General features: G+C 64.5%; 111 protein-coding genes, 1 tRNA gene and 5 pseudogenes (1 of these 117 running past the window's edge). 82 read left to right on the top strand and 35 right to left on the bottom strand.

The features are described from left to right. Positions 1–1,657, top strand: a pseudogene (locus IMZ29_RS05665) (fructose-specific PTS transporter subunit EIIC) (it extends 103 nt beyond the left edge of the window). Between the two features lie 30 nt (positions 1,658–1,687). Here the strand turns inward: IMZ29_RS05665 and IMZ29_RS05660 are convergent. Then, on the bottom strand, positions 1,688–1,834 hold the full coding sequence (locus IMZ29_RS05660) for a hypothetical protein (RefSeq protein ID WP_216181473.1): 147 nt from the start codon (positions 1,832–1,834) through the stop codon (positions 1,688–1,690). Positions 1,835–1,843: 9 nt separating this feature from the next. After that, on the bottom strand, positions 1,844–1,969 hold the full coding sequence (locus IMZ29_RS23055; protein ID WP_256445158.1) for a hypothetical protein: 126 nt from the start codon (positions 1,967–1,969) through the stop codon (positions 1,844–1,846). Between IMZ29_RS23055 and IMZ29_RS05655 the strand changes: the two are divergent. The 57 genes and pseudogenes from IMZ29_RS05655 to IMZ29_RS05380 form a co-directional block, all read left to right on the top strand. Next, positions 1,946–2,191: pseudogene (locus tag IMZ29_RS05655) on the top strand (nuclear transport factor 2 family protein); the annotation flags it as partial. The gene IMZ29_RS23055 and the pseudogene IMZ29_RS05655 sit on opposite strands and share 24 nt — an antisense overlap. An 887-nt stretch (positions 2,192–3,078) precedes the next feature. Further along, positions 3,079–3,831, top strand: coding sequence for a hypothetical protein (locus IMZ29_RS05650; protein ID WP_033972340.1), 753 nt, complete (start codon positions 3,079–3,081; stop codon positions 3,829–3,831). A 118-nt stretch (positions 3,832–3,949) separates the two neighbouring features. After that, entirely contained in the window at positions 3,950–4,162 is a 213-nt protein-coding gene (locus IMZ29_RS05645; RefSeq protein ID WP_009459729.1) for an AlpA family transcriptional regulator, read from the top strand. Between the two features lie 42 nt (positions 4,163–4,204). After that, complete coding sequence (locus IMZ29_RS05640) at positions 4,205–5,080, top strand: ParA family protein (RefSeq protein WP_033972342.1); 876 nt, start codon at positions 4,205–4,207, stop codon at positions 5,078–5,080. Then, the gene (locus tag IMZ29_RS05635; RefSeq protein WP_019726333.1) at positions 5,064–5,312 is read left to right on the top strand and encodes a hypothetical protein; all 249 of its coding nucleotides are present in this window, start codon (positions 5,064–5,066) and stop codon (positions 5,310–5,312) included. Before IMZ29_RS05640 ends, IMZ29_RS05635 begins: the two co-directional genes overlap by 17 nt. Then, positions 5,305–6,969: a ParB family protein gene (locus IMZ29_RS05630; RefSeq protein ID WP_033972343.1), complete on the top strand. Its 1,665-nt coding sequence runs from the start codon at positions 5,305–5,307 to the stop codon at positions 6,967–6,969. The genes IMZ29_RS05635 and IMZ29_RS05630 overlap by 8 nt, the downstream gene beginning before the upstream one ends. Before the next feature lie 15 nt (positions 6,970–6,984). Further along, on the top strand, positions 6,985–7,545 hold the full coding sequence (locus IMZ29_RS05625) for a DUF2857 domain-containing protein (RefSeq protein ID WP_033972344.1): 561 nt from the start codon (positions 6,985–6,987) through the stop codon (positions 7,543–7,545). A gap of 3 nt (positions 7,546–7,548) precedes the next feature. After that, positions 7,549–8,775: an STY4528 family pathogenicity island replication protein gene (locus IMZ29_RS05620; protein ID WP_033972345.1), complete on the top strand. Its 1,227-nt coding sequence runs from the start codon at positions 7,549–7,551 to the stop codon at positions 8,773–8,775. A gap of 318 nt (positions 8,776–9,093) precedes the next feature. Beyond that, the gene (locus tag IMZ29_RS05615; protein ID WP_033972347.1) at positions 9,094–9,873 is read left to right on the top strand and encodes a PFL_4669 family integrating conjugative element protein; all 780 of its coding nucleotides are present in this window, start codon (positions 9,094–9,096) and stop codon (positions 9,871–9,873) included. Next, the gene (locus IMZ29_RS05610; protein WP_009459718.1) at positions 9,870–10,397 is read left to right on the top strand and encodes a DUF3158 family protein; all 528 of its coding nucleotides are present in this window, start codon (positions 9,870–9,872) and stop codon (positions 10,395–10,397) included. Before IMZ29_RS05615 ends, IMZ29_RS05610 begins: the two co-directional genes overlap by 4 nt. A 72-nt stretch (positions 10,398–10,469) precedes the next feature. Further along, positions 10,470–10,910 carry a single-stranded DNA-binding protein gene (locus tag IMZ29_RS05605; protein ID WP_024008204.1) on the top strand — a complete coding sequence of 147 codons (441 nt, stop codon included), beginning with the start codon at positions 10,470–10,472 and terminating at the stop codon, positions 10,908–10,910. A gap of 280 nt (positions 10,911–11,190) precedes the next feature. Continuing rightward, positions 11,191–13,203: a DNA topoisomerase III gene (locus tag IMZ29_RS05600; protein ID WP_033972349.1), complete on the top strand. Its 2,013-nt coding sequence runs from the start codon at positions 11,191–11,193 to the stop codon at positions 13,201–13,203. A gap of 519 nt (positions 13,204–13,722) precedes the next feature. Next, positions 13,723–15,330: a DNA cytosine methyltransferase gene (locus tag IMZ29_RS05595; protein ID WP_033972351.1), complete on the top strand. Its 1,608-nt coding sequence runs from the start codon at positions 13,723–13,725 to the stop codon at positions 15,328–15,330. A gap of 242 nt (positions 15,331–15,572) precedes the next feature. Next, the gene (locus IMZ29_RS05590; protein WP_023103929.1) at positions 15,573–16,130 is read left to right on the top strand and encodes a hypothetical protein; all 558 of its coding nucleotides are present in this window, start codon (positions 15,573–15,575) and stop codon (positions 16,128–16,130) included. 330 nt (positions 16,131–16,460) lie between these two features. Then, complete coding sequence (locus tag IMZ29_RS05585) at positions 16,461–16,673, top strand: hypothetical protein (RefSeq protein WP_003290186.1); 213 nt, start codon at positions 16,461–16,463, stop codon at positions 16,671–16,673. A gap of 21 nt (positions 16,674–16,694) precedes the next feature. Next, a complete protein-coding gene (locus IMZ29_RS05580; RefSeq protein ID WP_023103928.1) occupies positions 16,695–17,087 on the top strand; it encodes a hypothetical protein in 393 nt (130 codons plus the stop codon). A 172-nt stretch (positions 17,088–17,259) separates the two neighbouring features. Further along, complete coding sequence (locus IMZ29_RS23480; protein ID WP_426789285.1) at positions 17,260–17,508, top strand: GNAT family protein; 249 nt, start codon at positions 17,260–17,262, stop codon at positions 17,506–17,508. Next, positions 17,433–17,891 (top strand): hypothetical protein, encoded by a 459-nt coding sequence (locus IMZ29_RS05575; RefSeq protein ID WP_426789286.1) that lies wholly within the window; start codon positions 17,433–17,435, stop codon positions 17,889–17,891. Before IMZ29_RS23480 ends, IMZ29_RS05575 begins: the two co-directional genes overlap by 76 nt. An 80-nt stretch (positions 17,892–17,971) precedes the next feature. Beyond that, complete coding sequence (locus IMZ29_RS05570) at positions 17,972–18,709, top strand: DUF5983 family protein (protein ID WP_017512403.1); 738 nt, start codon at positions 17,972–17,974, stop codon at positions 18,707–18,709. A gap of 97 nt (positions 18,710–18,806) precedes the next feature. Next, positions 18,807–19,085, top strand: coding sequence for a hypothetical protein (locus IMZ29_RS05565; protein WP_033972353.1), 279 nt, complete (start codon positions 18,807–18,809; stop codon positions 19,083–19,085). 288 nt (positions 19,086–19,373) lie between these two features. Then, complete coding sequence (locus IMZ29_RS05560) at positions 19,374–20,186, top strand: hypothetical protein (protein ID WP_033972355.1); 813 nt, start codon at positions 19,374–19,376, stop codon at positions 20,184–20,186. Between the two features lie 125 nt (positions 20,187–20,311). Continuing rightward, complete coding sequence (locus IMZ29_RS05555) at positions 20,312–20,665, top strand: DUF3085 domain-containing protein (RefSeq protein WP_009459699.1); 354 nt, start codon at positions 20,312–20,314, stop codon at positions 20,663–20,665. Positions 20,666–21,033: 368 nt separating this feature from the next. Continuing rightward, on the top strand, positions 21,034–21,936 hold the full coding sequence (locus IMZ29_RS05550) for a DUF3577 domain-containing protein (RefSeq protein ID WP_033972358.1): 903 nt from the start codon (positions 21,034–21,036) through the stop codon (positions 21,934–21,936). 95 nt (positions 21,937–22,031) lie between these two features. After that, positions 22,032–22,682 (top strand): DUF3275 family protein, encoded by a 651-nt coding sequence (locus IMZ29_RS05545; protein WP_216181668.1) that lies wholly within the window; start codon positions 22,032–22,034, stop codon positions 22,680–22,682. A 95-nt stretch (positions 22,683–22,777) separates the two neighbouring features. Next, a complete protein-coding gene (locus IMZ29_RS05540; RefSeq protein WP_033972400.1) occupies positions 22,778–23,119 on the top strand; it encodes a hypothetical protein in 342 nt (113 codons plus the stop codon). 105 nt (positions 23,120–23,224) lie between these two features. After that, a complete protein-coding gene (locus IMZ29_RS05535; RefSeq protein WP_033972362.1) occupies positions 23,225–23,632 on the top strand; it encodes a hypothetical protein in 408 nt (135 codons plus the stop codon). 16 nt (positions 23,633–23,648) lie between these two features. Further along, positions 23,649–23,909, top strand: coding sequence for a hypothetical protein (locus IMZ29_RS05530; RefSeq protein ID WP_033972363.1), 261 nt, complete (start codon positions 23,649–23,651; stop codon positions 23,907–23,909). Positions 23,910–23,985: 76 nt separating this feature from the next. Continuing rightward, positions 23,986–24,633 carry a hypothetical protein gene (locus IMZ29_RS05525; RefSeq protein ID WP_033972364.1) on the top strand — a complete coding sequence of 216 codons (648 nt, stop codon included), beginning with the start codon at positions 23,986–23,988 and terminating at the stop codon, positions 24,631–24,633. Further along, positions 24,606–25,808 (top strand): DUF6094 domain-containing protein, encoded by a 1,203-nt coding sequence (locus tag IMZ29_RS05520; protein ID WP_371820129.1) that lies wholly within the window; start codon positions 24,606–24,608, stop codon positions 25,806–25,808. The genes IMZ29_RS05525 and IMZ29_RS05520 overlap by 28 nt, the downstream gene beginning before the upstream one ends. Before the next feature lie 49 nt (positions 25,809–25,857). After that, positions 25,858–26,178, top strand: a complete 321-nt coding sequence (locus IMZ29_RS05515; protein ID WP_033972366.1) for a hypothetical protein — start codon at positions 25,858–25,860, stop codon at positions 26,176–26,178. A gap of 89 nt (positions 26,179–26,267) precedes the next feature. Next, positions 26,268–26,573: a hypothetical protein gene (locus IMZ29_RS05510; RefSeq protein ID WP_009459685.1), complete on the top strand. Its 306-nt coding sequence runs from the start codon at positions 26,268–26,270 to the stop codon at positions 26,571–26,573. 135 nt (positions 26,574–26,708) lie between these two features. Next, a complete protein-coding gene (locus IMZ29_RS05505; protein ID WP_033972367.1) occupies positions 26,709–28,988 on the top strand; it encodes a helicase-related protein in 2,280 nt (759 codons plus the stop codon). A gap of 115 nt (positions 28,989–29,103) precedes the next feature. Beyond that, positions 29,104–29,310 (top strand): hypothetical protein, encoded by a 207-nt coding sequence (locus IMZ29_RS05500; RefSeq protein ID WP_009459683.1) that lies wholly within the window; start codon positions 29,104–29,106, stop codon positions 29,308–29,310. A gap of 147 nt (positions 29,311–29,457) precedes the next feature. Next, a complete protein-coding gene (gene pilL2 / locus IMZ29_RS05495; protein WP_029886381.1) occupies positions 29,458–30,057 on the top strand; it encodes a PFGI-1 class ICE element type IV pilus protein PilL2 in 600 nt (199 codons plus the stop codon). After that, complete coding sequence (locus IMZ29_RS05490; protein WP_029886382.1) at positions 30,054–30,695, top strand: hypothetical protein; 642 nt, start codon at positions 30,054–30,056, stop codon at positions 30,693–30,695. The genes pilL2 and IMZ29_RS05490 overlap by 4 nt, the downstream gene beginning before the upstream one ends. Before the next feature lie 14 nt (positions 30,696–30,709). Continuing rightward, complete coding sequence (locus tag IMZ29_RS05485) at positions 30,710–31,435, top strand: TIGR03759 family integrating conjugative element protein (protein WP_009459680.1); 726 nt, start codon at positions 30,710–30,712, stop codon at positions 31,433–31,435. After that, positions 31,417–32,019, top strand: a complete 603-nt coding sequence (locus IMZ29_RS05480; protein WP_029886383.1) for a transglycosylase SLT domain-containing protein — start codon at positions 31,417–31,419, stop codon at positions 32,017–32,019. The genes IMZ29_RS05485 and IMZ29_RS05480 overlap by 19 nt, the downstream gene beginning before the upstream one ends. Positions 32,020–32,035: 16 nt before the next feature. Further along, a complete protein-coding gene (locus tag IMZ29_RS05475; RefSeq protein WP_253206902.1) occupies positions 32,036–32,554 on the top strand; it encodes an integrating conjugative element protein in 519 nt (172 codons plus the stop codon). Between the two features lie 4 nt (positions 32,555–32,558). Beyond that, the gene (gene traD, locus IMZ29_RS05470; protein WP_033972370.1) at positions 32,559–34,748 is read left to right on the top strand and encodes a type IV conjugative transfer system coupling protein TraD; all 2,190 of its coding nucleotides are present in this window, start codon (positions 32,559–32,561) and stop codon (positions 34,746–34,748) included. Further along, entirely contained in the window at positions 34,745–35,494 is a 750-nt protein-coding gene (locus tag IMZ29_RS05465; RefSeq protein WP_033972371.1) for a TIGR03747 family integrating conjugative element membrane protein, read from the top strand. The genes traD and IMZ29_RS05465 overlap by 4 nt, the downstream gene beginning before the upstream one ends. 98 nt (positions 35,495–35,592) lie before the next feature. Beyond that, the gene (locus IMZ29_RS05460; RefSeq protein WP_033972373.1) at positions 35,593–35,976 is read left to right on the top strand and encodes an integrative conjugative element protein, RAQPRD family; all 384 of its coding nucleotides are present in this window, start codon (positions 35,593–35,595) and stop codon (positions 35,974–35,976) included. Further along, positions 35,973–36,206 (top strand): TIGR03758 family integrating conjugative element protein, encoded by a 234-nt coding sequence (locus tag IMZ29_RS05455; protein ID WP_009459672.1) that lies wholly within the window; start codon positions 35,973–35,975, stop codon positions 36,204–36,206. Before IMZ29_RS05460 ends, IMZ29_RS05455 begins: the two co-directional genes overlap by 4 nt. A 16-nt stretch (positions 36,207–36,222) precedes the next feature. Continuing rightward, a complete protein-coding gene (locus IMZ29_RS05450) occupies positions 36,223–36,582 on the top strand; it encodes a TIGR03745 family integrating conjugative element membrane protein (protein ID WP_024308620.1) in 360 nt (119 codons plus the stop codon). An 11-nt stretch (positions 36,583–36,593) separates the two neighbouring features. Then, entirely contained in the window at positions 36,594–36,992 is a 399-nt protein-coding gene (locus tag IMZ29_RS05445) for a TIGR03750 family conjugal transfer protein (RefSeq protein ID WP_009459668.1), read from the top strand. Then, a complete protein-coding gene (locus IMZ29_RS05440) occupies positions 36,989–37,678 on the top strand; it encodes a PFL_4703 family integrating conjugative element protein (protein ID WP_009459666.1) in 690 nt (229 codons plus the stop codon). Before IMZ29_RS05445 ends, IMZ29_RS05440 begins: the two co-directional genes overlap by 4 nt. Continuing rightward, positions 37,675–38,601: a TIGR03749 family integrating conjugative element protein gene (locus IMZ29_RS05435; protein ID WP_033972374.1), complete on the top strand. Its 927-nt coding sequence runs from the start codon at positions 37,675–37,677 to the stop codon at positions 38,599–38,601. Before IMZ29_RS05440 ends, IMZ29_RS05435 begins: the two co-directional genes overlap by 4 nt. After that, positions 38,591–40,020, top strand: a pseudogene (locus IMZ29_RS05430) (TIGR03752 family integrating conjugative element protein). Before IMZ29_RS05435 ends, IMZ29_RS05430 begins: the two are co-directional and overlap by 11 nt. Further along, positions 40,001–40,441: a TIGR03751 family conjugal transfer lipoprotein gene (locus tag IMZ29_RS05425; protein ID WP_029885961.1), complete on the top strand. Its 441-nt coding sequence runs from the start codon at positions 40,001–40,003 to the stop codon at positions 40,439–40,441. The pseudogene IMZ29_RS05430 and the gene IMZ29_RS05425 overlap by 20 nt, the downstream one beginning before the upstream one ends. Next, on the top strand, positions 40,441–43,308 hold the full coding sequence (locus IMZ29_RS05420; protein WP_029885962.1) for a conjugative transfer ATPase: 2,868 nt from the start codon (positions 40,441–40,443) through the stop codon (positions 43,306–43,308). Before IMZ29_RS05425 ends, IMZ29_RS05420 begins: the two co-directional genes overlap by 1 nt. Positions 43,309–43,321: 13 nt before the next feature. After that, positions 43,322–44,086, top strand: coding sequence for a DsbA family protein (locus IMZ29_RS05415; RefSeq protein ID WP_029885963.1), 765 nt, complete (start codon positions 43,322–43,324; stop codon positions 44,084–44,086). 178 nt (positions 44,087–44,264) lie between these two features. Further along, positions 44,265–44,759: a RadC family protein gene (gene radC, locus IMZ29_RS05410; RefSeq protein WP_024007868.1), complete on the top strand. Its 495-nt coding sequence runs from the start codon at positions 44,265–44,267 to the stop codon at positions 44,757–44,759. A gap of 161 nt (positions 44,760–44,920) precedes the next feature. Continuing rightward, positions 44,921–45,367 carry a TIGR03757 family integrating conjugative element protein gene (locus IMZ29_RS05405; RefSeq protein WP_029885964.1) on the top strand — a complete coding sequence of 149 codons (447 nt, stop codon included), beginning with the start codon at positions 44,921–44,923 and terminating at the stop codon, positions 45,365–45,367. Continuing rightward, complete coding sequence (locus IMZ29_RS05400; protein WP_029885965.1) at positions 45,364–46,311, top strand: TIGR03756 family integrating conjugative element protein; 948 nt, start codon at positions 45,364–45,366, stop codon at positions 46,309–46,311. Before IMZ29_RS05405 ends, IMZ29_RS05400 begins: the two co-directional genes overlap by 4 nt. Positions 46,312–46,320: 9 nt before the next feature. Then, positions 46,321–47,714 (top strand): annotated as a pseudogene (locus IMZ29_RS05395) (integrating conjugative element protein). After that, positions 47,711–48,067, top strand: a complete 357-nt coding sequence (locus tag IMZ29_RS05390; protein ID WP_029885967.1) for a hypothetical protein — start codon at positions 47,711–47,713, stop codon at positions 48,065–48,067. The pseudogene IMZ29_RS05395 and the gene IMZ29_RS05390 overlap by 4 nt, the downstream one beginning before the upstream one ends. A gap of 15 nt (positions 48,068–48,082) precedes the next feature. Continuing rightward, positions 48,083–49,606, top strand: a complete 1,524-nt coding sequence (locus IMZ29_RS05385) for a conjugal transfer protein TraG N-terminal domain-containing protein (protein WP_029885968.1) — start codon at positions 48,083–48,085, stop codon at positions 49,604–49,606. Positions 49,607–49,697: 91 nt separating this feature from the next. Next, positions 49,698–50,051 carry a hypothetical protein gene (locus IMZ29_RS05380; protein WP_029885969.1) on the top strand — a complete coding sequence of 118 codons (354 nt, stop codon included), beginning with the start codon at positions 49,698–49,700 and terminating at the stop codon, positions 50,049–50,051. Between the two features lie 4 nt (positions 50,052–50,055). On the opposite strand, the gene IMZ29_RS05375 is transcribed toward IMZ29_RS05380, so the two are convergent. The 3 genes from IMZ29_RS05375 to IMZ29_RS05365 form a co-directional block, all read right to left on the bottom strand. Further along, entirely contained in the window at positions 50,056–50,415 is a 360-nt protein-coding gene (locus tag IMZ29_RS05375; RefSeq protein ID WP_029885970.1) for a DUF3742 family protein, read from the bottom strand. Between the two features lie 84 nt (positions 50,416–50,499). Then, the gene (locus IMZ29_RS05370) at positions 50,500–51,132 is read right to left on the bottom strand and encodes an RES family NAD+ phosphorylase (RefSeq protein ID WP_029885971.1); all 633 of its coding nucleotides are present in this window, start codon (positions 51,130–51,132) and stop codon (positions 50,500–50,502) included. 12 nt (positions 51,133–51,144) lie between these two features. After that, complete coding sequence (locus IMZ29_RS05365) at positions 51,145–51,771, bottom strand: hypothetical protein (protein ID WP_029885972.1); 627 nt, start codon at positions 51,769–51,771, stop codon at positions 51,145–51,147. A 317-nt stretch (positions 51,772–52,088) separates the two neighbouring features. On the opposite strand from IMZ29_RS05365, the gene mobH reads away from it, so the two are divergent. Further along, on the top strand, positions 52,089–53,927 hold the full coding sequence (gene mobH / locus IMZ29_RS05360) for a MobH family relaxase (RefSeq protein WP_023435209.1): 1,839 nt from the start codon (positions 52,089–52,091) through the stop codon (positions 53,925–53,927). 77 nt (positions 53,928–54,004) lie between these two features. On the opposite strand, the gene IMZ29_RS05355 is transcribed toward mobH, so the two are convergent. The 12 genes from IMZ29_RS05355 to IMZ29_RS05300 all read right to left on the bottom strand — a co-directional run bounded on the left by IMZ29_RS05355 (position 54,005) and on the right by IMZ29_RS05300 (position 67,774). Then, positions 54,005–56,656, bottom strand: coding sequence for an excinuclease ABC subunit UvrA (locus tag IMZ29_RS05355; protein WP_029885973.1), 2,652 nt, complete (start codon positions 56,654–56,656; stop codon positions 54,005–54,007). A 25-nt stretch (positions 56,657–56,681) separates the two neighbouring features. After that, positions 56,682–58,547: a Na+/H+ antiporter NhaA gene (nhaA, locus tag IMZ29_RS05350; RefSeq protein WP_029885974.1), complete on the bottom strand. Its 1,866-nt coding sequence runs from the start codon at positions 58,545–58,547 to the stop codon at positions 56,682–56,684. Between the two features lie 56 nt (positions 58,548–58,603). After that, the gene (locus IMZ29_RS05345; protein WP_006402503.1) at positions 58,604–59,917 is read right to left on the bottom strand and encodes a replication-associated recombination protein A; all 1,314 of its coding nucleotides are present in this window, start codon (positions 59,915–59,917) and stop codon (positions 58,604–58,606) included. A gap of 51 nt (positions 59,918–59,968) precedes the next feature. Continuing rightward, a complete protein-coding gene (locus tag IMZ29_RS05340) occupies positions 59,969–61,276 on the bottom strand; it encodes an NAD(P)/FAD-dependent oxidoreductase (RefSeq protein ID WP_023103888.1) in 1,308 nt (435 codons plus the stop codon). A gap of 18 nt (positions 61,277–61,294) precedes the next feature. Beyond that, positions 61,295–62,125: an S-formylglutathione hydrolase gene (gene fghA, locus IMZ29_RS05335; RefSeq protein WP_023103887.1), complete on the bottom strand. Its 831-nt coding sequence runs from the start codon at positions 62,123–62,125 to the stop codon at positions 61,295–61,297. Positions 62,126–62,183: 58 nt separating this feature from the next. After that, positions 62,184–63,518, bottom strand: a complete 1,335-nt coding sequence (locus IMZ29_RS05330; protein ID WP_023435206.1) for a DUF3422 family protein — start codon at positions 63,516–63,518, stop codon at positions 62,184–62,186. A gap of 182 nt (positions 63,519–63,700) precedes the next feature. Continuing rightward, complete coding sequence (locus IMZ29_RS05325) at positions 63,701–64,099, bottom strand: VOC family protein (protein WP_023435205.1); 399 nt, start codon at positions 64,097–64,099, stop codon at positions 63,701–63,703. Positions 64,100–64,142: 43 nt separating this feature from the next. Then, a complete protein-coding gene (locus IMZ29_RS05320) occupies positions 64,143–65,252 on the bottom strand; it encodes an S-(hydroxymethyl)glutathione dehydrogenase/class III alcohol dehydrogenase (protein WP_023435204.1) in 1,110 nt (369 codons plus the stop codon). A 59-nt stretch (positions 65,253–65,311) separates the two neighbouring features. Continuing rightward, the gene (gene frmR, locus IMZ29_RS05315) at positions 65,312–65,587 is read right to left on the bottom strand and encodes a formaldehyde-responsive transcriptional repressor FrmR (protein WP_007182548.1); all 276 of its coding nucleotides are present in this window, start codon (positions 65,585–65,587) and stop codon (positions 65,312–65,314) included. A gap of 282 nt (positions 65,588–65,869) precedes the next feature. Then, on the bottom strand, positions 65,870–66,760 hold the full coding sequence (locus tag IMZ29_RS05310) for a carbon-nitrogen hydrolase family protein (RefSeq protein WP_006402492.1): 891 nt from the start codon (positions 66,758–66,760) through the stop codon (positions 65,870–65,872). Continuing rightward, positions 66,757–67,365, bottom strand: coding sequence for a GNAT family acetyltransferase (locus tag IMZ29_RS05305; RefSeq protein ID WP_023435203.1), 609 nt, complete (start codon positions 67,363–67,365; stop codon positions 66,757–66,759). Before IMZ29_RS05305 ends, IMZ29_RS05310 begins: the two co-directional genes overlap by 4 nt. Before the next feature lies 1 nt (position 67,366). Next, a complete protein-coding gene (locus IMZ29_RS05300) occupies positions 67,367–67,774 on the bottom strand; it encodes a ketosteroid isomerase-related protein (protein WP_023435202.1) in 408 nt (135 codons plus the stop codon). A 154-nt stretch (positions 67,775–67,928) separates the two neighbouring features. On the opposite strand from IMZ29_RS05300, the gene IMZ29_RS05295 reads away from it, so the two are divergent. Continuing rightward, positions 67,929–68,834: a LysR family transcriptional regulator gene (locus tag IMZ29_RS05295; RefSeq protein WP_023435201.1), complete on the top strand. Its 906-nt coding sequence runs from the start codon at positions 67,929–67,931 to the stop codon at positions 68,832–68,834. A 149-nt stretch (positions 68,835–68,983) separates the two neighbouring features. On the opposite strand, the gene uvrB is transcribed toward IMZ29_RS05295, so the two are convergent. From uvrB to IMZ29_RS05280, 3 genes are all read right to left on the bottom strand, one after another. Next, on the bottom strand, positions 68,984–70,960 hold the full coding sequence (uvrB, locus tag IMZ29_RS05290; protein WP_023435200.1) for an excinuclease ABC subunit UvrB: 1,977 nt from the start codon (positions 70,958–70,960) through the stop codon (positions 68,984–68,986). Between the two features lie 479 nt (positions 70,961–71,439). After that, positions 71,440–72,590 (bottom strand): IS3 family transposase gene (locus tag IMZ29_RS05285; protein WP_182275479.1). Its coding sequence is split into 2 segments (ribosomal slippage): positions 71,440–72,356 and positions 72,356–72,590, totalling 1,152 coding nucleotides; the frame shifts between segments, so codons are not numbered across the junction. Between the two features lie 22 nt (positions 72,591–72,612). Further along, entirely contained in the window at positions 72,613–72,909 is a 297-nt protein-coding gene (locus IMZ29_RS05280) for a DUF488 family protein (RefSeq protein ID WP_256445157.1), read from the bottom strand. Positions 72,910–72,940: 31 nt separating this feature from the next. Between IMZ29_RS05280 and IMZ29_RS05275 the strand changes: the two genes are divergently transcribed. The 4 genes from IMZ29_RS05275 (at position 72,941) to IMZ29_RS05260 (ending at position 78,706) form a co-directional block, all read left to right on the top strand. Then, positions 72,941–73,921: an IS5 family transposase gene (locus IMZ29_RS05275; RefSeq protein ID WP_064613796.1), complete on the top strand. Its 981-nt coding sequence runs from the start codon at positions 72,941–72,943 to the stop codon at positions 73,919–73,921. 769 nt (positions 73,922–74,690) lie between these two features. Beyond that, positions 74,691–75,632 carry a LysR family transcriptional regulator gene (locus IMZ29_RS05270; RefSeq protein WP_054572497.1) on the top strand — a complete coding sequence of 314 codons (942 nt, stop codon included), beginning with the start codon at positions 74,691–74,693 and terminating at the stop codon, positions 75,630–75,632. A gap of 490 nt (positions 75,633–76,122) precedes the next feature. Next, a complete protein-coding gene (locus IMZ29_RS05265; protein WP_229295629.1) occupies positions 76,123–77,313 on the top strand; it encodes a glutathione-independent formaldehyde dehydrogenase in 1,191 nt (396 codons plus the stop codon). Positions 77,314–77,815: 502 nt separating this feature from the next. Next, positions 77,816–78,706 (top strand): LysR family transcriptional regulator, encoded by an 891-nt coding sequence (locus IMZ29_RS05260; RefSeq protein ID WP_023435198.1) that lies wholly within the window; start codon positions 77,816–77,818, stop codon positions 78,704–78,706. A 22-nt stretch (positions 78,707–78,728) separates the two neighbouring features. On the opposite strand, the gene IMZ29_RS05255 is transcribed toward IMZ29_RS05260, so the two are convergent. Next, the gene (locus tag IMZ29_RS05255; RefSeq protein ID WP_009459591.1) at positions 78,729–79,022 is read right to left on the bottom strand and encodes a helix-turn-helix domain-containing protein; all 294 of its coding nucleotides are present in this window, start codon (positions 79,020–79,022) and stop codon (positions 78,729–78,731) included. Between IMZ29_RS05255 and IMZ29_RS05250 the strand changes: the two genes are divergently transcribed. Next, positions 78,980–79,780, top strand: a complete 801-nt coding sequence (locus IMZ29_RS05250; protein WP_426789288.1) for a substrate-binding domain-containing protein — start codon at positions 78,980–78,982, stop codon at positions 79,778–79,780. The genes IMZ29_RS05255 and IMZ29_RS05250 overlap by 43 nt on opposite strands. Positions 79,781–79,814: 34 nt before the next feature. On the opposite strand, the gene IMZ29_RS05245 is transcribed toward IMZ29_RS05250, so the two are convergent. The 7 genes from IMZ29_RS05245 to IMZ29_RS05215 form a co-directional block, all read right to left on the bottom strand. Continuing rightward, positions 79,815–81,758 carry a tyrosine-type recombinase/integrase gene (locus IMZ29_RS05245; RefSeq protein WP_023435196.1) on the bottom strand — a complete coding sequence of 648 codons (1,944 nt, stop codon included), beginning with the start codon at positions 81,756–81,758 and terminating at the stop codon, positions 79,815–79,817. Between the two features lie 226 nt (positions 81,759–81,984). Then, positions 81,985–82,060 (bottom strand) — tRNA-Gly (locus IMZ29_RS05240). Between the two features lie 165 nt (positions 82,061–82,225). Beyond that, positions 82,226–83,110, bottom strand: coding sequence for a Bug family tripartite tricarboxylate transporter substrate binding protein (locus tag IMZ29_RS05235; protein ID WP_253206873.1), 885 nt, complete (start codon positions 83,108–83,110; stop codon positions 82,226–82,228). Between the two features lie 315 nt (positions 83,111–83,425). After that, complete coding sequence (locus tag IMZ29_RS05230; RefSeq protein ID WP_216181470.1) at positions 83,426–84,427, bottom strand: Bug family tripartite tricarboxylate transporter substrate binding protein; 1,002 nt, start codon at positions 84,425–84,427, stop codon at positions 83,426–83,428. 70 nt (positions 84,428–84,497) lie between these two features. Then, a complete protein-coding gene (locus tag IMZ29_RS05225) occupies positions 84,498–85,379 on the bottom strand; it encodes an isocitrate lyase/PEP mutase family protein (RefSeq protein ID WP_216181467.1) in 882 nt (293 codons plus the stop codon). Between the two features lie 114 nt (positions 85,380–85,493). Next, positions 85,494–86,006: a 3-isopropylmalate dehydratase small subunit gene (locus IMZ29_RS05220; RefSeq protein ID WP_216181464.1), complete on the bottom strand. Its 513-nt coding sequence runs from the start codon at positions 86,004–86,006 to the stop codon at positions 85,494–85,496. Next, on the bottom strand, positions 86,003–87,250 hold the full coding sequence (locus IMZ29_RS05215) for a 3-isopropylmalate dehydratase large subunit (protein ID WP_371820119.1): 1,248 nt from the start codon (positions 87,248–87,250) through the stop codon (positions 86,003–86,005). Before IMZ29_RS05215 ends, IMZ29_RS05220 begins: the two co-directional genes overlap by 4 nt. A 175-nt stretch (positions 87,251–87,425) precedes the next feature. Between IMZ29_RS05215 and IMZ29_RS05210 the strand changes: the two genes are divergently transcribed. Beyond that, positions 87,426–88,325, top strand: a complete 900-nt coding sequence (locus tag IMZ29_RS05210) for an IclR family transcriptional regulator (RefSeq protein ID WP_216181461.1) — start codon at positions 87,426–87,428, stop codon at positions 88,323–88,325. A 98-nt stretch (positions 88,326–88,423) separates the two neighbouring features. On the opposite strand, the gene IMZ29_RS05205 is transcribed toward IMZ29_RS05210, so the two are convergent. The 4 genes from IMZ29_RS05205 to IMZ29_RS05190 all read right to left on the bottom strand — a co-directional run bounded on the left by IMZ29_RS05205 (position 88,424) and on the right by IMZ29_RS05190 (position 92,105). Next, entirely contained in the window at positions 88,424–90,118 is a 1,695-nt protein-coding gene (locus IMZ29_RS05205; protein ID WP_216181458.1) for a thiamine pyrophosphate-binding protein, read from the bottom strand. A gap of 25 nt (positions 90,119–90,143) precedes the next feature. Continuing rightward, on the bottom strand, positions 90,144–90,764 hold the full coding sequence (locus IMZ29_RS05200) for a flavin reductase family protein (protein WP_253206871.1): 621 nt from the start codon (positions 90,762–90,764) through the stop codon (positions 90,144–90,146). Continuing rightward, a complete protein-coding gene (pdxH, locus tag IMZ29_RS05195) occupies positions 90,761–91,393 on the bottom strand; it encodes a pyridoxamine 5'-phosphate oxidase (protein ID WP_253206869.1) in 633 nt (210 codons plus the stop codon). The genes IMZ29_RS05200 and pdxH overlap by 4 nt, the downstream gene beginning before the upstream one ends. Before the next feature lie 70 nt (positions 91,394–91,463). After that, positions 91,464–92,105, bottom strand: a complete 642-nt coding sequence (locus tag IMZ29_RS05190; RefSeq protein ID WP_216181455.1) for a gamma-glutamylcyclotransferase — start codon at positions 92,103–92,105, stop codon at positions 91,464–91,466. 170 nt (positions 92,106–92,275) lie between these two features. Here IMZ29_RS05190 and aroA point away from each other — a divergent pair, with 170 nt between their 5' ends. The 4 genes from aroA (at position 92,276) to IMZ29_RS05170 (ending at position 96,487) form a co-directional block, all read left to right on the top strand. Beyond that, positions 92,276–93,622 carry a 3-phosphoshikimate 1-carboxyvinyltransferase gene (gene aroA / locus IMZ29_RS05185; protein ID WP_216181452.1) on the top strand — a complete coding sequence of 449 codons (1,347 nt, stop codon included), beginning with the start codon at positions 92,276–92,278 and terminating at the stop codon, positions 93,620–93,622. Further along, positions 93,619–94,272, top strand: coding sequence for a (d)CMP kinase (gene cmk, locus IMZ29_RS05180; protein WP_216181449.1), 654 nt, complete (start codon positions 93,619–93,621; stop codon positions 94,270–94,272). The genes aroA and cmk overlap by 4 nt, the downstream gene beginning before the upstream one ends. Before the next feature lie 187 nt (positions 94,273–94,459). Then, positions 94,460–96,172, top strand: a complete 1,713-nt coding sequence (rpsA, locus tag IMZ29_RS05175) for a 30S ribosomal protein S1 (protein ID WP_216181446.1) — start codon at positions 94,460–94,462, stop codon at positions 96,170–96,172. Between the two features lie 24 nt (positions 96,173–96,196). After that, positions 96,197–96,487, top strand: coding sequence for an integration host factor subunit beta (locus IMZ29_RS05170; RefSeq protein ID WP_216181443.1), 291 nt, complete (start codon positions 96,197–96,199; stop codon positions 96,485–96,487). A 15-nt stretch (positions 96,488–96,502) separates the two neighbouring features. Here IMZ29_RS05170 and IMZ29_RS05165 read toward each other — a convergent pair whose 3' ends face one another. Further along, on the bottom strand, positions 96,503–97,453 hold the full coding sequence (locus tag IMZ29_RS05165; RefSeq protein ID WP_216181440.1) for a LysR family transcriptional regulator: 951 nt from the start codon (positions 97,451–97,453) through the stop codon (positions 96,503–96,505). A gap of 90 nt (positions 97,454–97,543) precedes the next feature. On the opposite strand from IMZ29_RS05165, the gene IMZ29_RS05160 reads away from it, so the two are divergent. From IMZ29_RS05160 to IMZ29_RS05105, 12 genes and pseudogenes are all read left to right on the top strand, one after another. Continuing rightward, entirely contained in the window at positions 97,544–98,062 is a 519-nt protein-coding gene (locus IMZ29_RS05160) for a DMT family transporter (RefSeq protein ID WP_216181437.1), read from the top strand. 153 nt (positions 98,063–98,215) lie between these two features. Further along, positions 98,216–98,548, top strand: a complete 333-nt coding sequence (locus IMZ29_RS05155; RefSeq protein ID WP_216181433.1) for a LapA family protein — start codon at positions 98,216–98,218, stop codon at positions 98,546–98,548. Between the two features lie 13 nt (positions 98,549–98,561). Beyond that, entirely contained in the window at positions 98,562–99,794 is a 1,233-nt protein-coding gene (lapB, locus tag IMZ29_RS05150) for a lipopolysaccharide assembly protein LapB (protein ID WP_216181428.1), read from the top strand. A 58-nt stretch (positions 99,795–99,852) separates the two neighbouring features. Then, on the top strand, positions 99,853–100,719 hold the full coding sequence (gene rfaE1 / locus IMZ29_RS05145) for a D-glycero-beta-D-manno-heptose-7-phosphate kinase (RefSeq protein WP_216181655.1): 867 nt from the start codon (positions 99,853–99,855) through the stop codon (positions 100,717–100,719). Continuing rightward, positions 100,716–101,711, top strand: a complete 996-nt coding sequence (gene rfaD / locus IMZ29_RS05140) for an ADP-glyceromanno-heptose 6-epimerase (protein WP_216181425.1) — start codon at positions 100,716–100,718, stop codon at positions 101,709–101,711. The genes rfaE1 and rfaD overlap by 4 nt, the downstream gene beginning before the upstream one ends. Before the next feature lie 195 nt (positions 101,712–101,906). Next, positions 101,907–102,389, top strand: a complete 483-nt coding sequence (locus IMZ29_RS05135; protein ID WP_371820117.1) for a ComEA family DNA-binding protein — start codon at positions 101,907–101,909, stop codon at positions 102,387–102,389. 24 nt (positions 102,390–102,413) lie between these two features. Further along, on the top strand, positions 102,414–103,325 hold the full coding sequence (gene cysM / locus IMZ29_RS05130; RefSeq protein WP_216181422.1) for a cysteine synthase CysM: 912 nt from the start codon (positions 102,414–102,416) through the stop codon (positions 103,323–103,325). 496 nt (positions 103,326–103,821) lie between these two features. Further along, positions 103,822–104,190: pseudogene (locus IMZ29_RS05125) on the top strand (Csu type fimbrial protein); the annotation flags it as partial. Between the two features lie 56 nt (positions 104,191–104,246). Next, positions 104,247–104,948, top strand: coding sequence for a fimbrial biogenesis chaperone (locus tag IMZ29_RS05120; protein ID WP_216181419.1), 702 nt, complete (start codon positions 104,247–104,249; stop codon positions 104,946–104,948). A gap of 88 nt (positions 104,949–105,036) precedes the next feature. Continuing rightward, the gene (locus IMZ29_RS05115) at positions 105,037–107,286 is read left to right on the top strand and encodes a fimbria/pilus outer membrane usher protein (protein WP_216181416.1); all 2,250 of its coding nucleotides are present in this window, start codon (positions 105,037–105,039) and stop codon (positions 107,284–107,286) included. After that, entirely contained in the window at positions 107,262–107,765 is a 504-nt protein-coding gene (locus tag IMZ29_RS05110) for a Csu type fimbrial protein (protein WP_216181413.1), read from the top strand. Before IMZ29_RS05115 ends, IMZ29_RS05110 begins: the two co-directional genes overlap by 25 nt. A 65-nt stretch (positions 107,766–107,830) precedes the next feature. Further along, on the top strand, positions 107,831–108,196 hold the full coding sequence (locus IMZ29_RS05105) for a hypothetical protein (protein ID WP_216181410.1): 366 nt from the start codon (positions 107,831–107,833) through the stop codon (positions 108,194–108,196). A gap of 42 nt (positions 108,197–108,238) precedes the next feature. Here the strand turns inward: IMZ29_RS05105 and IMZ29_RS05100 are convergent, their stop codons facing one another. Further along, positions 108,239–109,726, bottom strand: a complete 1,488-nt coding sequence (locus IMZ29_RS05100; protein WP_216181649.1) for an efflux transporter outer membrane subunit — start codon at positions 109,724–109,726, stop codon at positions 108,239–108,241. Positions 109,727–109,787: 61 nt separating this feature from the next. After that, positions 109,788–112,961, bottom strand: coding sequence for a multidrug efflux RND transporter permease subunit (locus IMZ29_RS05095; RefSeq protein WP_216181407.1), 3,174 nt, complete (start codon positions 112,959–112,961; stop codon positions 109,788–109,790). Positions 112,962–113,165: the final 204 nt, after the last annotated feature.

Raw genomic sequence — 113,165 nt, 5'->3', positions numbered from 1 at the left:
TCGCCATCGAGATCCGCAGCGGGCAGGGCGTGACAGGCGCCTTCACGCCCGCGCAGGTCGCCGAGGCGTCCCGCGTGCTCGTCATCGGTGAGGGCGAGGCCGAGCTCGGACGCTTCGCTGCCACTGAGATCGTCCGCTCGCCGCTCGGTGCGGCCCTAGATGACCCGGCGAGTGCACTGGCACCCCTGGCGGCGTCGGCACGTACGGCGGTCGGTCTCGGCACAGTTTCGCCGGCGACCGCCCCGGCCACGGGCGCCGGCCCCGGGGCCGGCGCGCCCAAGCGCATCGTCGCCGTGACCTCGTGCCCCACCGGCATTGCGCACACCTTCATGGCAGCCGAAGGCTTGCAACAGGCCGCGAAGGCGCTGGGCCACGCGATCCGGGTGGAAACGCAGGGCTCCGTGGGCGCGCAGGATGCCCTGGACGACGCGGAGATCGCCGCCGCCGACGTGGTGATCATCGCCGCCGATCGCGAAGTGGATCTCTCGCGCTTTGCCGGCAACCCTTGTTCAAGAGCGGCACCAAGCCCGCGATCAACGATGGCAAGGGACTGATTGCCAAGGCCTTGGCCGAGGCCCGCGTGCATGGCACGGCGTCGGCGGCCACGGCTGCGAGCCCGGGCGCAAAGGCACGCGGCGGCGGTCCGTACCGCCACCTCATGACGGGCGTGTCGTTCATGCTGCCGTTCGTCACGGCCGGTGGTCTGCTGATCGCGCTGGCCTTTGCGTTGGGCGGCATCTATGCGTTCGACGATGCGAACCAGGGCACGCTCGCCTGGTCCTTGTTCCAGATCGGCGCCAAGGCCGCGTTCACACTGATGGTGCCGGCGCTCGCAGGTTACATTGCCTACTCGATCGCAGACCGCCCCGGCATTGCCCCGGGCATGATCGGCGGCCTCGTCGCCGTCAACATGAATGCGGGCTTCATCGGCGGCATCCTCGCCGGCTTCATCGCGGGCTATGGCGTCTACTGGCTCAACCGCTGGCTGCGCCTGCCGCGCAGCCTGGAGGGCCTGAAGCCCGTGCTCATCCTGCCCGTGCTCGGCACGCTGCTGGTGGGCCTGCTCATGATGTACGTGATCGGCACGCCGGTGGCCGAGCTCATGGCCTGGCTCACCGCGTGGCTGCGCGGCATGCAGGGCAGCAGTGCGATCCTGCTCGGCCTGTTGCTGGGCGGCATGATGGCCATCGACATGGGCGGGCCGGTCAACAAGGCGTCCTATGCCTTCTCGACAGCGCTCATCTCCAGCCAGGTCTACACGCCGATGGCCGCCACGATGATCGGCGGCATGACCCCGCCCTTGGGCATCGCGCTCGCCTGCTGGCTGTTCCGTGATCGCTTTACCAAGGAGGAGCGCGGTTCGGCGGGCGCGGCCGGTGTGCTGGGGCTGGCTTTCGTGACCGAAGGCGCGATTCCCTACGCCGCCCGCGATCCGCTGCGCACCATCCCGGCGCTGGTGCTGGGTGCGGCCACGGCGGGCGCGATCTCGATGATGGCGGGGGTCGAACTCAAAGTCCCGCACGGTGGCGTCTTCGTGCTGCCGATCCCGAACGCCGTCACCCATCTGGGCATCTATCTGCTGGCCCTGGTGGCCGGGGTCGCCGTCACTGTGCTGGCGTTGCGGCTCTTCAAGAAGCCCGTGGCGGCGGTGGTCTGACGTAAGTGCACATCCCCGCGCGCCGCAGGTTCATTCGCGGCGCGCGGCCTCGATAAGCTGGGCGAAGGCGGGCAGGGTGCGGCGCACCAGTTGCTCGCTCGTCGGGTCGCTGCGTGTGTGCAGCACGCCGTGCAGCCAGAGCGAGGCCAGGCCGTGTGTGTAAGACCAGCAGGCCACGGCGGCGCGCTACGCGTCGGTGTCCTTGGCATCCGGGCCCAGGACGACCGTGATGATGGCCTTGAGCGCGGTGAACGCGTCCTCGCGCGCCGTCCGTAATTCGGGGATGGCGTCTTCGCCTATTTCACCTACCACCGCCAGCTCGCCGACGAGGATGGCCCGAAAGTGGTCCTGGAGTTCAGCGCCACCATCGGGGACGAGCAGCTCAAGGGCATCGACCTCATCCGCTTCAACAAACAAGGCCAGATCGTCGAATTCGAGGTGATGGTGCGCCCCATGAGTCGCCTGCAGGCGCTCGGCACGGAGATGGGCAAGAGCCTGAGCGACAAGCTGCCGGCGTTCAAGGTCAAGGCTTGAGACCAACCCGGCGCGCGAGCGTCTGCTGAGAGGACGGGCGTTCGCCGTGGGGCCAACGCAAAAAGCCCAGACCGAAGTCTGGGCTTTCTTGAATCTGGAGCGGGAAACGAGACGTGTACTAGGACAGTAAGTCGTTGTTTCCCAAACACTTTCTTCGTTGGGCTGGCCAGCGAAGACCTCAATTGTAGCCTTGTTTTTCGTCCTCGGCAACAAATTCGTCCAAAGAGTTCCACAGACGTCCAAAGAGCTGCACTCAGTACACCAGACCCACGATCGGTACATCGTCGTAGGCGACTGCCTCGAACTCATCATCCACGCCCGGTTGTCTGCCCCGCATCCATCATCGCGAAGACGATCAGGCAGATGGTTCTGGTGATGGCACAGGTCGGATTCCACCTGGGAACGCCTGCACCACAACTCACAGGCGACCTTCTGCTCAAGCTCCTTTGAAAGAACGCGCACGCTGGCCACCGCGTTTCCGCACACGATTCTTTGTCGATATATCAGGATGACGGGGCAAGCATGACAGATGCGGGTTTGCTGCGTCCGGCTGGACATTCGACGACGATTGCGGCCCCCTCACGCCTCCTGAGACCGCTGGCATATCAGGTCATACCTAGACGGTTTTGCAGAAACCGTAACTTCTCACGACCCTGATAGCGTGAGCGTCACTGTCGAGCCTACGTCCCGATGCTCGACCTTCTAATCGATGAATTTTTGCACATCGAGCACACGACGACTACCAGTTGCGCGAACTGGTGAGAAGTATTCAAACCACATGACGAAGCGGCCTTAGGTGCCCACTTCCTGCACAGACGACAGGCCGACCATGAGGTCGGTGACAAAGGAGTCGGTCATGTAGTTCTTCTCCTGGAAGGAGACGGAGCATGCACGAGAACAAGAATGATGCACCAACATCAAAGGTGTTCTATCGCCCGATCGAAGCGTCCATCCGCTGGGCCGGGCTGCTGCGATACGAGCAGGTGATCCTGGCTTCGATTTCGTCGCCAAGGCGCCTGCCGCAGTCGTTGGACTGCCCACGTTGTGCCGAGCTGAGGCTTTGCACCGAACGTATCTTCGACGGCATCCTCAATGGAGAACTGCCCTTCGGGCAGAACGGCATCACGACGCGCGATTCCACGCTGATCGACTCCCCTGATCTGACGGTGCGTCACGTCGATCTGAAGCGCTGGATGCGACAACACTATCCCGAGCAACGACCGGGCTTCCTCTTCTCCCGAAGCGAGCGCATCGCCCATCCCTTCATCTCGCTGGAAACTGGGCAGGCGATGCTAGTCGAGCGCCTGGCCCTGAAGTCCACCTTGGACCAGTACAAACGCCAACTGCATGAGTTGCAGGAAAAGCACGGGGCGCTTCTCAAGCAGATGGCGCCCTCTGCTGGCGCACAGTGCCTGATCAGTGATCGCGCCGAAGCCACCTACCTGAACATTATCGGCAGCATGCTGGACCTGATGCTCGGCCAGTCGCCTTCGGGCGTGCCGTACTCCAGCTTCAAGACTCAGGAGGCGGTGGTTAGTGCATTGGTCGCCCATCACAGCGGCGCAATGGGGATCGCGGAGCGGACGCTAAACGGCAAGTTCGCCACGGCCAGACGCCGGCTGCGTAGCGCGACAGTCTGAGGTTTTCCATCTTGTATGTGCAATCGCGGAGATTGCATTTGCAATGTCTTTTCCCATCCATGTCTATTGAATGGAGGTCACGCCAACAAACGCCACTGAGCGTTCAGGAGTGACCGCCATGTCGCAAACACCTGCACTGCCCGCAAGCGAGCGCCGCATCCTGCGGCTTGATGAAGTCGAAACCAAGTCGGGTTTCAAACGCGCCCACATCTACAACCTGATGCGCAAAGGCCTGTTCCCGAAGGCGCTGCGCCTGGGCGTGCGCGCGGTCGGCTGGGACTCCATCGAGATCGATCAGTGGATCGCCGAGCGCGTCAACAACCGGGCCTGACCCGTTCTCCAGCGGACTTCCCATCCTCACACGGAGAACGCCATGCAGGTCGTATCCATCATTTCAACAAAAGGTGGCGTCGGCAAGACCACCACGGCCGCGAACCTCGGCGGGCTTGCCGCCGACGCGGGGCTGCGTGTGCTACTGCTCGACCTCGACGTGCAGCCCACCTTGTCCTCGTACTACGAGCTAGGCCACCGCGCACCTGGTGGCATCTACGAGTTGCTGGCCTTCAACGAGCGCGACCTCGGGTTGCTTGTGTCCCGCACGATCGTCGCGGGCCTGGACTTGGTGCTCTCCAACGACCACCGAGGCGAGCTGAACACCTTGCTGCTGCACGCGCCGGATGGGCGCCTGCGGTTGCGCCATCTCTTGCCGGTCCTGGCGCCTCTCTATGACCTGGTACTGATCGACACCCAAGGCGCGCGATCGGTGCTGCTGGAGATGGCGGTACTCGCCTCCAACCTCGCGCTGTCGCCCGTGACCCCGGAAATCCTCGCGGCGCGCGAGCTGCGGCGCGGCACCATGCAGTTGCTCGAAGACATTGCGCCCTACCGGCACCTGGGCATCGAGCCTCCACCTCTGCATCTGCTCATCAATCGCGTCCACCCTGTGTCAGCCAATGCACGGCTGATCCAGCAGGCCCTGCGCGATCTTTTCCAGGACCATGCCGGCATCCGCGTGCTGGCCACCGACGTGCCGGCCATCGAGGCGTATCCGCGTGCAGCTACGCGCGGATTGCCAGTGCATCGGGTCGAATACCGCCAGCCGCCGAGCAGAGTCGCCCCCGCCGCGCTCGACACCATGCGCGGCCTCGCAGACGAACTATTTCCGCAATGGCGGCACCGATTTGCCATGGTGTCCGGCCGTCCGCCACACCCTCTTGATGCCGGGAGGTCCCATGGCGAACGCACATGAGCTTGCCCGAGGCCACAAGCGGCTTCGCGCCCTGATCGAGTTCGCGGTTGGCGAAGGTTGGCACGTCAAACGCACGCCTGGCGGCCACCTCAAGTTCACCAAGCCTGGCTGCGCCGCGATCTACACCAGCTCGACGGCCAGCGACCACCGGGCGACCCTGAATGCCCGTGCGCAAATCCGCCGCGCCGAGCGCGAGGCCCGATACCAAGCGCAGGGAGGCGGCCATGGCTGAGGTCACCTCCCAGCAGATGGCTGGCAAGCTGCTCGCGGCCGGGTTCGAGCGCAGCGGCCCGTCAGCCTCGACCTTGAGCGACCCGATCGCCGACACACCCATGGTCGTGACCCTAGATCAGTTGCGCCCCTACGACCACGATCCCAGGAAAAAACGCAACCCGGCCTACGAGGAAATCAAGGCGTCCATCCGCGAGCGAGGTCTGGACGCGGCGCCGGCCATCACTCGCCGACCAGGTGAGGATCACTACATCATCCGCAACGGCGGAAATACGCGGCTGGCGATCCTGCGCGAACTATGGTCAGAGACCAAGGACGAGCGGTTTTTCCGTATATCGTGCCTGTTCCGGCCGTGGCCCAGCCGCGGCGAAGTCGTCATGCTGACCGGCCACCTGGCCGAGAACGAATTACGCGGGGGCCTCACGTTCATCGAGCGCGCCCTCGGCGTCGAGAAGGCACGCGAGTTCTACGAGCAAGAAAGTGGCACTACCTTGAGCCAGTCCGAGCTGGCCCGCCGCCTCGCTGCCGATGGCTTCCCGGTACAACAGTCGCACATCAGCCGCATGAACGACGCGGTGCAGTATCTCCTGCCCGCGATCCCCACCGTGCTCTATGGCGGCCTCGGTCGCCATCAGGTCGAACGCCTGTCGGTCATGCGCAAAGCCTGCATGCTCGCGTGGGAGCGCTACGCCAAGGGCCGCTCCCTGGTTCAGGACTTCCACGAATTTTTCCAGGAAGCGCTGTCGCAATTCGACGTCCAGGCCGACGAGTTCTCCGCGCAGCGCGTACAGGACGAGCTGATCGGCCAGATGGCCGAGTTGCTGGGTGTCAATTACGACGTGCTCGCCCTGGACATGACCGAATCCGAGAGCCGGCAGCGCGCCTTGATCAGCGACCCAACGCCGCCCTCGACGCCGCCTGCGTTGCCGGAGCCTGAGTCGGAAACCATCGCGCGCCCACCTGCCAACACCGCGCCACCCACCGCAGGGGCTGCATCGGCAGCGCCGCCTGCAGGCCAACCTGCGGCAACGCCTTCGACGCGCGAGAGCGACACGGATACCAGTCAGGCGGGTCCGGCCAGCCCTGCGGCGGGGAGCGATCTGCTTCGGGAACACATCGTCTCGCCAGCACCGACGACCGAACGGCTCCAGTCCATCCAGCGCATGGTCGCCGATCAGTTGGGCGATGCGCTGCCTCCCGACTTCTCGGCGAGCGTCTTGCAGTCCATCCCCGTGCAGGCTGGCGGGCTCTATCCGATCTCCGATGTCTGGTACATCGATCCCGGCTTGGATACTGCCGAGCGCTTGCGCATCCACATCGCACAGTTCGCCCGCGAAATCGCGAGCGAGGCAGACCTGGACGAGTGCATTGATGACCGTGCAGAGGGTATCGGTTTCGCCTGCCGGGCCCGCACCCAAAGTCCGGCGCCGCTGGGCCGTTCCGTCCTCGCATTGTTGGCGTGCCTGGCCGGTCAGCGGCCCGCCGACGTCGGTCTGCACGACGGGCAAATCGTCATCGACCTGCCGGCGTTGCTGCACGGCCAGGGTGATGCGGCCCAGCGATTGAGCGACACCGCGCTGGTCAAGCTGTTCCGGCTGCTGCGGCTGGCCCGGCGCCTGCTCGATCTTGAAGCCGGCGCTGCGGACCTTGGAACGTGAGCGAGGGAGGCCAGCATGTCCGCACCACACCCACTCAACCAGGCCGTCATCGCCCAGGCCCTCTATGACCTGCGCAATGGGCAACTGCGCCGGTGCAAACTGATGGGGTTTGGTGAGGAAGAACTGGACGCCCTCAAGCATCCCGCGCTGATCAGCGTGCTCGCCAACGCCAACGTCTCCTGGTGCTCGGTGACGGTGAACCGCGAAGTGCTCCGGCGACTACTCAAGCAGGCGCAGGACGTGGAGAAGGAAATCGCCACGGTCGATCGCATGCTCAGGCTGGGTGCGAGCACCGAGATGGTCAGTCGGTTCTATGGCCTGACCCACCAGGAGGTGGCGCTTCGCCGCGAAATCCTCGGCCTGCCCAAGCGCAAGGGCCGCCACCCCGTGCTGGACGAGAAACAGGACACGGATCTGTGGCGGCAATGGAAGGCCGTGACCGGCAGCAGGAATGTCGATCTCGAAGACGAAACCTCCATTCTCGACGCCGCCATGGACTTGGCCGAAGCCATGTCGCTGCCTCTGTCGGTGGTCTGGGCCTCGATCAAGAGCTGGGTCGATCAAGGATTGGGTTGAGCCATGGCCGTGGACGACACCGCACCACGCCGTGGCCCCGTCGCACTCGCGGACCTGTTCGACGCCGCCTTGAAAGACCTCGTGCCCAAGCCCAGTGCGCCAGCACCTATGCCTGCGCCGACGCCCGCCACGTCCGGCGATGCCTTCCTCTTCAGCGGCAACCGGCATGAGACCGTGCCGCGGCGACTGTTCCTCGACCGTCGCCTGACGCCGCTGGAGCGCAACGCCTGGCAGGTGTTCCGGCTGATGCTCAACGACGATGGCGTGACAGCCTTCCCGACGTATGAGCAGCTTCGACCCTGGCTGGCATCGATGCCATGCGCCGGGCAGGCCTCGCATGAAACCGTGGCCCGAGCGTTGACGCTGTTGCGCCTCACCCGATGGTTGAGCCTGGTGCGGCGACGGCGTGACCCCAAGACCGGCCGCATCCTCGGCAACCTCTACGTTCTGCACGATGAACCGCTGACGCCCTTCGAGGCCATGCAGCTCGACGCCGACTACCTGGCACTGGTCAGCCAGTCCCTCGGCCATTCGGCCAAGGCCGTCCAGATGGTCGGCCTGAACACCCTTAAGGAGATCGCGGAAGATCCGCTGCTCTCCGGGCGCACATTGCCGTCGCGGCTGCAGGTTCTGGCAGAACGCCTCGCCAGCCAAGGCATCACGGCCGCCGCAAGTTATCCACAGGAGGACGCCGCCCACGATTCCGAAGAAGGAGCATCGAGCCTTCTTCGGAATGCGGATGACCCATCTTCGGAATCCGAAGCAGGGGCGAAACCCGTGCTAAACGCCTCTCTTCGGAATCCGAAGATGGCCCGTATAGTACGTAGTAGTCGTATTAATGAAGTACGTACTACCGCGCAGGCGCGCGCGCTGGGCGATCTGCAATGGCCCAAGCGCTTCACGGAACTGAAGGCAGAGCAGCAGACAGGTGCCAGGGTGGCATTGCAGCAGGTTGATGCCGCGCTGAGACAGGCCGTGCTGGACGAATGGGCCACACGATGCAGCAGTCATGGCATCCGCAATCCTGCGGGGTATCTGTTCGGCATCATTCAGCGCGCCATCCATGGCGAGTTCAATGCCTGGGCCAAGAAAGACGCGCCATCGGCATCCGTCCCGCCAAACGAGCGACCACCACCAGCACCGCCACCTCAGCCGCAGGGTAAGCCAGTGCCGCCAGAAGTCGCCAAGCAGCACATCGAGCGGCTACGCAATCTGCTCGCCAGCAAGTGAGTCGGCATGCAAGGCGGTGAAACTAGATGCCCATGGCCGCCAGTAGAGCTATCCCCTGGGGATAGTTCCGCTGCTGGGCACAACGCCAAGCTGTCGCAGGCCTGGGATCGACCATCTGCCGCAGCATCGGCGTTGCCCCCCCTGATCCCGGCGTGCAGCGTTCGTTGGCGCTCCATGGAGCTATCCCCTGGGGATAGCTCGCGCCGCATGCAACCGCCACGCCCTAAACCGGGGCCCGCCGGGATTCGGATTCTTGACTGACTGCCTTCCGCTTCCTGTCGAAGCTGGCCGCTCCTTTTCCAACAACGAGCGGACACCATGGCAACCAATGAACCTCTGCAACTGAATCTCGGCTCCCTGCGCAGTGCGATGTCGCTGACCCTGCACACCCATCACGCTTCCCGCATCTGGCATGGTCGCGCCGCCGCCGAGGGGCGACCGGGCATCGTCGGCCTGAATGGCTATATCGCCCAGATGAACAAGATGCGGCGGGGCTCGGAGCAGGACGATCCGTACTCGGACTGGTGGATGCTGCGCATCGAGGACAAGCTCGACCACACCAAGGTCACGCTGCAATCGCTGCGCGAGCAGGTGGACCAGGCGCTGGCGAGTGTGCCGCCGGCGCTCAGCCTGGGCGAAAACCTGAACGTGCAGCCGGTCAAGCTCCCGCTCTTCGTCAACGCGCAGCTCGGCTTTGCCGCGGTCTATCTCCTGGCCGACTACGACGACATCGCCCGCAAGCTGATCCTCGCCCATCACACCGCGCTCATTGACCGCATCACCTTGGAACGCTGGCTCAACGAGGGCGCACATTCACTGCGCAGCCTGTTCTCGCTGGCCCAGCAGTATCGCTATTCGGGCTGCACACGCGATGACTTCGCGTCGAAGAATGCCGCAGCGCGGGCAGCGCTGGAGAAGTATGGCGAACTGCCGCAGGACGTGCTGGAAGGCACGCGCCGGTCGAAGTTTGCGCCGCCCATCGTGCGCCGTGGCCTGCAGCAGCGCGGCGACGGTCCTGCCGAAGCATCACTGCCCGGCGATGAAACCACCACCGCAGAGTCGCCCGAAGCCGCAGCCGGCGAGGACGAGCCGGCATGAGCGATCCGAACCCACCGACCCGCTACTTCCGAGGCCTGCAACAGGGTGCCTTCATGCGGCTGGAACACGCGGCCTATCTAAAAGGCCTTTTAAAGCCTTTTAAGGGTAAAGGGGACTTCGAGGCCTGGGCCAGCCAGTGCTTCGCCATGCGCGACGAGTTGATTGCCCTGGCACAGCGACAGGTGCTGGAGCAGGCATGCGGGCACCCCTTCCACCTGCTGCCCATCGAACTGGCCCAACAGACCACTGGCGCAGGAACCGTCTTCTTGCGCTGGCGCAGACACGACAGATCGGCCATGGGCGTGGCGCTGTGGCGGGAGCTGGTCGCCAGCAGCAGCACACCCGTCAACCTGCTGGCCGACCTGCACGCGATCGAGCTGCAGCGCATCACGTTGAACATGCAGATCAGCCTGCTGCACACCCTGGGCAGGCAGGCGCAGGAATGCGCCAGCAAGGCGGCCGAGGCGGACGACGCCTACCTGCGCCGGCTCACGCCCATTCCCGCCGCAATGCGCGATCGGTGATTGCGCCGGGCATCCAGCACGCTCCCGGCGCCGACGAGGCACGGGTATTTCAACCACCACGGAGATCACACCATGAGCACGCATTTTTCCGGCGAAGGCAACATCGGTTCGCCACCGGAGTACCGCGAATTCCCCAACGGCAACGACGAACCCAGCCGCCTGCTACGCCTGAACGTCTATTTCGACAACCCTGTGCCGAAGAAGGATGGCACGTTCGAGGACCGGGGCGGCTTCTGGGCGCCGGTGGAAATCTGGCACCGCGACGCCGAGCACTGGAAGGACCTGTACCAGAAAGGCATGCGCGTGCTGGTCGTCGGCCGCATGGAGCGCGAACCTTGGACGGACAACGAGGATCAGCCGCGCGAAACCTGGCAAATCAATGCGCGCAGCGTCGGCATCCTGCCGTACCGCATCGAGTCCGTGGCCCTCAGTCCGAAGCCGCAGGAGGCAGAACCGAAGCCCCAGGCCGCTCAAGAATCGACCGCGCCGAAGGAGGCGAAGCGCAGGAAGTGAACCGGCATGGAGGGCGGCGGCCGCAATGCTTCGCCGCCCTCCATGCGCTCGCGAGCTATCCCCAGGGGATAGCTCCACCAACGTCCACCGACTTCCACGCGCTCCCGCAAATCGCGGCTTCCGGTCCGCACACCTGCGGCCACGCGCCACCCCGCCCAAGCCATTCCATTCCGTGAAAGCGGTCGCCGCTGCATGCGGCTTGTTTGCTGCTGCCCCAGGTGGCGCTCGGCATCCTCGATTCCAGCAACTCCATGAACAACGGGAATCGGGATGGACGGACATGCGGCTGTTCTTGTGCGAGAAGCCCTCCCAGGGCAAAGACATTGGCCGGATTCTCGGTGCCACGCAGCGCGGTGAAGGCTGCCTCAACGGTTCCGGCGTCACCGTCACCTGGTGCATCGGCCATCTCGTGGAAGCCGCAGCGCCCGAAGCCTACGACGAGCAGTTGAAGCGCTGGTCCATCGAGCAGTTGCCCATCATTCCCCAGCATTGGCGGGTCGAGGTCAAACCGAAAACCGCCACGCAGTTCAAGGTCGTCAAGGCGCTTCTGGCGAAGGCGACCCAGCTTGTCATCGCTACCGATGCCGACCGCGAGGGCGAGTTGATCGCGCGCGAGATCATCGACCTGTGCGGCTACCGCGGCCCCATCGAGCGGCTGTGGCTGTCGGCGCTCAACGACGCATCCATTCGCGCCGCACTCGGCAAGCTCCGGCCATCGGCCGAGACCTTGCCGATGTACTACTCGGCGCTGGCGCGCTCTCGGGCGGACTGGCTCGTCGGCATGAACCTCAGCCGGTTGTTCACGGTGCTGGGGCGGCAGGCCGGCTACGACGGCGTGCTGTCGGTCGGTCGCGTCCAGACCCCGACGCTCAAACTGGTCGTGGACCGGGATCGCGAGATCGCAGCCTTCGTGTCCGTGCCGTACTGGGCCATCGACGTGTCCCTGTCCGCTGGCAGCCAGGCTTTCACCGCGCAGTGGGTTCCCCCGAAAGCATGCACCGACGACGCCGGCCGCTGCCTGCAGCAGCCCATCGCGCAGCACGCCGCGCAGCAGATCCGCGCCGCGGACAGCGCCCAGGTGGTGGCGGTCGAAACCGAGCGCGTGCGGGAAGGCCCGCCGCTGCCGTTCGACCTGGGGACCTTGCAGGAGGTGTGTTCCAGGCAGCTTGGGCTCGATGTGCAGGAGACCTTAGACATTGCTCAGGCCCTATACGAGACGCACAAGGCCACGACGTACCCGCGCTCCGATTCGGGCTACCTGCCCGAAAGCATGTTCGCCGAGGTGCCAACGGTCCTCGACAGCCTGGTCAAGACCGATCCCTTGCTGCGACCGATCATGGACCAGCTCGACCGCACTCAACGCTCACGCGCCTGGAACGACGCGAAGGTGTCTGCTCACCACGGCATCATCCCGACGCTCGAACCGGCGAACCTCTCGACCATGAGTGAGAAGGAACTGGCAGTGTATCGGCTGATCCGGGCGCATTACCTGGCGCAATTCCTTCCTCACCACGAGTTCGACCGCACTGTGGCGAACCTCTCCTGCGGCCAGCAGACGCTGGCGGCCACCGGCAAGCAGGTCGTCGTCAAGGGGTGGCGCCTGGTGCTGGCCGAACCGCAATCCGAGGAGGATGGCGACCCTGCGGCGCGCAGCCAGGTACTGCCCGCGCTGCGCGAGGGCCTGGCATGTCAGGTGGCCGACGTCGATCTGAAGGCGCTCAAGACGCTGCCCCCTCGGCCCTATACGCAGGGCGAGTTGGTCAAGTCCATGAAGGGCGTCGCCAAACTGGTCTCGGACCCGCGCCTGAAACAGAAGCTCAAGGATACGGTCGGCATCGGCACCGAAGCGACGCGGGCCAACATCATCAGTGGCCTGCTGACGCGGGGCTACCTCATGAAGAAGGGCCGCGCCATCCGCGCCTCGGATGCGGCCTTCACCCTGATCGACGCGGTGCCCACAGCGATTGCCGACCCAGGGACAACCGCCGTCTGGGAACAGGCGCTGGACATGATCGAAGCTGGACAGCTCACGCTGGACGTATTCATCGGCAAGCAGGCTGCATGGATCTCACAGTTGATCGCGCAGTACGGCAGCACGTCCCTGTCCATCAAGGTTCCCCACGGACCGCCTTGCCCACAGTGCGGCGCACCGACGCGCCAGCGCACCGGCAAGAGCGGCCCATTCTGGTCGTGCAGTCGCTACCCCGACTGCAAAGGCACGCTGCCGGTCGAATCCGGCACGTCCAAGCGTGGTGCCTCGCGCCCGCGCCGCAGCGGCCGCAAAGGCTCCTGACCGACCCCGTTCCCCGTGAGCCGTGCCCGCCATCGGCGGCGCGGCCTGTGTTCCGCACGCCCTGCGGGACGCCCAGCGCGCAACGCCTTCTTGTCCGTGTGCGCGTCCCGCTTGGTCATCCCCGGCCGCGGGACCTGAAGGTAGCTTCTCCGCGAACCGCCTCCTGCGCGTTCTGCTGATCTGCATTTCTCCCGCCTCTGCGAAGGGTCCCCCGGTGGCTTGCCAAGCTGCGCGAGCCACCCGGAGACCCTTCGTGGTCAGCGGTATTCGGTGCCGGTGCCCGCCGGCGCAAAAACGGGCTCCCTTTGTGCGCGGATGTGCGCCAGACGATGCCGGCGCGAACCACGACATGCGCCGGGTGTGATTGCTGATGAGCAGACGGTTCTAGCGACGACCGGGCCTGCACCAGCCCACGGGTGGTTCTGTCCTCCCGAGCCGAAGGCCGCAGGGCCTTCGGCGCCTTTCTCCTGCCTATCAACGTCCCGGCCCGCCCCGGGCCACACGAACAGGAGACCCGACATGAACCCGCAACCTTGCACCCTTCGCGGTGCACCCCAGGCCGCGCCACTGCTGTACGGCAGCGTGTGCAGCGGCATCGAGGCCGTGAGCCTCGCATGGCAACCCCTCGGCCTCAAAGCCGCGTGGTTCGCCGAGATCGAGCCGTTCCCGAGCGCCGTGCTCGCCCACCGTTACCCCCATGTGCCCAACCTGGGCGACATGACCGCGATCGCCCGTCAGGTGCGCGCCGGCACCGTGCCGGCGCCCGACATCCTGGTCGGCGGCACGCCGTGCCAGTCGTTCAGCGTTGCCGGCGCGCGCCAGGGGCTGAACGACCCGCGCGGCGCCTTGACCCTTGCCTATGTGGAGCTTGCAAATGCCATCGACCAAACCCGCCACCAAGACCGCCGCCCGCCGGCAACGCTCGTCTGGGAAAACGTCCCCGGCGTCCTCAACGACCGCAGCAATGCCTTCGGGCATTTCCTGGGAGCACTGGCCGGAGAAAGCCGTGCGCTCCAGCCGCCAGGGGAAAAATGGGCGCACGCTGGTTGTGTGTCTGGACCCCGCCGCCGCATCGCCTGGCGCGTGCTCGACGCTCAATATTTCGGTGTCGCCCAACGCCGCAAGCGCGTGTTTCTTGTGGCATGTGGTGGTGATGACCTCGATCCCTCCGAAGTACTTTTTGAGCGCACAGGCCTGCGCGGGGATTCTTCTGCGGGCCGTGCGCCGTGGCAAGAAGCTGCCCGCGCTGCTGGACCGGGTGCTGCAGCAGCAGGCGGATACGCAGGATTCGCTGGACTGAACCAGCCCTACGGCAAGGTCACGACGACGTTCGGATTCAGCGGCGGCATTGGCCCCGTCGATGTTGCGGCATGCCTGATGGCCGCGGGTCCCAAGCACGACATCCGCACCGAGACGTTCATGGTGCAGTCCATCGCCGGCAGCATCGCCCACACCCTCGACACCGCCAACAACGGCAAGGGCAGCAGCGAGGACGGTACGGGAAAGGGCGTGCCGATCATCGCCTTCACCGCCCAGGGCAGCGGCGCGGACGCCACGATCGAACTGACGCCGACGCTGCGTGCCGGCGGGCATCGCAACAGCCATGCGAACGCAGGCGTCGTGCCCGCCATCGCCTTCGCGCAGAACAACCGCGGCGAAGTGCGCTTCGAGTCGGGCCATGGACAGGTGTCTTGCACCGTCCTGTCCAACGGCAAGCCGGGCTACGGTGTGCCGATGGTGGCCTGCGTTGCCCTGCGGGGACGGACGCAGGGTCTTGCCGCCGAACTGGGCGGAAGCGTTGCGGCGGCGTTGCGTACCAGCGGCGGCGGCGCAGACAAGCCCCATGTCCTGGCCCCCGACTTCGAGGCACATTTCCGCTACGACTGGAATGAATCCGGTGCAGCGGACTGGTCGCAATGGCGGGTGCGGCGGCTGATGCCCATGGAGTGCGAGCGGCTGCAGGGCATGCCCGACGACTACACGCTGATCCCCTATCGCGGCAAGCCTGCCGCAGACGCTCCGCGCTACAAGGCGATTGGCAACTCCATGGCCGTCCCGTGCATGGCTTGGCTGGGCAACCGGCTGGTGCAGTGCCTGCACAAGACGGACTCGACCGCTTCGGATTGATCGACGACGCAGCCTGCCGGCCGCGCCATTCTCCCCCTGCATTGCCGATGTATCGGCAGCAGCCCGCAGCCAGGGTGTCAAGGCTGCCGTGGGTTCCGCCCACGCCACCCACCAGTTCGCTTCGGCATCTCACCGGCGAACGCTGCCCACCGGGGCACCGATGCCTCCTTTCTCCAACCCACGGGATGGTCGCCACGTCCCGTCAGGGGCATGTCGCCACCCGGTCGATTTCAGGACTTCCCATGGACACCATCACCAAGCAAGACCGCATCACGCTGAAGAACCTCAAGGTCGCCGACTTCGCCAGCGAGGAAACGCTGTGCTTCACCGCGACCATCGTGTTCGACGGCACTCCCATCGCCGAGGCCCGCAACGACGGGCATGGCGGCTCGACATTCCTCCGCGCGCTCAATGGCAAGACGACGCTGCTGGCTCAGGCCGAAGCCTTTGCCAAGGGCTTGCCGCCTGCGCCGCTCGATCTAGGTCAGGAGGGTGAAGACCCTCATTACATCGACATGACGCTCGACTTCCTGGTCGATGAACTGGCCGATGCCATGCACGCGGAGCGCAAGGTGCGAGCCGCCTTCAACCGCGACATCGGCAACAAGGTGCTGTTCATCAAGGACGGCAAACTGCTGTTCATCAAAGGCATCAAGCTCAAGGCTATCGCCGACCGCAAGGCGTACTTCGCGTCGCTGCGCACCAGGCAGGCCCAGCCCATCGTCATCCTCGCCGAGCTTCCGCCCGAGCGGGCATTCGACCTGTGGAAGCAGCATGTCCTGGGCGACAAGCCCGATTGACCCAGCGCCACCGCACCCTCCTGACAGCCCCGTACTCGATGCGGGGCTTTTCTTTTCCGGTGCTCATCAATCGGGGCTGGGCCGAATGCCGTTTTCCAACTGACGCGACGCAGCCCTCGCACGAAGCTGCCTGCATGTTCGCTGATTCGTCAGCACATGCCAGCAGCCAGGGTTCCAGGCTGCCGCGGGTCTCTCCCGCGTCACCCACCAGTCCGCATCGCATCAATTCTGCGGATGAGCGTCCCCGTGACGCTGATGCTTTTTATCAACCGCGTGCGGGAGCTGCCATCCCGTGAGGGACAAGGCCCCGCTTTTCCAAGGAGCCCGTCCATGTCCCAGCAAGCCTCTTTCGGCCAGTTGGCCCTGACCTACTGCGGCAAGTTCCTGCCGCTCGAAGTCTTGCAAAGCGCCGCCGGCCACTACATCGGCACGCGCGATACCGAAGGTCCCGTTTCGCGGGAATCCCGCGAGTACTTCCGCAGCTATGCCGCGGCTCAACGCGCCCTCGAAAGAGGCGGCTGGTCCCAGCTCGCCATTCCCTGATCCAACTGGAGAAATCACGTCATGAACCAGCTACTGCCGCGGGAAGTCGTCGATCAGATCATGCGGGAAGAGCAGCATTTCGCTGCCGCGCCCCAAGCCTTCTTCGAGGCCTGGAAGCGCGGTGTCGAGATTGCTGGTCCCGAGTGGTTCGGCGACGGCACCCGTGAAGGCCTGAACCAGGCCAACACCAAGTGGGATTTGCGTCCCGACATGCTGCGGCTCAACGATGCCCTCGGCGTCCTGAGCAGCGGCGAACGCATGTTCCTGTCCGCCATGGTCAGCTTCTACAACGCGCGCGAGGGCGGTGCCATGCTCAAGCGCTGCCGCTTCCACGGGCTGTCGGACTTCGACGGTCTCGATCTGGAACGCCGCAAGGTCATCGCCGACCTGCTGGTGAACTACAGCGGTTGGTGAGCCGGTCTCCGGCACGCCACTGTCCTCTCGCCCCCCCGTGAGGGACATGCGCCCATAAGGCCATGTCCCTCAATTTTTCTTCCCCATCGCCCGACGCCAACGGCCTTGGGCTATTCCCTGCGGATGCCATCGTCCGCATGGGCTGGCTCCGCTCTTCTCGAAAGGAGCCAGCATGGCAAACAACTACTACGAAGGCACGGGCGTTCTCGTGCTCAACCGCGTTACTCCCGTCATCAAGGCACTGTTCGGTGCTTTCGCGCTCGACGAAAACCATCCCGGCAATGGGCAGGCCTACATCGCCCAGATCGCCGAAACCAATGATCCACGCTGGACAGATGTGCTGAGTTGTCGATTCCGCCTCTGCTTGAACGGCTGGCCGCGCACTTCCGTGCTGACCAGGACGGGGAGCGGGAGAACCTGATCGAGCACCACCAATTCGAGGACAGCGCCGACCTGGAAGCCCTGCTTCTGATCGCTACCCGCTTCGATGACGGCCATAACCTGACCGCCATCCAGTTTGAGGGCTGCTGGTATTGCAGCAAGCCAAGGCTATTCGAGTTCGGCGGCAACGGCTGCTACCTGAGCCGCGAGGTCCAGGTCTTCAGAACGTCCTCGCAGGCGCTTCAACTCGGCGATCAACTGCGCAACACCATCCTGGCCGCCGACATCGAAGAGGCCTCAGCGTTGATCGCGCTGGAGGCCGCCAACCTGCTTGCCGGCATCACCGATGAGCAATTTCGCCTAAATGTGCGCCATCGCATCGCCGAACGGCTGGTTCAGACGCCAACGATCAGCGCCGACTGACGCATTTTCCACTTTCAACCCACCGGGTCCAATTCCCGGTGGCGGGGATTGGCCCCATTATTCAAATCTGGAGAGTTCCCATGTCCCAGAAACCCAATCCCTTTCTCCGCGGCTACTGGAATCTAAAAATCGTCCGCACGCTGTGCATCGGCTACGACGACGGAAGCCCGCATGTCTGGCGAATCATCCACGCGAGTCAAAAGCACTTTTCCGACGAGGAACTGATTTCATCCTCGTGCATCGTCACCAGCGATTTCGCCGTGGTCAGGAATGGTCCCGAACCCGTGAGTGCCGAGGTGCTGGCCGAATGCGATACCGCAGAAGGTGTCAGCGGCGAAGGTGTAATCGGTGCCGTGGTCTATGCCATCCATGGCGACGACTTCGACGGTCGCCCCATCCACGTCGGCGACGCCTATTCGGCAGAGGCAGCGCGGGAAGTCGTACAGCGCCTGAGTTTCGAGACCGGCTACTACAGCCGGTGCTGGGAAATCAGCAGCGCACACATCAGCCAAGAAACCGGCCAATACCTCGCCAACCTGGCAGACCTCGCTACGCCGGAGGCATTCCTGTTCATCGCGTTCCGGGTTCCGTACAGCCCGGCGATCGGCATCAAGCTGATCTCCACCCCCTGGACGGACAAGAACCTGGACCACGCCGAGGGCATCAGTGCGGAGCAGCTTCGCCAGGAGCACCGAAGCAAGGGTATGCCGGATGACCTGGCGAACGTCATTGAACTGGCTGGCCAGGCCGACGTGCGCATCCTGATTCTCGACGCCGACGCACCCGTGCTGTTGGGCCTGCCGTTGGCCGAATCCTAGCAGCCGCTCGACGCAACATCCTTCCTCTTTGTTCTCCCCCATACCGGCCCGTCTCCCTCCCGGAGCCGGGCTGGTCCATTTTCATAGGAGCAACCTCATGTTCCCCGACCTCATCTCGCGCACGCCAGACTTCGAGCACCAGCTCGGCGCCTGCGTCAATGCCATGGGCCAGGACGACGCCATCGGCCAGATCCTGGTATTCGAGCGCATGAGCGGCACGCTGCACATGCGCCATATCGCCAGCGCCGACCTGGTGGACACCGACATTGACGACTACGAAATGGTCGTCTTCGACGGTGGCAACACCAGCGGCGATACATGGAAGCATGTCTTCTTCCCACATCAGCGCGAGCACTACTTCGTGTACGAAGCCTGACCCAACCAAGCCCCTTTCGAGGGGCTTTTTCTTGTCCGCAGCGCAGGAAAGCGGGTGCGACGCTGTGCGATTTCTTGCAAGCAGGCCGCCCATTCCAGAGCCATCCTTGCTCCATGTTCGTCGGCGTTGCCGACACATGCCCTGGCAGCCGAGACCTTCAAGGCTGCAAGTGCGGGAAACCGTGCTGGTCGTTTCTTTCTATGGACGTACCCCGTCCGTTCACGCCACCCACAAGGGACCTCTCCCTTGCGGGCGGGGAATCCCTTGTTCTTCCTCAAGGAGATTCCCATGGACCGTTCCCTCATCAAATCCATGATGCCTTCGCTTGTCGCGGGCCATGTCCCTCGTAACGTGCGTTCGTTCAAATACCGCGTATTCGATGATCAGCCGCAGTCCTCGACGTTGGGCTTCGCCATCGACCCTCAGCCCTTCAACGGCAAGGTAGTCTCCGCGACCGACGATGCCATCGTCGTCAAGCTCAAGCCTTCCGAGTTCGCCGTGCTCGATCCCAACCTGGTGACCACCGTTCCCAGCGAGGGCGCCAAGGTCCATGTCCAACCCTACGCCCGGCGACGTTTCGACGGGCTGCGCGCGGACACCCCGGAAGTCGTCACCGAGAAGACTTCGGATGGCACGCCTTACACCATCACGAGGCATATCCTTGGCAAAGCACCCGCCAAGCTGCCCATTCCCGAGCCGCAGTGCATGGAGCTGGGCCAACTCATCGAGCAGTTGGAGGAGATGCCCGCGCCCGACGGGTTCCGGTGCATCACCCACATGCTGGTCGATGCAGGTGCCCGCGACTTCGCCTGGGTCGATCCCAAGCCCTCCAAGATCATCGAGACCCCGCCGGCGATCAGCTTCACGGTCTCAACCACCAAGTTCGAGGGTCAGGTGACGATCCTCTACGACCGTGGCGGCGACACCTACGTGGTGGAGCTGCACCGCGACGGTGAGTTGATCGATAGGCACGACGGGGTGTATTTCGACATGCTCGGTGAAGTGCTGGAGCGGCTCATCGACGACGGGCGCTGGCGCCTGATCGACGTGAGCATGATCGACGCCAAAGCCTCTCGGCAACGTCAGGCGATTCCAGCCTGACGTGCCAGACAGGAAGCCTAGCGGCACGACTGATCAGTCCACAGCCTATCGGCGACTGCCCCACAAGCCTTCCATCCGTTTCGGTGGAGGGCTTTTTTTCTTCATCCATACAGGAGATTTCAACCATGTCACTGCGATTCAGAGGCTCCGACCTGCGCCCCGTGCTTGCCGAGGCCATCGCCAACCAATGCCGCGTCGCCCTGGCCAAGGACCAGGGCGTGTACTTCCTCGCCGAGCGCGGAGAGCGCCGCCCCGATGGCCGCGTGAAGCTGCTGGCCTATGCCGTCGGCTGCAACCCGGATACCGACCCGTTCGATGACTGGTGGGAACTGGCACGCGCCGAGCTTGGCGGCGACGACTTCGGCGAGTTCTTCGACCCGAAAGACAGCGTTTTCACTCGCATTCTGCAAAGCTCAGATGATCTGGAGCTGTCCGCCACCGCTACGTATCTGTCACTGGCGGCGGTGGAATCGGCGTAGTCCAAAAATGTCCGCATACCCCTTGAAGCCCCCATTTCGGGGGCTTTCTTTTGGGCGGAACTGGGCAGCCTGGAAAAAATGGGAAGCGCCCGGATGCCGATTGATTGCTGTCGCGCGCGCGAGGCCCGGCCATGCTGACCCCATGCCTGCTGACGTTGTCAGCGACATGCCGGGCAACCATCGGTCTTCGAGGTTGCGTCGCAGTTCCCACTGCGTGACCGAGCCAGCTCGCACCGCATCCATCCGCGAGCGGCCACCAGTCTCTGGTGGCGGATGCTTTCGCCTTATCGACCCACCGCGGGGTTACGCACCTTTCCCCGCATGCGTGGGGCTGGTGTGTCTCCGCTTCTTCCCTATGGAGATTCACCATGAACACCACGTCCAACGAGAAATCGTATTTCGACCTCCACACCTCGGGCATCGGCTATATCCAGCGTGTCCGTGAAGTGCCTGTCCGGGGCGGCCGCCGTGCGCAGCCTTTCCTGGCATGCACCGTTGCCGCGCTGGTCGGCCCCGCCAGGGACCCCAGCTACCGCTACTTCGACGTCAAGGTCTCGGGTGCCGAGGCCAAGAACCTCGTCCAGCGCTACATCGGCGTTGACGATCCCAAGCAGCGCCCGCTGGTGCGCTTCCGCCTCGGCGACCTGTGGGGCGATGCGTACATCCGCGACAAGGGCGAGCGCAAGGGTGAAGCCGCCGCGTCTCTCAAGGCGCGACTGCTCAAGGCCGAGCCGCTTGACCGGGCCGAACTGGCTTCCATCAAGCAGCACGAGCTGATCACCCGCGGCATCGGCTACCTTAGCCGTCCGAAGGACGTCACCCCCAAGGATGGCGATCCGTTCCTGTCGTGCTGCGTCGCGGCTCTGGCCGGGCCTGTCGGTGAACCGGACTATCGGTACTTCGACACCATCGTCGCCACCCCTGAAGCCGAGCACCTGGTTCGCCGGTGCGTGCAGGCCATCGAAGGGGACCGCAAGGTGCTGATCGCCTTCAAGTTGAACGACATGAAGATCGATCCGTACATCCGCACCAAGGGTGAGCGCGCCGGGGAGCCGGGAGCGAGCCTGGAATCGACGCTGATCCACATCGGTCTGATCAAGATCGACGGCACGCAGGTCTATCCGACGAACCAGGCGCAGGCCGAGGACGCACCCGCGCCCGAAGCCGAGGACGCCGCCGACACCGCTGCCGACCAGCCTGTCAAGCCCGCCGAGCGCGAGCCCGCAGGTGAAGTCGAAGAGCAGGAGCCGGCATTGGCTGCTTCGTTCTGATCCGGCATGGCCCCTCACGGGGCCTTGCCTTTTTCCTATTCCTCAAGGAGAAGCATCATGCAGTCACATCGGCACCCGAGAAATCGGCCACGCCCATCATCGTCCCGGGCCAGCTCGCGCTGCGCACCATTCACGGCCGCAACGGAAAGTTCAATGTTGGCAAGCTCGAATGCCAACTCGGAAAATTCACGATTAAAGACGCGGAGTTGGAGCAATACCCCGAGGGCAAGTACCAAGGGGAGTTCGTTCTTCGCTACATCTTCCTCAAAGGCTATCCGATCAGCGACGGCAGCATGCGTTTCGAGATGCGCGCCAACCTGGACGGTATGACACTTTTCGGCATCGACAAGCTGAGCAAGGCCGAAGCACATAGCTTCGCCCCGCAGGAAGTCGATCCGCTCGATGAAGAGCAAGGGACGCAGCCTGTGGCAACGCCGGCCAAGCCCGCCAAGGCATCCAGGTCCGCCAAACCTGCACCCGTGCAGGCGTCCGCGGACCCGCTGGTCGATACCACGCCCTTCGGCGTGGACGCGCCGCCTGCTGCGGCTGCTGCCGCCGGCAGCACCGAGGATGGCGACGCCGCGCTGTTCGGCCTGTTGTGGCCGCTGGGCGAGTCCGTGAAGCTGGATTCGACCATCGACCGCCGCGCCCTGCGCGCGCAGATCGCCCGCCTGGGCGAACTGGGCTACGCGCTGGACTTCAAGACGCAGGAGTGGAGCCGCCAGGCCGAACTGCAACCTGCGTGATTGCGGACGCCGCATCCGCGGTGTTCTTCATCCACCCGCCGGGGTTCCTTCCCCATGCGGGGGGAGGCCTCGGCTTTCTTCTGGAGGTCTCCATCATGTCCACCATCGCTTGCGATACACCCCGTTCCGCGCTGGACGAAACCGCGTGGCGCGCCGTTTGCAAGACGGCCGCCGAGCATGCCCAACGTGGTTGCGGCCTGTCCTGGGATCACTGGGTCACGCTTTTCAGCTCGGAGATCGACGCGCAAGCCAGTCGGTTGCCGCATGACCAGCGCACTCAAGCGCTGGAAATCGCGACCCGGGAATGGGACTACGCAACACCTGCCGAACGGCAGGAAACCCAGGACTGGAATGCGGAGCATGGCTACTGCTCGCATGGGATCGAGTTCGGCTACTGCCCGGCCGGTTGTGATCGCGACGATGACGACTGGGACTGAGGGCAAAGCATAGGTTCCTTCGCCGCACACGCGGCATTTCCATCACCCGCTGGGGGTTCTTCCCCACGGGGAGGCCTCCGGCTTTACTTCTTCAGGAGGCCTCTCATGGGCTGGTATTTCTCACCTCAATCGCGGTCTGAACTGATCGCGGAACTGATCGCACAGCAGGAGACCGAGCGCGCCAGCGTGAAGGTCATCGCCCACACGCTGCGCGGCAACGTCCTCTGGTCCGTCGCGGAAGTGACGGCCAAGGCCGAAGGCGTGCATCGTGATCTCGCACCGGGCCAGTCCCTGCGCTACATCCGCTGCGATCTTCTGGAACGCAGCGGCAACCAGTGGGGCTACAAGCCGCTGGACGAGTCCATGCACCCGTACTACTACTCGTGCCCGTTGAGCTACCTCGACATGGCGCCGGAGCAGTCCGCCGACTGGCGTGCAGGCGTTCGCGCCTACCACGCGCGGCGTCGCACCCCCACGGCATCCACGGCACCCGCCGCGGCGCTGTTGGCCTGAGTCAGGAGGAACCGACATGGACCCGATCCTGGCTGCGCTCCCCGCCTCGCTGTTGAAGCTCGTTGAAGGCAGTTTGTCCAACGACGAACTTTCCTCCGACGAAGAAATGCTGGGGTACTTCATCGACAACGGCCTCACCGAGGAGCAGGCACGGCAGGCACTGACCTACCGCGACCAGTACCTCAACAACATCTACCTGGACGGCTTCACGCCGATCACCGCGGTGGACGAGGCGCTTCACTTCAACCCGCACACCCGGCAGTTCGAGCCGGACTGAGCGATTTTCTTCCACCCCCCGGGGCAGTACTTGCCCCAGCGGGCGATGCTGTTCCCGTTCATCCGAGGACACCACCATGCCCACCAATACTTCTTCCACGCTGTACCGCATCGACGAATGCCCGGACGTGATGGCCGACGCCTGCGTCGGCGATGACCAGGGCAACCTGATCTTCCTGTCCATCTGGGCGCGCGACACCGCCGTCCAGCAGTTCCTCGCTCGCCTGACCCTCGGGCGCGACGAGCAGGGACTGGACCAGTTCCACGTCATCACCGACCAGGGCGGCAGCGTCCCGGTGTTCATCGGCAACGTCGATCGCCTGGAAAAGCGCATCACGCGCGCTTACCGGCGAACGCTGTTCGGATCGCTCTCCAACGTGTGGCTGTTCGACCGGCGCTGCGTCAAGCCCGACAAGGCCAACGCCAGCGCACTGGCACTGCTGCCACAGGGCAGCGCCCACCGGCTTGACCGCCTGTGGATGCTGGTGCGGGACACCTGCCCGTTGCCGCTGCTCGACCACTGGCGCGAGACCGTGCTGGAACTGCTGCAAACCCGCGAGATGCTGGCCCGCCTTCCGTTCGCCCTCGGGCCGTTGGAAGGCCATCGGCTCGCCATCGACGTGCCGGCGCTGACCCTGGCGCTGGGTTCCCTGATCCGCAGTGACGTGCTCACGGCCTATCCGTATCCGGCCAAGATCTGGACGCCGGAAGCGGTAGCGGCCTGACCCACCCACGGAGGCACGCCTTGGCGTGCTTCCGCCATTCATCCCCCGCCAACCAGGAGACTTCCATGGCCCTCATGTTCCCGCGGCTCGCCCGCAATTTCGCCAAGAACGGTTACTACCCAACCGACGAACCCACGCTCGAAAGAGCCCTCAACGCACTGATGCCCAGCGACGGGCCGATGTGCATCCTTGATCCCTGCGCCGGCGAAGGCGTGGCGATCGCCGAAGCCGCCCACGCCCTCGGGCGCGAGCAGGCCAAGGCGTTCGCGGTCGAGTTCGACGCGGAGCGGGCACGCCATGCCCGCGGCCTGGTCGATCACTGCCTACACGCGGACCTGATGGACACGATGGTCTCCAAGCAGTCCTTCGGGCTGCTCTGGCTGAATCCGCCGTATGGCGACCTGTCCAAGGACATCAACGGCAACATCGGCTATCAGGGCCAAGGCCGCGCCCGTCTCGAAAAGCTGTTCTATCAGCGCAGTCTGTCGTTGCTGCAATACGGCGGCGTGCTGGTCTTCATCGTCCCCGGCTACGTGCTCGACGCGGAGCTGGTCGGCTGGCTGACACGCCACTACACGGACCTGCGCATCTACCGAGCGGTGGAGACGCAGTTCAAGCAGGTGGTGATCTTCGGCCGTCGGGTGCGTCAGCGCGAGCTGGCGTCGGATTCGATTAAGGCCGTGCGCAATCTGCTGCTGCAGGTTGGGCTTGGCGAAGTCGAACCCGAGGAACTGCCGAGCGACTGGCCGTTCCTGCCGTACATCGTCCCCGCCAGTCCGGCCGAGCCGGAGCACTTCTTCCGCGTGACGATGGAGCCCGAACAGTTCACCGACGAGGTTGGCAGGCTGCAAGGTCTCTGGCCGTCTCTGGACACGCACCTAGGGGCCGCGCAGCAATCGCTGCGTCCACCGGCGCGGGCCTTGTCCCACTGGCATCTCGCCCTGGCTTTGGCCGCGGGTGCGATTTCCGGCGTCGTGCGCTCCCAGACCGGGCGCGTGCTCGTCGTCAAGGGTGACACCCACAAGGACAAGACGCTCCAGCGGGAATTCACCGAACGCGACGACGGCTCCATCGCCGAGACCCGCATCCTCACCGACAAGTTCGTGCCCGTCATCCGCGCGTGGGACATGACGCCTGGCTCCCCGACACGGGGCGAGGTGCTGACCATCCGCTAATCCCCCGGACGCCTGACGTCCTGCTGCACTTCATCGAAGGAGAAACACCATGCTCTCACGTCTGTTCCAGCGGCCCGCGCCGCACAAGCAACCCTTGTTCGCACCGGCCTCGTTGCAGTTGAGCGAAAAGGTGCACTGGCTGGCCCGCCGAGGTCTCATCGATCCCTTGTCCTATGTACAGCGCCACGTGCGCGGCGACTGGGGCGAGATCGACGAGGCCACCCGCCAGGCCAACGATGTCGCACTCGATCAGGACAACCTGATGATCTCCCAGTACCGCATCACGCCGGAGTTGGTGCTGATCGTGAAGACCAGCGAAGACCACCAGACCACGGTGGTCCAGCTTCCCGAAGAGCGCGACCTGATCTGAAGGCACCACCTCGTCATCCCATCCACCTGACGGAGCCACTTCACTCCGCCAGGGGTGTCGTGGCTCAATAACCTTTCAAGGAGGAGCCCATGGCATCACATCGCATCGAAACCTACTGCCAGAGGCTGGCGTTCCCCATCGGGGCGCTTATCTTCAGCAAAGGCATTGACCGCCTGGTCCGCTCGGGTCGCCTCGACCCGATCCCGTACTTCAGGCGCCACACCCGTGGTGACTGGGGCGACGTCAACGTCCAGCAATGGCAGGCCAACAGCACCGCACTTCAATCAGGTGCTTCGCTGGCATCGCACTACGTGATCCACCCGGGGCTGGCCATTCGCATCGTTACCGACGCGGAGCGCCGCGCCACCGTCATCGTTCTGCCGTCCGAGGACTGAGCACGGTTCACCCGCTGGCCATCCAGGCCAGCACCTTCAACCACCTTCGGCCACGCGCCGATTTACTTCCCACCACGGGGCATGCCACTGCCCCGCTGGGGGTGGTGCATGCCCCATTTTCTTTGGAGCATCACCATGTCCCTCGATCTCGAAACCAATGCCGCTGAAGCCGCGCCCGTACAGGGCGAACTGCTCGATGCGGAATCTTCCCCTCTGACCCTGAGCCTTCAGGATTTCGTCGGCGAGTTCGGCGACGAACTGCTCGACGCCCTCAACAGCGCTAATCCGCCGGTCTATACCGGCCAACCGCAGGCACATCGCCAGCTCATCGTCGCCAGCCTCAAGCGCAAGCTGTTCCAGGCCCAGGCCGAAGTCGTCCATGCCGCCGCCGAGCTGCTGATTGACCGTGGCGAACATGCCGCGATCGTCAATGGCGAAATGGGCTGCGGCAAGACGACCGTCGGCATCGCCACGGCCGCCGTGCTCAACGCCGAAGGCTACCGCCGCACCTTGGTTCTTTCGCCGCCGCACCTTGTTTACAAGTGGCGGCGCGAGATCCAGGAGACGGTAGCGGGCGCCAAAGTGTGGGTGCTTAACGGGCCGGATACGCTCGTCAAGCTCATCAAGCTGCGTGAGCAGTTGGGTGTGCAGCCCACGGGTCAGGAGTTCTTCGTCCTGGGCCGCGTGAGGATGCGGATGGGCTTCCACTGGAAGCCTGTCTTCACCCAGCGACGCACCCGCCACGGCGACGTCGCCGCATGCCCGGACTGCGGCACGGTCATCACCGACCTCGACGGCGAGCCGGTCAACCCGGTCGCGCTTGAAGCCGAGGAGTACCGCAGGAAGTGCAGCCATTGCGCCGCGCCCTTGTGGACGCTGATCCGCCCGCGCAGCCTGTCCGGCAGCGATCAGTCCTCGGCCGTCCTCAAAGCCTTGAAGCGCATCCCGACCATCGGGGAAATCACCGCGCAGAAGCTCATGAAGCGCTTCGGTGATGGTTTCCTTGCCTCGATGTTGGGGGACAACGTGCATGAGTTCATCAACCTCATGGACGGCAACGGCGAACTGGTCTTTTCCGACCGTCAGGCCACGCGCATGGAACGCGCGATGGCCAACATGGAGTTCGGCTTCGGCGAGGGCGGCTACCAACCGTCCGAGTTCATCAAGAGGTACCTGCCGCAAGGCACGTTCGACCTGCTCATCGCCGACGAGGCCCATGAGTACAAGAACGGCGGCAGTGCCCAAGGCCAGGCCATGGGCGTGCTGGCGGCGAAGGCTCGCAAGACCTTGCTGCTGACTGGCACGCTGATGGGCGGCTATGGGGACGACCTGTTCTATCTGCTGTTCCGAGCCCTGCCTGGGCGGATGATCGAAGACGGCTACCGCCCGACCACGAGCGGCAGCATGACCTCGGCTGCGATGGCGTTCATGCGCGATCACGGGGTCTTGAAGGACATCTACTCCGAGAGCACCGGCACGGCGCACAAGACGGCCAAGGGCACCAAGGTATCGGTGCGCACGGTCAAGGCTCCGGGCTTCGGCCCCAAGGGCGTCTTGCGCTGCATCCTGCCGTTCACGATCTTCCTCAAGCTCAAGGACATCGGCGGCAACGTCCTGCCGCCGTATGACGAGGAGTTCCGCGAAGTCGCGATGGACACGGCGCAAGCCGCGGCCTACCGCGATCTGGCGGGTCGGCTGACCGCGGAGCTGAAACAGGCTCTGGCGCGACGCGATACGACCTTGCTGGGTGTGGTCCTCAACGTGCTGCTGGCCTGGCCGGATTGCTGCTTCCGGTCGGAGACCGTGGTGCATCCGCGCACGCGCAACACCTTGGCGTTCGTCCCGGCTCAGTTCAACGAGTTCGAGGTGACACCGAAAGAGCGCGAGCTGATCGACATCTGCAAAGAGGAGAAGGCGCAAGGCCGCAAGGTTCTGGCCTACACGGTCTATACCGGCACGCGCGACACCACGTCGCGCCTGAAGGTGCTGCTGGAGCAGGAGGGCTTCAAGGTGGCGGTGCTGCGCGCGAGCGTGGACGCCAGCCGCCGCGAAGACTGGATCGCCGAGCAACTGGACCGTGGCATCGACGTGCTCATCACCAACCCCGAGCTGGTCAAGACGGGGCTGGATCTGTTGGAGTTCCCGACGATCGTGTTCATGCAGTCGGGCTACAACGTGTACTCGCTCCAGCAGGCGGCACGCCGCTCCTGGCGCATCGGGCAGAAGCACCCCGTGCGCGTGATCTATCTCGGCTACGCCGGTTCCTCGCAGATGACATGCCTCGAACTGATGGCCAAGAAGATCATGGTCTCGCAGTCCACCTCGGGCGATGTACCCGAATCGGGGCTGGATGTCCTGAACCAGGATGGTGATTCCGTCGAGGTCGCACTGGCCCGGCAACTGGTCGCCGCCTGATTCCCACGCCACAAGCCGGCCTAGCGCCGCCGGCATTTCTGTTGTTCCCACCTTGCAGCCACGCCCACGTTCTCCGTGGAGGTGGCTGCGCTTTTTTCATCCCAAGGAGATTTCCATGAATACCAACACCCAACCGTCCGAAGCCATCGACACCCAACGGAAGCTGGAAGCCGAGATTGCGGATTTCCTGCGACAGCGCATCGAAGATGGGAACCTCGATGCGGAGGACATCCCTGTGCGCCTGGCACGCTATGGTCTGATGGCCCCCGAGGCGTTCCTCGCCGAAATGCGTGAGCGCATGGGCATCGACGACGAGAAATAAGAGACCCATTTTCACAGGCCCCAACTTGGGGCCTTTCTTTGGTGAAGGCGCTGCCGGCAAATCGGGCGCTGTCTGGTTCGCATTGTTTGCTGCCGCTCGTAGCCCGAGCGGCGATGGTGAGGGCTCGATGTTTCAGGACGCCGAGCTATGTGCCCCTCTCCACCCTGGTTTCACCATCCCGAACGCCGCCTGCTGGCGGGATTTCTCGGCCTGCTTTGGTCGGTGCTGGCCGGTGGCTGCGCGACGACGACTGCGCCGGTCGCGCCCGACACCATCGAGGAAGTCTCGGCCGCGCCCGAACCCGAAGCGCCCGAGTACATCCCGGTCGTGCGCTACGCCCGCTACACGCTGGTCGAACTGGCCCCTACAGCGGCGCAGCGCGACCTGCTGTTGCAGACCATCGACGTGTCGATGCCCGAGGATGCCCGCGCCACGGTCGGCGATGGGCTGCGGCATGTGCTCAAGCGCAGCGGCTACAGCCTGTGCCAAACGGCGCATGCCGTGATCGAGCTGTATAAGCTGCCACTCCCGGCGGCGCACCTGCATCTCGGTCCCATGACCTTGCGCGATGCGCTGCTCACCCTGGCTGGTCCGGCCTGGGAACTGCACGCGGATGACCGCGCACGACAGATTTGCTTCGAGCGGCCCGGCGACAGCGTGGCCGCCGAACCCATGCCCGAACCGACCGCCGCCGATGCGGTGCAGACCTTCCCGCTGATGCCTTCCACTCCAGGAGGCCAGCCATGAACGCTCCGCAATCTTCGCGTCGCCCGACCGCCGCCGTGGTGGTGCAAAGCCTGCTCTGGCTCTGGCTGCTCGGTCTAAGCGTCATCGTGGCCCTCGGCTACCAGGCGATGAGCGACCAGGCCGACCAGGAACGGCTCGATTCCCGTCTGCAACGCCTCGAAGCGCAGGCGGTGGCCCTGGCCGAGGCCATCGAGACCATCCAGCAGCGTCCGGCCGTCGCAACGGCGGCGGACCTCAAAGACACCCGCCAAATCCTGGAAGCACGCGCTTCCCAGGTTGAGAAAACACTAAGCGGCTACGCAGCCGCCGACGACCTTCAGGCGCTGCGCGCGGAGATCGAGCAGATCAAGACGCGCCAGACCGCCGCGCGTGCAGCAGCCCCCGTCCAGCCGCGCACATCGAGCAAGCCCGCAGCCAAGTCTGAACCGCCGCCATTGCCGTTCCGCATCGTCGGCGCCGAACTGCGCGCAGGCCAGCGCAGCGTGTCCGTCGCGCCGAGCAGTGGGGACTTCACGCCCGACCAGCTTCAGGTGCTGCTGCCCGGTGATGCGGTCGGCCCATGGCGCTTGCAGGCAATCGATGGCAGCGCCGCGGTGTTCCAAGCCGGCGACCAGACCCGTCGCGTGGCGATTCCCTGATCGGAGCACACCACATGAAGCCGTCGATCATCCTTTCCGCACTCCTACTGGCTTCAGTCCAGTGGCCCGCGTGGGCGCAGCAGTCAGCCACGGCTCCCGCCCGCAATGCGCAGAGCCAGGAGCGCCCGCTGGCCGCCCGCGTCCTGGACGACCGAGTAGCAAGCAACTGGGGCCTCCAACCCCAGGAATGGGTGCGTTACCGCGAGCTGATGGATGGGCCGCTGGGCATCTACTCGCCCAACCTGGACCCGCTGTCTGCCCTAGGCATCGAGGCACGCACCGACGAAGAACGGCGGCGCTATGCAGAGCTGCAGGTGCAAATCGAGGCACGCCGCGTCGAGAAGTTGCTCGCCTACCAACGCGCCTACGACGAAGCCTGGCAGCGCCTGAACCCCGGCATGCAGCGCGTGAACCTGCCCGACGACGGGCCGGGCGCCGGCACCGCGCGCGGCAGCGGCCGAATGGCGGTGTTCGTCAAGGACGGCTGCGCGGCCTGTGGGCAGCTCGTGCAGCGCCTGCAATCCTCGGGTGCCGAGTTCGACCTGTATATGGTGGGCAGCCGCCAGGACGATGCACGCATCCGCGACTGGGCCAAGCGCGCGCAGATCGACCCGGCGCGCGTGCGCAGCGGCAGCATTACCCTCAACCACGACGGCGGCCGCTGGCTGTCGCTGGGCCTGCCCGGTGACTTGCCCGCGGCTGTGCGCGAGGTGAACGGCCAATGGCAGCGTCAACCGTAGCGACCTCCGTCTCGCAGCTCTTGCGCGCACTGCTGCTTGCTACCGGCCTGTGCGCCTGCGCCGTCCATGCCCAGGAGGTTCCACCACCGGCCTACCAGCTCGCCGCACAGCGGGCGGGCATCCCCTCGACCGTACTCTACGCCGTGGCCTTGCAGGAGAGCGGTGTTCGGCGCAACGGGCGCATCGTCCCGTGGCCGTGGTCCCTCAATGTCGCCGGCCAGTCGCGCCGCTTCGCCACGCGCGCCGACGCCTGCTCGGGCTTGCAACAGGCAATGCGCGCCACGCCCCACACGCGCATCGATGCAGGCCTGGGCCAGATCAACCTCGGTTACCACAAGCACCGCTTCACCAGCGCGTGCGACCTGCTGGACCCTTATCGCAACCTCGCCATCGCCGCTGAGATCCTGAAGGAGCAGCACACGTCCGGCGAAGACTGGCTGTTGGCGATCGGCCGCTACCACCGTCCTGCGGGCGGCGAGCCCGCCGCCCGCTACCGGCGCAGCGTGTCGCGCCATCTCGCGCGTGTGCAGGGCGCACGCCCAAACGCCGCGGTGCTCGCCACGCGCCAGGAGACTTCCCCATGACGAAATCCCATCTGGCCTGCGGGGCCTGCTTGTGCTGCTGGCGGGTCTGCCGCTGGCATCGCGTGCCGGCGATCCGCTGATCGTGGTCGAAGATCGCGGTGGCACGTCGGCGCTGCCGTACTACGAGGCCCTCAACCTCCAGCCGCGCGCCGATGTCCCGGCCCGGCCGCCCATTCCGACGCCACAGGTTCCCGCCACACCCGCGGACGAGGCAGCGATGCTGCCGGTGCGCAGCGCCAAACTCACGCCTGGCACCGTCGCGCGGCGCGTGATCGAAGCGCCCGGCCTGCGGCCGTTCGTGGTCATCGGCGACGACGACGCCTCCCGGGCCTGGTTGCAGCGCCGCGGCATTGCTTTGCGCGAACGCGGCGCGGTCGGCTTGGTGGTCAATGTCGAGACCGCGCAGGGCCTGGCACGGCTGCGTGCCCTGGTGCCGGGCGTGCCGCTCGCGCCCGTAGCCGGAGACGACCTGGCCGATCGCCTGGGCCTGCGGCACTACCCGGCGCTGATCACGGCCACCGGCATCGAGCAATGAAGCCATGTCGGGGAAACAGCCGATCGAGGTTCTGCTACGCCCAGCGGTGGAGCTATACACCGTCGCAGCGTGTGCAGGCGCCGCGTTTCTGTCCCTGGTGGCCCCGTGGTCGCTCGCGCTGAGCCCTGCCATGGGCGTCGGCAGCGCCCTGGCGTTCGGCGCCTACGGCGCGATCCGCTACCGCGACGCTCGCGTCATCCTGCGTTACAGGCGCAACATCCGCCGCCTGCCGCGCTACGTGATGACAAGCAAGGATGTGCCCGTCAGCCAGCAGCGGCTTTTCATCGGGCGCGGATTCCTGTGGGAGCAGAAGCACACCCATAGGCTCATGCAGACATACCGGCCGGAGTTTCGCCGCTACGCGGAGCCGACACCGGCCTATCGCCTGGCGCGTCGGCTGGAGGAACGGCTGGAATTCGCGCCGTTCCCGCTGTCCCGGCTCTCCGCTCTCACGGGCTGGGACGTTCCTTTCAACCCTGTGCGCCCGCTGCCACCTGTAGGTGGCCTGCCGCGGCTGCATGGCATCGAACCCGACGAGGTGGACGTCAGCCTGCCGCTGGGTGAGCGCGTCGGACATTCGCTGGTGCTGGGCACGACGCGCGTGGGCAAGACGCGGCTGGCCGAGCTGTTTGTGACTCAGGACATCCGTCGCAAGAACGCTGCCGGCGAGCACGAGGTCGTGATCGTTATCGATCCCAAGGGCGACGCGGATCTCCTGAAGCGGATGTACGTCGAAGCCCAGCGCACAGGCCGTGAAGGCGAGTTCTACATCTTCCATCTCGGTTGGCCGGAAATCAGCGCCCGCTACAACGCGGTAGGACGCTTCGGTCGCATCTCGGAAGTCGCCACCCGTATCGCAGGGCAACTCTCCGGTGAAGGCAACAGCGCGGCCTTCCGGGAGTTCGCGTGGCGCTTCGTCAACATCATTGCCCGCGCTTTGGTGGAACTGGGGCAGCGCCCGGACTACATGCTGATCCAGCGGCACGTCATCAACATCGACGCACTGTTTATCGAGTACGCCCAGCACTACTTCGCCAAGACCGAGCCCAAGGCCTGGGAGGTGATCGTCCAGATCGAGGCCAAGCTCAACGAGAAGAACATCCCGCGCAACATGATCGGGCGCGAGAAGCGCGTGGTCGCGCTGGAGCAGTACCTCTCCCAGGCGCGCAACTACGACCCGGTGCTCGACGGCCTGCGCTCGGCAGTTCGGTACGACAAGACCTACTTCGACAAGATCGTCGCATCGTTGCTGCCGCTGCTGGAAAAGCTCACCAGCGGCAAGATCGCCCAACTCCTGGCCCCGAACTACTCCGACCTGACCGACCCGCGCCCGATCTTCGATTGGATGCAAGTCATCAGGAAGCGCGCCATCGTCTATGTGGGACTGGACGCGCTGTCCGACGCCGAGGTTGCCGCAGCGGTCGGCAACTCCATGTTCTCCGACCTGGTTTCGGTCGCGGGTCATATCTACAAGCACGGGATCGACGATGGCCTGCCTGACGCTTCGGCTGGCGCGCGCGTGCCGATCAACGTCCATGCGGATGAATTCAATGAACTCATGGGTGACGAATTCGTGCCGCTTATCAACAAAGGCGGCGGCGCCGGGCTGCAAGTCACCGCGTACACGCAGACCCTCTCGGACATCGAGGCCCGTATCGGCAACCGCGCGAAAGCTGGCCAGGTGATCGGCAACTTCAACAACCTGTTCATGCTGCGCGTGCGCGAGACGGCCACCGCCGAACTGCTGACGCGGCAGTTGCCGAAGGTCGAGGTCTATACCACCACCATCGTCTCAGGGGCGACCGACAGCTCGGACATCCGTGGCGCGACGGATTTCACGTCGAACACCCAGGACCGCATCAGCATGTCCAGCGTGCCGATGATCGAGCCATCGCACGTAGTCGGCCTGCCAAAAGGCCAGTGCTTCGCGCTGCTGCAAGGCGGCCAGCTTTGGAAGGTTCGCATGCCGCTGCCGACACCAGACCCGGATGAAGTGATGCCGGCGGATCTGCAGCAACTGGCCGGATACATGCGCCAGAGCTACAGCGAGGCCACGCAGTGGTGGGATTTCACTAGCTCCCCTGCCTTGCAGGATGCGGCCTTGCCCGATGACCTGCTGGACGATGCTGCTCCAGCCGAGCCTGCTGCGGTGGCCACCGACACCGACCACAGTACCGACGAGGCCGCGCCATGAAGGACGCCGCCTCGACCGCGCAGCGGGAGCAGAACCAGCGCCAGGGTCTGATCGTCGGCACCATCACCTTGCCATTTCGCCTGCTCGGGGTATTGATTGGCTCGCTGCTGTTCTCGATCGTGGTGGAGTGCGTCGGCATGCACCTGTTCTGGAAGGATCAGGGCTGGCGCCATTCCCAGCAGATGTTGCAGTACGAGCTTGGGCACCTGTCCAGCCACTTCACGCGCAGCGTGGTCGTGCAGGAGCCAGGGCGCACGGCGCACGAGTTGGTGGATACAGGCTACGAATGGGTGTTCGTTCGCTCGGGGCTGCTGGCGCGCATGAGCCAGACCGCCGAGCGCGTCCGCGCGCCCAGCCACGAGCAGACGCGCAACTTCCGCTACTACATCAGCCAAGTCTATGTCTGGGCCGAGAGCTACCTCATCGCCGCAGCCTTCACGACGCTGACCTTCCTGGTGCGCCTGCTGGTCCTGGTGCTCACGTTGCCACTGATCTTCACGGCCGCTTTCGTCGGTCTGATTGACGGTCTGGTGCGACGCGACGTGCGCAGGTTCGGCGCGGGCCGCGAATCCGGGTTCATCTACCACCGTGCGAAAGCCAGCCTCATGCCGCTGGCCGTGCTGCCGTGGATCACGTACCTGGCGCTGCCGATCTCGGTGCATCCATTGCTGATCCTGTTGCCGAGCGCCGCCTTGCTGGGACTGGCCGTGAGCCTGACTGCGGGCAGCTTCAAGAAGTACCTCTAGCAGATCAATCCGGTCATCTGCAGGTTCCTATTGTTTGCGGCCTGAAACAGCCCCGATCTCCACGATCGAGCCATTGCTGATCACACAGGAATGGCGCGATGTTGGCTCCGATCTGGCTGCGCGCCGCGCATCGCGGCGTGCCCACTTTTCTCGTGACGGCCCTTGTACTGGGTCAGTCCTCGATGGCGTTGGCCGAGTCCCCGGCGCAGCGTCAGGAGTTGGTCGCAGCGCTGCGCCAGCTCGACGCGCTGGAGCGCACCGTCGCCGACAGCGCTACGCATGCCCCCATCCAGCCGGGCGAGCGCTACCACTTCGATTACCCGAGGCTGCTGGCTGACCTGGCGCGCGTGCGCGCCGGCATCCAGGCCCATCTCACACCGTCGCGCGCCCAGCCGCGCGACGCCTCCGAACTGATCGGCGACTACCGCACGGAGCGGATCGTCCCGCCATCACCGCCGACGACCACGGAGGGCAAGCCATGAACGGCGCCCAGGTCTCGGCATTTCAAGCCAACAGCGGCATCGCGCCTTCAGCGATGGCGACCGTCCTGGTCGGCGTCGTGTTCGCGGTCCTGCTCGTCTGGGGCGTCTGGGCCATGCGAACGGCCTACGTGGGGTGGTCCGAAAGCCGCCTCAACCAGCGCCAGTTCCTCGGCGTCTGCATCCGATTCGTCGCGATGTACCTCGTCCTGACTTTCTTCCTCCTCTCCTGACCTGAAAGGCATGACCATGCAAAACCGCATCCTCACTTCCCGTCTTGCCCAGCGCGCCACCGTGGCCCTGGGCACCGCAGCGCTGCCCGCGCTGTCGTTCGCGCAGGGTCTGCCGCAGTTGGAGAACCCGACCCGCGGCACAGGCAACGGCATCATGGAAACGATCCGCAACTACGGCTACGACATCATCATGCTCGTGGCTCTGCTGGTGGTGGCGTCCATGTTCATCGGCGTGTGCTACCACGCCTACGGGACCTACGCGGAAATCCACACAGGCCGCAAGACGTGGGGCCAGTTCGGCCTCACGGTCGCCATCGGCGCCGTCCTGCTCGTGATCGGCATCTGGCTGCTCACCGAAGCCACCGGCATCCTGTAAGCGAGGCCGGTATGTCCGAGCAGCAGCACGTCCGTGCGGACGGGACGGTCACGTTCCTTCCGCACCGGCTCAATCGACATCCCGTTGTGGTGCGCGGTCTCACCGCCGACGAGCTGTGGATCTGCTGCGGCCTGTCCGGCGCCGCCGGTCTGCTGGTCGGCGCACCGCTGTCGTGGGTGTTCCGCACGATCGCGCTAGCACCCACGTTCGTCGTCCTGGGCGTGGCCTTCGGCGTGTTCATCGGCGGCGGCATTCTTCGCCGCCTCAAGCGCGGGCGTCCCGACACCTGGCTGTATCGGCAACTGCAATGGCGCATTGCCACACGCCATCCGCTGATGGCGGGCTGGGTAGGCGGCCATGTGCTGATCTCGCGCTCCGGCTTCTGGACCACCCGAAGGAGCGCACGATGAGCCGCTTCAAGAACGAGATCACCCACCTGCAGGCGCACATCAAGACGCTTCGCCTGGGTGCTGGCGCCCTGATCATCGTCGCCCTGGTCATGGGTGGCGGCTGGTGGAGCGCTCCCCGCGATCTGACCATCCACGTTCCGCCTGACCTGCGCTCCGGCAGTACCAGGAAGTGGTGGGAAGTGCCGCCCGAATCGGTCTATGCGTTCACGTTCTACGTGTTCCAGACGCTCAACCGCTGGCCGACGAATGGCGAAGAGGACTACGCGCGCAACCTCCACACGCTCTCGCCGTACCTCACCCCATCCTGCCAGGCCTTCCTGCGCGCGGACTACGACTACCGCCGCAGCACGGGCGAGTTGCGCCAGCGCGTGCGCGGCATCTACGAAATCCCCGGCCGCGGCTACGGCGACGACCCCACGGCCCGCGTACGCGTGGTTTCCGACCGCGACTGGGTAGTGACGCTGGACATCACCGCCGACGAGTACTACGGCGCCGAGCAAGTCAAGCGCGCTCTGGTGCGCTATCCCGTGAAGGTCACGCGGGTGGACGTCGATCCTGCCCGCAACCCGTTCGGCCTGGCGCTCGACTGCTATGAGGGCGCGCCCCAGCGCATCAGCACGCCGGAGCCGACGCGCCCGGCGTCTGGTGGCCTGTCTCCGCAAGCGCCCCAAGGAGAAACCCCATGAAGCATCCTGTACTCACGCTGCTGGGGCTGTTGGCCGTGGCCGCGGCTCCTGCTGTCCAGGCGGTGGAGATCCTGCGCTGGGAACGTATGCCGTTGGCGGTGCCGCTGAAGGTCGGCCACGAGCGCATCGTGTTCATCGACCGCAACGTCCGCGTGGGCGTACCTGCGGGCGTCGGCGAGCGCCTACGGGTGCAGAGCGCGGGCGGCGCGGTGTACCTGCGTGCTAGCGAGCCGATCGAGCCCACGCGGCTGCAATTGCAGGACGCCGACACGGGCGCGCTGATCCTGCTGGACATTGCGGCGGAGCCAGCCAAGGACGGCGAAGCCGAGCTGGAACCAGTGCGCATCGTCGAGGGCAACAGCACCCCGGCGCGCTATGGCGATCAGCCCGGCGATGACAACGAAGCTCCGGCGCGCGCCCAGGACCAGGCCGGCGCGCGAGCGGCGCGACGCGAGACCCCGGTGTCGGTTGTCCTGACGCGCTTCGCCGCACAGAACCTCTACGCGCCGCTACGCACCGTGGAGCCGCTGCCGAGCGTCATGCGGGTGAACCTGCGCAGTGGCCTCGACCTCGGCACGCTGATGCCGACGCTGCCCGTGCGCGCGGTCGCGCTCGCGTCATGGCGTCTGGAAGACCAGTGGGTGACCGCCGTGCGCCTGACCAACAGCAGCAGCGGCTGGATCACCCTGGACCCGCGCGTGCTGCAAGGCGATTTCCTCACCGCCACCTTCCAACACGAGGCGCTTGGCCCGCGCGGGACGCCCGAGGACACGACCGTCCTGTACCTGGTGACGCGCGGGCGTGGCCTTGCGCAATCGCTGCTACCAGCGGTCAACCGCTTCGACCCGGCCGTGCATCTCCCGCAACCGGAAGCCGGTTCCCAGGATGGCACCGACCGCAAGGAGGTCCGCCATGCGCAGTAATGGACTCCTGAAGTGGCTGATGATCCCGGTTGCCGTGCTGGTGCTGTTCGTCGCCATCCGGCTGTTCTCGGGAGGCAGCACTTCGGCACCACCGACCGCGGATGCCGGCGCCAAGCTCACGCCAGCGGAAATGAAGGCGCTGGGCATCGAGGGCGATACCCCGCGCGACACCGTGGCGACGCTCGTTGCCCAAGTGAAGCAGTTGCGCACCGAGCTTCAGACCGCGCTCTCGGACAACAAATCCCAGCGCGAAGAAAACCAGCGACTGCGCCAGCGCGAGAACTCCATTGACCAGCGCATCAATTCGGCCCTCGACTCCGAGCGCACCAACCTGCGTCGCGACCAAGAGCAGGCAGCCAGCGCGCGCCAGCAGACCGAAGGACTGCTGGCCGACCTGCAACGGCGCCTGGACAGTATCGGCGGACGTGGCGGCGGCCATGCCGACCTGCCGGTGGGTCTGGGGCTGCGTGACGGCGACGAGGCCGGCATGGAAGGCGGCGTGCGCTGGGTCGAACCCGACGATGCGAGGAAAGCCGAGGGGCGCAACAGCAGTCGTGGCACGGGTAGCGGCATGAGCTTCCCGACGAGCTTCGGCCCCGCGCAGAGCACGTTGGAAACCACGGCCGAAACCGTGCGAACGCGGGCGCACGCGCCGCAGGCGTGAAGAGCGCCAAGGCGGTCTATACCGTACCGACCAATTCGACACTGATGGGGTCGGTGGCGATGACGGCGCTGATCGGCCGCGTGCCGATCGACGGAACCGTCAACGATCCGTACCCCTTCAAGGTGTTGGTCGGACAGGACAACCTGACCGCCAATGGCATCGACATTCCCGACGTGGCCGGTGCCGTGTTCAGCGGCACCGCATCGGGCGACTGGACGCTCTCGTGCGTGCGCGGCCAGGTACGCAGCATCACCTTCGTCTTCCACGACGGCACGATCCGCACCATCCCCGAAGACCGCGACGGCAACCAGCAAAACAACCAGCAGCAGAACTCTCAAAGTGGAGGCCTGGGCTGGATCAGCGACCCATACGGCATTCCCTGCGTCAGCGGGGAGCGGCGCAGCAACGCCCAGCAGTACCTTGGCTCGCAAGCCCTGATTACCGCCGCCGGTGCCGGCGTCGCCTCGCTGATCGACAGCGACAGCGGCCAGATGTCCTACGTCGGCGCCGACGGCTCCATCGGCAGCGTCGGTATCTCGGGCAATGAAGCCGTGGGCCGCATCCTGGCCGGTGGCGTGCGCGACATGGCCGACTGGGTGAACAAGCTGTACGGCCAGGCGTTCGCCGCTGTCTATGTCCAGCCCGGCGCGAAGGTCGCCGTCCACCTCGAAAAGCCGCTCGCCATCGACTTCGATCCCGAAGGCCGCAAGGTCGATCACCGCGCAGGAGAAAGCCATGCTCTCGAACTTGAATAAGGCCCTGGCGCTGGCCCTCGCCGTCGCGGTGCTCGGCGGCTGTGCCACCAGCAAGGAAAAGCTGCTCCCCCACGGCGACAGCACGATGATGGACATCTGGCAGCAGAACGCCGGTGACGGGGGTGGTGGCGCCGGCCAGGTGGCGCGCAGGCAATTGCTCGATGCACGCCAGAGCCTGCGCCGGCCGCTGACCGAGGCCGACGTGGAGGCCGCGCCCACCGAGCAGATGCGCTACACGCGCACGGCGCGCAACGAGGTCTATCGCCAGTTCCACCGCCTGCCGAACCCCGATCTTGTCATGTATGTGTACCCGCACCTGGCGGGCACCGATCCCGTGCCGGTTCCGGGCTACACGACGGTCTTTCCCCTGTACCAGCGAGTGCAGTACGCCATGCCGGGCGAGCGCGTGGAGGACTACTGATGCGCTGGAAACTCCCCTGGCCGAAGCTGGCTGCATCCGATGGTGGCAATGACGAGCAGCCGGACGGCTGGCAGCGCCACGTCGAGGCGTTGCGCCAGGCCGGCATTGCCGAACCCGGAGCGACGGTCCAGGGCCGCAGGCCGGCGACCGTGGCGGACGAGCAGGCGATGTACGACGTTGCGCAGTCATTCGCGGAGCTGCTGCCGTGGGTGGAGTTCCTGCCGCCGTCGAAGTCCATGCTGCTGGAGGACGGGCAATCGGTCGCGGCCTTCTACGAACTGGTCCCGCTAGGCACCGAAGGTCGGGAGCCGGGCTGGCTCGCTCATGCCCGCGATGCGCTCGAAAACGCGCTCCAGGACTCGTTCGATGAGCTGGATGAGAACCCGTGGGTGCTCCAGCTCTATGCACAGGACGAGCCCAGCTTCGACCAGTACATGCAGACGCTACGCGACTACGTGCAGCCGCGCGCCCGCAGCACGGCCTTCACCGAGTTCTACCTCCGCTTCTTTGGCCACCACCTGCGCGCGGTGGCCAAGCCCGGCGGACTGTTCGAGGATACGGTGGTCACGCGGTTGCGCTGGCGCGGCCAGACGCGGCGCGTGCGCATGGTGGTCTATCGCCGGGCCGCCGGGCAGGCGAACCGCCGCGGCCAGACACCCGAGCAAATGCTGAACATCGTCTGCGATCGCCTCTGCGGCGGCTTGGCGAACGCCGGCATCCAGGCCCGGCGCATGGTCGCGGCCGATGTTCACGACTGGCTGCTGCGTTGGTTCAACCCACGCCCCACGATGCTCGGGCCCGGCGCAGAGGAGCGAGAGCGCTTCTATGCGCTGGCCCGCTATCCCGACGAGGTGGAGGAAGGTGAAATCGAGCTGGCGAGTGGTCGGGACTTCAGTCAACGGCTATTCTTCGGTCAGCCTCGCTCCGATGCCGAGCACGGCACCTGGTACTTCGACGGTATGCCGCATCGCGTACTGGTCACCGACCGGCTACGCATGCCGCCCGGTACGGGGCACCTGACCGGCGAAACCCGCAAGGGGGACGCTATCAACACGCTTTTCGATCAGATGCCCGAAGACACTACGATGTGTCTGACCATGGTGGCGACGCCCCAGGACATCCTCGAATCGCACCTGAATCACCTGGCGAAGAAGGCTGTCGGCGAAACACTGGCATCGGAACAAACGCTCAAGGATGTGCAGGAGGCACGCTCGCTCATCGGCAGCGCGCACAAGCTCTACCGCGGCACGCTGGCCTTCTATCTGCGCGGACGCGATGAAGCCGAACTTGACAGGCGCGGTCTGGACCTCGCCAACGTGATGCTCAACGCGGGGTTGCAGCCTGTGCGCGAGGACGATGAAGTCGCGCCGCTCAACAGCTACCTGCGCTGGCTACCGTGCTGCTACAACCCTGCGCAAGATCGACGGAACTGGTTCACCCAACTGATGTTCGCCCAGCATGTGGCGAATCTCTCGCCGGCGTGGGGTCGCAGCCAGGGTACGGGTCATCCGGGCAACACGTTCTTCAACCGCGGCGGCGGGCCGATCACGTTTGATCCACTGAACCGCTTGGACAGGCAGATGAACGCCCATCTGTTCCTGTTCGGCCCCACCGGCTCGGGCAAGAGCGCAACGCTCAACAACCTCTTGAACCAGGTCACGGCCATCTACCGGCCGCGGCTGTTCATCGTGGAGGCCGGCAACAGCTTCGGCTTGTTCAGCGACTTCGCAAAGCGCCTGGGTCTGACCGTGAACCGGGTCAAGCTGGCTCCTGGCTCGGGCATCAGCCTAGCGCCGTTCGCCGACGCTCGCCGGCTGATCGAAACGCCCGGCAACGTGCAGACGCTGGATGCCGATGCACTGGATGAAGAATTGCCAGCCGATTCCTCGGTCATGGAGGAGGACGAGCAGCGCGACGTGCTGGGTGAACTGGAGATCACGGCACGGCTGATGATCACAGGCGGCGAGGACAAGGAAGAAGCCCGGATGACGCGGGCCGATCGCTCGCTGATCCGCCAGTGCATCCTCGATGCCGCCGAGCACTGCGTGGCCGAGAAACGCACGGTGCTCACGCGCGACGTGCGCAACGCGCTGCGCACGCGCGGCCAGGACCCGACGCTGCCCGAGATGCGGCGCGTGCGGCTGCTGGAGATGGCGGACGCGATGGACATGTTCTGCCAAGGCACGGACGGCGAGATGTTCGATCGCGATGGCACGCCGTGGCCCGAGGCCGACATCACGCTGGTGGATCTCGCGACCTATGCCCGGGAGGGCTACAACGCGCAGCTCTCCATCGCCTACATCAGCCTGATCAGCACGGTGAACAACATCGCCGAGCGCGACCAGTACCTGGGCCGTCCGATCATCAATGTGACCGACGAAGGCCACATCATCACGAAGAACCCGCTGCTTGCGCCCTACGTTGTAAAAATTACAAAAATGTGGCGCAAGCTAGGGGCCTGGTTCTGGCTGGCTACACAAAATATCGACGATCTGCCGCGTGCCGCGGAGCCCATGCTCAACATGATTGAGTGGTGGATCTGCCTGTCGATGCCGCCCGATGAGGTCGAGAAGATTGCACGCTTCCGCGAACTCTCGCCCGCGCAGAAAGCGCTGATGCTCTCGGCGCGCAAAGAAGCGGGCAAGTTCACCGAGGGCGTCATCCTTTCCAAGAGCATGGAAGTGCTGTTCCGCGCCGTGCCGCCCAGCCTGTACTTGGCGTTGGCGCAGACCGAACCCGAAGAGAAGGCCGAGCGCTACCAGCTCATGCAGCACTACGGCTGCACCGAACTGGAAGCGGCCTTCAAGGTGGCCGAGAAGATCGACCAGGCGCGCGGCATCGAGTCGCCGGCCTTGGAACTGTCGTAAGACGGAGAACGCCATGGAACAGAAACGTCCTTCCATTCCGATGCAGGTCCAGGCGTTCCGCCGCCGCAACGGGCGACCCCGCTGGCCTTGGGCATTGGCTGCTGTGCTGGTCGCGCTGCTGCTGATCTGGCTTGTGTCGAGGTCGCCCGGCGAATCCCCGCCGCAGCCGCCCACGCCGGTCAGCATGGCACCGGTGGCCGGGCCGCCCTGGCTAATGGGCAACCCCAAAGGCCGTTTCACGCTGACGCTCTATGCCGACCTGGAGTGCCCGTTCTGCCGGGAATATTTCCCGCAGCTCAAGCGGTGGATCGGCAACAACACCGACGTGGCGCTGCAATGGCACCACCAGCCGCTGGCCGAGCACGAGCCGGCCGCGTCAGCCGAGGCACGCCTAGTGGAATGCGCTGCCGAAGCAGGTGGGCATGTCGCGTTCTGGCAGGCGATCGAATGGGTCTATGCCCACACGCGCAGCGACGGCCAGGGCTTGCCCGATGGCTTGCGCTACCCCGAATCGACGCCAGCCGTCGAGCAGTGCATGGCAAGCGAAAGGCCCAGTGCGGCTATCCGCGCCCAGGCTGCGGAAGCCACCAAGAGCGGCGTAACCGCCACGCCGTCGCTGCGCCTGCTCGATCGCCAAACGGGCCAGGCCATCCTGCTGCAGGGGCCGATCGAGGGCGATGCCTTGCTGTCAGCCATGGACATGCTGGCGGCTGACGGTCCGACCAGCACACCCACATCCGAAATGCCTGCCGACGTCGTCGGCGACATGCCCAGGTAGCCCCGGTCTTCAAGGCTACGGCGCAGTCCTCTGCGCTGACCGCGACTCGTTCGCCTTGCATCCTGGCCGCGAACGGTCACCCCAATCGCGGTGATGGATGCATCTTTTCATTCTCATCCCCAGGAGGGCTTGCCCTCGGGGGCGCGCGCCCTCCGATCTCACCGTCTGGAGGTTCGCCATGTCTTTCGCCATCAATGACTCCTGTGTGGAGTCGCTTTCCGCCGTAGCTGCCCAACACGAAGACTGGATCATCCAGCAGGCCATCGTGCTGCTGGAAAAACGGATCTTCAAAGCTGGACCATGCCTCAGCCGGCCGGCCGCCGTGCGGGACTATCTGCGCGTGAAACTGGTCGCTGAACCCAACGAGATATTTGCCGCTGTGTTCCTGGATAGCATGCACCAGGTGCTGGCCTACGAGCCATTGTTCAGGGGCACGATCAACTCGACTTCTGTTTATCCACGTGTCGTCGTACAGCGTGTGCTGGAGTTGAACGCCGCCGCGGTGATCTTCGCGCACCAGCACCCCTCGGGCATCTCCGAGCCGTCGAGCGCGGATCGTGTGCTGACCCAGCAACTGCAGGCCGCGCTGGCGCTCATCGATGTACGGGTACTGGATCACATCATCGTAGGCCAAGGTTCCCCGTTCTCCTTTGCGGAGTCAGGCCTGCTGTAACGGTCGCATTGCTTCATTGATCCTCGCGGAGGCTTCGGCCTCCGTTTTTTTATGGCGCGGGACAAGCAGGTATGCGGGCAGCCCGCGATGCGCATTGTTTGTTGGGGTGGCATCGGGTTCGCGTTTGACTATGGCCCTGATCAACTTTCGGGGCACGCGACATGCCGGCATCCTTTTCCACGTTCGCGTCGGGCTGGCGAACCCTTGGTCTCGTCGTGGCGCTGCCGGCGTCCCTGGCCGTGTTCAGCCCCGTCACCTTCGCAGCCGACGTACTGGTCGTCACCGACAGCCACCACCCGGTCAAGACCATGGGCGGCGAGCGGCTGATCGTGCTAGACGAAGCCCGCCGGATTGAAGCGGAGCTTTCTGCGGAACTGCCCGCCGCCCCCGAACAGGCGGCGGCCACCGTCAAGCGTCGGCTGAACCAAGGCGGCGCCGACCTACAGCGCCGCATCGCTTCCGCATACCAGGGCGTCACCGACGCATGGAGCCTGGGCATCACCAGCATCCCGGCTGTCGTGGTGGATCAGCGCTACGTGGTCTATGGCGAGCCGGATGTGGCCCGCGCTGTCGCGCGCATCGAGCAGCGTCGGAGGACCCAGCCATGACGCGACCATTCGACCTGATGCGCCGCATGCGGGCCGGCGTGGCTTCCTTGATGCTGCTCAGCGCCACGGGTAGCTACGCCTTGAACACCACCGCCATCGTTGCCTCGGTGGCCTCGCCCGATTGCTTGGAGTACCGGGTGGTGGGTATCTGCTACTGGCTCTACTGCACCTGGGGAGGATGCACGGTGCGCACCTCTGTCAAGGTGCGCCACTACATCCCCGATGCGGTCGTCTCCAGCTACAGCAACACGGGCGAGAACCCGTGGGTTGAAGTCCGGGCGATGAGTACGGCCAATCCGTCCGCCCAAGCGGGCGGCGATGGAACGACGAACGAGGATCACGAAAACAATCTCGCGAAATTCAAGAACGCCGAGGTGATCGGCCATCCCGGCGTCGAGGTGTTCAACCAGTTTGTTTCGTCCTCGGGCTACTTCTGCGAGGGCGCGGGAACGGCATTCATGCCGTATCTGCTCAGCACCTTGGACACGCTTGCCTGGCGCTACAACGTGCCCGAGATGGCCTACCCGGAGGCATTGATTCCCGGCATGCGCGAGGTCGGCGCACGCACCACGATGAGCCTTTGGGGCAACGTGTATCCCCGCGGCGGCTTCCTGCACCAGACCGACGACCACAAATCGGGGGCCGTGGTGGCCCAGCGTGCGGGAGATATCGTCACTCGCCGGGGGCAGTTGCACGTGTACCAGCCGCTGCTTGCCAACGCCCGCGATGGCTACTGGCCCGCCGGCGCGCTGATGGAGGGTGATGCCTCGACTGGCAAGTGGCAGGAACTCACGCCCGTCCTGTCCTCGTCCTGCACGGTTTTCCCACGCACCGGCTTCCTGACCCAGGCCCAGCAAGGCGACTACGCCTGGGCGCTGTGGCGGCCGTATGCCTGCTGCGAACGCCGTGGACAGGTGTTCCTTGGCAGCGTTGATTTCCTTTGAGGTGTCGCGATGAAGCGTTCCGACTCTATGCAGTTCTCCCCACCGGCTCGTGGCAAGATGATCTGTTTGGCGATTACCGGCGCGTTGGTTCTGGCAAGCGGCGTGGCCTGGGGCCAACTAGGCTACCAGACCAGCGGCAACGTCATCGGCGATGACGTCATGTACTCCATCGGCGGCGGCAGCGCCGTTTCGATGGGCCGCGCAGCCGGCATGCGCTCGCTCGGCGTGGGTGTCGGCTGGAACAGCAATCTGATCTGCGGCGACATGAGCATTCAGACCACGTTGAAGAATCAACTCAACGGTGTCACCAATGGCTTTCAGCAGATCATGTCCTCGGTGATCCAGAGTGCTACGAGTGCTGTGGCGTCCCTGCCGGCGTTGATCATCCAGCGTGCAGATCCAGGCCTCTACAACCTGCTCACCAACGGCGTTCTGCAAGCGCGGCTGGATTTCGACCGCTCGAAGCTGACGTGCCGCGCCATGGCCGAAAAGATGGCCGAAACGGCTGGCGGCCAACTCGGCTGGAGCCAGATGGCAGAGGGGTTGGCACTGCGTGACGCTGTTTCGAGCACGGATGCCGTCTCGGCCATCGAGCAGGCCGAGACGCGCCGTGGCAACGATGGCGTGCCCTGGGTCGGGGGAAGCAATGCCGGCGGCTCCGGTCAGCCCGCGATCAAGGTGGTCGGTGACGTCACCGCGCGGGCTACAACCTGGTCAATGGCCGCGGGGTGACCGACACGTCGGCAATCGCTCCGGCCAGTTGCACGAGCCTGTCGTGCCAAACCTGGACCACGCCGCAGGCGGCCATCGAGTGGGCAACACGGGTGCTCGGCGAGAAGGAGCAGCGCACCTGCGACGCCTGCACCAAGACGGAGACGGTGCCCGGCGTCGGGCTGACGCCCCTGATCCAGGAGGAGTACGACGCCAAGCTGCAGGCGCTCCAGGACCTGGTCTCCAAGGCGAAGAACACGACGCCCGAAAACCTGCGGGAGGCCGGCAGCGCGTCGCTGCCCATCACGCGCGGCGTGGTCGAGGCACTGCGCGACGAACCGGACCAGCACCTGCTGTCGCAGCGCCTGGCGTCCGAGGTTGCGCTGGCGTCGGTGCTGGAGAAGGCGCTACTGCTGCAACGCACGCTGCTGACCGGCAAGAAGGAGCCCAACGTGGCGGCCAACCAGCTCGCCGTGGAGGCGGTGAACCACGAGAGCGACACGCTCGATCGCGAGATTCGCAACCTCAAGACCGAGCTGGAGCTGCGCCGGGAGCTGGCGAACAACTCGCCCATGGCGATCATCCAGCGCCACGGCACGCGCGCGGCGGGCTCGCGTGGCATCTACGAAGGCGATCCGGTGCCTGACCGCCTCGATCAGTTGCAGAAGGGCAATCCGGGAGGCCGGCCATGAGCCTGATGCGTGCGGCCTGGCTGCGCCCGCGCTGGCTGTTCAACCGGCGCGCAGCGAAGGCGCTGCTGTGGACGGTGGTACTCGCGGCCGTCGCCGTGGGTGCCAACATCGTTGGCATCTACCTCGTCGGAAGCGTCGCGGGCTGGGAGCGTTGGCTGGCGGCAGCAGCGGGCTACTTCCTGGTCTGGCGGCTGTGCCTGTATGGCGCGACGGCCTACGGCTGGGTCTGGATGCGTCGCCGGCTGCTTGCGCGTGAGGACGACGCGCAAGCGCGGCGCCGCCTGGTACGCAGCGAGATCGCCGGCGTCGTTGCCATCGTGGCGCTTGAAGCCAGCCTGTTGATGCAGGGCTGAGGGGAAGTCCGAGCCATGACGCTTTTCACAACCGACTACCTGGAGTACTACCTGACCTTGGTGTCCTGGATCGTCAACAACGGCATCTGGGCGGTACTGGTATCCAGCGGGGTATTCGCACTGCCCTTCGTGGCGATCATCGTGCAGGAATGGCTTAAGGCCCGTGCGGAAGGTGCCGACGAAGGCAACAAGGGCGTGCTCTCGGCCGCACGCATCGAGAACCGGGTGTTCGTCGCCATCGTGGTGGTGATGTTCGCCGGCATCCCCTTCATCGACGTGGACCTCAACACAATTCAGTACGACAGCTCGCGCTCGGCCCAGTGCCAGGTCAACGTGCCGCAGCCCACGGATACCGGCTGGTCCCAGTCCTTCAGCACCATCAACAACCAGAGTGCCAAGGTGCCGGTCTGGTGGGCCTTCATGCACGCGCTCTCGCGCGCCGTCACCAGCGCCTCGGTGGCGGCAATCCCGTGCGGGACAGACCTGCGACAGATGCGCATGGAGATCGACGCTACCCGCATCAATGACCCGGTTCTGGCTCAGGAAGTGGCCGATTTCACACACGACTGCTACGGACCTGCACGCGCTAAATTGTTCATGGCGCGGCCGGAGCTGGACGAAGCTCAAATGAACGACGTGACCTGGATCGGTTCGAGGTTTTTCACGGATACCGGCGGCTACTACGACAGCTACCGTTCCAGCACGGCGCGCGAGTCATGGCCCTATGACGACACCCGCGACGCAGGGCTTGCGCAGGTGGCCAGTGGCGGCGGCTACCCGACCTGCAGGCAGTGGTGGGCCGATGGCAGCAACGGCCTGCGGGCACGGCTGCTGAGCCAGGTGGACCCCAGCCTGTTGAATCGCTTGGCGGGCTGGGCCGGGTTCCTGAGCCGTACCGAGGTGGACGATTCGGTGGTCCGTACCATCGCGTCACCGCGACAGCAGAAGCTCACCCAGGGTTCGGTCTATACCGACTACGGCGGCCAGATCGACAAGACCCTGCCGAACATCGTGACGCGGGCCACGGGGGATGTAGGAATGGCGGTCGGGGCACTTGCCGCATTTCCCGCCATGGACGTGGTGCGCCAAGCGCTGCCCATGGTGCTTGCCTTGCTCAAGATGGCACTGGTCATCTGCATCCCGCTCGTACTGGTCGTCGGAACCTATGACCTGAAGACGGTCGTCACCGTCAGCGTCGTGCAGTTCGCGCTGTTCTTCACCGATTTCTGGTTCCAACTCGCACGCTGGATCGACAGCACCATCCTCGATGCGCTCTATGGGTGGGGCTTCGGCTGGAACCGGCCACACACTAACTTCGATCCGCTGGTGGGGTTGAACAATGCCTTTGGCGACCTGCTCCTGATGTTCGTCATGGGCACGATGTTCATCGTGCTGCCTACATTCTGGATCATGGCCTTGGCTTGGGCGGGCGTTCGTGCCGGCAACGTGCTGCAAGGCCTCGCCGGGGCCACCGGAGATGCCAAGGCCGCTGGCGGCAAGGGTGGAAGTATTGCGATCAATGCAGTGGGGAAAAAGTGATCTTTGCGCCGACAACCCCCGCGGCGTAGTAGGCTTATCGTAGGGAAAGATGCAGCGATCCTGACCAACTGCAACGCCAGGATTTCACACGATGACCACCAACACTCTTCGCTACCCATCCATCGTGCCGAGCGGCGAGGGAAAGTCGGTGCTCGAAGCCGTGCTTCGGCTGCAAGGGGTCGATTTCATCACTGGCCCAATTCATCTAGACGGCTCAGCAGATTTTGCTGCGGCTGATGATCAAGCACATGACCTTGAAGCGTGCATGGCAAACCTTCATGACACAGTGTTGGATGCGACCGGCAAATCCCTGTCCGATACCGATCTCCACGAGGTTCTGCTCAACCTTCCACGCGCTATCCGAAAGCAGGTGAAAACCTGGGGAGTGGCAGACACCGAAGTACGCGAGCAGATTTATCGGCACCTCCAGAACACAGCTCTGTGACGAATTAATCGTCCTCGACATGAGGATCAATGCGAAAACCGTCGTAGGTGTATAGGCCAAACCCTGCTGGTCCGTTTCGCCACTCTGGCTCGGGCAATTCATCGCCCAGGTCGGCATTGCGGGCCATCCAGGCAACCACCATGACCAACACCAGCAGCAGAGCCAGCCAGAAGGTGCTGTAGAGCAACACTCCGAGCGCGGCCAGCTTGACTATCCACACAATCGCGGCGGCGCCAGCTCGCGGCAGTCCCTTGGATACCAGCCAGTTCGACGCCCGCCGTTCGCCGCGAGCATAGGCGCGCCATCCGCGGCCAAAGGCGCGGCCGAGACGTTCTGCAGTGCTGGTGCGGGTTGTGGTATTCATGGTCGTCTCCTGCTACTGAGGGATGCCTATTCCGGTGTGCTCCACGTCATTCAGATTGGGGCTTCAATATGTTCTCTTTCTGCTTCAGGACGATCCGTCATCCGGTTCTACCGGGCCGGGGTCGGGTTCCACGCCGATGCGGTAGGTGGCAACGAAACGCGGCCAGTCCGCATGGTCAACCAGATCGATGTCCTCGATGACGCTGACCTTCGTTTCCGCACGCTCGAACAGCGCGATGCTCTTGGCGGGATAGTTGTTGCGCGACGGATAGAGCACCCCGTCGAACAGCGGCTGGCCGTCGTCGCCGAGCATCGCATGCACCTGGGCGGACACCTGCTGCGTGTGCGTGTAGTCACGGCTGGCCAACTGCTCCAGGTTCAGACCAAAGTAGCCCGCCATGACGCCCGGTGCCGTGAGATCGGCCAGAAGCACGTCGGCCACCACCCCTACGGCGCGCACCATCCTGCCCTGGACTTCTTTCAACGCGATCGAGCGCTTCGCGTCATCAAGCCACTGATGCTTGTGAAACACCGACTCCATCAGCGCCGTGGGCAGGTCGCGCCCCAGGTAGAGCACGCCGTAGGCCCGGGCCGGGTCGTCGTAGCGATTGGTGCTGCCGCGGCCATAGTACAGCGGGCTGCCCCGATAGACGACGCGGCTCACATGCTGGAGCAGTTCACCGGCATCGATCAGGAACGAAGGCAGCTCGTGGCTCATGGCGGTCTCGCTTCAATGCACCTGAACGCCCAGCACGTTGAACACGGCCTCGGCCACGTCGTCGATCGTGCCATGCGTCACCGCATCCACCGGCGAGCGACCGCCCAAGCCTTCGAGCGGTTCGGACAGTGCGCGGTAGATCGTCCAGTGATCGATACCCTCGACCTCCTGAAGCACGGTTTGGGTCAACTGCTGCTTTACCGGGTCGAGCTGCCAGTCGGGCAGCTTCTGACCGCGCGGCCCAACGTTCAGCGCCAGCAGCCGACGCGCGAGGATGTCCTTGTAGATCTGCTGGCGCGACTTGTCCGCCAGCTTGGCGAACTCGGTGGGCGGCAGGTTGTGCGGCTGGTTGAAGGCTTCCAGCAGCACAGCGCGGCCTCGCTGGACGTCGGTTTCATTCGGTGCCCAGCGCGTGTCGGCGCGCAGCGCGGCCGCCTTGCGTGCAAGGGCCTGACCAACGGTCTCGCCCTCCAAGTTAGCGGGCAGTGTCACCGCTTCCACACGCTCGTGGACGAACGCCTGCAACTCGGCCGCGAAAGCCGTGGCATCCCGGATTTCGACGGTATCCGCGAAGCGGCGCACATCTTCCACCGTGACGCGCGGCAGACGGTCGGCAATGAATTCAATGGCAGTGGGCATGGTCATCTCCCGAGTAGGTTTGAGACAGGATTCACTCTAGTCGCCTTTGTCGCGCTTGTCAACTTTGTCGCCTAGAGAGCAACCTACCTGGCGGAAGCAGCGTCTTCGCAGCATAGACCGAGGCCAGCGCCTGGTCGCCGTCCAATGCATTCGAGCGAGTTCCACATTGACGGTGGAGCCGCAATCCAAGCCCCGCTATACCGAAACGGTTAAAGGCCAAAGGGCCGAAATGGCAAGGGAATGGGGTGCAAGGGGAAAGGCCCTACCTCGAAAAGGCCAAAAGGCCTCCCGGTCGGCCCGTCATTAGGACACCTCACATGCTCTCCCTGTTCCAGCGAAAACGGCCCTCGGTCGCTGCCGATCCATCGCCAGCACCCGCCATCGATCTCCCGAAAGGGCTGCTGCGGCCTGGGTCGGCCGCTTCGCTGCTGGCGACGCCGCGCCGACAGAAGCTGCTGGAACACATCTGGCAGCGCACGTCGCTCTCGCGCAGGCAGTTCGCCACCTTGTACCGGGCGCCGCTGGAACGCTACGCCGAGCTGGTCCAGGCCTTCCCGGCTTCCGAGGCGCATCATCACGCATACCCCGGCGGCATGCTGGACCACGGCCTGGAAATCGTCGCCTACAGCCTGAAGCTCCGGCAGTCCCATTTGCTACCCATCGGTGCCAGTCCCGAGGATCAGGCGGCGCAGTCTGAGGCCTGGACCGCCGCCGTCGCCTATGCCGCGCTGCTCCACGACGTTGGCAAGATCGCCGTCGATCTGCACGTCGAACTGGCCGACGGGACCGTGTGGCATCCGTGGCATGACCCTCTGGTCCAGCCATACCGATTCCGCTACCGCGAAGACCGCGAGTACCGCCTGCACAGCGCCGCGACGGGGTTGCTCTACCGCCAACTGCTCGATCGCCACATCCTGGACTGGCTCAGCGGCTATCCATCTCTCTGGGCACCGCTGCTTTACGTCCTGGCCGGACAGTACGAGCACGCCGGCGTGCTGGGAGAACTGGTCGTACAGGCCGACCGCGCTTCCGTGGCTCAGGAGTTGGGCGGCGATCCAGCCCGCGCCATGGCAGCGCCCAAGCACGCACTGCAACGCAAGCTGCTGGACGGGTTGCGCTACCTGCTCAAGGAACAGTTGAAGCTGAACCAGCCGGAAGCCTCCGATGGCTGGCTCACCGAGGATGGTTTGTGGCTGGTGAGCAAGACAGTCTCGGACAAACTGCGCGCACATCTCCTGTCTCAAGGGATCGATGGCATTCCTGCGAACAACACTGCCGTGTTCAACGTGCTGCAGGATCACGGCATGCTCCAGCCTACCTCGGACGGCAAAGCGGTCTGGCGCGCGACCGTGACCAGCACGACCGGCTGGTCCCATTCGTTCACCCTGTTGCGTCTCGCTCCCGCGCTGATCTGGGAGTCTGGCGAGCGACCAGCACCTTTCGCAGGCACGGTAGAGATCGACGCGACGCCCGCAGAAAACGATGCCAGCACGTCGGCTCCCGCGCCTACTGTCTCGGGGAAACCAGCGCAGGGAGGTCAAGAACCTCCAATTTGGGAGGGCGACGGCACCACCATCGTTTCACCTCCCGCAGCCCAGCCCATGCCCGACGTCATGGAGGACTTGCTCGCGATGGTGGGCTTGGGTGAGTCGGCCGGCGTTGGCCAGGATGCCGAGGAGTTCTTCCACACTCCCACGCCAGCGACAGCCGCAACCTCCCTTCCATCACCTGCACCTGCGCCTACGCCTCTGTCATCGGCGACGAAGCCATCCGGGGAACATTTCATGGCTTGGCTGAAGCAGGGAATCGCCTCACGACGGCTCATCATCAACGACGCGAAGGCGCTCGTGCATACGGTGAATGACACGGCCTACCTGGTCAGCCCTGGTGTGTTCCAACGCTATGCGCAGGAGCATCCCGAAGTGGGCGCGCTTGCCAAGCAGGAGAATCAACAGGATTGGCAGTGGATGCAGAAGCGCTTCGAGAAGCTGCAGCTACATCGCAAGCACCCCAATGGCCTGAACATTTGGACTTGTGAAGTCACGGGCCCGAGGAAGTCCCGCCGACTGCATGGCTACCTCCTGGAAGATGGGTCCTTGGCATTCCCCGAAATACCGCCCAACAATCCCTATCTTGCTCTGACTCAGGAAGGATGACGCGATTCGGGCATTGATCGCCACCACCGTGTGGCGATCAATGCCCCGCGAAAGCTGGCAACATTTAGCGAACTGAGCTACTCGGCCCGCGCCAACTCCTGTGCAAGGAACGGAGCGGTTCGGCTGCCAGACGTTCGGGCCACCTGCTGAGGGGAACCCGCCACTACGATGCTGCCGCCGGCAGCGCCCGCGCCCGGCCCCACGTCGATCACCCAGTCGGCCTGGGCCACCGCGCGCATGTCGTGCTCGATCATCACCACGGTATTGCCGGCATCGACCAGGCGCTGCAACTGCACCAGCAGCCGGTCGGCATCCGACGCATGCAGTCCGGTGGTCGGCTCGTCGAGCACGTACAGGCTTCGGCCGCGCTGGCTGCGCTGAAGCTCGGTCGCCAGCTTGATGCGCTGCGCCTCGCCACCGGAAAGCTCAGTGGCCGGTTGCCCCAGGCGCAGATAGCCCAGTCCGATATCACGCAGCAGTTGCAGTGGCCTTGCCACCGCATCTTCACCCTCGAAGAATTCGCTGGCCTCGTCCACGGTCATCTGCAACACCTCGGCGATGTTGCGCCCGTTCCACTGCACCTTCAGCGTGGCCTCGTTGTAGCGTGCGCCATGGCACGTAGGGCACGGCGCGTACACGCTGGGCATGAACAGCAGTTCCACGCTCACGAAACCCTCGCCCTCGCAAGTCTCGCAGCGCCCCTTGGCAACGTTGAACGAGAACCGTCCGGCGTCATAGCGGCGGCGTCGCGCATCGGGCGTGGCGGCGAACAGCTTGCGTACATGATCGAACAGGCCGGTGTAGGTAGCCAGGTTCGACCGCGGCGTGCGCCCAATCGGTTTCTGGTCCACCTGCACCAGGCGCTGTATGGCGTCCACGTCGCCCGCCAGATGACCACCGGTCGCTTCGATCACGGCCGGCCCTTCACTGGTGGCGTTATCGGCCGCATCGTCTTCAGGCTCGTGGCCCAGGTGTAGCAGCACCAACTCCGGCAGGGCCTGCGCGACGAGGCTGGATTTGCCGGAGCCGGAGATACCCGTGACGGCTGTTAGCACGCCCAGCGGAATGCGTGCATCCACGCCATGCAGGTTGTGGCGGTGAATGCCCTGCAGCTCCAGCCAGCCGGTCGCTTCGCGTGCTCGGCTTCCCGGCGCGGGGATCTCGTCGAACAGGTAGCGTGCAGTACGCGATTCGGCAATCTTGCGCAGGCCATCCGGTTCGCCGCTGTAGAGCACGCGGCCGCCACGCTCCCCGGCATCCGGCCCGACATCGACCAGCCATTGCGCGCGGCGCATCAGGTCAAGGTCGTGCTCCACCACGAACACCGAGTTACCCGCATCGCGCAGCCGGTCGAGCGCGTCGTACAGGGCCTGGCTGTCGGAGGGATGCAGGCCCGCCGAGGGTTCGTCGAGCACGTACACGACGCCGAACAGCAGGGAACTCAATTGCGTGGCCAACCGCAGGCGTTGCAACTCGCCGGCCGAAAGCGTCGGCGTGGCTCGGTCCAGCGTCAGGTAACCCAAACCCAGCCCACGCAGTTGACGCAGGCGCGCCATCACGCCACCGGCCAGGCGCTGCGCGGCGAGGCGCTTTTCTTCCGATAGCGCCGAGGTGCGGCGCACGTCGGGCGATACCGCATGGACGGCGCGGCCGGAGGCCGCGCGTTCGGCACGGTCGCGTCGGGTCGCTTCCTTGTCCGTAGCCGCCCCCGCTGCATGGGCGCGGAAATCGCCCTGGGCGATGGGTTCGAGCAAGGCCGCCAACTGATCCAGCGGCATCTGCATGAACTCGCCGATGTCCACGCCGGCGAACGTGACCGACAGCGCCTCGGGCTTGAGCCGCTTGCCGTGGCAGGTGGGGCACGGTTTGCCCTCCATGAACCGGGACACGCGCTTTCTCATCAGCGCGCTCTGGGTGTTGGCAAAGGTGTGCAGCAAATACCGTCGGGCGCTGGTGAAGGTGCCCATGTAGCTCGGCTCCATCTTGCGTTTGAGCGCGGCGCGGGTCTCGGCAGGCGTGAAGCCGGCGTACACCGGCACCGTCGGTGTTTCCTCGGTGAACAGAATCCAGTCGCGATCCTTCTTCGGCAGGTCCTTCCACGGTCGGTCAACGTCGTAGCCCATGCTGACCAGGATGTCGCGCAGGTTCTGGCCTTGCCAGGCGGGGGGCCAGGAGGCGATCGCCCGCTCGCGGATGCTCAGGGAGGGATCGGGCACCATGTTGGCCTCGGTCACCTCGTACACATGGCCCAGGCCGTGGCAGGTCGGGCACGCTCCCTGCGGCGTGTTGGGCGAAAAATCCTCGGCGTACAGCATGGGCTGGTTGGCTGGGTAGGCGCCAGCGCGCGAATACATCATCCGCACCAGGCTGGACAAGGTGGTCACACTGCCCACAGAGGAACGCGCGTTGCTGGAGCCCCGCTGCTGTTGCAGCGCCACCGCCGGCGGTAGGCCGTCGATCGCATCGACGTCCGGTACGCCGGCCTGGTCGATCAGTCGCCGCGCATAGGGGGCCACCGACTCGAAGTAGCGCCGCTGGGCCTCGGCATAGATGGTGCCAAAGGCCAGCGAGGACTTCCCGGAGCCGGAGACACCCGAGAACACCACCAGCGCGTTACGCGGGATGGCGACATCCACGTCCTTGAGGTTGTGCTCGCGCGCGCCGCGCACTTCCACCATGCCGCTGGCGGCAGCGGTACAAGAGGATTCACCGAAAGAATTGTTTGGCATGTTTTTATCCGGTAGTTCGTCCCGCTCAGGACGGGACTTCCTGAGTTCGGGTGCCGCGGCGGCTAGCTTCGAGCGCTGCGGTGACAGAGCGGGCGTCGTAGCTGCCGCGCAGGCGGCGACCCTCGACGAAGAACGTCGGCGTGGCGTGCGCACCGCTGGCGACCGCACTGGCGAGGTCGCGCTCGACACGCTCGATCACCGCAGGGCTGTCGAGATCCGCGATGAACCGATCGACGTCGAGCCCAAGCTCTGCGGCGTAGCCGATCAGATCCTCGCGCTCCAGCGCGTGCTGACGGGTGAACACGAAGTCCAGCCACGGCCAGAACATCCCCTGATTCGATGCCGCCTCGGACGCACGCGCGGCGATCGGCCCATGCGGGTGGTGCGGCAAGTGGCGCACCACATACCGCAGGTCGTCCCCGAAGTGGGCGCGCAGATCCTCCCAAGAACCGGTAGCGTGCGCACAGTACTCGCACTCGAAGTCCACGTACTCCACCAGCGTGAGCTGCGCGTCCTCTGGCCCGCGAATGTGATCGACCTCGGGATCGACCGGCGGCTCAAGCACCATCGGCAGATCGGCGGTCTCCTCACCCCACCTGCGAGCGGCAACCTTGAAGATGAGCCACCCGAGCAACGTGGCGAGCATCATCGACACGAGCACGCCGACCGTCGCCTGGCGGCCCAGGTCGGAGGTCGTGCCGAACGCGAGCCCGATGATCAGCAGCGACACGGTGAAGCCGATCCCGGACAGCGCCGCCCCACCGAACACGCTCCCCACCCCGACGCCCTCGGGCAGCCGGCCCAGGCCGAGACGGACGGCGACGAGCGTGGTGAGCCCGATGCCCAGGAGCTTGCCGAGCACGAGCCCCGCGATGACGCCCCAGGTCACGGGCGAGCCGAAGGCCTCAGCGAGCAGCCCGCCACGCAGGTCCACCCCGGCGTTCGCCAAGGCGAAGATCGGCACGATCAGCAGCGCCGTCGGCAACCGCAGGAACTCGTGCAATCGCTCGTTCACCGAGATACCCCGGGACAGCCCGCAGTCCACCGCGCGGGCCGATGCGGCACTCGGCGACTGCCAGAAGTCGCGGAACAGTTGTCTTGCCGCAACGACCCCGTGACGTTGCGTCGCATAGGCGGGGATCAGCAGCCCCGCGGCCATCCCGGCGAGGGAGGCATGGATGCCGGAGTACAGGGTTGCGAGCCACAGCACGATCACGATCAGCACATACGGCATTGCCCGCCACTGGCGGGTGCGCCCCAGCCACCACAGCGCAACGAGACTGGCGAGGGCGATCAACAACGGGACGACCCGGATCTCCTCGCTATAGACGATGCCGATGATGGACACGGCGAGGAAGTCATCGACCACGGTCAGGGTGAGCAGGAACACACGCAACTGACCGGACAGCCGCGGACCGACGATCGCCAGGGTGCCCAGCATGAACGCCGTATCGGTGCCGACCACCGCACCCCACCCGTGCAGGCCCTGACCTCCGGCCAGCCCCACGAGCAGGACGTACACCAGAGCGGGAAGCACGACACCCGCGACACCCGCGATCAGGGCGAGACCGGCACGGCTGCGATCCCGGAGCGATCCGTGGGCGAACTCCTGACGCACCTCCAGGCCGATCAGGAAGAAGAAGACGACCATCAGGCCGTCGTTGACCCAGTGATGCAGATCCATGTGCAGGCCCAATGGCCCAAAGTTGAACCCGACGTCCAGGTGCCACAACCCGAAATAGGCATCGGATAGCGGCGAGTTCGCCCACGCCAGCGCCACAACCGTGACGATCACCAGCAGCACCGCCGCCCCGGACTCAGTGCGTAGATAGCGGGCAACTCGACTCCGTCTGATATTCGCAGAGGATTCACCGAGAGAAGCGTCTGGCATGTTCTTATTCTGTAGTTCGTGAGGTAGCGATGGGCCGATTTCGGGGGGGATATCGGTCAAGTGTACGGGCTTAGCGGCGTCGCGTCATCGAGCGAGCGCAGCCAAGTGAGCCTTTCTCCCAGCCTTCGCTCGACGCCCCTGTCCGTTGGCTGGTACCAGCCCGGCCGCGCCACGCCCTCGGGAAAATAGGTTTGCCCAGCGGCATAGCCGTTGGGCTCATCATGCGCGTAGCGGTAGCCTTCGCGATAGCCCATCTGCTTCATCAGCTTCGTCGGCGCATTGCGAAGATGGAGCGGCACAGCCTGGGAGCCGCTGCGCTTGACGAATGCCTTGGCCTGATCCCAGGCGGCATAGGCGGCATTCGACTTGGGGGCCAGAGCGAGGTAAGTCACCGCCTGGGCCAGCGGTATCTCGCCTTCGGGTGAGCCCAGCCTGTCGTAGGCCAGCGCGGCATTGAGTGCCAGTTGCAGCGCCTGCGGGTCGGCATTGCCGATGTCTTCGCTGGCCATCACCACCATGCGGCGGGTCACCTGGCTCACGTCGCCGCTGCCGTCGAGGATGCGGGCCAGCCAATACAGGGCCGCATCGGGGTCGGAGCCCCGTAGCGACTTGTGGAAGGCTGAGAGCTGCCAGTAGAACTCGTCACCGCCCTTGTCGAACCTGCGCAGCGATGGACTCGTGGACAGATTGGCGAACTCGCCATCGACCACGGTCTTGCCCGCGCCCGACGCCGCATTCGTCACCTGCTCAAGCAGATTGAGGAAGCGCCTGCCATCGCCATCGGCAAAGCCCTTTAGCAGGTCCAGCGCGTCCGCGTCCAACTTGACGCCCTGGAGATGCGGCAGTGCGCGTTCGTAGAGCTGGTTCAGTTCGTCGCTGGACAGCGGTTCGAGGGTATAGACCTGCGCGCGCGAGAGCAGTGCGGAATTGACCGCCAACCCCGGATGCTCGGTCGTCCCCCCCACCAGGGTCAGGAGCCCCGACTCGACATGGGGCAGCAGGGCATCCTGCTGCGCCTTGTTGAAGCGATGGATCTCATCGACGAAAAGCACCGTCGATCGACCATGGTTGTCCAGTTCAGCCTGGGCCTCGTCGATGGCTTGCCGGATGTCCTTCACCCCGGCCAGCACGGCCGAGATGGCGATGAATCGGCTGTCGGTCGCACTGGCGGCCAGGCGCCCCAGGGTGGTCTTGCCCACGCCTGGCGGCCCCCAGAGGATGAACGAGTGCAACTTGCCCGCCTCGAACGCGAGACGCAGCGGCTTGCCGGGGCCGAGCAAGTGCCGTTGCCCGACGAATTCATCCAGCGTCTTGGGCCGCAGGAGTTCGGCCAAGGGAGGCTTGGGCTTTGTCGTGAATAGATCGGTCAAGTTGCTCTCCCTGGCATTTCTGATAGTTGACGTTCCGATAAGGTGGGCACCTCAATCCAGAGAGCCGGATTTATCCAACGCTGTGGGCTCTTTGTCGGCAATCGCATGCATGATGATGCGAGAGCCGCGGTAGCCGATGCTGTGGTTCCATACCCAGCTCAAAGCGACGCTGAGACGATTTCGCGTACCGATCAGAAAGTAGATATGCGCGAGCTTCCAGATCCACCACGCAAAGGCACCACGCAGCTTAACCCGCCCCATGTCAATCACGGCCAGGCTGCGGCCGATGGTGGCCAGGTTCCCCTGATGCCGGTATATGAAAGGCCCGTCAGCGGACTTGCCTTTCAAACGCCGTCCAATGAGGTTGGCGACGTACTTCCCTTGCTGTTTGGCGGCCGGGGCGATGCCCGGTACGGGCTTCCCGTCGGCCATAGTGCACGAGGCGGTATCGCCGATGGCGAAGACCTCCGGGCGACCAGCCACCGTCAGGTCGGGACCAACGACCACTCGACCCGCACGATCAGACGCAGCACCCAACCAGCGAGCCGCGGGAGACGCCTTGACCCCTGCGGCCCAGACGATGGTCTTGGCCGAAAGGGGCTTGCCGCCATACACCACGCCGTCGGCCGAGCATTCGGTGACCGGCGTACCCAGCACGACCTCGACCCCGAGCTTTTCGAGTGCCTGGCGCGTATAGGCCGAAAGATCCTCTGGAAAGACCGACAACAGACGCGGGCCCGCCTCGATCAGTACAACCCGGGACGTGCTCGGGTCAATAGAGCGGAAGTCACGCGCCAGCGTGTCTCGTGCAAGCTCGGCGATGGTCCCGGCCAATTCAACCCCGGTGGGACCACCACCGATGATGACGAACGTCTGCAGCGCGGCACGCTGCTGAGGATCGCTCGTGAGCTCGGCCTCCTCGAAAGCCGCGAGGATTCGGCCCCGAATGGCCGTGGCATCTTCCAGCGTCTTCAACCCCGGCGCAAAAGCCCCCCATTCGTCGTGTCCGAAATAGGCATGGGTAGCGCCTGTCGCGAGTACGAGCGTGTCGTAGGTTTGGCGTGAGCCATTGTTGAGAATGACCTGACGCGCGTCCTGGTCGATGCCTTCCACTTCCGCCATCAAGGTGTTCACTTCCGGGCGATTGCGGAAGAGATAGCGAATAGGCCATGCGATCTCGGATGTCGAAAGTGACGCCCCTGCAACCTGGTAAAGCAAGGGTTGGAACAGGTGATGATTGCGCCGATCGATGATCGTCACATCGACCTCGGCACCAGCAAGCTCGTTGGCAACCTCGATCCCGCCGAAGCCCGCTCCGATAATGACGACGTGATGTCGGTTTTTGGAGGTCTTTGTCATAACCTGATCTCATCTCTCTCAGCGTTTCAGCGCCGATGCGTGGTATGCCATATGCTCGCCAATGAAACTGGCAATGAAGTAGTAGCTGTGGTCGTAGCCAGGGCGCAGATTCAACGTGAGCGGGTGCCCCGTCTCGTCGCAGGCTTTGCGCAGCAGATCGGGCTGAAGCTGACTCTCCAGGAACTCGTCGCCCAAGCCCTGATCCACCAGCAGCGGCAGACGCTCCTGCACGGTGCGAATCAGCTCCACGGTGTCGTACTGCTTCCACGCCTCCCGGTCGCTGCCCAGGTACGCCTCGAAGGCCTTGTGTCCCCAGGGAACCTGGGTGGGCGCGACGATGGGCGAGAAGGCCGAGACGCTTCGATAACGGCCCGGGTTGCGCAGGGCGATGACCAGGGCGCCATGCCCGCCCATGGAATGGCCGCTGATGCTCCGCTCCGCCGTCACGGGAAAGTGGGCCTCGATCAGCGCCGGTAGTTCCTGCACCACGTAGTCATACATCCGATGATTCGCAGCCCAGGGTTCCTGCGTGGCGTTGACGTAGAAACCCGCCCCCTGTCCGAGGTCATAGGCGGGATCGTCGGCAACGCCTTCGCCGCGTGCGCTGGTATCGGGCGCGACGACGGCAATGCCATGTTCGGCTGCGTAGCGCTGGACGGCGGACTTGGTGATGAAGTTCTGCTCGGTGCAGGTGAGGCCTGAAAGCCAGTACAGCACCGGCACCTTGCTGTGCTGTGCCTGCGGAGGCAGATAGACGCCGACCTTCATCGTGCAACCGAGCGTCGTGGATTCATGCTGATAAACGTCCTGCCAACCATCAAAGCTGGCGTGATGTTCGATGCGTTCCATGGTGTTCTCCTATGTTCAAAGGAACGGCGCAGCTCTCGCGCACCAGGACGGCAGCTCTTCAGGAAGATTTCTCTTCCGCTGCCGTGTCACCGTGGGCGTGTCTGATCCTGCGCACGATCCACCAGATCGTCAGCATCACCGCAGGCACCAGAACCGCCATCACCGGCGCCACGCTGTCGTGAACCATCGGAATGCCCTTGAGTAAATAGCCGAGAAGACTCACGACGTAATAAGAAATTGCCGCGACCGACAGGCCTTCGACGGTTTGCTGAAGGCGCAATTGCATCTTGGCCCGGTTGTTCATCGACGCAAGCAGATCGCGGTTCTGGCGTTCAAGCTCGACGTCGATCCAGGAACGCAGCAACGCGATGGCCCGGGTCAGCTTGTCGGAGAGCTTGGTCTGGCGCTCCTTTACGGATTGGCATGTCCGCATGGCGGGAGCGATGCGACGCTGCAGGAAATCCGCCCAGGTGAAGTACCCGGATACGGCTTCTTCCGAAAGCGCTGCCAGCCTTTCCTCGACGATCTCGTAGTAGGCACGGCTGGCGCCGAAGCGATAGAGATTCGCCGCAACGCCAGCTTCCAGCTCGGCAGCCAGGGCGGTCAATTCGGACAGCAGCACGTCGCTGTCGCGCCGTTCCACCAAGCTCGTACACATCTCGTCGGTGATCGCCGCAAGGCGCGACTCCATGCGCCGCAGCTCCGACGTCATCGACCGCGTCAACGGCAAGGACAGCAACGCCAAGGTGCGGTAAGTCTCGATCTCCAGCAGACGTTGAGCCAGCGCACCCGCCCGCGCCGGGGTCAAATCGCGGGCCAGGACGAGCATCTGCGTCAGGCCATCCTCATCCTGTCGAAAGTCGGTCAGGATGGCGGCAGAGCCGTTCTCCACCAGCGAGTAGCACAGGCTGGCAGGATCGAAGCGATCGACCTCCTTCTCCGTTTCCGGCGTCCACGGAAGAAGTCTCAAACGGATGCCGGATACGACCGGGCCGGGAGGAACAAATCCATGCTTGAACGGATTTTCGCCGCACGGCTCTCCCGTCTCGGAATCCAGCGAAGCGCACCATAGATACGTCGAGAACTCGGTGTGCTTTTCGCAGTGCAGGTCTCCTTCATCCCATGTCACGCCGTGAAGCGGCGTAGCATGGTCGGGTTCGGCAACGCCGAAGCGATGAGACAACTCACTCATCGCCATCTGATCCCTGGCCTGATCGCCTTCGGTAATGAAAGCGAGCTGCAATATGCTGCGGGGGGCCTGAATCAACAGATGCGGGCGCGCATGCACTTCACCCACGGCCGCAGCACGATCGGCATAGGCCGGCATGCCGTACACGGTGGCGGTCGGGGCGGGTTGTACGGTCGTCGTATTGATGTTGGCCGGCTCTTGCATAACGACCTCATTTCTCATTGGTTGAAAAACACGCTTCAAAGCAAATGCCCGCAGCCATGCGTTTCGCACATGGCTGCGGGCCGATCTTCATGAGCGGGCACCGCTCTACACGGTCCGTCCAATAGGCTCGCCGTGTAGAGGCTTGTGCTGGCCTTTTCAGAACGCCCTCAGCTTCCTGGCTTTCAGACGAAGGTGTACGCGCAAACCTTGTTGCCCGCCGGATCACGCAGGTAGGCCGCATAGGCACCCGGCAGGTGGCCACGCGGGCCGGGCTGGCCCTCGTCGGTGCCGCCTGCGGCAAGGCCGGCGGCGTGGAAGGCGTCCACTTCGGCGGGAGTGGCGGCCGCAAAGCCGACCGTCACGCCGTTGCCGGAAGGCGCTTCACCATTGCCCGGACGAGCGATGATGAAAGCCGGCTTTTCGCGACCGAAAAGCACCCATCCGTTGCCGAAAGGACCGAGGTTCTTGATGCCGAGAGCACCCAGAGCGGCGTCATAGAACGCGGTCGACTTCTGGAGGTCGGCGGCGCCGACGAAGACGTGCGAGAAGATACCGTCGCCGGAAATGACAGGATTGGACATGGTTAATTTCCTTGGTGGTTGGTGTTGAATGGATAGTGGGTGATCAGTAGTGGATCACCGTGCGAATCGACTTGCCTTCATGCATCAGGTCGAAGGCCTTGTTGATGTCGTCGAGGCCCATGGTGTGGGTGACGAACGGGGCGAGATCGATCTCGCCTTTCATTGCGTCTTCCACCATGCCGGGAAGCTGAGTGCGGCCCTTGACCCCACCGAAAGCCGAACCCTTCCAGGTGCGACCGGTGACCAACTGGAACGGGCGGGTCGAAATTTCCTTGCCAGCACCAGCCACGCCGATGACGATCGACTGGCCCCAGCCGCGGTGGGCAGCTTCCAGAGCCGAACGCATCACGTCGACGTTGCCGATGCACTCGAAGGTGTGATCGACACCCCAGCCGGTCATCTCGATCAGAACCTCGTGAATCGGCTTGTCGAAGTCCTTCGGGTTGAGACATTCGGTCGCGCCGAAGGTACGAGCCAGTTCGAACTTCGCCGGATTGGTATCGATGGCGATGATGCGGCCCGCTTTGGCCTGGCGTGCACCTTGAATCGCAGCGAGACCGATGCCGCCGAGGCCGAAGATGGCCACCGAGTCGCCGGGCTGTACCTTGGCCGTGTTGTGCACGGCGCCGATGCCGGTGGTCACGCCGCAGCCCAGCAGGCAGACGTGCTCGGGATTGGCGTCCGGGTTGATCTTGGCCAGCGAGACTTCGGCGACGACCGTGTATTCGCTGAAGGTCGAGCAGCCCATGTAGTGGTAAAGCGGCTGACCGTTGTACGAGAAGCGAGTCGTACCATCGGGCATCAGCCCCTTACCCTGGGTTGCACGAACCGCGACACACAGGTTGGTCTTGCCGGACTTGCAGAACAGGCACTCGCCGCACTCGGCGGTATAGAGGGGAATGACGTGATCGCCAGGCTTCACGCTGGTCACACCTTCACCCACCTCCACGACGATACCCGCACCTTCATGACCCAGCACGACCGGGAAGAGACCTTCGGGGTCGTCGCCCGACAGGGTGAAGGCGTCGGTATGACAAACGCCGGTGTTCGTGATCTTGATGAGCACCTCGCCCTTGCGCGGCGGCTCGACGTCGATCTCGACGATTTCTAGCGGCTTTCCTGGCCCAAAGGCAACTGCTGCACGTGATTTCATGATGTCGCTTCCTTTACTAGCTAACTAAATTTGCCCTCACCGAGGGCACCCTGGTGCCTCTACCGCAGATAGGAGCGGACGATAGAGATGGTCTCGTCAATGGACTTGTTCTGCGAATCGCTCCTGATTTCGCTACTGGGAAACTCTTCCCGCAGATAGCTCTCCAGAACGGTTGCCATCAATCCGTTGACTGCCCCACGAACGGCCGCAAGCTGCTGAAGAATTGCAGGACATTCCGCACCTGCATCAAGCGCTTGCTCAAGAGTCGCTACCTGACCTTTGATGCGCCTGATGCGCGTCAGTGCTTGCTTCTTTTCTTCCGGGCTGTGTGGCATCGAACACCTCTCTACTTGGGTACATCGCCGCATTATACAATACTCCCCCATAGTATATGCGGCCGAACTTCGCCACAAATTCTGTGCTCTTCGAGCACTCTTACAGGCTAGTACAGATTTGTTCCCAAGAAGCGCAAAACATTCAAATCAATGAATATTTTTTGCATGTATCGACAGCATCGGGGCAAGTTCAAAACTGGTCAAACTGGAAAAATCTATGTGCAGATAGACATGGCCTATGTACACGGATTCATCGAGCTGAAGCTATCAAGATGACCCCGGCTAGGCGACCTTACGACCCGAGTACCGAGCATTCCGCAGTGCAGGCAACATCTGACCGTCCCAGTCGCGATCGACTGCAACCTGGGCCTGTTCTTGGTTTCGTTCGAGCGCATCTACGTCAAGATCAGCGATCGCCCATGTCTGCGTGCCGCAAGTCGTCGCGAGAATGCCATCCTCCGGGAATCCACGATCCATTGGTGCGTAGATCGTGGCCTCGCCAGTGTTCGTGTCCAGCGCCGGACTCCAGTCGGCAGTTCCAGTCGTCACGGCCTGCGCGATGAACATTCGGTTCTCCAGTGCCCGCGCCATGCAGCCCACACGGACCCGGGTTGCACCTGCTCGGGTGTCGGTACAGCTCGGGACCAGCAGCAGGCGCGCCCCCGCCTCTCGCTGGGCTCGCACGGGCAATGGAAACTCACTGTCGTAGCAGACAGCGATGCCGGCACGCACGCCTTTCAGATCGAACACCTTGAGTTCGTCGCCACCCTCGATGACGCCGGTGTCTTTCTCGAACCCCGTTAACTGCAATTTGTCCTGGTAGTCGCGTGTACCGTCAGGCGCAAACCACCAAGCCCGGTTGCGATAGCGGTTCAGTCCAACCTGGGTCAAAAACGTACCGGCCTGAATGGTCATGCATAACTCGCGCGACAAGTCGGCATACAGTGCCAGCCACGGAGACTGCAAGGCCTGCAGCGCGGCCAGAGAGGCGTTGAAATCATGGCGAATGCTCGGCTCGCACGTTGCAGCCAGTTCGAGGGATAGATACTCGGGCAACACGGCCAGTTCCGCCCCGCCACGACGCGCCTCCTCCAGAACCAGTCGCTGCCGCGCAGCAAATGCCTCGAAGTCCGTGGGCTGGCCCACTGCGTATTTCGCAACTGCCACTTTCATTTCGCGTTCTCCAGGGAGTGCAGCCACATCGTGAGCGTCTGCTCGGTTTCGCTTGGCTCACCCACCTGCTTCCAGGGCAGCGTAACCTTCATGTCCGACTGCCGCACGTAGCCACGACGGGTCCAGAAGGGATCATTACTGCGGTAGTTGGAAGGACGCCGAGGATCGTCGTCTGCTCGATCCACCGACGCAAACGATGTCCACTGCATGCCGCCCAACGAACGAGCATGCGCTTCGCGTTCGTCAAAGAAGCGGTGGCCCAGGCCAAGCCCCCGGAAGGCCGGGAGCAGGACTGATTCGCCGCAGTAAAACACTGCCTCCATCGGGACTCCTCGATCGGCGAACGGCACCTGGAAGGCCGGCTCTGCATCGCCGAGAGGCAACCCCGTGGACGCACCCACGACCAGGTCATCAGCGAGCGCGAGCACCAGCAGGCTGTCTGCCGAACGAGCGTACATGGAAAGGTAGTGCTTCTCGTATTCGATGTCGCCCTCGTACAGGTATGGAAAGCTGCGGAAGACCTTCGCCCGCAGATGTGCCACGGTGTCGAACCATTCGGCAATGTCCGATCCACGACGAACCAGCACCTGCACGTCGCTGGTCATTTCAGGCATCCCCTCCGACCTGTGCGATCCAGTCGCCGAGGTTGTAGTAGTTGGTGACACGAGCGATCTTGCCATCGCGGATGTCGAAGAACGCGCCACCCGGCAGCACGTAGCGCTGGCCCTGTGCTTCCGGCAGTCCGTCGTCCGTCACTTTGTATTCGCCATGCACCACATACTCCGCGCCTGCGCGCAGGCCGTCGGCGCTGACCATCACCACGATGCCGCGCAGTTGCTCGCCATAGCAGCGATCCATGCGCCGCAGGAAGGCGCGGAAGGCTTCGCGACCGACCTCACGAGCGCCTTGGTTCAAGTCGTGCGCAACGTCATCGGTCAACATGGACAGCATGGCCTCGCGATCGCCGCGGTTGAAGGCGTCGTAGTAGGCGGTGATGAGAGTCGCAGCGTTCATTCGCGTTCCTTGTTGGGTTGTTAGGCGCGGAGCATTCGGGGGTGTTGCCAGTTTGGGCAACCGCGCCTCCCTTGTATATGGAATTGTTGCGATTTTATAATTCCACTATCTGGAACAATTAACGAGCAGCGAAACTGGCCATGAGGTGTTCGTCATGAACAAGGAAATGGAACTACTGCGCATCTTTCGGGTGGCGGCCGAAAGCAGCAGTTTTCGCGATGCGGCCGTCCGGCTGGGGACTTCTCCGCAAGGTGTCACCCGTGCCATCCAGCAACTGGAGCAACACTACGGCGAGGTGTTGTTTCATCGAAGCACACGCCAGGTGCGCATCACCGCCTTCGGCGAAGGGCTGTTAGACCAGGTGCGCCCGGCATTGGAGCGGTTCGAGGATCTATGGCGGACGCCTGGGTCCGACCAGCAGGCATCCCTGTCCGGCACGGTTCGCATCACCGCACCGCACAGTTTGGGCACCAGAGCGGTGCTGCCTGCACTGGAACGCGTGGCCGCGCGTCATCCTGGTATCACTCTGGATGTGCGCCTGTCCGATCGCATCAGCAACACGGTTGACGAAGGGATTGACGTTGGGATCAGGGTCGGATTCATGCGCGATAGCCGCTTCGTCGCGCGCAAGGCGGCCGACATGAGACTCCCAATCGTTGCCGCTCCGCGCCTGATCAAGAAAGTGGGTGTACCTGAAAACATCGATGCGCTAAGCAGCCTGCCGGTCACCGTGGCCTTGGATATCAATACCGGCCGCCCCTGGCCTTGGCACTTCAAGGCGGGACGCCAGTGGACACCCACCGCTCCCACCCTCGTCGCCGACAACGCCGACATGGAAATGGGGGCAGCGTTGGCCGGAATCGCGTTCGCGCAACTGGCGGACTACATGGCTGCCCCCTACATTGCCAGCGGGAAGCTCGTGCGAGTGCTGGAGACCGAAGAACCTCCGGCATGGGGGTTGTACGTCTATCGGCCTCAGCGTGGCCCCATTCCGGGAAGGGTTCGAGCGGTATTTGATGAAATGCTGGTCGCCGTTGGATCGTTGCCAGCTTTGCGCTGACACGCCGCAAGACGCTGTAGGACACCTGCCTTGGAAAGCGGGGCACTGAGCCTCGGCGGTTCACCCCTCCGTTTGAATGATGAGCCGACCGTCTGCCCCTTGCGCCAAGTGCAGATCGGTCGGCCATGCAATCCAATGCCGGCGAACGATTAGATATAAATAAATTGCCGGTACAACCCATCCAACTGATGACGGATATCTTCCACGCGCTGCTCGTCGCCAGTATCAGTAAATTCGAGCAACTGTTGCTCCTTGGCAGTAATTTGGTCGCAAAGGTCGGACAAATTCTCGCAAAAAGCCTCGGTATGAACTGTGGGCTCCTCCGTACTCGTCTCTTCTCCTGCTAGTTTTCGCACAGAGGAGACCGGAGAAATTCCATTTTCTTCGTTAAAGGCAATTTGAAGCTGCCTGCGCCTATTTGTCTCATCGATCGCCTGTTTCATCGCCGGAGTCGTCACGTCGGCGTACAAGATCGCCTTTCCGTTTTCATTCCGAGCAACTCGACCTATCATCTGAATGAGTGCCTGGGCCGACCGCAGGAAGCCTGCCCGATCCGCATCGAGAATAGCAACCAATGATGCCTCGGGAATATCCAGCCCTTCGCGCAAAAGGCTAATCCCAATCAAAACATCGAACTCTCCTGCGCGCAGGCCATTGATGATCTCAACACGATCCTCCGCTTTTATGTCCGAATGCATGTAGCGCGCTCGAATCCCATGGTCCGTCAAGAAATCCGTTAGCTCTTCTGCACTGACCTTCGTCAGCGTGGTCACGAGCACGCGATTTTTCTTCTTCACGCACTTCGATATTTCAGCAAGCAGATCATCTATGTACCCATCCGATTTGCGCACCTCAACCTCGGGATCAAGCAGTCCCGTCGGCCTGATAACCTGTTCGACAACCCTGTCTTTCGACACCTTCAACTCGTAGTCACCCGGCGTCGCGGAAACGAAGATGGTCTGTGGCTTGACCTTCTCGAATTCACCAAAGTTCAACGGGCGATTGTTCTTAGACGAAGGCAAGCGGAACCCGTAATCTATCAACGTCTCCTTGCGCGCCTGATCCCCCCGGTACATTGCGGATATCTGTGGCACCATGACGTGGGATTCATCGACGAACAGAAGCCCATCTTTCGGCAGGTAATCCAGCAATGTGATCGGAGGCGAGGCCGGGTCCCGGTCGCTGAAGTAGCAGGAATAATTCTCCATCCCCGAACAATAGCCTACCTCGCGCATCATCTCCACGTCATGCGTGATCCGCTCGTACAGCCTGTTTGCCTCGACCAAGCGATTATTTCTGTTAAGCTCGGCAACCCGCTCTTCCATATCAGCGAGTATCTTCTTGGACGCGGAATCTATTTTATTCGTGGGCGGTGCAAAAAGCGTCTTTGGCGAAACCAAGTAATGGTCAATTGCCCCCAGCGTTTTACCTGTAACAGGGTCTAGCCATTGAACAGACGCAACAGAGTCATCCAGCAGTTCCACCCGAACTGCCCTATGCTCGGAATCAGCAGGAAAGATATCGATCACATCACCTTGCACCCGAAACGTTGCACGTTTGAGAGTGCGCTCAGTGCGATCATATTGCAGCAGAGCCAAGCGACGAATCAGCTCTCTCTGGTTTATTTTGACGCCAGGGGACAGAGCGATCTGTAACGCTCGGTACGCATCCGGGTCACCCAGGCCGTAGATTGAAGACACCGAAGCGACGACGATCACATCGCGGCGCTCAATCAAGGATTTGGTCGTGGACAGGCGTAGGCGCTCAAGGTGGTCGTTGATGGCCGAGTCCTTTGGAATGAAACGATCGGTGCCCGGCATATAGATCTCGGGCTGAAAATAATCGTAGTAGGAAACGAAGTACTCGACAGCATTCTCGGGAAAGAAGTGCTTCATTTCACCATAAAGCTGCGCGGTCAACGTCTTGTTAGGAGCCAAGATCAATGTGGGCCGCTTCAGACGATGAATCACATTCGCCATCGTAAAGGTCTTACCTGAGCCGGTGATACCTTTCAGCGTCTGGTGTGTCGCACCTTCTTCTATGTCCGACAGTAGGCGCGCTATCGCCTCTGGCTGGTCCCCCGCCGGCGTATAGCTGGAGTGCAGAATGAACGTACCGGTTGACATTAGATATCTCCTAATTGAGCTACTTCAATTTGTCCTGATGTATCGGCTATTTCAGAAGACCTATAGCAGTACCAAACTGGGGTGTAAATGACGGCGATCCTGCCGCGCCCCACCTGGGCGCAGGCGTCGCCAACATGATAGCCCAACACATGGGCGGGCTTCCCAGTGCATATCCGCCGATCGCCACGACGTCAGCCAGCGGCCCGTCTGCCAATGCACCTGGAGCCACTCGCCTCGTTGAGCGCCGACATCGAGCCGTGGCGGGCGAGGTTGCTCTGTACGCCCAATGTGTGGCGCCGGCTCCCGCCGATACGCGCCTTTGTCTCTCTCAGCCCTCCAGACGAGGCGTTGGAAACGTGGAGCTACGTCGCCCCTCTAAAGATGCACGATCTCAACATTCGGCCATTTGCCTGCAAGGTACTCGGCCACTAGCCTCCGATGGCAGTGATGGGGCTTGTCTTTGAATCGCCCCTGGTTTCCTAGACACTCTCCAAGCTCAGGAAATAGCGTTTCTCATATTCTATTGGAGACAGCTGCATAGCACTGCTGTGTCGGCGTTTAGGGTTATAGAACATTTCGATGTAATCGAAAATATCACTTCGGGCTTCTTCACGGGTTGTGTAGATCTTTCGTCGGATTCGCTCCCGCTTCAAAAGCTGGAAAAAGCTCTCGGCTACGGCATTGTCGTGGCAGTTTCCCCGCCGGCTCATGCTGCTGATTACATTGTTAGCCTTCAAGAAGCTTTGCCAATCTGAGCTACTGAACTGACTACCTTGATCTGAGTGAATCATCACTTGCTGCTGTGGCTTGCGTCGCCACACAGCCATCAACATTGCGTCGATAGCCAGGTCGCTGCACATCCTTGGCTTCATTGACCAACCAATTACTTGGCGTGAGAACAGATCCAGCACTACCGCCAGATAGAGCCATCCTTCATAGGTGCGGATGTAAGTGATATCTGTCACCCAGACCTTGTTCGGCTCACTGACCTTGAACTGCCGCGCGAGGTGGTTGGGCGAGGCCACTGTTGGTTTTCCACCGTAAAACCCTGGACGCCGCCGATAGCCCGTTTGCGAACGCAGCCCCTCCGCCTGCATCAAGCGCCCGACTCGATTTCGTCCGCATTCCTCTCCCAGCTCACGTAGGTCATCGTGAATTTTGCGGTAGCCGTATACACCTCCGCTTTCTAGCCAAGCGTGTTTGATCAAGCCAAGCAGACGTTGATCTTCTTTTGCTCGGGCAGATTGAGGCTCGGCCAGCCAGGCGTAGTAGCCGCTGGGGTGCACCTTGAGGGTTTGGCAAAGGCGCCGCACCGGGTAATCAGTCGAGTGCTTCTTGATGAAGGCGTACTTCAGCCGCACTCCTTGGCAAAGTACGCGGCGGCCTTTTTTAAGATGTCTCGCTCTTCCGTCACGCGCTTGAGTTCAGCGCGCAGCTTGCGCAGTTCGGCCTGCTGATCGTCGTCTTGCTGACGCTGCTCTTGGGGCTTGCTGTAGACCTTGATCCAGGCGTAAAGGCTATGCACGGACACGCCCAGGCGCTGGGCGACATCGGCGACGGGTTTGCCTTTCTCGGTCACTTGCTTGACCGCTTCGATCTTGAATTCTTCGGGGTAACGCTGACGACTCATGGCACCTCCTATTTGGGCCTCATTATGAGGCTTGGAGGTGTCTACGAAACCAGGGGCGATTCACTTCGCTGCAAAGCAGGCAACTGTTATCAATCTTTTCTTTATCGATTGACTCAATCTTTCGGGACGACATTAAATCCAGAAATTTCCTGGCGTAGATATCCCAATCTCCCCCTTTTATTTTATATTCCTCGAACATGTCTTTGGTTGGAGCAAGTGCTGGTAGATGTTCATATTCCATCCCGCACAACGCCTCGGAAAAATATCGAAGATCCTCGCGTTTAGGGAAATCCTGAAAAAGACTTCCTGATTTTGGCAAAATACCCGGACTCCACCCGCCGAGTTTTCCGATGAAGCAAATGACCTTCGCCGACGCCGAGTACGCCGGCAAGCGCAAGCAGACCCGCAAAGAGCTGTTCCTGATCGAGATGGATCAGGTGGTGCCGTGGAAGGGGTTGATTGCCCTGATCGAGCCGCACTACCCGAAGGGTGAAGGCGGTCGTCCGGCGTATCCGTTGATGGCGATGCTGCGCATACATCTGATGCAGAATTGGTTTGGCTACAGCGATCCGGCGATGGAGGAAGCGCTGTACGAGACCACCATCCTGCGCCAGTTCGCCGGGTTGAGCCTGGAACGCATTCCTGATGAAACCACCATCCTCAACTTCCGTCGCCTGCTGGAAAAACATGAACTGGCGGCCGGCATCCTCGGTGTGATCAACGGTTACCTGGGTGATCGTGGTCTGTCGCTGCGCCAGGGCACCATCGTCGATGCCACACTGATCCATGCGCCGAGTTCGACCAAGAACAAGGACGGCAAGCGCGACCCGGAAATGCACCAGACCAAGAAAGGCCAGCAGTTCTACTTCGGCATGAAGGCGCACATCGGCGTGGATGACGAGTCGGGCCTGGTGCACAGCGTGGTGGGTACGGCGGCCAACGTTGCGGACGTTACTCAGGTCGACAAGTTGCTGCATGGCGACGAGAACGTGGTTTGTACGGACGCGGGCTACACCGGCGTTGAGAAACGTCCAGAGCATGTCGATCGTAAGGTTATCTGGCAGGTGGCGGCACGCCGCAGCACCTACAAGAAACTCGATAAGCGCAGCGCGTTGTACAAGGCCAAGCGCAAGATCGAGAAGGCCAAGGCCCAGGTGCGCGCCAAGGTCGAGCATCCATTTCGCGTGATCAAGCGGCAGTTTGGCTACACCAAGGTGCGTTTCCGGGGGCTGGTGAAGAACACCGCGCAACTGGTGACGCTGTTCGCCCTGTCGAACCTATGGATGGCACGCCGACATTTACTGACGAATGCAGGAGAGGTGCGCTTGTAATGCAGAAAATGGCGCGGCGAGGTGCTCGCTGGGGCCAGAAACACCGAAATAAGCGGGCGATTTGATCGTTTTTTGATCGGTTTACCGCTTTCAAAATCAGCGTAGGCTGAAGTCAGTCAGAAATACAGGGCTATTTCAGACCATCCTTAGCGAAGCCGGCCAATTGCGAAACATTATTCAGGCGAACATCGACAAGGCGCTTGGCACCAGAAGCACTTAACTTGGTGAAGAAGGACCGCGCGGAGGTCTTAGTGAATCCAATCGTGAATATCTTCATCTGCCTCATTCCCCTCGTTCCTTCATCCATAAATGGCTGTTATTGAGCTACCGCCAGGCATGTCCGTCAATCGCAGCTAAGGAAACGCTGGGGGCATGGTGTACTAGCTGCGCCACAACGGCCACGGCAGGCTCCATTCTCTCGCCGCTTCAACGACTCGCGGCCACGACCCGAACAGCTCAAGAGCTTAGCACCGCCTTTTGCGGTTGCGTGCCTCACCACTCACGCTTACTCCCTTCCAGAACGCGCCAACTGCTAAGCTACATGAGGACGACTCGCCCCACAGCGCGAAGCACCTGTGTTCGCGCTATTGGCTGTCCCGTGCGTTGTGGTGCTGACCGTCGATGACGAGTCGAACCTACTGTATGGGCACTGCGCGCAGCAGCCTTTCATGCGTGCCAGCTATGTGTCCAAGGTTGGACGCGGATCGAAGCGTGCGCAGGGTTTTTCGTGAAAGTATAAAATCTAATCAACTTTATCAGAAGAAAATATATGATCGTAAGAAACTTTGAATACTTGCTTGCTTTGCACCGTGAAGGCCATTTTGGCAACGCGGCCAAAAGCTGCAATGTTTCTCAGCCGACACTCTCCGCGGGCATTAAGCAATTGGAGGAAGACATGGGTGTCGAGATCGTGCGTCATGGCCGACGCTATGACGGCCTCACTTCTGAAGGGATGCGCGTACTGTCTTGGGCTCAGCAGATGTATGACGACTGCAAAGGGCTGGAGCGAGAACTCTCCGCACTACGGCGAGGTATAGAGGGGCAATTCCGGCTAGGGATACTCCCAGGAACTGCCGGTGTAGCGCCCACATTAAGCATCGCCCTTGCTGAAAAAACGCCCTTACTTCAACAATCAGTTCTGGTTTCCGGCGCTTCTTCCCTGCTACAGGCGATTCGAGAAAACAATTTGGATATCGCACTCATGCATTTGGAGGATATCCCAGGGGAAGACTTCGATACTCACCTTCTGTACCGTGAACGCATTTTCCTTTTTCACGCCGCGAGAACACAGCAACCCCGAAGCACAACGTGGGACCATGTTCTCAATAGACAACTCTGCGTGCTGAACTCGGCAGTACCTGAACCCATTCAAGATAGGCTGACGCAATGTACCGCACAGACTATTCGCACTGATTCAATTGACGTGCTATCGGCACACGTGGCGACAGGAAAATATTCGGCAGTTCTTCCGCAATCTCTCGCCGGCCAACTCGCGCACATTCCAAATCTCCACGCAATCGCAATCAATGGACCAATGTCGCACTCAAATGTCGGATTCGTTGCTGGGAAAAATGCGTTCGAGGCACCGTCATCGCGTGCATTGCTCGAAATGGTGCACACCCCCGAACTCGCTGCCACGCTTCAATCCGTTATATCGATCCATCGTCGGTTCCAGCCCAAAGCAGACTCATCTCAAAGCCCCCTGAAATAGCGAGTCTTGAAGAGCAACTCTGTATTGCTTCAACCAGGCGAAGATTGCAGGCATGCCGTGTGCGCCGCTAACAGGCGCCACGTGCTGAGCAACCCATCGAAGTCCACCAGGTCCAGGGGCAACTAGGGGGACAGGAGTACCTGCTGCGTGCGGCGTCCTCATGTTTCGCTGGGTCGAGCTGACTGTTCCTAGATCAAGCTAGGAGGCGCGATGTAGCGATGATCGTTGCCCTCTCCCGGCTAGGAGACGAGCACGGCTCGACGAGCCCGCGTAGATAGATTGTGCCTATCTGCACATAGATTATTCCAGTTTGACCACTTCTGAGCTTGATCCTATGCTGTCAAGACCGCAGAAGGAGACGCGGCCAACGGCTAGGCAGTACCACGATCGTTCTTCTTGACAGCGGTAAGTCTCGTTTCCCACTTCGATTTAGAAGATGGAAACATTAACGCACAGAGGTGACGAAATGACTCCGACCGGTAACCGAATCGTGACTTTCGAGAAGCCCTTGGAAATGAAGGTCAACACCTTCAAATTTCCAGAGCTGATAACCCCTCAAGGGAAAAGCGCACCCCATGGCGCTATCCTCAAAATAGTTACCACAAATATCTGTGGCAGCGACCTTCACATTTATCGCGGTTCGTTTGCTGTTCCCAAGGGAATGACCATGGGCCATGAAATGACCGGCGAAGTGATCGAAGTGGGATCAGACGTCGAAGTCGTGAAGAAGGGCGACATCGTTTCCGTTCCCTTCAATGTGGGGTGTGGGCGTTGTTACAACTGCAAGCATATGCGCTCCGATGTATGCGAGAACACCAACCCCGAAATCGACTGCGGAGCCTACGGGTTCAACCTCGGTGGCTGGACGGGGGGCCAAGGTGATTATCTCTTCGTACCGTATGCGGATTTCAATCTCCTTCGCTTCCCTGACAAGGATGCCGCCATGGAAAAAATCCGCGATCTGACCCTTCTCTCTGACGTACTACCCACAGCTTTCCATGGGTTCGCTGGCCCAGACTGGCCAGCCGCACCGGCCTACGTCGTCGGCGAGAACATCCTGATCTTCGGTGCCGGGCCGGTCGGCAGAGCGGGTGCCGCCTGCGCCAGACTTCTGGGTGCAGGCGCCATCATCGTTGCCGATTACATTCAAGAGCGGCTGGACCTTCTCAAGCCACACGGCGTGGAAACCATCAACCTTTCCGACGGCGTGCCGATCGAGGAGCATCTCGAACGCATTACCGGGCACAGGGAGGTGGATCGCGTCATCGACTATGTTGGTGTGGACTGCCGCGGGTTTGGCGCGGAGGCTGACAAGATCGTGGAGAGCGCTGTTACCAACGCAATGCTCAAATATGTCCGCTTCGGCGGAATGACCAGTACGGTCGGTGTGTACTGCGCAAACCCGATCTCGAAAGACCCGAAAGCCAAGAAAGGCCATATGGATCTGGAATGGTCCAACGCCTGGATCAAGTCGCCGCGAATGTCGGCTGGTCAATCTCCGACGGCCAACTACAACCACGCGTTAATGCGGGCGATACTGAACGATCGCATGCCTTACCTTTCGCCGATGATGAACACTAAGTTCATCAAGCTCGAAGACGCGCCCGCCGCGTACAAGGAGTTCGACGCGGGTTCTGCATACAAGTACGTCATCGACCCGCATGGTTCAGTGCGGCAGTAAGCATCCGGCGCGGGCTAAGCATCAGGATGTCTCACACTTTCTGGTGAGAGGCATTCTGGCTCCGCAGGTCCCCGGCCAGCAACTGGAGCCGGCGAATATTTTCGCCGGCATTTGCCTGCTGCCCCAAGGCGTTGTGATTTTGACGGGGTACTTGCCTTGGCTCGGGCCAGGAGCAGAGCCTCAGCATCCGCAGGTGATGATCAACCGCAGGCGTGTTCGGGCGCCTGGTTCGCAATCGACCAAGGGTCGGACGGAGGCGATGCACGGCGTCCATTGACGTGCATGGCTGGACATAGCCTTCGTCTGATCCTGACCACCCCACGGACTTGATCAGGCTCGCCTGGTGTTGTGCCGGCCTCGGGCCATCGCACGATCAACCCAGCCCTGGCTCATTCAGCCAGAAGTTTCCAAAGACGTGGCCGAACTCGCCGCCGCCAGAATGGCAGTCACTTCTATAGGGAGATAGCACAGTGTTGGATAAGTCGGAACGGGAGGGTGGCCTATGGAGCTGCGCCATCTTCGCTGCTTCGTAGTTCTTGCTGAGGAGCTACATTTCACGCGGGCGGCTGAGCGCCTGCATATCGAACAACCACCGCTATCACGAGCCATCAAGGAACTTGAGGACGAGTTGGGCGTAGTGCTCTTCGACCGCAACCGGCGAGGAACAGTTCTGACGGCGGCGGGTGCGGTCTTCTTGCAAGATGTACGCCGTCTATTCACTGTGCTGGAACAGGCTCGTGAAAACGCCAAGGCTGTGGCAGCGGGCTTGCGCGGTAGCCTGCGCATTGCAGTATCAGATGGAGCTATCGATCCACGGCTGTCGGCATTTCTGGCTCGTTGTCGCGCCGAGGAGCCGGAGATCGAAATACGCTTGTCAGAGGTGCCTCTGGCAGAGCAAGTGCGTGGCTTGCGTTCGGGCGACTTCATGATCGGGTTCGCGCACACGGCCGATGTCGGCGACGGTATCGCTGCCGAAGCAATCTGGCGCGACCCGCTGGTGATTGCTGTGCCAGCTCGACACTCATTGCTCACCTACAAGGAGGTGCCACTTCAAGAACTCCAAGGCCATCCACTTGTCCTGTGCGACCCGCAGGTATGCGAGGGCTATTGCCGCGAACTCAAGCGGCTGCTCAACACGTTGGAGCACAAGCTGAATGTTGTCGAGGAAGTATCCTCGCTCGACATGATGCTCACCTTGGTCGGCGCCGGCTACGGCATCGGCTTCATGACGGCGACCAAGATTCCCATCTCCCAACGGCCGGATGTGGTGATCCGCCCCTTGGCGATGGATTCTGCCGTGATCACGACCTACCTGCTTCGGCCCGACGGCAGCAATTTATCGGCTTCGGTGGAGCGATTTATCGTTCGCCTACGCGACTCTTCGGACGGTTGACGAAGCCTGGCAGGCCAGACACTCAGGGATCAGTGTCGGCACGCAGATTGCGTTCGGTCGCCGTCATCAGGTCAGCCGCGCTTATTCCGAGTGCCGTAGAAATTTTCAGTATGAGCGGAAGCGTGGGCACGTGCTCACCACGCTCGATCTTACCCATGTGAGAACGCGAAATGCTTGCCCGAGATGCGAACTCGTCTTGCGCGACTCCCTGAGCGACGCGCGCAGCGCGCACGGCCTGTCCGAAGGCTAACGCCGACTCGGATTCATACGTCGATGTGCCAGAAGGACGGCCTGGCTGAATTGTTGATTTCTGCATTAGCAGAAGCGTCAAACAATCTGCCACAATTAACCACGTTAAAAATAACGACGTTAAACTTCACTCTTTCCTGCGACGCTGGTTTGCCTTTCTGGACAGATCGCTTATTGGGGGCCCTCATGCATGACGCCACCAGCCAGTTTTCCCATTTCAGGCTTGCTATCGCACCTGGAGTGCCATCCTCTTGCCTCACAACGCTTCTTGCCCTACAGCGAGCGGAGGAGCCGGAAGTCACCATCGCGTTCTTTGAGACCTCAGGCGACGACCTGATGACGGGCCTTGAGGAAGGCCGCTATGACGCTGGAATGTCGCTTCGGAACACTGGTGCTCCGGCCGTGAAAAGCCAGCCGCTCTGGGTCGAGAACATGGCCGTTGCAATGCCGCTGGGGTCCCCCTTACTTGCCCAGGCGAAAATCACGCTTGCCGAGCTTCTGGACTATCCGGTGTTTCGCTGGCCGACGGAGGCATGCCTACTGCTCGATCAGCGACTGTCTTCCCTTCCGTTGAGCCAACAGAGCATTCAGCATGTGACTTCGTTCGAGATGATGGCGCTTTGGGTCACCGCTGGCTACGGAGTGGGGCTCTCCGCGCAATCGCGCATTGAGCGTGCCCATGCGTGGGGGATCACTATGCGCCCGCTTTCAGACGGCCCCTACGAGATCGTGACATACCTGCAGCGGCCCCACGCCCAAGCCGACTCCGTTTTTGAGCGGTTCGAGCGCAGAGCGATGGAAGTTGCCAGGGCAGGCGCTGCGTAGCAGGCGCCCGCGGCCATAGGTTGAAGCGCGAGTGTCAGGCACCCTCAAGCACCACTGCGCTATCAACCAACCGGCGGACGCTTTGCCGCACATCCTCGGGGATGGGGTGCGGGGCAATAGTCTCGGGCGTATCCGCATGGTGCTGGTAGTCGCCCGTGATGACCCGGATGATCGCGGGCACGTTGGTCGGCGTGACCGTATCAATGGCCGCGCGGTCCCCCAGGTCAGGGTGCGGCTGGGTCAGCATGCGGTACAGGTCCCACGAATCCGCGTGTGGATACTGATTCATGAGCACCTGAGCCAGCCTGTGCTTGAGCGGTACAAGTTGCCAGTCGGGAACGCGTTGTCCCCGGTTGCCCAAGCTGATGGACAGCAGCTTGCCCGCCTTCAGCTCGCGGTTGATCTGGTCCTTGGATTTTCCGGCCAGCTTGCCGAACAGCGGGACCGGCAGGTTGTTCGGCGACTCGTACATGGCCAGCATTTCTTCCCGCTCGCGCTGGATTGCAGAGACTTCGGGCTCCGGGGCATGCGTCGGCGGTGGCGGCACCTGCGACAGCCGCTGGAACGTGATCCCGCCGCTGTTCGGGGTCACGACGATGGGCGTGGCCACCACTGGCGGGGCGACGGAGGGAGCCTGCTCGGCCACCGCGGGGGCCGCGTCCATCGCGTCCTCCACTTCCGCCATCGCCGGCACCCCGTCGATACGGATGGTCAGGTGCGCGCTCGCGGCTCCCACTTCGCCCTGTTCGAGCAGGTCGAGGCGATCGGCCCAGTCCTGCATCATCCGGCGGCGCGGCTCCACGTACTTGGCGTGGTTGTAGGCCGAACTCACCTTGTTCGGGTCGGAGTGCGAAAGTTGCGCGTCCACCCAAATCTTGGGGTAGCCGATCTCGTTGAGCGCCGTCGAGATGGTGCCACGAATGCCGTGGCCGGTCAGACGCCCCTCGTAGCCCATGAGCTGCAAGGCCTTGTTGAGAGTGTTCTCGCTGATGCGCTTCTTGAGTTCGCTACGGTGCGACAGCAGGTATTTTTGCGCCGGCCGCATTGCGCCCAGGAGGTAGCGGACGATCTCGATGGCCTGCAGGGACAGCGGCACGATATAGGGGGGCACGTCCTGCGGCCGCTTCCCCGCCTTGCGCATTTCGTCCTGGAGCTGCTTGACGATCTGCGGCGGGATGATCCACAAGCCCCTGTCGAGGTCGAACTGTTCAGGTTCGGCCAACCGCAGTTCGCCGGTGCGCACCCCGGTCAGGAACAGTAGCCGGACGCCAAGCTGGGTCTGCCAGCCACGGGGGTTGTAGAGCCGGAGCCTCTGAAGGAACTCGGGCATCTCGGGCAGGTGCAGGTAGGGGTTGTGGGCCACCGGGGGCTTGGGCTCGGCCACCACGTCCAGGTCCGCGGCCGGGTTGACTTCCAGTCCCTCGGCGATGACCAGCGCATATCGGAACATCTGGTTGAACCAGGTGCGGACTTTCTCGGCGGTGGTGAACGCCTTGCGCTTCTCGATCGCCGCCAGGACGCCCAGGAGCTGGGGGCGACGAATGTCGTAGATCGACATCTTTCCCAGAGTGGGCAGCACGTCCTTGTTGAAGATGCGCAGGATCTGGGAAAGCGTGCTCTGACGGCCTTCCTTGAGTTCCTTGCGGCGATGCTCTACCCAAGCATCGAAGACGGTCTTGAAGGTGTATTCGCCCGCCAGCTTGGCCGCGTGCCGTTTCTGGTCGCGCTCGACCTGGGGATCGATCCCCCTGGCGAGCAGGGCCTGGGCCTTGTCCCGCTCGGTCCGGGCCTCGCGCAGGCTGAGGGCAGGATAGCCACCCAGGCACAGGCGCTTTTGCTTGCCCAGCCAGTAGTAGCGGAATTGCCATGACTTGCCGCCTGCGGCTGAGACCATCAGGCCCAGGCAGTCGTTGTCGGAGAGGGTGTAGCGTTTTCCGGTGGTCTTCGCCTGCCGGACGGTCAGATCAGAGAGCGCCATTTCGAGACTCCTAAGTAATGACTTAGGCCCTATGCTCGTCATGGTTCCCGCTCAGCCCCAGCAACTATCCGGTAGCCAACCCACCCATATTCTTGTGCCTTATTTGGTCACTCAAAAACGGTAGCTGTGGGTGGATTTCCGTGGCACTCGCTGGAATGAAAAAAGGAGCCGAAGCTCCTTTTTTCAATGACCTACAGACCCCAGTAGAAGTCTGTGGATCAAAATTTGGAGCGGGAGACGAGTCTCGAACTCGCGACCTCAACCTTGGCAAGGTTGCGCTCTACCAACTGAGCTACTCCCGCATTCTCTACTTGGCGTCGCGCCTCCCGGAGAGCTGCGCGTCGCGTTGCGAGAAAAGAACTATAGCAAGTTTTTAAGGCTTGTGTCAAACACTCGGCAGCAGATTTGTATCTGAGTGTCACGGCAGGGCAGGTGGCGTCCGATGGCACGCCCCCGCCCATGCGCCATCAGTCGATCCGTGCGCCGGATTCCTTCACGACCTTGGACCACTTCGTCTGCTCGGACTTGATGTACTCGGCGAACTCGGCCGGGGTCATCTCCGAGGGCAAGGCGCCTTGCTTCATGAATTGGGCCTTCAGGTCTTCGCCCTTGGCAGCGTCGACGATCGCCTTGTTGAGCGTGTCGATGACGTCCTGCGGCGTGCCGGCAGGTGCCATGACGCCGAACCAGCTGGTGGCGTCAAAGCCAGGCACCGTTTCCGCAATCGTCGGCACGTCAGGCATGCCGGGGAAGCGTTCCGGGCTCGTCACGGCGATCGCCTTCAGGCGGCCGCCCTGGATGCCGCCCATCGAGGACGGCAGGTTGTCGAACATGAAATCCACGTCGCCCGCCATCAGCGCTGTCACGGCGGGGCCGCTGCCCCGGAACGGGACGTGCTCGAACTGCGTGCCCGTCATGCTCTTGAAGAGCTCGGCGGCCAGGTGGATCGACGTGCCGTTGCCGCTGGAGCCGGCGTTGGCCTTGCCTGGATTGGCCTTGAGGTAGTCGATGAGGGCCTTGACCGAGTCGATCTTGTTGCGCTCGGCAAAGGCGGGGTTGAGCACGAGGACATTGGGCACGGCTGCCGCCAGCGCGACCGGCACGAAGTCCTTGGCGGGATCGAAGGGCAGGTTGGCGTAGAGATACTGATTGATCGACTGCGTGCCGACGGTACCCATCAGCAGCGTGTAGCCGTCGTTCTTGGCGCGGGCAACGTCGGCCGTGCCGATGTTGCCGCCCGCACCGCCCTTGTTGTCGACGATGACGGTGCGGCCCCAGGCTTTGCCCAGGTCCGCCGCCACGAGGCGGCCGACGATGTCCGTCGTGCCACCCGGCGGGAAGGGGATCACCATGTGACGTCGCGCGCGGGGAAGTCCGCGGCGAGCACCGGGGCGGCAGGCGCCGCCAGGAGGGCTACACCGATCAGGCTGAGCCGCAGCCGCTGGCTCCAGAGCGTGTTCATGGTCGTTTCATCCAGGGTCGGGCCGGTGGCCCGGAAACCGGAGATTACTGAGCCTGCGCGCGGGATGTTATTAGGGAGTATCCCTAGAGTGGCGTTGCTGGCGCATGGCGCCGATCGCCTGAGCGCCGAGCAAAGTGACGCTCAGGCGCTGACCCGGCCGCCGAGCGCGGGCCGTCCGCCTGTCGCTGCATGGCCCGCGCGTCAATCAGTCCATCTTGAGCCCGGCGTCCTGGGCTGCCTTGGGCAGCACGCTCAGCTCGCGCTCGAGCACCGCCGTGAAGTCCGATGCGGCATTGCCGCTGGCCGGGGCCACGCCGCCCAGGTCGTGCAGGCGCTGGCGGAAGTCCGGCTCGGCCACGATCGCGGCGATGCGTTCGTTGAGCAGGGCCAGCACGGGCGCAGGGGTCTTGGCCGGGGCCACCACGCCGAACCACACGTCGAAGTCCACGCCGCCCGGATAGCCCTGTTCCGTCAGTGTCGGAATGTCGGGCCAAAGTTCGGAGCGATCCTGGCGCAACTGGCCGATGGCTCGCAGCTTGCCGGACTGCACGAAGCTGCGCGCGTCTGCCGTGCCAAGCAGGCCCCAGGACACCTCGCCTGCCATCAGCGCCTGCACGAGTGGGGAGCCGCCCTTGTACGGTACGTGCGTGAAGTTGCCATCTGCATGGGCGTTGATGCCCTCCGAGGCCAGGTGCGACAGCCCGCCAGCACCTGCGGACCCGTACGGCATGCCGTCCTTGCCCGCCTTCTTGCCGGCCTCGATGAGCGACTTGACGTCACGATGTGGCGAGTTTTCGGGCACCACGAGCAGCAGGGGAGCCAGCGAGACTCGCGCCACCGGGGCGAAGTCTTGCGCGGTGAAGCCGCTTTGTTGGTAGATCACCGGGTTGATCGACAGCATGCCGGTGAGCGTCATGGCCAGCGTGTAACCGTCGGGGTCGCTCTGGCGCACGTGGCTCATGGCAATGTTGCCGCCAGCGCCGGGCCGGTTCTCGACCACGACGGTCTGGCCGAGCTCGGCCTGCAGGCGAGGGCTCAGCATGCGGGCGGCCACGTCGGTGGCGCCGCCGGGCGGATAGGGCACGATGAGCCGGATCGGCTTGGTCGGGAACTTCACCTCCTGGGCCATGGCAGCGGGGCTGCCCAGGGCGATGAGGGCGGTCGATGCGGCCAGCACGGCGCGACGCCAGTGAGCGATGGGTGACATGTCTCCTCCTGCAGATGCCCGGTGGCCGGGCTTGTGATGGTTGGGGTAGCGTGTCTGGCTGCGCGCTGGCTCAGCGCGTCTCGGGATGCTCCAGGCGCTGCTGGCAGGCTTCGAGCTCGTGCCAGCCGATCAGCGTCTTGAACTGCGCCATGCTCACTTGTGCGGCGGGCAGGTTGCCGGCGTCTCCCGAGCGGCGTGCAGCGAGTTCGGCCAGGTTGGCCTGCACGCCCGCGACCACCGTCATGAGGCTGGCAATGGGGTAGGTCGCGAAAGCCGCCACGGCCTCGATCTGCGCGCGGCTCAGCCCGGCCATCCAGGTGCCGGCCATGAGTTGCAAGGACAGTCGCCGGCCGCAGGCCTCACGCAGCTGCGTGAGCTGGGCGTAGCTCTCGAAGGTGCGCGAAATGGGCTGGATGACGTCGGCGCCCGCCTCGGCATAGCGGGCGGCGCGCTCGATCGCCTCGGCGGGATCCATGGCATCGGTGCGGGCGACGATGACGAGGTCCGGATCCTGGCGGGCGTCCACCGCCGCGTGGATGCGGGCCACGGCATCGGCCATCGGCACCACGATGGACGCGGTGGCCGCCGCGGGACAGCGCTTGGGGCTCACCTGGTCCTCCAGCGACAGCGCGGCCACCCCGGCCTTCTCCAGGAGGCGCACGGTGCGGCCCACGTTCAGCACGTTGCCGTAGCCCGTATCCGCGTCGGCGAAGATGGGCTTGCGCACGACGTGGGCGATGCGGTCCACCACGCAGGCGTTCTCGGATAGCGTGTAGAGCTCCATGTCGGGCTGGCCGAGCAGCGCGGCGCTGATGCCGAAGCCCGTGGTGAAGATCCCGTCCAGGTCGGACTGGTCCACGAGCAGAGCGGTCAGCGCATCCTGCGCGCCGCCGAACCAGAATGTCGAGCCTTGGTCGACGCGCTGGCGCAGCAGTTGGCGATTGGCGGTCATCAATGTCTCCAGGTCTGGAAAGGATTCGGATACATCGGCTTGCCCTTGGCTCGCTGCGAGGTCCGGTTGGGTGCTTGCCGCCTCGGGTGCGGCCGGCGGCGGGAAGGTGCGCCGTCAGGCCGCAACCTGGCGTTGCTGGAGGTAGGGGATCAGCCCGCCCGCCTCGAGCATGCCGCGCTCGGACGCCGAGAAGGGCTGCAGGGGCAGTGCGAGGCCACGTGCGGGCAGGTGCACCAGGCTCGTCTCCCAGTCCACTTCGACCGGATCGCCGCGCGAGACGGCATCGCGGATGCCGGGACAGGTGATCAATGGGAATCCCATGCTCGTCTCGCCGCGGAAAAAGCCCGGCGAGAAGGACTCCGCGATCACGGCGGCAATGCCGAGATGGCGCATGGCACGCATGGCGGGGTAGTGCGGATGACCGTAGCCGAAGTTGTGGCCGCCGATCAGCACATCGCCGCGCTGCACCCCGGCTGCGAAATCGGGCGTGTAATCAGCCATGGCGAGCGACGCGAGCTCGGCCACATCGGTGATCTTGATGTTGCGCACGCCGACGATGAGGTCGATGTCGTAGTCGTCTTCCGGGAAGACCCAGGCCGCGCGGCCGGCGAGGTTGGTGAGGCTCATGGCGTGGTGCTCCCGGCGTTCGTGCCTGCGCTCGCCACCGTGGCGAGGTAGGGGCGCGGATCCGCGATGCGCCCTTCGAGCGCGGACGCCGCCACCACCGCCGCATTGCACAGGTAGATCTCGGAATCGACGCTGCCCATGCGTCCGGGCGTGTTGAGCGTGCCCGTGGACACGGCCCGCTGGCCATCGCTCATGGTGGCGATGCGCCCGAAGCAGTAGTCGCAGCTGGGCGAGCTCACGAAGGCGCCCGCCTCGACCAAGGTCTCGAGCAGGCCTTCGCGCGCGGCCTGCGCCATGATGGCGCGCGAGGTAGGCACGACATGCAGCTGGAAGCCCGGCTGGATCTGCCGGCCACGCAGCACGTCGGCGGCCGCGCGCAAGTCCTCGATGCGCCCGCTCGCACAGGAGCCGAGATAGCCGCTGTGCACCTCCAGTCCGGTGAACTCCGTCAGGTTGCGCGTGTTGGCTGGGCTCGGTGGCACGACCACGATGGGCTCCAGTTCGCTGACGTCGATCTTCCAGTGGTGGGCGTATACGGCATCCGCATCCGGATAGACGGGATCCAGCGTGATGCGGCTGCGTTCGCGCACGTAGGCGAGAGTCTTCTCGTCCGGGGCAATGAGCATCGTGGTCGCGCCGAGGAACATGGCCTGGCCGCAGAGCGTCTGCCGGCCCTCGATGCTCATGGCGTCGATGACGGGGCCGGAGAGTTCCACCGCCTGGAATCGACAGGAGGCAGGCCCCATGACGCGCACCAGATGGTGGAAGACGTCGCGCGCCATGACGCCGGGGCGCAGCGTGCCGGTGAGCTCGACCTTGACGGTGGCGGGAACGGTGAGCGTGGCACCATCGGTGACGAAGGACTCGATGATGCCCTTGCGTGCGCCGTAGGCGAAGGCACCGAAGGCGCCCAGCTGGCTCACGTGGCCGTCGAAGTGCACGACGAAGGCCCCCGGCACCGCGTAGCCCTGTTCCGCGCTCACCTGGTGGCCGATGCCTTCGCGTTCGACGACGGTGACGCCTTGTTCGCGACCCCAGGCGCGCGTCACCTTGTGCAGCTCTTCTTCCTTGGGCGTGGCGGCCGGCACCATGTGGTCGATGAAGAGCACGAAGCGCTCGGGCCGCTCGACCTGGGCAATGCCGAAGTCTTCACGCGTCTCCTTGAAGAACACGTCGGTGTAGCCGGGAAAGTCATAGGCGATCACGAAATCCGGGCGGGCGGTGACTTCCTCGCCGGCGTGCACCTCGCCCGGCCGGCGGCACGGGCCAGGATCTTCTCGGTCATGGTCTGGGGCATGGCTGACGTCCTCATTCCCACAATGTGGGTTTTCAATCGGCAGGATTGAGGACATCATAGGTATGAGCGCGCTGATGCGAGGTCAGGTCTTACCCTCAGTTTTTCCACATCATGGGAACGAAATGCCGCGATCAAAGAAGACGTTGCCGGATCCTCTGTCGACTACCGTCAGCGCGAACGACGATCCGCCCGTGGGAGGCGCTCAGGCGCTCCCCGATGCCAAGGCGTCGCGCGCACGGACCGGCACACAAAGCATCGAACGCGTGGTCGGCATGCTGCGCGTCGTGGCTTCGCGTGGGCGGCGTGGCATGCGCATCGGCGACGTGGTGAGCGTGAGCGGGCTGCCCCTGTCGACCTGCTTTCGCATGCTGCAGCGCTTGGAGCTCGAAGGTCTGGTAGAGCGCGATCCGGTCAGCCGCAAGTACCACCTGGGACCGCTGCTCTATGAGCTCGGCCTGCTCGCTCAGCCACGCTACCGACTGAGCGAGCTCTGCGATCCGGTCCTGAGCGCCGTGGCCGAAGCCACGCAGGACACGGCGTACCTGAGTGAGCGGCGCGGCGCCGAGTCGATCTGCACGGGACGGGCACTGGGCGATTACCCCATCAAGGCCCTGGCGCTGGACGTGGGCATTCGCCGGCCGATGGGCGTGGGCGCAGGCGGGCTCGCGATCCTGAGTGCGCTGCCGGCTGTGGAGGCCGACGCCATCATCGATGCCAATGCCCATCGGTACGCGCGATTCGGGGATTTCGATCTGGATCTGCTGCGCGAAGGCGTGGCCCAGGCGCGCGTGAACGGCTATGCGTTTCTCGATAGCGTGGCCACGCCCGGCTCGGCTGCGGTCGGCGTGGCGTTTCCGCCAGAGCATCCGGTGGCGGCCTTGAGCGTGGCGGCGATCTCTGCCCGCATGGGGACCGAGCGTCGGGCCGAGGTGGCCGCCATCCTGCAACGGCAGGTGCAAGGGCTTTGCGCCTCGATGAATATCGGCGCGCTGGCGCCGCCGTCGCGCGCCCGGCTGGGCTGAGCCGGGCGGAGCGCGGCAAGCCCGATCTGCCCGGCCTTCGAGGTGGTGTCCTGCCCGCTGCAACCATCCCGGTGCCGGCAGGCCATCACCGCCGGGGATCAGCCCTTCGCGCGCAGCGCCTGGTCGCGGATCTGCGAGAGCGACGCGGCGGGCGTGAGCGCCTCGGCGTCGAGCAGGCAGTGCAGGATCGCCGGTCGGCCGCTCGCCCGCGCTCGGGTGAAGGCCGGACCGAAGGCATCGGTCGTCTCCACGCGTTCGCCATAGCCGCCGAAGGCTTGCGCGTAGGCGACGAAATCCGGATTGCGCAGATCCGTCGCAGAGACGCGTCCCGGATAGTGACGCTCCTGATGCATGCGAATGGTGCCCAGCATGCCGTTGTCGACCACGACCACGATGATCGGCAGGTCGTACTGCACCGCCGTGGCGAACTCCTGGCCATGCATGAGAAAGCAGCCGTCGCCTGCGAAGGCCACCACGGTGCGGTTCGGATCGAGCCGTTGGGCGCCGATGGCCGCGGGCACGCCGTAGCCCATGGAGCCCGAGGTGGGCGCGAGCTGGGTGCCGTACTGCGGGAAGCGATAGAAGCGGTGCAACCACGTGGCGTAGTTGCCCGCGCCGTTGCACAGCACGGCGTCCGCGGGCAGGTTCTCGTTCAGCCACCCCATGACGCCGGCCATGTTCAGCCGGCCGGGCGATGCGATGCGCGCCGTGTCGCTCCATGCGAGATACGACGCATGCAGCGCCTGCACGCGATCCTGACGTCCGGGCATGGCAAGTGCCTGGGCGTCCACGCCCGCGAGCGCCTGGACGAAGGGGGCAGCCCCGGCGTTGATCGCCTGCGTCGCGCGATAGACGCGATTGAGCTCCTCGGGATCCGGGTGGACGTGGACGAGCGCTTGCCGCGGCACCGGCACGTCCAGCAGCGTGTAGGCCTGGCTCGGTACTTCGGAGAAGCGCCCGCCCACCATCAGGATGAGGTCGGCTTCGCGCACGGCCTGCAAGAGCTGCGGATTGGCGCCCAGCCCCAGGTCGCCGACGAAGTTGGGATGGCTGGCAGGGCACAGCATCTGTCGCCGGAACGAGACCGCCACGGGCAGGGCGGCGGCTTGCGCAAACCGCATGAACGACGCGGCCGACTCGGCCGTCCATGTGCTGCCACCGAGAATCGCCAGGGGCGCCTTGGCGTGTGCAAGCCGCTCGCGCAGCGCGGCGATGTCGGCGGCTGACGGGGCGGGCTGCACCGGCGCGTAGTGCGGCACATCGGCCACGCTCGCCATCTCCACCAGCATGTCCTCAGGCAGCGCGATCACCACCGGGCCGGGTCGTCCGGACGTGGCCACGTGAAAGGCGCGCGAGATCGTCTCGGGCAGGCGCGTGACGTCGTCGATCTCGGTTGCCCACTTGGCTAGGGGCCCGAACGCCGCCCGATAGTCGATCTCCTGGAAGGCCTCGCGCTCGCGCATGCCGCGCTCGATCTGGCCCACGAAGAGAATCATGGGCGTGGAATCCTGCTGGGCGATGTGCACGCCGGCCGAGGCGTTCGTCGCCCCCGGGGCCCTTGTGACGAAGCAGATGCCCGGGCGGCCCGTGAGCTTGCCCTGGGCCTCGGCCATCATGGCCGCGCCACCTTCCTGGCGGCACACCGTCACCGTGATGTCCGCATCATGCAGGGCGTCGAGCACGGCGAGGTAGCTTTCCCCCGGCACGCAGAAGACCTGGTCCACGCCATGGGCGATCAACTGGTCGACAAGAATGCGGCCGCCTGGGCGCGCGGTGAGGGCGGGGGTGGTCATGCAGGCTCCTCCAGGGCAGACCGGATCAAGGCGTCGGGATGTCCTCGTCCGGCGTCAGATGAAAACCGCCGGCATGAAACACCAGCGGCAAGCGTTCGGATTGGCCGCAGCGCTCGACGGTGCCCACCAGGATGACGTGATCGCCTTCCGGGTACCGGCTGCGGTTGTGGCATTCGAACCAGGCGGCGCACTCGTCCTTCAGGCGCGGCACGCCGAATTCGTTGAGTGCCCAGGGCACGCCCGCGAAGCGGTCGCCCTGCGCCGCCGGCTTGGCAAACTGACGGGCGAGGCCCGCCTGTCCGGCGGCCAGGATGTGGATCGCGTAGCGGTCCACCTGCTCGAAGATCGCCAGCGCCGCGGAGCGCTTGGCCAGGCTCCAGAGCACGAGCGGGGGGTCGAGCGAGACCGAATTGAATGAGCTGATCGTCATGCCCAGCGCCTGCCCGTCCGGCGTGCGCGCCGTGATGATGGCCACGCCCGTGGGGAACCGGCCGAGGGCACGGCGAAACCCCGACGCATCGAAATCCGGCGCGCGCAGCGTCGCGGGCGGCAGGACCGTGTCGTGGTCGGCCTGCGGATCGGCCTGGGCAGGCACCAGCATCGACGTGTCGTCCCGGCCGCGGCCGCCGGTGTCGCGCCCGCTCAAGGCGCAAGCCTCGCGATGCGCCAGCCCTCGCCGTCGGGGCGATAGGTGAGACGGTCATGCAGGCGCGAGGGGCGGCCTTGCCAGAATTCGAACGCGTCCGGCACGACGCGATAGCCGCCCCAGTGCTCAGGGCGAGGCGGGGCGTCACCAAAGCGTGCCTTGGCTTCGGCCTCGCGAGTCACCAGCACCTCGCGGTCGGGGATCTGCTGGCTCTGCGGCGAGGCCCATGCACCCAGGCGCGAGCCCAGGGGCCGGCTGGCATAGTAGGCGTCCGATTCTTCAGACGACACGCGCTCGACACGGCCCTCGATGCGGATCTGACGCTCGAGCTGCGGCCAGAAAAAGAGCAGGGCGGCCTGGTGTTGTCCGTCGAGCTCGTGACCCTTGCGGGAATCGTAGTTGGTGTAGAACGCGAAGCCTCGCGTATCGGCGCCCTTGAGCAGCACGATGCGGGCGGCCGGCCGGCCGTGCGCATCCACCGTGGCCAGGGTCATGGCATTGGGCTCGGGGACGGCGGCGGCCAGCGCCTGGTCGAACCAGCGCTGGAACTGGTCGAACGGCGATTGCGCTGCGTCGGATTCGAGCAGCGCACCCTTGGCGTAATTCTCACGGAGGTCGGCAATGGACATGATGGGTCAGGCTTGAGCGCCCGGCATCGAGTCGCCGGGCCAGTCGCACCAGTGTAACGGGCGCGGCCGATCAGCCGGCGGGGACGGCCTCGGCAGCCACGTCGAGCTGGTGCACGATGCGTTCGAGCCGATGATCGGCGATGCCGTGTTCACGCAGCGCGCGCGCCGTGCTGGCCACGTAGTCGACGCACTGGCCATAGCGCCCGCAACCGCGACGCACCGCCGCGATCACCTCGTCGCGGGTGAGCTGACCGGCATAGCCCGGGCTGTTGCGATCCATCACGAAGACGAGGGCGCGCACGTCGCCTTGCGCCGTTTCGCACCGCAGCCAGCGCGGCAGGTAGGCGCCTGAGGGCATCTCGCGCTCCCAGAGCGCCGGGAAGACCGACGGGACGTCTGCGCTCGCCAGGCGAAACGCCATGCCCCGGCAGGCGCCGCCGCGGTCCAGGCCGAATACCAGGCCCGGGTTCTGGGGGGTGCCGCGGTTCACGCGCGACCACAGGCACAGGGCGCGGTGATAACCGCGCACCATACCCAGGCGTTGTTCGGTGTGCGCGAACTCCGGCTTCCAGATGAGCGAGCCGTAGCCAAAGATCCACAGATCATCGTCACCGTTCCAGCCGGCGGCGAGCGTGGCGTGCATGGAGGCCTGGCGTTCCTCAGGGGTCAGCAGGCGAAAGTCGGTGGGGCAGGGGGCAGCAGACACGGACATGGAGGCAAATGCGGGGGCGTCAGCGCAGCGCGCGGGAGGATCCCGGCCGGCGGGATTCCGCCGATATCGCGAGGCGCAAGACGCATTCTGCGCCTTTTTGGTCTAATCCGGATAGTCGTCGTCCGTGCGCCGCCCTCATGGCGGGCCGGCGGCTTTTGCGAGATCTCATCATGTCTGACCCGACCCCCGCCCCGGCGCACGCGCGCCTGGAAGCCCTCACACTGCCCCGCGTGCGTACCGCTCGCGGCACCGTGCCGATGCCCGGTTCCAAGAGCATCTCGAATCGGGCGCTGCTCCTGGCCGCGCTCGCGCAAGGCGAGACCACGCTCACCGGCCTGCTCGATTCGGACGACACGCGGGTGATGCTCGCGGCCCTGCGCACGCTGGGCGTGGCGGTGGACGAGTCGCCGGTGCGAACGCGCGTGGGCGGCGGTGGCTTCACGGTGCGCGCGGCCGACATCTTCCTCGGCAACGCCGGCACGGCGTTTCGTCCGCTCACGGCCGCGTTGGCGCTGTCGGACGGCGAGTACCGTCTGTCGGGCGTGCCGCGCATGCACGAGCGCCCGATCGGGGATCTGGTCGACGCGCTGCGCGCCTGGGGCTGCGTGATTGATCACGAGGGCCAGGCGGGGTATCCGCCGCTGGCCATCCGGCCCGCCGGCGCGCTGCGCCTGGATGCCCCGGTGCGCGTGCAGGGCGGCGTCTCGAGCCAGTTCCTGACCGCGATCCTGCTGGCCGCGCCGCTCGCCGCCGTGCGCGCCGGGCGCCCGGTGCAGGTCGAGGTCGAGGGCGAACTCATCTCCAAACCCTACATCGACATCACGCTCAATCTGATGCGCCGCTTTGGCGTGACCGTTGCGCGTGATGGCTGGCAGCGGTTCACGGTGCCCGCCACGCCCTATGTGTCGCCCGGCACGCTGGCCATCGAGGGCGACGCGTCCTCGGCCTCGTACTTTCTCGCGCTGGGTGCGCTGGGCGGTGGCCCGGTGCGCGTGACGGGCGTGGGTGCGGACAGCATCCAGGGTGACGTGGCCTTTGCCGACACGGTCAAGGCGCTGGGCGCACAGGTCACGGCCGGCCCGGACTGGCTCGAGGCGAGCGGGGCGAGTGTGGCCGACGGTGCCCGGCTGCGCGCCTTCGACACGGATTTCAACCTGATCCCGGATGCTGCGATGACGGCCGCCGTGATGGCGCTCTTTGCCGACGGCCCGTGCCGCCTGCGCAACATCGGAAGCTGGCGGGTGAAGGAGACCGACCGCATCCACGCCATGCAGACCGAGCTCGCCAAGCTTGGCGCAGGCGTGACGGCAGGTGACGACTGGCTCGCCATCGTGCCGCCGGCGCTCGCGGGGGGTTGGACGGCTGGCGCGCGCATCGGCACCTACGACGATCACCGCATGGCGATGTGTTTCTCCCTGGCGGCGTTCGGGCCGGCCGAGGTCGTGATCCTCGACCCCGGTTGCGTGAGCAAGACCTTCCCGACCTATTTCGACGTCTATGGAGGGCTCGTGGCATGACGATTCCTGTCATCACCATCGATGGCCCGACCGCGTCGGGCAAGGGCACCGTGGCGGACGCCGTGGCTCAGGCGCTGGGCTGGCACGTGCTCGACAGCGGCGCGCTCTACCGGCTCACGGCCCTGGTCTGCCTGCGTCGCGAGATCGATCCGGACAGCGTGCGCGCGGTCGCCGACGTCGCGCGCACGCTGGATGTGTCCTTCAACGACGGCATTCGGCTCGCGGGCGAGGCGGTGAGTCTCGAGATTCGAGCCGAGGCCGTGGGCAACCTCGCCTCGCGCGTGGCTGCCTACCCCGAGGTGCGCGAAGCGTTGCTGCAGCGCCAGCGGGATTTCCGCGTGGCCCCAGGACTGGTGGCCGACGGGCGCGACATGGGGACCGCCGTGTTCCCGGATGCCGGCCTGAAGGTGTTTCTCCTGGCAAGTGCCGAGGCGCGCGCGGCCCGGCGGCACAAGCAGTTGATGGAAAAGGGGATCCCCGCTACACTAGGCGACCTACTGGAAGATCTGCGCGCGCGCGATGCGCGTGACACCGGGCGTGCGGCATCACCGCTCAAGCCCGCTTCCGATGCCAGGATTCTCGATTCGTCCGATTTGTCGATCGATGAAACCGTGCAGCAGGTACTTGCATGGTATGGCCATCCCGGTTGATGCAGCAGCGTTGATGCAGGCACGAGCCCGTCGTGAACGGGCTCCCGGGTAGGGCACATCACCACGCCCCGATTCGCAGCAAGCCCCTCGGATCTGACACTTCCGGGGTTTTTGAACTCCATCGTCAGCGGTAATCCCGCCGTTTTCGGTGTGCAACCGGCCAATTCCGGCCATGGACCTTACCTTAATGTCTTCGGTTTCCGACCAAACCCTCGATAGCGGCATGGAAAGCTTTGCCGCCCTGTTCGAAGAGAGCATCAAGAATCAACAGATGAAGTCCGGCGAGGTCATCTCCGCCGAAGTGGTCCGTATCGACCACAACTTCGTCGTCGTCAACGCCGGCCTCAAGTCCGAAGCGTTGATCCCGCTTGAGGAATTCCTCAACGACCAGGGCGAGCTCGAAGTCGAAGAAGGCGACTTCGTGTCCGTGGCCATCGACTCGCTCGAGAACGGCTACGGCGACACCGTGCTGTCGCGCGATCGCGCCAAGCGCCTGTCGGCCTGGCTGAACCTGGAAACCGCGCTGGAAACCGGCGAGCTGGTGAGCGGCACCATCACCGGCAAGGTCAAGGGCGGCCTCACGGTCATGACCAACGGCATCCGCGCGTTCCTGCCGGGTTCGCTGGTCGATCTGCGTCCGGTCAAGGACACCACGCCGTACGAAGGCAAGACGCTCGAGTTCAAGGTCATCAAGCTCGATCGCAAGCGCAACAACGTCGTGCTGTCGCGTCGTGCCGTGCTCGAGGCCAACATGGGCGAAGAGCGCGAAAAGCTGCTCGAAACCCTGCACGAAGGTGCGATCGTCAAGGGTATCGTCAAGAACATCACCGATTACGGTGCGTTCATCGACCTCGGCGGCATCGACGGCCTGCTGCACATCACCGACATGGCCTGGCGCCGTGTGCGTCACCCCTCCGAAGTCCTGTCCGTTGGCCAGGAAGTCGAAGCCAAGGTCCTCAAGTTCGACCAAGAGAAGAACCGCGTCTCGCTGGGCGTCAAGCAACTGGGCGAAGATCCGTGGATCGGCCTGGCCCGTCGCTACCCGCAAGGTACGCGTCTGTTCGGCAAGGTCACCAACCTGACCGACTACGGTTCGTTCGTCGAAGTCGAAGCCGGCATCGAAGGTCTGGTGCACGTCTCCGAAATGGACTGGACCAACAAGAACGTCGATCCGCGCAAGGTCGTGACCCTGGGCGACGAAGTCGAAGTCATGGTTCTGGAGATCGACGAAGACCGTCGCCGTATCTCCCTGGGCATGAAGCAGTGCCGCCAGAATCCGTGGGAAGAGTTCTCGATCAACCACAAGCGTGGTGACAAGGTCCGCGGCGCCATCAAGTCGATCACCGACTTCGGCGTGTTCGTCGGTCTGCCCGGCGGCATCGATGGCTTGGTCCACCTGTCCGACCTCTCCTGGAGCGAAACCGGCGAAGAAGCCGTGCGCAACTTCAAGAAGGGCGACGAAGTCGAGGCCGTGGTTCTGGGCATCGACACGGACAAGGAGCGCATCTCCCTGGGCATCAAGCAGCTCGAAGGCGATCCGTTCAACAACTTCGTGGCCACCTACGACAAGGGCGCCGTGATGTCGGGCACCGTCAAGTCCGTGGAGCCCAAGGGCGCCGTCGTGACCCTGTCGGTGGACGTGGAAGGCTACCTGCGCGCTTCCGAGATCTCCTCGGCGCGCGTGGAAGACGCCACGACCCTGCTGAACGTGGGCGACACCATCGAGACGATGATCGTCAACATCGACCGCAAGACGCGTTCGATCCAGCTGTCGATCAAGGCCAAGGACAACGCAGAGACGGCTTCGGCCATTCAGCGCATGTCCGACGCCAGCGCGTCGTCGGGTACGACCAACCTGGGCGCACTGCTCAAGGCCAAGCTCGAACAGCGTGACAACTAAGTCACGTCGATCGGCCCCAGCCCTGTGACCAAGTCGGAACTGATCGCTCGTCTGGCCGCGCGCTACCCTCAACTGGCAGCGCGCGACGTGGACTTTGCCGTGAAGACGATGCTCGATGCGATGGCCCAGGCCCTGGAGGCCGGCCAGCGCATCGAGATCCGGGGCTTCGGCAGCTTCTCGCTGTCGTGCCGACCGCCGCGCATCGGCCGCAATCCCAAGTCTGGCCAGCAGGTGATGGTGCCCGAAAAACGGGTGCCACACTTCAAGCCGGGCAAGGAATTGCGCGAGCGCGTGGACATGAAAGCAGCCGGGTGATCCCCGGCTGTTTTTTTATGGGCGCGCCGAACGCACCTTGTCCGCGTGCGCCGTGCGCGATCCATCGCCATTCGTGCAGGCACGAATCAGATCACGTAGCCACCGGCACCCGGGGTCGGCCTGGCGCCGCTCATGCCATGCCTGATGAAAGGCAAAACCTGGCAGGGCGAGCGGCGGTGCGAACGCACGCAAACCCGTGTTGCGCGGCAGCGTGTCGAGCGTGCGGCTTGCCACCGTGAGCACGAGATCGGTCCCCGCCAGCACCTGCGTCGATGCCTGCCAATGCGGCAGGACGAGCGCAACGCGTCGGCTCAGCCCCTCGGCGGCGAGCGCCATGTCGATCTCGTTGTCACCCCCGGGGCGCATGGCGACCAGCACGTGCGGGCGCGCGAGCCAGTCCGTGAGCGACAGGCGCCCGCGTGCGGGCAGCGAACGCCGATCGGCCACACTCACGAACTGTTCATCGAAAAGCGTTTCTCGCGCGATGTCGTCCGGCACGGTGGGAAAGACGCCCAGTGCCACGTCGATCTCACCATCGGTAAGCTGCGCGAGCATGGCCTGGCGGCTCGCCTGGGTGACGGCAATGTCCACCGTGGGTGCGTGCTGGCGCACGTGTCGCATCAGACCGGGCAGCACCAGCTGGGCGGCGTAGTCCGACAGTGCCAGCCGGAACTGGCGGTGTGCGTGCGCGGCGTCGAATGTCGGTGCTCGCAGCAACCCATTGAGTTGTCGCAAGGCATCGTCCAGCGGGCGTACCAATGCCTGCGCGGTGGGGGTCAGCGTCAACCGTGCGCCCTCGCGCACCAGCAGCGGGTCCTGGAACACCTCACGCAGTTGCGCCAGCGCATGGCTCACCGCCGGTTGGCTGCGGTGCAGGCGTAGCGCGGCACGCGTCACGTGGCGCTCGGCCAGCAGAGCGTGCAGCGCCAGCAACAGGTTCAGATCCATCCGTCTCAGTTCATCCATGACGCGAATGGTAGACGTGCACAGAACGAATTTCCATTCGTACGGTGGATCACGCATCCTGACGTGCCCGTTCATCGAAGGAGTCTTGCCATGCCCGCTGCCTGGTGTGTATCTGCAATCCTGCCCACGTTGGTGGCCGTCGCCGCCGGCGCCGCCGTGCCATTTCAGGCCGCCAGCAATGCGGCGCTCGGGCGTGCTTTGGGGCATCCGCTGTGGGCGACCCTCGCATCGCTTGCGGTCAGTGCACTGGTCGTGTTGCCTGTGATGCTGGCGCTGCGCGTACCCGCGCCGATGCTTGGGGCGGCGCTGCACGGTCCGGCGTGGCTCTGGTTGGGCGGGGTGGCAGGCGTGGCCTACATCACTGCAGCCCTAGTGCTCACACCCAAGCTGGGGGCGGCCGGTTTCATCGTCGCCGTGGTGGCCGGGCAGATGCTGGCCTCGCTCCTCATCGATCACGTCGGGGCGATGGGGCTGCCGGCGCGGCCCGTGGGCGCCGCGCGCCTGTTGGGCGTAGCGCTGATCCTGGCGGGTATGGTCACGGTGCAACTCAGCCAGGGTGTGCCGCCTGCCGCCACGCCGGCTCCGCAGGTCGATGCCGAGCGTCATTGAGCGGCCGCCAGACTTCGCGAAAGGCGTCTGCGCGCTCGGGCCGCGCTGGCCGAATGCCCCGAAGACGCGGCGCGCCACGACCTGTCAGCGGGGCTTTTCGCTTGGCCGGCATTCGCCCTTACAATCCCGGTTTTGAGGATTCGGAGCGAACCAATGCGTTATGTTGTCTGGGGCCTGCGCCTGCTTGTGTTCGTGGCGGTTTTGATGTTCGCCCTGAAGAACACGGACCCGGTGACGGTTCGCTTCTACGCCGACCACCTCGTGACCGAAGTGCCGCTCATCGTGGTCATGCTGTCCACCTTCGTCGTGGGCGCGATCTTCGGCCTTCTGCTCACGGTGCCCGCCAATCTGCGCCGCCGCCGCGAGCTTGCCAAGGTGCGTCGCGAGAACGAGCGGCTGCGCCAGTTCGAAGCCGAGCACACGGCGCGCACCCAGGCCAACGCCGCGCCCTCGCCGGACGAGGTCGCGCCGCTGTCTCCGCTCTGAGATCGCGCGCATCGTGGATTTCGAACTCTGGTGGTTGATCCTCGTCCCCGTGCTGTTCGGGCTGGGATGGGTGGCCGCGCGCGTGGACGTGCGGCAGATGCTCTCCGAAACCCGCAAGCTGCCGGATTCGTACTTTCGCGGCCTGAATTTCCTGCTCAATGAGCAGCCCGACCGCGCCATCGACGCCTTCATCGAGGTGGCCAAGCTCGATCCGGAGACGGTCGAGCTGCACTTCGCTTTGGGCAGCCTCTTTCGCCGCCGCGGCGAGCTCGAACGTGCGATCCGGGTGCATCAGAACCTCCTGCAGCGCACGGATCTGCCGGATCGTCAGCGCGATCAGGCTTTGCACGAGCTTGCCCAGGATTACCTGAAGGCGGGCATGCTGGATCGCGCAGAGGATGGCTTTCAGCGCCTGACGGGCACGCGCTTCGCGGCCGACGCGCTGCGCGCCCTGATCCGCATCTACGAGGCCGAGCACGATTGGCCCCGCGCGATCCAGGCGGTGCAGACGCTGCAGGGCTTGGTGGATCAGCCGGTGCCCCAGGCCGCGCATTATCACTGCGAGCAGGCCGCCACGGCGCTGGCGGCGACGCCCCCGGATCTGGAAGCCGCGCACGTGGCCCTGGACGCCGCGCAACACGTGGCGGGTGACACCGAAAGCGGCACGGCGCCGAGCCGGGTGCGTATCGGGCTGCTGCGGGCCCGGCTTGCGGCGCTCGAGAACGATGCGCGCACCGAGCGCATGCAGCTGCAGCGCGTGGTGACCGAGCAGCCTGAGTTCGCAGGTATGGCTGCGCCGGCGCTCTTTGCCAACCACCGCCAGGATGGCACACAGGACCAGGCCCTGGCGCTCATGCAGTCGGTGTACCAGCGCCAGCCGTCGTTCGACGTGTTCGATGCGATCTTCCAGGCGCTCAGCAAGGACCAGGGCAATGCACCCGCCTGGCATTTTGCGCGCGACGCGTTGAAGAAGCAGCCCTCGCTGCTGGGGCTGGACCGTCTGCTGCAAGCGCAGTTGCAGCGGCCCAAGGAAGGCGACGCACCCGCGGATGCGGACGATGCCTGGGTGTCGGACGCGGATGCTACGCTGATGCGCAGCCTCATCGGCAAGCACACCCAGCGCCTTGCGCGCCACGCCTGCAGCGCGTGCGGATTCCGCGCTCAGCGTTTCTATTGGCAATGCCCGGGCTGCAACGCCTGGGAAACCTACTCGCCTCGACGGCTCGAAGAACTTGAAGGCAACTGACTCCGTGTTTCCCGCCCAGGCGATCGCACGCACTCGCGTGCTCGTCGTGGGCGACGTGATGATCGACCGGTACTGGTTCGGCGACGTCAACCGCATCTCGCCGGAGGCCCCGGTGCCGGTGGTGCACGTCTCGCGCAGCGAGGATCGCCTGGGCGGCGCAGCCAATGTGGCGCGCAACATCGCGGTGCTCGGCGCGCACGCCACGCTCGTGGGCGTCGTGGGCCGGGACGACCCGGGTGCGGCGCTGGCGCGTCTTGCAGCGGCCGACGGCGTCACGGCGGCGCTGGTGGAGGACACCATCCCCACGACGGTCAAGATGCGCGTGATGGGGCGCCAGCAGCAACTGCTGCGGGTGGATTTCGAGGAGCGCCCGTCGGCGCTGGCGGTCGATGCCCTGGTCGCGCAGGCCGTGCCCTTGATCGCCCAGCATGACGTCGTCGTGCTGTCCGACTACGCCAAGGGTGCGCTGGACCGCGTGCAGGATCTAATTGATGCGGCACGCGCCGCAGGCAAGCCGGTGCTCGTCGACCCCAAGGGCCACGACTACGGCCGGTATCGCGGTGCCAGCCTGGTCAGCCCGAATCGATCCGAGATGCTGGATGCCGTGGGCCGTTGGCGCGACGAGGCCGAACTCGCCACGCTGGCCGAAGGCCTGCGTCAGCGCCTGGACATCGAAGCCCTGCTCGTGACCCGCTCTGAGCAGGGCATGACCCTCTTTTCGCCAGAAGGCCGCCATCACGTGGATGCACAGGCCCAGGAAGTGTTCGACGTGTCCGGCGCCGGTGACACCGTGCTCGCCACGCTCGCCGTCACCCGCGCGGCCGGGCTGCCGTGGCGCGACGCGATGGCCTGGGCCAATCGTGCGGCAGGCATCGTCGTCGGCAAGCTCGGCACATCCGTGATCCATCCGGAGGAATTGGCATGATCATCGTCACCGGCGCAGCCGGCTTCATCGGCAGCAATCTCGTGCAGGGCCTGAACGCCCGCGGCATCACCGACATCCTCGCGGTGGACGATCTCACCGACGGCGACAAGTTCGTCAACCTGGTCGATGGCCGCATTGCCGACTACATGGACAAGGACACGCTGCGCGCGCGCGTGGCGGACGGCAGCCTGCCGCGCATCGACGCCGTGCTGCACCAGGGCGCCTGCTCGGACACCACCGAGCGCAACGGCCGCTACATGATGGACAACAACTTTCGCTACACGCAGGAGCTCTTCGAGTTCTGTCAGCGCGCGAAGGTGCCGTTCCTCTATGCGTCGTCGGCGGCCACGTATGGCGCCGGCCCGGTCTACCGGGAGGACCCGGCCAATGAGAAGCCGTTGAACGTCTATGGCTACTCCAAGCTTCTCTTCGATCAGGTGTTGCGCCAGCGGATGGACGGACTGACGGCACCGGTCGTGGGGCTGCGCTACTTCAACGTCTACGGCCCGCGCGAGCAGCACAAGGGCCGCATGGCCTCCGTCGCGTTCCACAACATGAACCAGTTCCTCGCAGAAGGCCACGTGCGGCTCTTCGGCGGCTGGGATGGTTATGCCGACGGCGGGCAGTCGCGCGACTTCATCGCCGTCGAGGATGTCGTGGCCGTGAACCTGCACTTCCTCGACAAGGGCGGGCCATCCGGCGTCTACAACTGCGGCACGGGGCGCGCCCAGCCCTTCAACGATGTGGCCGTGGCGGTGGTGAACACGCTGCGTGCCGAGCGCGGTGAGATCGCGCTGTCGCTCGACGCCCTGGTCGCTCAGGGGTTGCTGCGCTACGTGGCGTTTCCGGACGACCTGAAGGGGCGCTACCAAAGCTTCACGCAGGCCGATACCACGGCCTTGCGCGCCGCGGGTTTCACCGCGCCGATGCGCGACGTGAGCACGGGCGTGGCGGATTACGTGCGGTGGTGGCGCGCGCGGCAAGGCGGCTGATCCGGCGCTGCCGGCGGCGCGTGTCCCGGGGTTGTTGCCTCGAGGCCGCGCTGGGCGGACGCCCGCGTACGTGCTGGCACCGAGTGGAATTCGCACGCAGTATGACGGCCAGCCCCGGTGGCTTCACGGCACCATGGCGCTGACTGGCGAGGACACGCGTCGCGTGCCGCAGGCCAGTCCCGTCTGGAGTTGACCGTGAACCCCTTTCTCGCTGCGGCGCCCGCCGCACCCGCTGTCCCCGCGCTGCCGCGTCATCCTCACCCGGTACGTCCCGCCGTGCGGGGCAGGCAGGCGGGACAATGGATGCGACGCTTTCACCAGGCCGCGCGTGCCATGGCGCTCGCGGCGGGGCTCGGTCTGGCCTCGGCCGCTCACGCCGTGGATGTGAACTCGGCGAGCGCCGAGCAACTGGAGACGCTGCGTGGCATCGGTCCTAAGACCGCCCAGATGATTCTCCAGGAGCGCGCTCGCAGCGGGCCGTTTTTATCGCTGCAGGATTTCACGGAGCGGATTCGCGGCATCGGCCCTAAGCGGGCCGCCGCCCTGCAGGCGGCGGGCCTTCGCGTGGGTGGGGGTGAGAGCACAGGCGCCGCCATACCCCGGTCCGCTGCCGCGCCGATCCCGCGCCAGGCCTGGAGCGAGCCGGTCATCACCGAGGTGGCGCCGTTCGATCGCTGAGGCGCGCGGCGGTATGATTGAACAATGGACACTCACGCTTATCCCACCATCGAGCAGACGGTCGGCAATACGCCGCTCGTCCGGCTCCAGCGCCTGCCGGGGCAGGCCAATGACGCCCGCGGCAACGTCATCCTCGCCAAGCTGGAGGGCAACAACCCGGCGGGCTCGGTCAAGGACCGTCCGGCACTGTCGATGATCGTGCGCGCCGAGCAGCGCGGCGACATCCAGCCCGGTGACACCCTCATCGAAGCCACCAGTGGCAACACCGGCATCGCGCTGGCGATGGTGGCCGCGATGCGCGGCTACCGCATGGTGCTCATCATGCCGGACAACCTGTCCGTGGAGCGCCGCGCCGCCATGAAGGCGTATGGCGCGGAGTTCATCCTGACACCGGCCTCGGCCGGCGGCATGGAGTACGCCCGGGACCTGGCGATGAAGATGCAGGCCGAGGGCAAGGGCAAGGTGCTCGACCAGTTCTCGAATCCCGACAATCCGCTGGCGCACCTGGAAGGCACCGGCCCGGAGATCTGGGAGCAGACCGGCGGGCGTGTGACGCACTTCGTGAGCGCCATGGGCACGACCGGCACGATCACCGGTGTGTCCCGGGCCTTGAAGGCGCTCAACCCGAGCATTCAGGTCGTGGGCGCGCAGCCGGAAGAGGGCTCGCAGATCCCGGGCATCCGCAAGTGGCCGGAAGCCTATATGCCGAGCATCTATGACCCGAGCGCCGTGGATCGTCTGGAATCCGTCAGTCAACATGATGCCGAGACGATGGCGCGCCGCCTGGCGGCAGAAGAAGGAATCTTTGGCGGCATCTCCGCCGCAGGTGCGCTCGTGGCTGCATTGCGCGTGGCCGAGACGGTCAGCAACGCCACCATCGTCTTCATCGTGTGTGATCGGGGCGACCGATATCTGTCGACGGGCGTCTTCGACTAAGCCCGCCCACCATCCGGTCTACACCAGCCAGCTGCAGTATCGGGCTGGCTTTTTTGTGGCCGAAAGGCTGGGCGTGAGCAGGAGGTGTGCCGACGCAATCGAGTGTGATGTGCGCGTTAGCGTGCGCCGCAAGTCGTGATTTGGCACAGCGCGCGGCGGGCAAGATCGGCGGCGATAAGATGAATCACGCATCACGGCACGGGCGGCATGAACCCCGTTCATGCGCTTGCCTCCGAAATCAACTGGCTGTGTACGGCAGGAGGGGGTGTGAAGCCGATGCTTGCAAGCTTGGCATTATCGACGACGATGGCTGAATTTACATCGCTTTATTTCGCAATGTGACTTTTTCGCTCGGAGGTACATGATGATCAGAATGCGTCCCTCGCAAATCAAGGTGTTGGCCGGCATCGCGCTGTCATTTCCTGGGCTCGCCCTGGCAGCCACTGCCACCACCACGCTGAGCGTCACGGCTTCCGTGATTTAGGCCTGCACGGTCACAGCCACGCCGCTTGCGTTCGGCAACTACGACCCGACAGCCGCCGCGGCGCTCAACGGCACGGCAACCGTCACGGTCAACTGCACCTTGGGCACCAACTACGCGGTCGGGCTCGGCCCGGGCTTGCACGGTGGCTCCGTCACGACCCGCCAGATGCAGGGGACGACAAACACGGCGGCCTTGCTCAACTATGCGTTGTACCGGGATACCGGCCGCACGCAGAACTGGGGTACGGCCACCGGCGCCACGGTCACGGGCACGGCCTTGGCCACCCCGACGGCGCTGACCGTCTACGGGCAGATCCCGGCCGGGCAGAACGTCGCCGCCGACGCCTTCACCGATACCGTCCAGGTCACGGTGACGTACTGATGCGCGCCCGTGCCAGGCGTGTGACAGGCAGCGCGGCGTGGTCAGGCGTGGCACTGATGGCGGGGCTCCTTGCGCAGGGGGCCGTGCTCGCTGCTCAACTGCAGATCTCCAGCACGCGGATCGAGCTGTCCCCGGAGCGGCCCATCGCCTCGCTCGAGGTGCGCAATGGCAGTGACGAGACGATTGGCGTGCAGGCGGATGTCGTGGCGTGGTCGCAGGACGCCACGGGGGATGTCTATACGCCGACACGCGATGTGCTGGCCAATCCGGCCATTTTTCGTCTCGCCCCGGATAGCGCCCAGGTACTGCGCTTCGGTCTGCAGCCTGGCGATGCCGGCGCGGCGCGCAGCTATTGGCTGTTCGTGCAGGAGTTGCCGCGCGAGAACAGCCCGCCCGGGGTCGTGCAGACCCTGCTGCGGTTCTCAGTGCCGATCTTCGTGCCGGTCGAGGGCAACGCGCCTGACCTGCGCTGGCAGCTCGTGTCCGACGGCAAGCGCGGTGCAGATCTGATGCTGGGCAACGAGGGCACGCGACACATCCAGGTCACGCGGCTGCGGCTGCGGGACGACAAGGGGCAGACGCTGGCCGATCAACGCCTCTCGGCGTATGTCCTGCCGGGCAGTGCGCAGCGGCTGCCGGTGAGCCTGCCCGCATTGCCCGTGGGCCAGGCCATCCGCATCGAAGTGGAGTCCGACTACGACGTCGGCGTCGCTCCGGTCTCGGTAGACGTGCAGCATGCGGGCCGGGCGAGCCGCTGACAGACTCGTCCGTGTCCTCGTCGCGGTCGGCTGTGTGCTGACCCTGTCAGGCCCGGGCCTCGCAGCGCCGGCCGCCGATGTACCGTGCGTGGCCGATTGTGCGACGCCGATGGCGCTGGCTGTCGTCGCCGTCGTGGTGAACGGCTATGACGCCGGCAGTCTCGTGACCGCCGCGCGGGTGGGCGATCGCTGGTTCCTTCGCCCGGCCGACATGCTCAGCCTGGGCTGGCGCCCGACGGCGCTGCCTGCGCCAGGTGCCAATGCGCCGGCCGGTTTCGTCGAACCGGCGGCAACGCCCGGCGTGCAGGTGCGGTTCGAAGAAAACAGCCAGACGCTCTACGTCACCGTGCCGGACGGCGAGCTGGAACCCCAACGTCTGGAGGCGACGTCGGCATCCGTGCCGCTGCCCACCGGCACGGTGTTCGGCGCCTTTCTGAACTACGACCTGGCCGCGGAGCGCACGCCGGCAGGGCAGTCGGCCACGGGCTACTTCGACAGCGGCATCTCGGACGATTGGGGGCTCGTGTCCAACAGCGGCGTCGTGTCTTCCTCGCCCCTGCAGCGTGGTGCAACGCGCCTGGACTCCTACTTCCAGCGCGAGGACGCGGCACGGCTGCGGCGACTGAGGATTGGCGATAGCGTGACACGCAACGCCGACTGGTCTTCACCCGTGCGATTCGCCGGTATCCAGTACGGGAGCGACTTCGCGCTGCGCCCCGACTACATCACGTTCCCGACGCCCGGGTTCACGGGGTCGGCCGCCGTGCCCTCCGCGGTGGAGCTGTACGTGAACAATGCCTTGCGCTATCAGTCCCAGGTGGATCCGGGACCGTTCGCGCTCGACCAACTGCCCGTGGTCACCGGCTCCGGCGAATTGCGTTTCGTGATCCGGGATCCGGCGGGCATCGAGCGCACCGTGACGACGCCGTACTACGTGAGTTCGCAGCTGCTGCGCGCCGGCCTCACGGCCTACTCGGTGGAGGCCGGGGTCGTACGGCGCAACTACGGGGTGCGCAGTGCCGACTATGGCCAGCCGATCGTCTCGGCCAACTGGCGCCATGGCCTGACGGATTCGCTCACCGTGGAACTGCATGGTGAAGGCAACGCCCGCCATCGTGCCGGTGGCGCGGGAGCCACCTGGGTGTGGCCGCGATGGGGCGAATTCTCCGCCGCAGTGGCGGGCAGCCAGGGGCGGGGGCAGGGTGTGCTCGGGCGCGTCGGCTATGCACGCATGGGTCGCACCTGGAATATGTCGACCACCTACGAACGGGCGAGCGATGGATACCGGCAACTGGACGAGGAATTGATCGGCACCGCGCCACGCACGCAATGGCAGACAGTGGCCGGCGTCTCGCTGGGCGGGGCGGGCACAGTGAGCTTCGCGTTCAGCCGGCTCAGCTACATCGAAGGCAGCGATGTCCGGCTCTGGTCGGCCAACTACGCCATACCGGCCTTCGAACGCGGCTACCTCAATGCCTACGCGCTGATGACTGAGGTCGCGGGCAATGCGCGCTCTACGAGCGTCGGTTTCATGCTCACCTTCCCGTTGGGCGAGCGGCGCTATGCCATGACCACGGCGGAACGGCGCGACGGCCACTGGGGCGGGCGAGCAGAGGTCCGGCAGGACGCGCCCGCGGACACCGGCATCGGCTATCGGGTTGCGGCCTCGCAAGGCATCTACAACCGCCGCGAAGCCGAGCTCGGCTGGCGCACGCGCCATGGCGTCTTCACGGCGCAGGCGGTGCATGAATCCCAGGGCGTGTCGGGCCGTTTGCTGGCCAGTGGCGGCGTGGGCTATGCCGACGGCATGGCCTTCGCAAGCCGGTGGATCGACAATGGATTCGCCGTGGTCACCGTGCCGGATTCGCCCGGCATCGGCGTGTATCGCGAGAACCAGCCCGCAGCCGTCACCAACAAGGAGGGTCGTGCGCTCGTGACCGACCTGAGGGCCTACGACGCCAACCGACTGAGCATCGATGATCGGGATCTGCCGATCGCCGCGTCGGTGTCCTCGGACGACATCACGGTGGTGCCGCGCTTTCGGGGTGCGGTGGCGGCGCGCTTCGCCGTCTCGCGCGAACGCAGTGCCACGCTCATCGTCCATCTGCCGGATGGGAGTCCCCTGCCGCCCGCGCTCACGATCAGCAGCCCCGGGCGGGCCGAGACGGCGCTGTCCGGTTACGAGGGCAAAGTATTCATCCAGTCGCCGCGGGCGGGTGAGCGCTGGACGGCTCGCGGTAACGACACGGCGTGCGCCTTCACGGTGGGTGCAGTGCCTGACAACGACGTTCTGCCTTTGCTGGGACCTTATCGATGCGAACCCGTGTCTGCGCCCTGACGCTGGGCTTTCTGGGGATGACGGGCCTCGCGTCAGGCGCGCAGGCGCAGTGCATCATCTGCAGCTGCTCGGCGAGCGTGCCGACGCCGGTGAGCTTCGGCAGCTACAACCCCACGTCCACGGTCGACCTGGATATCGCCGGCCGCATCACGCTGTCGTGCCTGTCGGTGGCCGTGCCCACGACGATCGCCGTCTCGATTGCCCTGAACGCCGGCACGGGATCCGGTGGTTCTTTCACGCCGCGGCGAATGCGTTTTGGCGCCACGAAAACATTGAATTACAATTTGTTTACTACTGCTGGCAGGACGACGATCTGGGGGACGGGCACCGGCGGCTCCTCGGTCAGGACAGACAGTATCCCGCTGTCGCTCCTGGGTACGGTCAGCCGCAGCTACGATGTCTTCGGCAGAATTCCGAGCGGTCAGAATGTCCCGCCGGGTCTTTACACCGACATGGTCACCGTCACCTTCACCTTCTAGCCTCGGCCGGCCCGAGGCTGGCGCCATGCCCGGCTTCACCATCTTTCGGGTTCACTATGCCTCGCATGGATCGTTGCATCACCGCCCTCCTGGGAGGCGTGGCCCTCGTTCTGTCCACCCAGGGATTTGCGCGCGAGCACAAGGACGGCATGCAGGTGGGGGCGATGATCCTGGCCAGTTGCCGGGTGTCCGTGCAGAGCGCCACGGATGTGGCATCGCCGCCGGCCCGGGACCGCGCCCTGTCGGTGGCTTGCCCGCGGCAGACGGCATTCCAGGTGATGATGGATTCACGGGCGAGTGACTACCCGCCGCGTGGGCTGGTGGCCACCCCGTTCATGGCGCAAGGGCTTGCGCCGGAGGTGGTGCACTTGGCGACGCCGGTGGTGGAGGTCAGTGGGGCGAACGTGCAACGCGTCACGATCGAGTACTGAATCCATCGAGCGGCAGGCACTGCCCGCCGCACGACGCCCGCATCAGCGGCCCAGGGCCTCCGGGCCCGTCGCAGGGGCTTGGCTGCGCGTGCCGGGGTTCGTGCCGCCGGCCACCGTGTTTTCCAACCAGCCACCGCCCAACGCCTTGTAGAGCGCCACGCGATTGGCCTGCTCGGCGAGCCGGGTGGACACGAGTTGCTGCTGCGCCTGGAAGAGCGTGCGCTCGGCATCCTGCACGGCGAGGAAGTTGTCCACGCCGTTGTCGTAGCGCAGCTGCGACAGCGAGAGCGATTCGCGCGAGGCGGCCACGAGTGAATCCTCGGCCTGCAGTTGCTGGCTGTAGGTGGCCGTGCCGGCGAGCGCGTCGGACACTTCGCGGAACGCTTGCTGGATGGTGCCTTCGTATTGCGACACCGCGATGTCGCGACGCACTTCCGCCAACGCCAGCTGATTGCGCAGGCTGCCCCCCGCGAAAATGGGCGCGGTGATCTGGGGCGAGAAGCTCCAGGCGCCCGAGCCGCCGCCGAAGAGCCCCGAGAGTTGGGCGCTGGCCGTGCCGAACATCGCCGTCAACGAAATCGTCGGGAAGAACGCCGAGCGGGCCGCGCCGATGTTCGCGTTGGCCGAGAGCAGCTGCTGTTCGGCGGCCAGCACGTCCGGGCGGGCCAGAAGCACCTCGGAGGACACACCCGTCGGGATGTCCGACAGCAGATCGCCGAGGATGAACGCAGCCTGGGCGTTGGTGGCGGTGCTCGTCTCGGCGCCGCCCGTGAGCAGGCGCAAGGCGTTGGCCGCCTGCAGGCGGGCGCGCTGCGCCGCGAAGAGGTTGCTGCGTGCCGTATCGAGCAGGGTGCGTGACTGGTTCAGCTCCAGCGAGGAGCCGACGCCCGCATCCACGCGGCGCTGCACGAGATCCAGCGAGGTGGTGCGCGAATTCAGCGTGCGCTGGGCAAGGTCGATGTTGACCTCCGCCGCGATGAGGTTGAGGTAGGCCTCGGCCACCTGCGAGATCAGCGAGATTTGCACGTTGCGTCGCGTCTCCTCGGTGGCCAGGTACTGGCCCAGCGCGGCGTCTGACAACGCGCGCACGCGCCCGAAGAGATCGATCTCGAAGGTGGGCATGGACACACCCACCTGATACTGGCTGCCGATCGAGGCATCGCCACTGGGCGACAGATCGCCCGGCGTGCGCTGGCGCGTGCCCGTGGCGCCCACGCCCACGGAGGGCAGGAGCGCCGCGCGCTGCACGTTGTATTGCGCACGGGCGGCTTCGATGTTGAGCACCGCCACGCGCAGGTCGCGGTTGTTCTCCAGTGCGCTTGCGATCAGGCTCTGCAGCTGCGGATCGCGGAAGAAGGCGCGCCAGCCCACGCCGGCGGCCGGCGTAGACAAGGTGTCCGCGCTGCTCGCCACGCCCTCGCCGGTGGCGGCAATGGGCCACTCGGCGGGGATCGGGGCGACCGGGCGATCGTACTTGGGCACGAACGAGCAGGCCGAGATCAGCACGGCAAGCGCCACGGGGGCGAGCATGCGCGCCGCGCGGGGCGGGCGCACACCGCGCACGGGCACGGCCGGCGCGGCAACGAGGGTATCAGTGTGCGGCATGCGGCTGTTCCTTCTGGGGAGCCTGGACGGGCGTGACATCGTCTTCGTCGTCATGGTGCAGCTTGCCCGACTTCACGCGGAAAAGCTTGAGCACGGCGACGAAGAACACCGGCACCAGGAAAATGGCAAGCAGAGTGCCCGAGATCATCCCGCCCAGCACGCCGATGCCCAGGGCACGCTGGCTGGCGGCGCTGGCGCCCGAGGCGAGGGCGAGCGGGATCACGCCCATGGTGAAGGCGAGCGAGGTCATCAGGATCGGACGGAAACGCAGACGGGCGGCCTCGATCGTGGCTTCGAGCAGGCCATGCCCTTCGGCATACAGGTCCTTGGCGAATTCCACGATCAGGATGGCGTTCTTCGCTGACAGGCCAATGATGGTCACCATACCTACCTTGAAGAACACGTCGTTGGGCATCCCGGCCAGGGTCACTGCCAGCACAGAGCCCAGAAGGCCCAGCGGCACCACCAGCACCACCGAGAACGGAATGCTCCAGCTCTCATAGAGCGCGGCGAGCAGCAGGAACACGGCGAGCAGCGAGAGCGAGATGAGCAGCGGCATCTGCGCGCCAGAAATGCGCTCCTGCAGCGACTGGCCCGTCCACTCGTAGCCGATGCCTGCCGGCAGCTGGGCCGCGATCTGCTCCATGGCATCCATCGCCTGGCCGGTACTCAGCCCTGGCTTGGCGTCACCGGCGATCTTGAACGCGGGATAGCCGTTGTAGCGGTCCATGCTCATCGGGCCTTTGGTCCAGTCGACCTTGGCCACGGTGTCCAGCGGCACGGGCTGTCCCTGCGCATTGAGCACGTTGAGCTTCAGGATGTCTTCCGTGGTCATGCGTTGCTGACCGTCGGCCTGGATGATCACGCGCTGCATCCGCCCATCGTTGGCGAAGTCGTTCACGATGCTCGAGCCGAGAGCGGCCGACACCGTGGCAGCGATGTTGGCGAAGGGCACGCCCTGCGCACTGGCCGCTTCGCGATCGATGTTCAGGTGGATCTGCGGTGCGTCTTCCAGACCCTCGGGGCGAGCGTACGCGATGACAGGGTGGTTGTTGTTCGCCATCCCGAGCATCTGGTTGCGGGCCGCCAGCAGCGTCTCGCGACCCACGTTGGCGCGATCCTGCAGTCGGAAGGTGAACCCGCTCGCGTTGCCCAGTTCCGGGATGGCCGGGGGCACCAGCGAGAAGAATTCCCCGTCACGGATCGTCTGCGAGAACGTCCCCGTGGCCATGTTGCCTTCTGCCATGGCGGTGGTGTCACGCTCGGACCAGTCCTTGAAGGTGGTGAAGGCCAGGCCTGCGTTCTCACCGGCGCCCGAGAAACTGAAGCCCATGATGGAGACCATGCCTGCGACCGACGGGCGGGCAAGGAAGTACTCTTCCATCTGCTTGATTGAATTGCTCGTGCGCTCCACCGTGGCGCCCGGGGGCAGCTGCACGTTGGTCACGACGTAGCCCTGGTCTTCCACCGGCAGGAAGGACGACGGCAGGCGCAGGTAGAGAAAGCCCAGCAGGACGACGATGAGCGCGTAGACCACCATGAAACGCCGGGGGCGATGCACGAGGCGCGTCACGCCATTCTGGTAGCGCTGGGTGCCGCGAGTGAACGAGCGATTGAACCAGCCGAAGAAGCCTTTGCGATCCGCATGGTGCTGCGGATTGATGGGCTTCAGGAGCGTGGCGCACAGCGCCGGGGTGAGCGAGAGCGCGAGAAAGCCCGAGAACGCGATCGAGACCGCCATGGAAATGGCGAACTGCCGATAGATCACGCCCACCGAGCCGCCCATGAACGCGAGCGGGATGAACACGGCCGAGAGCACCAGCGTGATGCCGATGATGGCGCCGGAAATCTGGCGCATGGCCTTGCGCGCGGCCTGGCGGGGCGACAGCCCCTCTTCGGCCATGATGCGCTCGACGTTCTCCACGACCACGATGGCGTCATCCACCAGAATCCCGATGGCGAGCACCATGCCGAACATGGTGAGCACGTTGATCGAGAATCCAGCCATGTACATCACCCCGAACGTGCCGAGCAGCGCGATCGGCACCACGATGGTGGGGATGAGGGTGTAGCGGAAATTCTGCAGGAAGAGGAACATCACCAGCACGACCAGCACCACGGCTTCGAGCAGGGTGTGGATCACCTTCTCGATCGAGGCGCTCACGAAGGGCGAGGTGTCGTAGGGAATGCTCCACTCGATGCCGGCCGGGAAGAACGGCTGGAGTTCCTCCAGGCGCTCGCGCACGGTGTTGGCCGTGGCCAGCGCGTTGCCGCCCGTGGCGAGCTGGATGCCGATGGCCGCAGCCGGGTTGCCGTTCAGGCGGGAGTTGAACTGATAGCTCTCAGAGCCGATCTCGACGCGGGCCACGTCGCGCAGATAGACGTTGGAGCCGTCCGTGTTCGCACGCAGCACGATGTTGCCGAATTCTTCCGGCGTGGCGAGCATGCCGCGCACCACGATGCTCGCGGACAATTGCTGGCCTTCGCTGGCCGGTGCGGTGCCGATCGAGCCTGCAGGCACCTGCGTGTTCTGGCTGCTGATGGCCGAGTTCACGTCCTGCAGCGAGAGCTGGTAGCCCACGAGCTTGGCCGGGTCCACCCAGATGCGCATGGCGCGTTCGGCCGCGAAGAGCTGCACCTTGCCCACGCCGGGCACGCGGGTGAGTTCCTCGATGATGTTGCGCGAGGCGTAGTCAGCCAGATCCGGTGCCGGCACCGAGCCGTTGGGCGAGCTGAGCGCCACGACCATCAGGAAGTTCGAACTGGCCTTCTCGACGTTCAGACCTTGCTGGGTCACGCTCTGCGGCAGGCGCGACTCGACCCGGCGAATGCGGTTCTGCACGTCCACGGCCGCGAGATCCGGGTCCGTGCCCGGCTCGAACGTGGCCGTGATGGTGGCGCGCCCGTAGGAGTCGCTGGAGCCTTCGAAGTAGAGCAGGCCTTGCGCACCGTTGAGCTCACGCTCGATCAGGCTCGTGACCGATTCGTCCACTGTTTCGGCCGAGGCGCCGGGGTAGACGGTCTCGATCGTGACGCTGGGCGGGGCGACGGCCGGAAACTGCGCGATCGGCAGGTTCGGGATGGCCAGCACCCCGGCAAGGATGATGAACAGCGCCACAACCCAGGCAAAGATCGGGCGGCTGATGAAGAACTGAGGCATGTGGATAACCTATCCGATAGGGTCCCGAAGGCGCGCGAGGCGCGCCGTGTGAGGCGCTCGCCGTGCCGCCCACCGATACGGGCGGCGCCACGAGCGACACGGTATCACTGGGCGTTCGCGGCCTGACCTGAGCCAGCTGCCTGACCTGCAGCAGCGCCGTCACCGGCGGTGGCGCCACCGGCGGGCGCTGCCGCCGCGCCTTGG

This window comes from Verticiella alkaliphila (assembly GCF_018904615.1).
GTDB classification, from domain to species: domain Bacteria; phylum Pseudomonadota; class Gammaproteobacteria; order Burkholderiales; family Burkholderiaceae_B; genus Verticiella; species Verticiella alkaliphila.
Note: the sequence above shows the minus strand (reverse complement) of the source record. Positions and strands in the feature narration are given on the sequence as shown.

Bases quoted from the DNA above. Each gene is read 5' to 3' on its own strand.
- IMZ29_RS05205 (WP_216181458.1), bottom strand. From the start codon at position 90,118: ATGACCACCCCCGCCCTCACCGCGCGCCCAGGCGGCCGCATTCTTGTC.
- IMZ29_RS05400 (WP_029885965.1), top strand. From the start codon at position 45,364: ATGACGCGACCATTCGACCTGATGCGCCGCATGCGGGCCGGCGTGGCT.
- nhaA (WP_029885974.1), bottom strand. From the start codon at position 58,547: ATGCCAGACGCTTCTCTCGGTGAATCCTCTGCGAATATCAGACGGAGT.
- IMZ29_RS05510 (WP_009459685.1), top strand. From the start codon at position 26,268: ATGGCATCACATCGCATCGAAACCTACTGCCAGAGGCTGGCGTTCCCC.
- IMZ29_RS05320 (WP_023435204.1), bottom strand. From the start codon at position 65,252: ATGAAATCACGTGCAGCAGTTGCCTTTGGGCCAGGAAAGCCGCTAGAA.
- IMZ29_RS05625 (WP_033972344.1), top strand. From the start codon at position 6,985: ATGTCCGCACCACACCCACTCAACCAGGCCGTCATCGCCCAGGCCCTC.
- IMZ29_RS05255 (WP_009459591.1), bottom strand. From the start codon at position 79,022: ATGCAGAAATCAACAATTCAGCCAGGCCGTCCTTCTGGCACATCGACG.
- IMZ29_RS05190 (WP_216181455.1), bottom strand. From the start codon at position 92,105: ATGTCCGTGTCTGCTGCCCCCTGCCCCACCGACTTTCGCCTGCTGACC.
- IMZ29_RS05105 (WP_216181410.1), top strand. From the start codon at position 107,831: ATGGATCGTTGCATCACCGCCCTCCTGGGAGGCGTGGCCCTCGTTCTG.
- IMZ29_RS05390 (WP_029885967.1), top strand. From the start codon at position 47,711: ATGAGCCTGATGCGTGCGGCCTGGCTGCGCCCGCGCTGGCTGTTCAAC.
- IMZ29_RS05295 (WP_023435201.1), top strand. From the start codon at position 67,929: ATGAACAAGGAAATGGAACTACTGCGCATCTTTCGGGTGGCGGCCGAA.
- IMZ29_RS05460 (WP_033972373.1), top strand. From the start codon at position 35,593: ATGTTGGCTCCGATCTGGCTGCGCGCCGCGCATCGCGGCGTGCCCACT.
- radC (WP_024007868.1), top strand. From the start codon at position 44,265: ATGTCTTTCGCCATCAATGACTCCTGTGTGGAGTCGCTTTCCGCCGTA.
- IMZ29_RS05330 (WP_023435206.1), bottom strand. From the start codon at position 63,518: ATGCAAGAGCCGGCCAACATCAATACGACGACCGTACAACCCGCCCCG.
- IMZ29_RS05585 (WP_003290186.1), top strand. From the start codon at position 16,461: ATGTCCCAGCAAGCCTCTTTCGGCCAGTTGGCCCTGACCTACTGCGGC.
- IMZ29_RS05095 (WP_216181407.1), bottom strand. From the start codon at position 112,961: ATGCCTCAGTTCTTCATCAGCCGCCCGATCTTTGCCTGGGTTGTGGCG.
- IMZ29_RS05580 (WP_023103928.1), top strand. From the start codon at position 16,695: ATGAACCAGCTACTGCCGCGGGAAGTCGTCGATCAGATCATGCGGGAA.
- rfaE1 (WP_216181655.1), top strand. From the start codon at position 99,853: ATGATCGACCGGTACTGGTTCGGCGACGTCAACCGCATCTCGCCGGAG.
- IMZ29_RS05235 (WP_253206873.1), bottom strand. From the start codon at position 83,110: ATGGTGATCCCCTTCCCGCCGGGTGGCACGACGGACATCGTCGGCCGC.
- IMZ29_RS05505 (WP_033972367.1), top strand. From the start codon at position 26,709: ATGTCCCTCGATCTCGAAACCAATGCCGCTGAAGCCGCGCCCGTACAG.
- IMZ29_RS05300 (WP_023435202.1), bottom strand. From the start codon at position 67,774: ATGAACGCTGCGACTCTCATCACCGCCTACTACGACGCCTTCAACCGC.
- IMZ29_RS05355 (WP_029885973.1), bottom strand. From the start codon at position 56,656: ATGCCAAACAATTCTTTCGGTGAATCCTCTTGTACCGCTGCCGCCAGC.
- cmk (WP_216181449.1), top strand. From the start codon at position 93,619: ATGACGATTCCTGTCATCACCATCGATGGCCCGACCGCGTCGGGCAAG.
- IMZ29_RS05455 (WP_009459672.1), top strand. From the start codon at position 35,973: ATGAACGGCGCCCAGGTCTCGGCATTTCAAGCCAACAGCGGCATCGCG.
- IMZ29_RS05375 (WP_029885970.1), bottom strand. From the start codon at position 50,415: ATGAATACCACAACCCGCACCAGCACTGCAGAACGTCTCGGCCGCGCC.
- traD (WP_033972370.1), top strand. From the start codon at position 32,559: ATGTCGGGGAAACAGCCGATCGAGGTTCTGCTACGCCCAGCGGTGGAG.
- mobH (WP_023435209.1), top strand. From the start codon at position 52,089: ATGCTCTCCCTGTTCCAGCGAAAACGGCCCTCGGTCGCTGCCGATCCA.
- IMZ29_RS05310 (WP_006402492.1), bottom strand. From the start codon at position 66,760: ATGAAAGTGGCAGTTGCGAAATACGCAGTGGGCCAGCCCACGGACTTC.
- IMZ29_RS05365 (WP_029885972.1), bottom strand. From the start codon at position 51,771: ATGCCCACTGCCATTGAATTCATTGCCGACCGTCTGCCGCGCGTCACG.
- IMZ29_RS05610 (WP_009459718.1), top strand. From the start codon at position 9,870: ATGAGCGATCCGAACCCACCGACCCGCTACTTCCGAGGCCTGCAACAG.
- IMZ29_RS05490 (WP_029886382.1), top strand. From the start codon at position 30,054: ATGAACGCTCCGCAATCTTCGCGTCGCCCGACCGCCGCCGTGGTGGTG.
- IMZ29_RS05165 (WP_216181440.1), bottom strand. From the start codon at position 97,453: ATGGATGAACTGAGACGGATGGATCTGAACCTGTTGCTGGCGCTGCAC.
- IMZ29_RS23480 (WP_426789285.1), top strand. From the start codon at position 17,260: ATGGCAAACAACTACTACGAAGGCACGGGCGTTCTCGTGCTCAACCGC.
- IMZ29_RS05560 (WP_033972355.1), top strand. From the start codon at position 19,374: ATGGACCGTTCCCTCATCAAATCCATGATGCCTTCGCTTGTCGCGGGC.
- IMZ29_RS05500 (WP_009459683.1), top strand. From the start codon at position 29,104: ATGAATACCAACACCCAACCGTCCGAAGCCATCGACACCCAACGGAAG.
- IMZ29_RS05110 (WP_216181413.1), top strand. From the start codon at position 107,262: ATGCGAACCCGTGTCTGCGCCCTGACGCTGGGCTTTCTGGGGATGACG.
- frmR (WP_007182548.1), bottom strand. From the start codon at position 65,587: ATGCCACACAGCCCGGAAGAAAAGAAGCAAGCACTGACGCGCATCAGG.
- pdxH (WP_253206869.1), bottom strand. From the start codon at position 91,393: ATGTCCATTGCCGACCTCCGTGAGAATTACGCCAAGGGTGCGCTGCTC.
- IMZ29_RS05645 (WP_009459729.1), top strand. From the start codon at position 3,950: ATGTCGCAAACACCTGCACTGCCCGCAAGCGAGCGCCGCATCCTGCGG.
- rpsA (WP_216181446.1), top strand. From the start codon at position 94,460: ATGTCTTCGGTTTCCGACCAAACCCTCGATAGCGGCATGGAAAGCTTT.
- IMZ29_RS05275 (WP_064613796.1), top strand. From the start codon at position 72,941: ATGAAGCAAATGACCTTCGCCGACGCCGAGTACGCCGGCAAGCGCAAG.
- IMZ29_RS05425 (WP_029885961.1), top strand. From the start codon at position 40,001: ATGCTCTCGAACTTGAATAAGGCCCTGGCGCTGGCCCTCGCCGTCGCG.
- IMZ29_RS05615 (WP_033972347.1), top strand. From the start codon at position 9,094: ATGGCAACCAATGAACCTCTGCAACTGAATCTCGGCTCCCTGCGCAGT.
- IMZ29_RS05525 (WP_033972364.1), top strand. From the start codon at position 23,986: ATGCCCACCAATACTTCTTCCACGCTGTACCGCATCGACGAATGCCCG.
- IMZ29_RS05640 (WP_033972342.1), top strand. From the start codon at position 4,205: ATGCAGGTCGTATCCATCATTTCAACAAAAGGTGGCGTCGGCAAGACC.
- pilL2 (WP_029886381.1), top strand. From the start codon at position 29,458: ATGTGCCCCTCTCCACCCTGGTTTCACCATCCCGAACGCCGCCTGCTG.
- IMZ29_RS05380 (WP_029885969.1), top strand. From the start codon at position 49,698: ATGACCACCAACACTCTTCGCTACCCATCCATCGTGCCGAGCGGCGAG.
- IMZ29_RS05530 (WP_033972363.1), top strand. From the start codon at position 23,649: ATGGACCCGATCCTGGCTGCGCTCCCCGCCTCGCTGTTGAAGCTCGTT.
- IMZ29_RS05570 (WP_017512403.1), top strand. From the start codon at position 17,972: ATGTCCCAGAAACCCAATCCCTTTCTCCGCGGCTACTGGAATCTAAAA.
- uvrB (WP_023435200.1), bottom strand. From the start codon at position 70,960: ATGTCAACCGGTACGTTCATTCTGCACTCCAGCTATACGCCGGCGGGG.
- IMZ29_RS05385 (WP_029885968.1), top strand. From the start codon at position 48,083: ATGACGCTTTTCACAACCGACTACCTGGAGTACTACCTGACCTTGGTG.
- IMZ29_RS05550 (WP_033972358.1), top strand. From the start codon at position 21,034: ATGAACACCACGTCCAACGAGAAATCGTATTTCGACCTCCACACCTCG.
- IMZ29_RS05600 (WP_033972349.1), top strand. From the start codon at position 11,191: ATGCGGCTGTTCTTGTGCGAGAAGCCCTCCCAGGGCAAAGACATTGGC.
- IMZ29_RS05555 (WP_009459699.1), top strand. From the start codon at position 20,312: ATGTCACTGCGATTCAGAGGCTCCGACCTGCGCCCCGTGCTTGCCGAG.
- IMZ29_RS05445 (WP_009459668.1), top strand. From the start codon at position 36,594: ATGTCCGAGCAGCAGCACGTCCGTGCGGACGGGACGGTCACGTTCCTT.
- IMZ29_RS05305 (WP_023435203.1), bottom strand. From the start codon at position 67,365: ATGACCAGCGACGTGCAGGTGCTGGTTCGTCGTGGATCGGACATTGCC.
- IMZ29_RS05340 (WP_023103888.1), bottom strand. From the start codon at position 61,276: ATGACAAAGACCTCCAAAAACCGACATCACGTCGTCATTATCGGAGCG.
- IMZ29_RS05415 (WP_029885963.1), top strand. From the start codon at position 43,322: ATGGAACAGAAACGTCCTTCCATTCCGATGCAGGTCCAGGCGTTCCGC.
- IMZ29_RS05230 (WP_216181470.1), bottom strand. From the start codon at position 84,427: ATGTCACCCATCGCTCACTGGCGTCGCGCCGTGCTGGCCGCATCGACC.
- IMZ29_RS05370 (WP_029885971.1), bottom strand. From the start codon at position 51,132: ATGAGCCACGAGCTGCCTTCGTTCCTGATCGATGCCGGTGAACTGCTC.
- IMZ29_RS05635 (WP_019726333.1), top strand. From the start codon at position 5,064: ATGGCGAACGCACATGAGCTTGCCCGAGGCCACAAGCGGCTTCGCGCC.
- IMZ29_RS05630 (WP_033972343.1), top strand. From the start codon at position 5,305: ATGGCTGAGGTCACCTCCCAGCAGATGGCTGGCAAGCTGCTCGCGGCC.
- IMZ29_RS05225 (WP_216181467.1), bottom strand. From the start codon at position 85,379: ATGACCGCCAATCGCCAACTGCTGCGCCAGCGCGTCGACCAAGGCTCG.
- IMZ29_RS05440 (WP_009459666.1), top strand. From the start codon at position 36,989: ATGAGCCGCTTCAAGAACGAGATCACCCACCTGCAGGCGCACATCAAG.
- IMZ29_RS05540 (WP_033972400.1), top strand. From the start codon at position 22,778: ATGTCCACCATCGCTTGCGATACACCCCGTTCCGCGCTGGACGAAACC.
- IMZ29_RS05465 (WP_033972371.1), top strand. From the start codon at position 34,745: ATGAAGGACGCCGCCTCGACCGCGCAGCGGGAGCAGAACCAGCGCCAG.
- IMZ29_RS05100 (WP_216181649.1), bottom strand. From the start codon at position 109,726: ATGCTCGCCCCCGTGGCGCTTGCCGTGCTGATCTCGGCCTGCTCGTTC.
- IMZ29_RS05155 (WP_216181433.1), top strand. From the start codon at position 98,216: ATGCGTTATGTTGTCTGGGGCCTGCGCCTGCTTGTGTTCGTGGCGGTT.
- IMZ29_RS05245 (WP_023435196.1), bottom strand. From the start codon at position 81,758: ATGGCGCTCTCTGATCTGACCGTCCGGCAGGCGAAGACCACCGGAAAA.
- IMZ29_RS05120 (WP_216181419.1), top strand. From the start codon at position 104,247: ATGGCGGGGCTCCTTGCGCAGGGGGCCGTGCTCGCTGCTCAACTGCAG.
- IMZ29_RS05435 (WP_033972374.1), top strand. From the start codon at position 37,675: ATGAAGCATCCTGTACTCACGCTGCTGGGGCTGTTGGCCGTGGCCGCG.
- IMZ29_RS05620 (WP_033972345.1), top strand. From the start codon at position 7,549: ATGGCCGTGGACGACACCGCACCACGCCGTGGCCCCGTCGCACTCGCG.
- IMZ29_RS05210 (WP_216181461.1), top strand. From the start codon at position 87,426: ATGCCGCGATCAAAGAAGACGTTGCCGGATCCTCTGTCGACTACCGTC.
- aroA (WP_216181452.1), top strand. From the start codon at position 92,276: ATGTCTGACCCGACCCCCGCCCCGGCGCACGCGCGCCTGGAAGCCCTC.
- IMZ29_RS05595 (WP_033972351.1), top strand. From the start codon at position 13,723: ATGAACCCGCAACCTTGCACCCTTCGCGGTGCACCCCAGGCCGCGCCA.
- fghA (WP_023103887.1), bottom strand. From the start codon at position 62,125: ATGGAACGCATCGAACATCACGCCAGCTTTGATGGTTGGCAGGACGTT.
- IMZ29_RS05325 (WP_023435205.1), bottom strand. From the start codon at position 64,099: ATGTCCAATCCTGTCATTTCCGGCGACGGTATCTTCTCGCACGTCTTC.
- cysM (WP_216181422.1), top strand. From the start codon at position 102,414: ATGGACACTCACGCTTATCCCACCATCGAGCAGACGGTCGGCAATACG.
- IMZ29_RS05480 (WP_029886383.1), top strand. From the start codon at position 31,417: ATGGCAGCGTCAACCGTAGCGACCTCCGTCTCGCAGCTCTTGCGCGCA.
- IMZ29_RS05605 (WP_024008204.1), top strand. From the start codon at position 10,470: ATGAGCACGCATTTTTCCGGCGAAGGCAACATCGGTTCGCCACCGGAG.
- IMZ29_RS05650 (WP_033972340.1), top strand. From the start codon at position 3,079: ATGCACGAGAACAAGAATGATGCACCAACATCAAAGGTGTTCTATCGC.
- IMZ29_RS05160 (WP_216181437.1), top strand. From the start codon at position 97,544: ATGCCCGCTGCCTGGTGTGTATCTGCAATCCTGCCCACGTTGGTGGCC.
- IMZ29_RS05485 (WP_009459680.1), top strand. From the start codon at position 30,710: ATGAAGCCGTCGATCATCCTTTCCGCACTCCTACTGGCTTCAGTCCAG.
- IMZ29_RS05405 (WP_029885964.1), top strand. From the start codon at position 44,921: ATGCCGGCATCCTTTTCCACGTTCGCGTCGGGCTGGCGAACCCTTGGT.
- IMZ29_RS05220 (WP_216181464.1), bottom strand. From the start codon at position 86,006: ATGAGCCTCACCAACCTCGCCGGCCGCGCGGCCTGGGTCTTCCCGGAA.
- IMZ29_RS05250 (WP_426789288.1), top strand. From the start codon at position 78,980: ATGTGCCAGAAGGACGGCCTGGCTGAATTGTTGATTTCTGCATTAGCA.
- IMZ29_RS05270 (WP_054572497.1), top strand. From the start codon at position 74,691: ATGATCGTAAGAAACTTTGAATACTTGCTTGCTTTGCACCGTGAAGGC.
- IMZ29_RS05420 (WP_029885962.1), top strand. From the start codon at position 40,441: ATGCGCTGGAAACTCCCCTGGCCGAAGCTGGCTGCATCCGATGGTGGC.
- IMZ29_RS05565 (WP_033972353.1), top strand. From the start codon at position 18,807: ATGTTCCCCGACCTCATCTCGCGCACGCCAGACTTCGAGCACCAGCTC.
- IMZ29_RS05515 (WP_033972366.1), top strand. From the start codon at position 25,858: ATGCTCTCACGTCTGTTCCAGCGGCCCGCGCCGCACAAGCAACCCTTG.
- IMZ29_RS05450 (WP_024308620.1), top strand. From the start codon at position 36,223: ATGCAAAACCGCATCCTCACTTCCCGTCTTGCCCAGCGCGCCACCGTG.
- IMZ29_RS05535 (WP_033972362.1), top strand. From the start codon at position 23,225: ATGGGCTGGTATTTCTCACCTCAATCGCGGTCTGAACTGATCGCGGAA.
- IMZ29_RS05590 (WP_023103929.1), top strand. From the start codon at position 15,573: ATGGACACCATCACCAAGCAAGACCGCATCACGCTGAAGAACCTCAAG.
- rfaD (WP_216181425.1), top strand. From the start codon at position 100,716: ATGATCATCGTCACCGGCGCAGCCGGCTTCATCGGCAGCAATCTCGTG.
- IMZ29_RS05260 (WP_023435198.1), top strand. From the start codon at position 77,816: ATGGAGCTGCGCCATCTTCGCTGCTTCGTAGTTCTTGCTGAGGAGCTA.